This is a genomic window from Acinetobacter sp. 148 (genome assembly GCF_031196675.1).
In the GTDB taxonomy this organism is placed as follows: domain Bacteria; phylum Pseudomonadota; class Gammaproteobacteria; order Pseudomonadales; family Moraxellaceae; genus Acinetobacter; species Acinetobacter baumannii.
This window is the reverse complement of sequence record NZ_JAVIMT010000090.1, coordinates 55,025-170,367: the sequence shown is the minus strand read 5'-3', so window position 1 is coordinate 170,367 and position 115,343 is coordinate 55,025. Positions and strand designations below refer to the sequence as shown.

Below are 115,343 nucleotides of genomic sequence, written 5' to 3'. Positions count from 1 at the left end.
GTACCGCAGTTTGTATTCTTTCGCTGCGTCCACCAGGGCGTAATCCAGTAACAACTTTTGCCATTTATAAACTCTGTAAAGGGATCAAAAAAATTTATAAATATTTATAACTATATACAAAATATACTAAAGCTAAGGATTTGCTTTAGTGGAAAAATAATGTATAAAAGCTAAATATTTGCTTTTATGTTATTCATCTTATATGAACAATTCAAGTTCAAAACGGTCAAGAGCTGTTTTTCAATTAGATGCGGCAAGTGCTTTGACACTTAATACCATCACGCTCATGACATTCATGGCTGCATCTAGTGCGCCGACACCACTCTACCGTCTATACCAACAGCTTTGGCAATTTTCACCGGTTACATTGACTTTGATTTTTGCCACCTATGCTTTTACGCTGCTTGGCTCATTACTCATTATTGGTTCTTTGTCTGATTATATTGGACGCCGCCCAGTCATTATTGCAGCTATTTCTCTGCAAATTATTTCAATGAGCTTTTTCTTATTTGCTTCAGATGTTTCGATGTTATTTATCGCCCGAGGCTTACAAGGAATCGCAACAGGGCTTGCTGTTTCAGCTATGGGCGCAGCAATTTTAGATTTTAGTAAGCTTCATGGCTCACTGATTAATAGTATTGCACCAATGATAGGTATGGCTGTTGGGATTTTTCTGACTTGTTCTATTTTGCAATTCTCTGCCCACCCCTTACAGCTTGTTTTTGAGTTCTTATGTTTTCTTCTTATTTGTGAACTCATTTTAAGTTTTCTTACTCCAGAGACCGCACAAAGAAGATCCGGTGCACTTGCTTCATTAAAACCCAATATGGCTATTCCCCCACAGACAAAAAGCGCTTTATTGAGTATTAGCCCGATTAACATTGCACTTTGGATGGTCAGTGGTTTCTTTCTATCGCTTATGCCATCTTTACTGGCAAAAATTTTCCACACGTCATCGGCATGGCTAAACGGGATTATGTTTATGGCGCTCGCCCTTTCCGGTGCGGTAGGTATATTAACGCTTAGGAAGTCGACAAATTTCCGTATTTTATTAACCGGTACGCTCTCGATTGCTATTGGTGCCATTGTCTTATTCATCGCCATTAACCTAACCAATGCAGTAGTTCTATTTTTAGGTTCTATTATTACTGGAGTTGGTTTTGGTACGGCGTTTATGGGGGCTATTCGTAGTGTAATGCCATTGGCACTTCCTGAAGAACGTGCGGGTCTTATGGCTGCTTTTTTTGTTGAAAGTTATTTGGCTTTTAGTATTCCTGCAATTTTAGCTGGCTATTTTGTAGGTAAAATTGGGCTGATGAGTACGGCAAATAGTTATATTGGTTTTATTATCTTATTGTCACTGGTCGCCCTTCTAATGATTATTAAAAATTTTAAAGATAAATAAGCCATAAAAATAGCCTCACTAGAGGCTATTTTTTTAATAGATGCTCTTTAAGTTCTATTAAAAAGTATCTGCTACATACATACGTACCATCTCGCCTTCCTCATCCTTTACCAACGTTAAAAACCGCCAACCACATTTTTCATAAAACTCGGTATGGTCTGTTATTAAATAAAGTGTTTGGATGCCCTGATTACTCAAGTCTTCACGTACAAAATCTAAAATGTGTTTTGCAATGTTTTGGTTTCGATAGTTCTCTTCTACAAATAAAGCACATAAGTTTGGTGTTAAATCTTTACGCTCATGGAAGTCATTATCAATGACTCCTGATCCAGCAATTAAATGCTTATCTTTATTTAAAACAATGTACCACTGTGGAATAGCATGCTTTTGATCAATGGAAATCTGAATACTCTCAAGATAGGCTTCCACAGGGATTTGCCATTTTTCAGAAAACCACTGTGCAGCCATTTCTTTGTATTGAGGGTAATCAGATAACCGTAATATTTGCATAAAATAAACCTATTTTGTCCAACCTTTTTAAGGTTGAGTCACTGAACTACGAATGGATTGCTGGGTTGGACTCTCATAAGTTGTTTCAGCAACTGGTGAAACACGCCATATTGTATTACCAACATCATCTGCGACTAATACTGCACCCGAAAAATCAATTGCTACCCCGACAGGACGCCCATACGCTTTGCTTTTTTCACTTAAAAACCCTGTCAAAATATCTTGCGGTGGACCAGAGGGCTGACCACTTCTAAATGGCACAAAAATGACTTTATATCCACTATGTGGTTTACGGTTCCAAGAACCATGTTGTCCAATAAATGCTCCGCCTCTAAATTGTGGCATGAGTTCGGCTGTATAAAATGCAAGACCTAACGAAGCAGTGTGGTTACCTAGAGCATAGTCTGGTTTAATTGCACGAGCCACCATGTCAGGATTTTGTGGTTTGACTCGTACATCTACATGTTGACCATAGTAACTATAAGGCCAGCCATAAAAAGCGCCATCTTGTACCGATGTCATATAGTCGGGTACTAAATCACTACCAATTTCATCGCGCTCATTTACAACTGTCCAAAGTTTGCCACTTTGAGGTTGCCAAGCCATACCATTTGGATTACGCAGTCCTGTTGCAAATGGACGTGACTGACCACTTGCAATATCGAACTCCATAATTTGTGCACGGCCTTTTTCTTGATCTAGACCATTTTCGGCCACATTACTATTGGAGCCAACGGTAATGTAGAGCTTTGTCCCTTCACGATTGGCAATAACATTTTTGGTCCAATGGTGGTTTAGAGGCCCACCCGGTAAGTCCAATACTTTAGTACCGGTTGAAGTAATATGTGTTTCCCCTTCTTGGTAAGGAAAACGCATGAGTGAATCCGTATTGGCAACGTATAAATGATTGCCTACCAGTGCCATACCAAACGGTGAGTTTAGGTTTTTAAGGAATACCGTTTTTTGGTCAGCTATACCATCGCCATTCGTATCACGGAGTAAACTAATTCGGTTTGCACTTGGATGAGATGACCCTGCCCGTCTCATTACGAAGGTCATAATTTTGCCTTTAATCCCTTTGCTGTCTTCAGGTTTAGGCGGAGCATCCGTTTCAGCCACCAGCACATCACCATTTGGTAATACATAGAGCCAACGTGGGTGCTCAAGTCCTTTAGCAAATGCTTTTACTTTTAAACCTTCTGCCGGAGTCGGCATCACACCACTTGGCCAACCTTGTGCCGGTGCTATATTTACGGTCGGAAATAAGCTTGTTTTCGGTTCAGGCAACTTTGGTTCCGGACCATAACTCTCGTTAATCGGATATTGAGAGGACGAAGCACAGCCTGTAACTAAAACGGTAGTGCCCAAAATCGGCAGTAAAAAACGTGTAAGCATCTTTTATCTCCATTTATTATTTTTTCGCAATAAACACAGGGTAATGCTTTAGAAGAGAGACTTATAGTTGATTTATTTAACTGTACTGAGCATTACAGTCTATATTTTTAAAATTTTAATACATAACTGGGTGTTTTCTAGAGGTTTAACTTACTCTAATGCTTAGCTATAAATTAATACCTGGCATTTAGTTTAATTACCAAAAGTATTTATGTTGGCTGATAATACTTATTAAGTAATTTGGTTTATTGTGCCTATTTTTTAATTAAAAATTCCTTTACCCTGACTTACTTTAATTATTTTTAACTTTCACTGTAGCTCAGGTGTTCAATTAAGTTCATTTATTTCTTATGTCAAAAAATTTAGCAACCTTGATTGGTTTAAGTGCCATCCTAATGTGGGCCTCTATGGTGGGCTTTGTAAAACATATTACGACCGCAATCGGTCCAGATGTTGGCATTACGCTGATCTATTCTTTAAGTGCTTTACTCCTGCTCATTATTTTTAGGGTGCCAAATTTTAAATTAATTTCTAAGAAATATTTAATTTTAGGGGCAATTTTATTTATTGCTTATGAGCTTTGCTTTTCGTTTGCACTTGCCTATTCAAAGACGGCGCAACAAGCGATTGAAGTAAGTATTGTAAACTACCTTTGGCCAAGCCTGACTGTTTTAGCTTTTGTTATTTTTAGAGAGTTAAAATTTAATGTGTTTATTATTTTAGGATTACTCATTTCAATTTCCGGTATCATTTTTATTCAGACCGGGAACGGAGATTTTAGTTTAGGTCGTGTTGTCGATAATTTTCATAGTAATCCTTTAAGTTATGTTTTGGCCTTTATAGGTGCCATTATTTGGGCTTTTTACTGTGTGTTGACCAAGAAAATGGGTAAAGGACAAAACCCTATTTCTATTTTCTTTCTTGGTGTTGCCCTAACCTTATGGCTAAAATTGCTCTTTAGCGGCCAAGTGAGTTTGCCTTCACTCGATTTAAATACAATTTTATCTTTAATCGTTGCTTCTGCTGCAATTGGCCTCGGTTATGCAGCATGGAATATTGGCATTATTCATGGCAACATTACCATGCTGGTGGTTGCTTCTTACTTTACCCCAATCATTTCATCTTTACTTGCCATGCTGGTTTTACAGACAGAGTTATCAATCAGCTTTTGGCAAGGTACAGCCATGGTCACGGCGGGTTCACTTATCTGCTGGCTTTCAACAAATTGGGCTGTGATTCGTTCGTATTTCAGAATAAATTAAAAGCTGATGAGTATTTATACCGAACTAGCAGCAATAGAACGGGCTGCCGTTTTTTGCTCTAATGCAAAATTTACAGCTTCTTTCGCATGAATGGTGGTGGTATCAAATAGAGGCACAGAAAATTTGATATCACCAATCAACATACAAATTTCGGTACACCCCAAAATAATGCCCTCGGCACCCTGCCCAATCAACTCTTCAACAATGGTCGTGTATTTGTGTTGCGAATCGGGGTTGATCACACCTAAACAAAGCTCGTCATAGATAATGCTATGTACTATTTTCCGATTTGCATCATTTGGAATAATCACCTCAATTCCATGATCTTGTAATCTGGCTTTATAAAAGTCTTGCTCCATGGTGAAAGCGGTTCCCAACAGTGCAACTTTTCGGATATTTTGACTTAAAATTTCTTTTGCTGTGGCATCGGCAATATGTATAAATGGAACCGTAATGGCATCTTCAATTTGAGGCGCTACTTTATGCATGGTATTAGTACAGACTAAAATACAATCTGCCCCTGCTTTTTCTAAATTTTGTGCTTGCTCAGCTAAGTAGGCTCCAGCTTCTTGCCACAAACCTTTCGATTGTAATGCTGCTATTTCTTCAAAATCGACACTATTTAGAATGATTTTGGCTGAATGTAGTTTCCCTAACTTGTTCTGAACCATTCTATTAATTTGTTGATAGTAAAGTGCTGTAGACTCCCAGCTCATGCCGCCGAGTAAACCAATTGTTTTCATTATTTAAACCTTTTGCTGAACCTAAAGCTTATCTATATCTTCTTAGATAAATAGACAGCTAGAATAAAATTGCTCTCTTTATTAAATTATTATTCATCTTATAAACTATAATTTTATAAAACGATTTAATAAGAACTTTATGTTAGAAACAGACCGCTTAATCTTAAAACCATTTGTTCAAGAAAATTTATCTACAGTCATTGAGATGTTACAAGACAAAGATTTTATGGCTTTTTCACCTTATGGTGACTTAACAACTGAAGCTGCAAAGACTCGTTTTTTTGAAATATTAGAGCATTATAAAAATTATAATTTTGGCAAAATGGCTATCGTCTTAAAAGATACCCATCAAATTATTGGTTATTGCGGTTTTGAAAATTGTGAAGTTGATGGCAAGAAAGAAGCTGAACTAGGTTTTAGAATTATTAAAAGTGAACGAAATAAAGGCTATATTGTCGAAGCCTCACTTAAGCTAATTGAAGACATGAAAAATCGAAATTTTAAGCATGTGATCGCTTTTTCAGAAAAAGATAATTTACCTGCCCATAACCTATTAAATAAACTTGGTTTTGAAAAAACAAATTCATCTAGTTACATGAATATGGATGTTATCTTTTTCAAAGAAGACCTGTCATTTCTTCGATAAAAATAACGTATTACCTTAAAAAACTTTAAGTGAATGAAGATCTATTGGTTTCAAGAAAACCACTATTAAACCCAAATCATAAAACATAAGAATTCACGCAAAATTCACGACCAGCTCTTTAATTTAATCTTATAAAGTTGGCTCGGATATAGACATGAAAATTATAACTACAGCCCTAGGGCTGATTACCTTGGCAGGTTTAACGGCGTGTAAAAGTGTGCCTAGCTACTCAGGTGACTATGGCAAAGCTGAACAAAAAATTACTGGTATAGAATTAGATGACCAACAGGCGCTAGATGTGGGCAATCGTTTTGTCGCTGCATTTAATACGCTCGGTACTCCTTCTTTTGTTAATAATGCTAGCAATCTTTACGCTGATCAGCTCTATATCAACGATACACTCTCGCAGTTCTCTCAAAAGAAAGATCTGATTAAGCATTTTGAAGGCATGAATGCCCGAGTGAATAATGTCACGGTAAAACTCATTAGTGCAACTCATCACCAAGATACAGCCTACATTCATTGGTACATGACCTATGACTTTAAAATGCTAGGTCGTTCAAAAACGATGGCTTCTTATGGAATTAGTCAAATTAAGATTAATGACCAACAAAAAATTATTTTCCAGCAAGATTATTGGGATCCAGCGAATGGCCTCTACCGTTCTTTACCCATATTTGGAGGAGTATATAAATGGATATTGCCGTTCAAAAAAGTCGAATCTTGATATTTCTAGGAATCTTAATCGTATCTCAAGCCAATGCGGCTGAATTGAAAAAATGCAGTTCAGCACCTTTAATGGTTACGAGTAAAAAGGTGGGAAATGTCAGTTACTTTGCTGAAGATTGCCAAAAAAATTGGCAAAGCCAAAGCATCAAAATGGACTTTAGCTATAACCGCGATATTCCCGAATGGGCATTTAAACGCGCAGCCACGCACTTTTTGAAGAAAAATGTTAGCGGCTTTGATGCTAAATCTCCGCTTAATCATATTAATGAACTATATATGCCAATTAAGAGTGGAGATCTTTATAGTCTCTATTATCAACATGAAAATCAAAAACTAGAACTGAAATTAAACCAGAAGCTACTCGGTTCTTTGAACAATCCGAATGCAAATCAATATTTTAAAATCTGGTTTGGTAGTGAACCGTTTAATGCTAAATTAAAACAACAATTATTAAATTAATGGCTTAATAAAATCTCATGGGTAATCACTTTATCCTCATGGTTGAGGACCATTTTGAACTTGCAGCAACGGTCTGCGAATTTCTTGAAGTGCATGGTTATGTTGTCGATCATGCACGTAATTTAGAGGCTGCACGGACTTTTCTCAAATCTCAGCATTATCATCTTTTGTTGCTAGATATAAATTTGCCCGATGGCTCGGGTTATGACCTATGCAACTGGCTACGCACCGAACAAGGCGTTGATATTCCTGTTCTTATGCTCACAGCAAGAGATACTTTAGATGACAAACTTAAAGGTTTTACCGCTGGAACAGATGATTATTTGGTAAAACCTTTTGATTTTAATGAACTAGTGATGCGGATTCGTGCATTAATAAAAAGAGCAGCTGGCGAAGTCACTCACCATAAAATTCAAATTCACGACTTAATTCTTGATAGCGCAACTCAAACCGTGGTTCGTGCTGGAAATAATATCGAGTTACCCCCTATTCAATTCAAACTATTAAAAATTTTGATGCGCCAGTCTCCAAAAGTGGTGACCAAGCAAGAACTGATGATGGAATTATGGGGCGACGAAGAGCCTGAAAGTGATGCGTTACGCAGTCATATCTATAACTTAAGAAAAATGGTTGATAAACCTTTTGACCCAAAGCTATTACATACAGTGGCAGGTGTCGGTTTAAAAATTGCTTTGGAAGATTCCGCGACTTAACTTAAATAGACCACAACAATTAAGCCTGTGGTTGGCTCCAAATCGAGTTCAGGATGAGTGGTTAAATAATATTGTCGATCAAACAGCTCCACTCTCCATCCTAGTTGTTTGCAAAGCTTTTGTACCAATTGCAAACCAATGCCATGACCTTTAGCCTTTAAGGAAAGTTGCGAATCGCTGAGCTCTTGCACTTTCACATCGTTAGGTAAAGAAATTCCAATTCCATTATCAGCAATAATCAGGCTGTTTTTTTGTTGAATAATGTCGATTTGTGAGCCTTGAGAATAGTTCAGCGCATTACGTAAAATATTACCTAAAACCATTTGAGTCATAGAAGGATATAACCAACGCGGCTGTTCAGAAACATCAGGTTGAATATTAATCTGTATCCCTTTACCCGCGCTCACCGCTTCTAAACTTTCAACAAGATCTTTTACCGTTTTGGATAATAAATTTTTCTCAGACGGCAAGCTTTTTACCGTATTCCGAGCAATCGCCAGTAAGGTATCGACGAGCAACTGCATATCTTCAATTGTGTTATGAAGACGGACTAAAGATTTATCGTCTCCGTATTTCACCTGACACAGTTGTACATTACCTTTCAAAATGGTGAGTGGAGTGCGTAACTCATGGCTCACATCTCCAGTAAATTCTCTTTCACGTCGAATAAAATCACTTAAAACCTGATGATATTTTTCTAAAGCTTGTTTGAGATATTCGGCTTCCATATTGCCATTGGTATTAATATCTCTAAAAGGAGATGCCTGAGTGTCTTGATGTGCCCAATCAATATTTTCTAAAGCATTTGCTAAACGCGTAATTGGGGAAAAATAGCGTCTTGCTCTTCGGTTTGACCACCACAAAAAACTATATAGAACAGATAAACTGAACATGAGTGGAGCAAGACCAAATAACCAGATCAGCTTATTAACATTGCTTTCGCCAAATACCAATAGAACATGTTGACCATTACGCTCACCATAGACCGTCATTCGTTCTTTACCATCAACGAATACTCGGTGCACGCCACTTTCTAAATGCATGCCCCGAAAAGGTTGAGGCGCGACCTGTGTATTCCACCGATATCCATATAAATTTTTAGTATCTGGTAAATCAGCATTTGGGTTACGTTCTATACGTAACCAGTAATGCTCCATTTCCTGTTCTAAAGCGGTTCTAAGTAAAGAACCCTTAATCACCCAAGCACTACAAGCCAACCCGACCACGATCGATAATGCAATCAGACCAATTTGCAACCAGTAATATCGATTGAACATTTGGGCTAATGGATGACTCGTTTTGCCATCATGTCGAGTTCTTATCATATCTTTATCGCCGGGATAGGCTATAGAAATTACTATGATCGCTTTTTAAATAAAAAGTGACCAATGACCCATTCTTGTCCTTGCTCAAAACCGAATAGCTCAGCACAAGCCATGAAGAAAATACGCCAGCGTTGCCACCAAATATTGGCATCTTTTCCATAGATTTTTTTAAACAGTGGTTTCAGTTCGACTTCTTGGTTATCCATATTCTCAAGCCAAGCATTTGCCGTTCTCATATAGTGCTCACCCGACCATTGCCACTGTTGGGTCAACTCTAAATGCTCTTGAAAATGCAAAAAAGTCGAAGTCGAAGGCATTAAACCACCAGTAAAGAAATACTTGGACATCCAATCATAATCTGATTTCACTTCAAAAGGATAATGTAAAAAGCGATGGCAAAAAATATGACACCAAAGTAAGCCGTCTGCCTTTAACCAGCCCTGAATTTTTTCAAAAAGAAGTTGGTAATTACGAACATGTTCAAACATTTCGACCGATACAACACGATCAAACTTGTCTTGGTCCAAGTCGAGTACATTCACATCACAGGTAAGCACTTCAACATTGGTTAAACCTCTCAATTCTGCTTGCCGAAGAATATGCTTTTTCTGCGTTGCAGAATTTGAAACAGCAGTAATCTGTGAGCGTGGATAGTTTTCTGCCATCCACAAAGTTAAAGAACCCCAGCCACAGCCTAACTCTAAAATCTGTTGACCGTTTTTAAGTTGTGCTCTTTCACAATAAATCTGAAGAGCCAACTCTTCTGCCTGATCTAAAGTTGTCGTTTTAGTCGGGAAATAGCACGCACTATATTTGAGTCTTTTTCCAAGCACCGCCTGAAAAAACTCGGTCGGCAATTCATAGTGCTGCTCATTTGCCTTATCCGTTTCAACCGCGATTTCGCTCTTCTTCAGCATATTAAGCACATCCATGTAGCGATGCGCCCCTTGTTCAGGGTCATAACGGCCTTCTTGGATTAAGCGCTTTTTACTTAAAGCTCGAATTGCAGCTCGAATTGCATGATCTGGAATCACACCACTTTCAACAATTTTCAAAGACTGATGAACAATAAAATCCATATACGCACCTATTTTTTTGGTTTTCGCGGAATAAACATTGATGTTTTTTGTTGATAATCAAGATAATTTTGACCGCGACTTTTAATTGCTTGTTTTTCACTAAATGGAATACCCGTGACGTAATATAAAAATAGCCACATCAGTAACGGATAAATCCACAATACATATTGGCCTGCCGCTAAACCAATAATTGGATAGGCAAACCAGTGTAACCATTCAAAAAAATAATTGGGGTGACGTGAATAACGCCATAAACCCTGATCCATCGTTTTGCCATGATGATCTGGATTTAATTTAAATCGGTATAACTGCTGATCAGCGAGCTGCTCTCCCATGAAAGCAATTGCCATGATGACACCAGTAATTACTAAAGCGACTTTATATCCACTACTCCATTCAGTTGCCTCTACATTGAGTAGCGTCCACATCGGTAAAAAGAACAAAAGCACTAAAAGTGTTTGAAAGATAAAAAAGAATAAAAAGCCAATATGCTGAAACTTACCCATCGCTTTACGCATGCTCGCGTAACGGCCATCTTCTTTTTGTTCAGATTGATAACGTCTTAACAGGTGCCAAAATAATCTTAAAAACCATAAGCCGCTAAAAATACCGATAAAAAAACGCACTTCAACTGGGGCAACTGAAATGAGTAAAGAAGACACGATAATGTTTACTGCCAGACAGAAACTCCATGCAGCATCTACAATTCCAGCTCGGCCATTTAGAGTGGCAAGTAGCCAGCTCAGCAACATGATCATTAAATCTAGAATCAGTAAATTCCAAAACATGAGCAGTCTCCTTACTTGAGCGGTTTGAGTCAGTAACTGGTACTTTCAAACAACAAGTGAACATTGCTTATCACGCCTTCTTTAAAACCACCTTCGCAATAACATAAATAAAAATCCCACATGCGAATGAAGTTTTCATCAAAACCTAGAGCCAATACTTGTTCCCGCGCTGCTAAAAACCGCGCTCGCCAGTGATGAAGTGTTTGTGCATAACTTAAACCAATATCATTTAAATGTTTTAACCTTAAACCACTTTCAGAAGCAGTTTGAGTTAATACACTTATGCTAGGAATGAAGCTACCAGGGAAAATATAGCGCTTAATATAATCAACTGTATTTAATGCTTTTTTATATCGGAAATCTTCAATGGTAATGGCTTGAATAAATGCCAAACCTTTCGGTTTTAAGAGTGCTTTACATTGATCAAAGTATGTCGATAAATATTGCGCACCAACTGCCTCAACCATTTCAATTGAAACCAGCTTATCGAACTTACCTTCGAGCAAACGGTAGTCTTTAAGTTGCACATCAATTCGATGTGCCAAGCCAGCTTCATTTACACGAGTAACGGCTTCATCATATTGAGCTTGTGAAATGGTAATGGTGGTTACTCTACAGCCATAATGTTGAGCTGCATAAATGGCAAAACCACCCCACCCACTTCCAATTTCAACCAAATGATCTAGCGGTTTTAAATCTAACTTTTTACAAATGATCTCTTTTTTTAAATCAGATGCTTCTTCGAGGGTCATGCTTTCATTTTCAAAAACTGCGCTCGAATACATTAAAGACGGATCTAAAAATAATTTAAAAAAGTCGTTGCTTAAGTCGTAGTGCTCGGCAATATTTTTACGGCTACCACTTATAGAATTCTTTCGATTTTGATACCAAGCTTTAAGAAAAAACTGGCTCGCTTGAGCAATAACATTCTGGTTGATTTGGTCCAATACAGCTCGGTTGCGCGCCAAGATCTGGATCAACTCGACAAGGTGCTCGCTGCTCCAGTCACCACGGATGTAGCCTTCTGCTGCTCCCAAAACACCATTTTTTAAAATAAGATCCATCAATAAAGGATTGTGAACTTCAATCACAGCATGTAAGTCTGAAACTTCACCGACCGTCCCATTCCACGTGCCCTGAAAAGTGATCTGTCCATGACGTAATTTAAGAAGACTCTTGAGCAGTAACGGTAGTGAGTCATCTTCACCATAAAGAAATGTTTTTATCATGTCTTATCTACCTTGATCTTTTTAGGATGACGATAAAATGGAACTTTTTTTCGCCACAACTTAAATGCCTGTAAATATATTGAAAACAACATTTTAAAAGGCGCTAGGCTGTTTATAAGAGCATATCGATATTGCTGTGAAGGAAATGTGATGGGCACAAGCTCAAAACGCATAGTGGCATCAAAGACTTGTTTCTGCTCTTCAAAAAGCTGCATGTGAATGACATTCTGCTGATCCGAAAAACTAAATCGCCAACGGTAAGTCAACTGCATGGGCATGAACGGCGAAACATGAAATGATTTTTCAAAGTTAAAATCGAAACTTTGATAGTCACCCGCCTGTCCTTGTTGTTTTATACAGTCATGTGTATAGACTTTTCGTTCATTCCACGGGGTATTGGTAATTTCACTAAGAATAAATAACGGTTTCCCGGCTTTATTTAAAACAAAATAAAATACGACTGAATTAAACCGAAAACCTAAACAACGAGGCAAAGCCAACACTCGGATTTGCCAGTCTGGCCGAAGGTGTAAGTGATTATTTTGCAGTATCGCTTTCTCTACTCTGTCTCTTATAGAACCGTGATACATGTTTAAAAAATCATTTTTAGATAGTTTTAATACATTCCAATGATCGGTCGACCAGAGTGAACAATCGTTTGTAATATCAACTAATTGATCTGGATCGAACCATAAATAATTTAAGGTCGATGTAAACTCATGCGGTTTAGGGCTATAACGCCGATGACGAATAAGCGCAGGAGCGATAGCAAGTTTATTTAATAACATTTGAAAGCTCCTTATTTATTCTTATAACGCTAAGAGTTGCTCAACAACACGTGCTGCACTGCGGGCGCCGTCTTCATGAAAGCCCCAGCCCCAATATGCTCCACAAAATGAAGTACGATTTTGCCCATTAATTTCGCGCCAACGAGATTGAGCTTTAATCGCTTTTGCATCAAATACGGGATGCCGGTATTGCCGCTCAACCAAGATGTCTTCGGCTTTGATTTTCATATTCGGATTTAAAGTAGAAAAAATTTGCGTAGCGCAGGATAAATTCTGCAAATTGTTCATCCAGTAGGTAAAACCATAATGTATGTCGGACTCATCGTTTTGAACTTGAGATTTTGGTGTTACATGTACATGCCAGCTTGCCCACTGCAAACGGCTTTTAGGCATAATTGAAAGATCACGATGGACGACCATTCGATTATCTTGATAACCAAATTGGCTTAATATTTCTTGTTCAAGCTCCGACGCATCTTTAATTAAACTTAGGCTATCGTCAGCATGGCTCGCAAAAATCACCCAGTCATATTGCGATTGCCCTTCAACGGTTTCAATCAACACAGTTTCTGGTGAACGACTCACAGCTTTTACTTCTGCAAATTTCCACTCAATAGATCGGCATTTCTTTTGAATAGCACGAATATAGCTTGCCGAACCGTGTTTAACTGTTTGCCATTGTGGGCGGTCTTTTAACTGCAACATGCGGTGATGTTGAAAAAAGCTCACCACAAATCGATATGGAATTTGTCCTACTTGCTCAACAGATGCCGACCATAAGGCACCGCACATCGGATAAAGATGTTCATAACGAAACTCATGACTATATTTGTGAAGGTCCAAATACTCTTCAATCGATAAATTAGGATCGATATCCACCACATCTATATCTTTATTATCATCATAGAAACGCAGCAAATCTGAGAGCATTTGCAGAAATTTTCGGTTTAAAAAGTTCTGCGGACGGGCAAAGAGCGACCATTTTTTTGAAGGGTTATATTGAAGTCCACTGACCAGATTATTCACCGAAAAACTCATATCACTGCTTTGAGTTTCTACGCCTAATTTTTTAAGCATGTCAGTAAATAACGGATAGTTATAGTCGTTAAACACAATAAAACCACTATCTACCGCGACTTTAGTGCCTTCTATCTCTAGCTCGTGAGTGTCAGTATGACCGCCAAAATAATTATTTTTTTCATACACAGTGACGTGATGTTGTTCTGACAATCTCCAAGCTGCGTAAAGTCCAGATATACCCGAACCAATAATGGCAATTTTCATAACACTTCACCGTTTTCAATTTTTTCTATCGATAAATTTTTAATCTTTTTATATTGATAAACCTTGTCTGGTACTGGCTTTAACCCCCACACCAAACCAAATAGAGACATCAGTTTAAGCACATAAAAAGTGATATCAATCTGCCACCAATAAAAGCCTTGTCGCACACTGCCTGCGTAAAAGTGATGGTTGTTGTGCCATCCTTCACCCAAGGTAATTAATGAAAGTAGAAAATTATTACGGCTATCATCTGGGGTATTAAACTCACGTGAGCCATAACGATGAGCGAGTGAATTAATACACAAGGTTGCATGTGTTAATAGAACAGTGGAAATCACAAATCCCCACACTAAAAGTTGTAAGCCATTGGTGCCCAACTCAGGAAAATGTTGTGCAAGCCACAAACCTAAACCATAAATTGCTAAGGCCGTCAAAATCACAATAGGCAAACTAAATCGGTCTAGCCAAATCAGCTCTGGATATTTCAACCAATCTTTAATGACTTTTTTTCGAGTAGCAAAATTCTGTTCATTTAAAAACCAGCCTACATGCGAATACCAAAAGCCTGCTTTCGCTGAATGCGGGTCCTGATCGGTGTCGGTAAAGTGATGGTGATAACGGTGATGAGCTGCCCACCATAACGGTCCTCGCTGCGCACTCATGGTTCCGATCAGTACAAAAATGAATTGAACAATACGTGATGTCTGAAAAGTTTTATGCGAAAGATAGCGGTGGAAAAAAGCAGTAATTGCAAACATGCGAATAAAATAAAACCCCAGCATGAAAACAACCGCGAACCAAGATACGCCCACCCAAAACGCAGCTAAACAAGCGATATGCAGTAAAATAAAAGGAATAATTCTTAACCATTGAATTTTCTTTTCAATGACATATTCGCTAGAAGCACCCACTTGCGCATTTTCTGAATCTGACCAGCTATCGATCCAGCGCAGAAAAAATTTAGACATTGATTCTTCCTGATCTAAAGCATTTCTTTTGGTTCTAATTTAGAAAATGCGCAATGAATTTTATGTGAAGTTCACTCAATTACGAGATAAATATAAGCATCTATGCAACCAGCACTTTACTATTTAGACTGGGTTGTCTTAACGAGTTTGGAAACGTCGTAGCCATAGCTTTTTGCGGTTTGCAGATAAGACTGATATGTCGCTTCATCAAGTTGAGGGCTACGAGAAAGAATCCATAAATATTTATGGCTTGGGCCACCGACTAAAGCAACCTGATAATTTGGGTCAACTCTTAAAACCCAGTAATCGCCTTTTGTAAAAGGAATCCATCTAAGGCCAGAAGGTAAAAAGCTTACCTTCAATTTACTGTTGCCTTCATTTTGCGGATAAGCAACTCCTTCAGATGAGATCATTTCGCCTTTTTTAGTCGTACAGCTATTTAAAACACCAACGGTTTTGTCCGCGTTAATAGAATAGTTTGCAGTTGTATTGGCTACACAATTACGCTGAAAAAACATAGGTAAATGCGCAATTTCATACCACTTACCTGCGTATTTATTAATATCAATAGAATCAACAGCGACAGGTTTAGTATTGGTGTCTGCAAAGGTGCTCAAAGGAAGCATTAAACTGACCGCTGCAAGGCTACTGCTGATGACAAGTGATTTAAATAATAATTTCATGATTGCCCTCTTCTGTTTATTTCATACGTTTAAACATACGTCAGAGGGCTGTGAACAAAGTGTGAATTTTAAAAATTAAGCAACATTAATAAGGATTTAATTGTATTTCTTTAGTGCATCTGCAACTGGAAAATCAAGCTCAAAGCACACACCCTCAACCGTGTTATAAACTCGATAGCGGCCATGATGTAGATCCAGAATTGAAGCAACAATCGACAAACCTAATCCACCTGTTTGATTCTCATCACTTCGACTTGAGTGGCATTGGTAAAATCTTTCAAAAAGATGCTCAAGTTGATGTTCAGCAATTGAAATACCACCCGTGACCACAGTCAGACTCACCCATTGCTTATGCTCAATCATCTTATGTTTTGTTGCGATATAAATAGTTCGCTTGTCACCACCGTGAACCAACGCATTTAAAATCAGGTTATAAACGGCTCTTTGAAAAAGCTCAGGATCTGCAAATAAAGTTTGAGCTTCTAAGTTAAAACTAAAATGACAGTCTTGTTCCTCGGCCTGATATTCAAAAATCTGGCATAACCTATCCATAACATCTTGGAGGTTTATTTCTTGTTTATTTACAAGCACCATTTTCTGATCGGCTCTTGCCAAGAAAAGCATGCTATCAATCATGCGTTTTAATCTGTGATAATCATCTAAATGAGAAACCAGTAAATCTTCATATTGTTCAACCGAACGTTCACCAGTTAAAGCAATCTCAGTTTGCCCAATCAGATTATTTAAAGGTGTGCGGAACTCATGTGCGATATCTTCAGAAAAACGGTTGAGCTGCGTATAGCCCTTTTCAATACGCTCAAGCATGTGGTTTATATCTTTTGAAAGCAGATCAACTTCTAAAGGTGAATTTGGGAGGTTTAACCGTTTTTGTAGCTGATTTACGTTAATAGAATGAGTTTGCTTGCGAAGCTGTTGTAGCGACTTTAAACCTAAATGACACACTAAAATGCAAAGCACAAAGATCGCAAACACGCCCCCGACCACATAGATCAAGAGACTTTCTTGAAAAGGTAAAAGAATATTAATGCGTTCCGACCATTGTTTACCTGCAATGAGCAGATAAGGTTCGTTATTAATTTTTATGGTTTTCCACGCAATTCTCGTTGGATATGAGTTGTTAGCTAAATCTTGAAATTGAAGACTGTCGCGCTGTGCAAGCGGAGGTAGTTGAATGTGAAGCGGATTGATATTAATTAAAGTTTTGTCTTTATGAATAAAAAGAAATAAGTTGTCTTGATTGCCAAGCATGTTTTGATACAGCTTAGGCCGCGCAATGATTTGCTCTACATTTTCGCTATCTTGCAGCAAAATTTCCAAACGGTTAATTCTGTCTGCTAAAGCTTTATCTTGCTGCTTTAACAAAATCTGGTTAATACCCAAATAGGTCATAAAGCCGACTGAACATAAAATTAAGGCAGAACAAAGCGTGACCAGTAATGTAATACGGACTTCAAGAGAACGCACAAATTTAAAGTTCATAAACTAACCGAAATTTTATAGCCCAAGCCACGTATGGTATGAATAAGTTTTAATTCATATCCCTCATCAATTTTGCTTCGTAAACGGCGTACTGCGACGTCAATAAAGTTGGTATCGGTGTCAAAGTTAATATTCCAAACTTCGGAACCAATTTGTCTGCGCGTCACAATTTGCTCTTTGTTGAGCAACAAATAACGCAACAAATTAAATTCGGTTTTACTCAGCTCAATTAAGTTGCCACTACGCCATACTTTATGACCAACCATATCCATTTTTAGATCACTAATAGACAACTCATTTTCTTGCAGATATTGCTGTCGTCTTAACAGACTTTTAATGCGTGCCAACAGTTCAATATAGGAAAAGGGTTTAGCCAAGTAATCATCTGCTCCCAACTCCAAACCTTTCACTCTATCCATCACCTGATCTTTCGCCGTTAAAAAAATCACCGGAATTTTTGAAAACTGGCGTAGGACTTGTAATACGCTCCAGCCGTCTATGTCTGGCAGCATGACATCAAGAATAAGCAAGTCATATTGATCTCTCTTTAGCATTTCCAAACCTTGCAGCCCTAAGTGAACACACTCCGCTTGATATCCAGACTCTTTTAATCCTTTGACCAAATAAGTGGCGATCTTGATCTCGTCTTCAATAATAAGGATACGCATTTTGTAGAGACTCATTTGAAAGATGACAACTTTGTAATGTGATTGTCATGCTTGAAATTAAGCAATTTGTTTAAGATTTTCAAAGCGACATAGAGGCAATCATCATGAAAAAATTGAACTGGCTGATGTTAGCAGCCATGCTATTCGGTAGTAGTACTTTTGCACAGCCCCCTGCTTTGAATCAAGTTTATTCGTTAGATCTTCAAACTGCCCACCTGCTAGCCGACAGTGCAAAAGAGGCATGCAAAAAATTAAATCAAAACATTGCGGTTGTTGTTGTAGATCGCGGTGGTAATCCATTAACTGCCGAACGGCATGAGTTGGTGGGCCCGCATAACTTAATGGCTGCCGAGAAAAAAGCCTATACCGCGTTATCTACCAAAACATCGACCTTAGTTTTAAGCCAAAATAGTAACCAAAACCCCGATGCAAAAAATTTAACTACCGTAGCAAATTTACTTTTGTTAGGCGGTGGCGTACCTGTCCGTTTTGAGAACCAAGTGATCGGAGCCATTGGGGTTGCAGGTGCTGGCGGCGCACAAAATGACAATCAATGCGCAAGCAAAGCCATTGAAACCGTTTTTCGTTCATAAGGAGTTCATCATGACTAAATCATTTATTGCTTTATCTTCATTATTTATAGCTTCAGCTACATTTGCACAAACTAATCCACTAAGTGTTCATGTGTTAAATCTAGAGACGGGTTTGCCCTCTTCTCAGGTTGAAGTGGTTTTAGAAAAAAATACCAATAACCAGTGGGTTAAACTCAACCAGCAAGTGACCGATTCAAATGGTCGTATTACTGCGCTCTATCCAGAAAATAAAAAACTAGAGCAAGGAGTTTATAAAGTTACCTTTAAAACTGAAGACTGGTTTAAGAAGAACAAACAACAAACTTTTTTTGCCGAGGTTCCAGTAATTTTTAAAGTCGATGGAAGCGTAAATCACTACCATATTCCGTTACTACTTAGCCCTTACGGTTATTCAACCTATAGAGGCAACTAAAATAAAAACCCCCTTTATCTGTTGTACAAATAAAGGGGTTGATTAAAAACGATGCGTTTTACGAACAGACACCATTGCTAATAATCGATTTTTTATTTGAATCTAGCGCCACAATTGAAGAAGAGATGGTATTAATAATTTGGCTCATCGCTTCATTTGAAGCACCTACAATTGCTTCCATTTTTTTAGCTTTTTGATCAATCGGCTGTTTAAACGCAATTCTACAATTGAGCTGCGCTCCTCTATTCGAGATTACTTTAGGATTCGTTGACTCTAGTTGAGTGGGCGGTACTTGGCGCTTCACTACCCAAGATACGGCAACGTTGATATTGCTATTATCTACAATATCAAAATGAGAAAAGTCAGTAGAAACTCGATATAGAGGCTGATTGTTTCCAGAAAGCCCACTGCTATAACTGTCAATTGCTCCAAGTTTTTGTTGCAAACCAGCCGATAAGGTATCGCGTAGCTGTGTACCCAAAGTCGATGTCCAGCGCTCATTATCAAGTACAGTCGACTTACCATTACTGTCTTGTAGCACCAGTGGCGCACGGTCTAAGCGATCTGGAATCCCGACCGGCAAGACCTCAATCACCTGCACAGTCGAGTTCGAGACCGGAGTCACTTTAGGTGTAAGCGTATAATAGTTTGGTGTTGGTGAACTAGAACATGCTGTCATGGCTATCGCTGCCAAAAGCACTCCACTCCCAAGCAGCCATTTGGCTACTTTAGAGTGTTGCAATGATCGGTTCTTTTTATTTTTCATCGTTGGCCTCTGGTCTCTTACCACGAATAATAGATTCAGGATGTTGTTCAATATAGTCTGCCATTAACTGTAATGATGCAGCCGCACGAGTCATTTGTTGTAGTGCTTTACGTACATCTTGTTGTAACGGCGCATCGCTCGACAAAATAGACTCGGAAGATCTTACAGTTTTACGAACATCGTCTAAGGTTGCTTGTAAACCAGGAGCAACTTTACCATCTAACTGTTTAACCAGCTTGTCGGTAGACTCAATGGCTGTATTCATATTCTTAAGCGTTTTGCGAACATCCTGCCCAATTTCGACTAGTGGGAATTTCGTTAATTTATCAGCAATTTGGGAAACCTGTGCCTGTAAACCGCTTAACTCCGTTGCAGTGGTTGGAATTACTACACGGCCATCATTCAAGATTTGTAGAGTGGCAGGTTTTGCTTTAGGGAACTTATCTAAAGCAATATAGTTTTGACCCGTTAAGAGGTTGCCGGTTCTCATTTGGGCACGCCATCCATGCTCAACAAAATCTTTGAAAATGTCGCTGTTTGGATTAAGTGCTTGGCCGTTTTCAACGCGTGAAGGATAAATCACTGCCTCAACACGCATGCGAATCTGCTTATAGTTGTTATAAAACTCTGCATTAATTGATTTAATGCTACCAATTTCAATTCCCATGAAGTCAATTGGCGCCCCCACAGCCAAACCACGTAATGAGTGATCAAAGTACATAATCACGCCACGTGGTAGACCATCCGGCTCTTTTAATGCTTCAGCTTTTGAGTCCCAAAGATTAAAACGGCTCTTGTTAGCAGCGACAGTCGCATTTGAGTTTTCAGGGAAACCAAACGCAATACCACCAGCAACAATACTTGCAAGCGATTGAGTATCTAAGTTAAAGCCTGAAGCATTTAACGTCACATCAATACCACTTGCCTGCCAGAAACGTGTGTCAGTCGTTACAAATTTATCGTACGGCGCACGAATAAACGTCTGAAGTTCTACGCTTTTACCGTCATCAGATAGCTTATAAGCTGTAATTTGTCCTACGTTAATTCTTCGGTAATAAATTGGCGAACCAATATCTAAAGATCCCAAATCATCGGCTTTCAAGAAAAACTCTTTGCCCGGCACATCGGAGGTAATCACTGGCGGTATTTCCAGACCTGTGAATTCAAGTTTTTTCTCGGGTGATTTCCCGCCATCCACTTCAATATATGAACCCGACAATAAAGTGTCGATGCCTGAAACCCCACTTGTCCCAATCCGTGGACGCACTACCCAGAACCGTGAATCTTGAGCAGCGAAATTGCTTGCATCCTTACGTAAATCAATGCGCGCAATAATGTGAGATCGGTCTTCTGCAAGATCGATTTGCCGTACCACCCCAATGTCTACCTGCTTATAGCGTACTGTTGTTTTACCTGCGACTAAACCTTCGGCGGTACGAAAAGATACTTCAATGGTTGGTCCATTAGAAAGTAATGCTTTCACCGCCAAAGAAAGCGCAATCAGCAGCGCAATAAGTGGAATAATCCAGATTAGTAGAGGCTTCCACCGATTTTTCTTTTCTTGGGGTTCTGGTAAATCATTCATGTTTTCCAGTTCAACATCTGTTTCATGATGATCTGAGGTCTCACTGGTTGTTTTGTTTTCAGACATACTCATTGTTCTTTTATTGACTGGGATTAATGGAATCATTATTCAAAGGCGAGTGTTCTGCCTGAATAATTGTGTTTTTTTCCGAAGAAACACGGTTTGGTTTATTTGTATTTTGAGATGCATAAAAATTATCCCAAATAATACGTGGGTCAAAACTTAAAGATGCAAACATGGTTAAAACCACAACCGCACCAAAAGCAATTGAACCCGGTCCCGCTAAAATAGTTGCAAGTGATTGAATTTGAATAAGAGCGGTAAGTAAGGCTACCACAAACACATCAATCATGGACCAGCGCCCTACAAATTCAACAATGCGGTAGAGTTTAATGCATTGCTCCGGTGCAAACTTCCACGCCGCGGATGACTGTATATATACAACCAACAACAGGAAATACAAAATAAGAAGCTTTAGCATCGGAATAAAAATACTCGCCATAAAAATGACCACCGACACCAAATAGTCTCCACTTTGCCAAAAGTAAATTACTCCACTCATGATGGTATCTTGCTGACGGCCCAAAAGAGAGTCAGTTACGGTCATAGGAAGGACATTTGCAGGAATATAGAGAATGGTCGCAGCCACCACTAAAGCGAAGGTACGGTTTAAACTTCCCGGCTTACGCTCGTGCAAAACGCTATGGCATCTAACACAGCGGAGAATTTGGTTTTTATGAGCCTCAGCTTTATTTACTTTTGAAGAATTCAATAAGCCACAGCAATGACACAATATCAGTGAAAGATCTTTGGCTCTTGGATATTGTTTTAAAATCATATTGGTATTTGTGATTTTTTCAGGAGTCACATTTTTTATTTTTGCCATGGCTGTGACCTATCAATTTCATTCCATATATCACTCACCTTTACGGAAGTAATATAAACCATTAATAGGCTCAAGACCGCAAATGCCCATAGAGCAATTTCCGGAATAACAAGAACCATGCCCATTAGCTTTACAAGCGTGACCAGAATTCCAATCAGGAACACCTCAACCATTCCCCACACTCTCATAAAATAAAGTGTTCGCAAGGCACCGACTAAAAATTGGGGGCGTTTCTTTAATATACTGACCGTACCGAGTACATAGCCCAGCAATAACAAATACGTAAGTGGCACAATGAATGTAGTAATTAAAATAAGAACACCGACAAATGCCCGATCGTAATGAAACATTACCCACACGGCGCCCAGTAAAGTGGTTTCGGATATGTTGCCTTGCAGTTCAATTTTGACAATGGGAAAGCTATTGGCAATAACAAATACAATGAGGGCCGTTAAAATTAGAGCTAACAATGTAGTAAAAGGCTTGGTATGCCGATAAAGCTCTGCACCACAGCAGACACAATAAGCTCTTTTTCCGTAAGCAAGCGGGACTCTACGATAGACGGTATCGCACTCCTCACATCCTGCTAATTCTTTAAGCTTCATAGTTATACTCTAAGATTTATCGTTTTACTCTGCTAATAATTGCTTACTATAACGCTTGCCTAAAATAGTATTTATAAGCAATGTGCCAAACTAATCTCATTTCTTCAAGAAAAAATTAGTGACTGTATCAATGAATTATTTTATTAAATAAAAGAAAAAGAACTAAAAGCCCCTTTTCTCAAAGGAGCTTTTAACACGTTTAAAATTAAATGGATATTGTATTTGAATAAAATTAGGCGCTCTTCAACGCAAAAATATTCCAATGCAACTTCACACCCAATACGCCTAATAAAATTAAACCTGCACCTAAAACTTGAGTACTCGTCAACACATGATCAAAGAAGAAATAATCAATCACTATGGTCGATATTGGATAAATAAAAGATAAGATCGCAATATTATTTAAAGGTATTTTCTTAATTGCCGAATACATTAAATAGTAGAGAAATGCGGTATGCAAAACTCCCAATCCGACCACAAACAGCCATTGTTGACCGATCGGCGGGTTTTCAAAAACCGAAATAAAAGGAGCCATGACAATCGCCCCGCTCAGAGTTTGTATAAATACAATTAATAAAGGCGGTGTATTACTTAATTTTTTAGTGATTAATACCGATATTGAATAAAGTGTTGTGGCAATAAGAACCAGCCCCAAGCCGACTAACTCATTAGAGTTCACCGAAGCACTGCCTAAGCCTATAATCACGATTAGCCCTATAAAAGCAACGATGGTCCATAGCACATCATTTTTATTGAGCTTTTCGTGAAAGACCAAAGCCCCTAAAAATAAAATGACAAACGGGTTCACGTGATAAACAATCGTCGCTAAAGAAATAGAAGTTTTAGGAAAAGCGGCAAACAATAGAACCCAGTTAAAAATAATTAGAAGGCCCGAAGTCACCATTAAAAACAGTTCTTTTTTACCGAAGTATACTTTTCTAAAATGACCATAGAAGTAACAAATCGGTAATAAACATAGCGCTGAAATAAGGCAACGGAAAAATACAATATTAACGGGTGATTGACCTGACTTAATCACAAATAGACCAATACTCCCTGAAAGCAGCATGGCTACGACCATTTCAAGCGTGCCGACTTTTCTTTTTAAATGATGATCATCCACGAATTTCTCCAAAAATTTATATTGTTAAGTCTTCATCTATTTTTATTTCAGATTTTATAAACTCACTCTTTCTTAGTATTTGGTGAGTTTTCAGTCTAAATAACTTGTCCTTTTTAAAATCTAGAACAATAAAATAAAAGATTAATCATGTTAATTTTTAATTAAGAAATCATTATTTCAAAATAAAAAGATAGTTAATTCATTCTAAAATACTGATTCTTTAGCTCAATAAATTTAGTTAACCCTCACTAAAAAGTAATCTAACAACTTGGTTTGTTCTTCAACGCTATCTGAAGTCAAAAGTCCTAAAATTGCCCCATCTATCATAAATATAAAAATTTCCGCTTCGGCATATGAAACGGCTTTTTTAGTTTCCATAAGCAGGCAGAAAATTTCATTTTTAATCCATCGTCTATAGCGTCTTGCCGTTTGGTAAGCTGTAGGATAACTCGTTTTAATTTCAAAAATTGCTTTAAACAACAGATAATAAGCGCTCTTTAAATTGGCATGTAAGTGATAGATTTGCCTGAGTTTATGAGCGAAAGTTGAATAGTGAGTCGTTTCTATCTCCACTCTTACTTTTTCCATTAATGTGTCTTTTTGAAGTAGAAGGCACATTTCAATCAGACGTTCTTTTGAATGAAAGTAGTTATAAAAAGTAGCTTTGGAAATTTTAGTTTCACTAATAATTCGGTCTACCCCAACCTTATGAAACCCGTATTGTTTAAATAAATCCGATGCTATGTGGAGCACGTGTAATGCTCTAAATGAAGTGATTAAATTTTTCATGTATACCGCTTAAAATAATTTTTTGTTGTATGTAAAAAGAGATAAAAATGCCGTCACTCTTAAAATGAGTGCTAAATACAGGCATGCGAAAACCGCACAAAATGGTGTGCTCGCTTATCTCGGGTTTATTGTTGCTATGATTTTGAGTCGTAACGATTCTTAAGGCGTAGAAAACCTACGGTCTAGTGAGCCGTTTTAATGACTGTTTAGGCGGTATAAATAGAGAGAATTTGGCAAAGGCCAATAAATAAGAAATAGTACGCATGTGCGGACTCCTTTTGATTTAAAAGAGTCTTACCAATTACTGTCAAATAATGGTGGCAAGACTAGAAGGGTTGACAGACTGGTACAAAAGGAAACCAGCGCACGCAAGCGTGCCCCTCCTAGCCTCACCATAAAGGCGTGACTTAGGAGTACGCACAAAACGAAATAATACGTTGTTGTGCGCCTTTTGTACCAGCTCTGTCAAAAGCTGACTGGTAATGTGACCAGCAGGCAAAGGATAGTGCTCTGCCCTATTACAGTCAAGCACACAAAATGACATTTGTTTTAAAATAGATCATTAAAAAGTAAGGATAAATAATTAAAATTTATTGTTCATTTGGGGTTTATAAAACACTGACATAAGACGAAATGGCTATTATTTCTTCTTTAAGGATTTCAAATAAATTGATTCAAATTTTATAAAATAATCAAAATTCAATTAATTACATAGATATTAATTTCATAAATAATAAATTAATAAAAGCTCATTACTGGAGATGTAAATATGTAAGTATATTCCATCCCATTTATATGAATATATTTATTTATCTGCAGATTTCTTCTTCAAGTGGTTTACGAGTATATGGTATAAATTCTTTTTTTATTGCTCCAAATAATTGAAAATTTTGCTTAGCCATATTTAAGCTAATACCATTTGCTCCTCCCATGTAATCAGGATCTTCATTCTGAACATTGTCATCTTCCCAAAAACAAACTGCACAGATTTCAAAAGAACCATAGGGTAAGTCATCAAATGTAAGATAACCACAGCATGGACATGCGTAAGACAATATTTTCTCCTATCTTTGTCTATATCAATAAATTATACCATCAGTAGGTTTAAGCATATTTTATGGATAACTCATGAATGTGGACTTTATTTTTAACATTTAAGACTAAAACTTTTATAGTTATTATTGGTAAGAGTTTCTTATTATTTAACTCTAATATGAATAATATATTTTGATAACAATTTAATTCATTTATACAAGGATAATTATGACTTTAAATATAGTAACGCTCTCTACTCAAAGGCTTACCCTAAAACCATTTACTGCAAATGATGCAGATGAAACTTATAACTGTATTACCCCTACGCTCACACGCTATATGGCTTGGGATCCTCAACCAAGGCATGAATTCGATCAAACTTGGAGTAATTGGCTAAAGAACTTTGCTCTTGGCACTGAAATTATTTTTGTTATTAGAGCGACATCTTCTCAAGTATTTATAGGCCTTGTTGGTCTACATCGTATGCAAACCAGTAACCCAGAGTTAGGCATATAGATACGCGAAGACTATCACCATCATGGCTATGGTAGAGAAGCTGTAACAGCAGTAGCAAAATGGGCAATTGACTTTGTTAAGCCGGACTTTTTTGTTTATCCCGTCGCAGAAGAAAACTACCCAAGTCGCAAAATTGCTGAATCTTTAGGGGGCAAAGTAGTTTCAAAGTTTACTGGCCCCAAATACGAACTTGTAACCTATGAAATTCCTGTTAGCTTTTAATTCTATAAAAATCATATTAATCAAATGGCTATTGGCTTCATAAAAGATACAACTTGCAAAATAACAGCTATGGCAATATTTTGGAGCAATTACTCTAAAATGAGATCTAATAATGAAAAATATAAGAATTGGTTCATATCAATGGATGCAAGCTACAAATGGTCAGCTCAGCTTCAAAGAAAAAATTAAATTAATTCAAAAAATTATGATGCCTAGTATCCTGAGTTCTATAAAAATAAATTATTATCGATTTCAAACTGGTAACGATTTTGATATAGGGCAAATTGTAGTACCAGATACTCAAATGATTAAAATTGCCCTTGAGGAACTAGAATCAAAAGCGAGTATATCTATTTACAATCATTCATGGCGAACATACTTCTGGGGAGCCGCCCTAGGTAATTTACAAAACCGGCAGTTTGACCCTGAGTCACTCTTATTAGCTTCACTTTTTCATGATATTGGTCTAACTGAGCAACATATACATAGTAAAGGCTGTCAATGTTTTACATATGAAAGCGCTAAACAATTTGAGCAAAAGGCGAAAGAATATAACTTTGATGACAAGAAAAGCGAAGTGATTAAAGATGCTATATGTCTACACATGAATGGATATATAGAGGATTCTGATCCACCTGAAGTTATTCTATTACAGCAAGGTGCTTCTTGTGATGTAATTAGTGACAACCAATATAAGCTCCCCTTATCTTTTAGAAATGAAATTTTAGAAAAATATCCTAGAAATCAATTTAATAAAGAATTTATTAAACTTATTAATTTAGAGAGAAAAAATGTTCCGAGTTCGCGAACAGACTTATTATATGACCTTGGATTACCCCTCATGATTAAATCAAATTTATATAATGAATAAGTTTAATTAAACATATTAGTCATAAAACAACTTTTCTATCATGACGAGAAATTTCAATTAACAACTGTTTTATATTCCTTAGCATGAGTATGCCTTAATATATGCAAAAGATATAAATTAAAGGCACCCGCTCTAATGAATGATTCAGTTAAGTGGTTAGAAATTCTAAATAAAATTACTGGTATTGCTCAAACAGGCTTACATTATTCAAAAGATGTTTATGATAAAGAACGTTATGAGCAACTTTTAGGGCATATTGAACATCTATTAGAACTAAAAGAAATTAATACAGAAAATTTTATTAATAATGTTCTTCAAGATGTGGGTTATGCGACTCCCAAACTAGATGTTAGAGCAGTTGTGTTTAAAGAAAATAAATTGTTATTAGCAAAAGAAATTGGCGATGGACGCTGGTCTGTTCCCGGTGGTTGGGCTGATGTAGGCTACTCAGCATCGGAAAATGCAGAAAAAGAAGTTTTAGAAGAGACAGGATTGCGGGTTAAAGCCATTAAATTATTAGCCTTAACTGATAGAACCAAGCACCCTCATCCTCCAATGTTTTTACATGTGTATAAGGCATTTTTCTGGTGCGAAATTATTGATGGCGAGCTTACCCCAAGTATTGAAACACCAGAAGTTGGCTTCTTTAGTAGAGATGAATTACCCCCGATTTCTACAGCACGTGTAACTGAAGAACAGATTCAACAATTTTTTGATTATTTAGAGTCAATCCCTGAAGCAACGAAGTTTGATTAATGAAAACCTGATATAAGGCAAGTTCAGTTTTTGTATATGAAAAGTAAAAAAACTTGGCCTTTTAAGCTCAAAAAGTAGCGCTTAACTTTTATGCTAATCTAATGTCTTTTATCAATTTTTATATGATTTTCTTACTCCATAATTCAGTTTTACCACTAAGTAAACTTATGTAACTTTATCCATACAATTTCTCCACAATTTAAAACTCTAACATAAACAAATAATTAGTTCTCTTTTGCTATCTTATTGATCATTAAGAGAACACCTCTTAATTCCCTTTTCTTGAGTAACTCATCGTTATTCTGTCTCTTTATTCTGCAATTTTTTAATTCAGTATTTAAAACCGTATATTTTCACTTTAAATACTGAGATTCAATTCTTAGGCTAGATATGCGCACATCTGAAAAACAAGTAAAACCTATTGAGATTGATGATATCAATATCATCGAGAACGAAAAAACCAAAAAAGCGATTACTGCAGCTGCATTAGGTAATGCAATTGAATGGTTTGATTTCGGAGTTTATGGTTATGTGGCATACGTTCTCGGTAAAGTATTTTTCCCAGATGCTTCACCAAGCGTGCAAATGATTGCCGCGCTTGCTACATTTTCAGTACCTTTTATTTTCCGTCCATTAGGTGGTCTTTTCTTTGGACATTTAGGTGACAAATACGGACGTCAAAAAGTTCTGGCCATTACTGTCATTATTATGTCCATCAGTACCTTTGGTATTGGCCTTATTCCATCTTATGAAACAATCGGTTTATGGGCACCTATTCTTTTACTCATCGTAAAAATTGTACAAGGCTTCTCCATTGGTGGTGAATACTCAGGTGCTGCGATTTTTGTAGCTGAATATTCTCCAGACCGAAAACGTGGCTTTATGGGAAGCTGGCTTGATTTTGGATCGATAGCCGGCTTTGTACTTGGGGCTGCAACTGTCGCCTTGATCACACACGCCGTGGGTGAGGCACGTTTTGCCGAGTGGGGTTGGCGTATTCCATTCTTTCTCGCTCTACCACTGGGCATAATCGGTTTATATTTACGAAACCGCCTTGAAGAAACCCCTGTATATCAACAGCATTCAGAGCAACAAGCACAAAAAAGCAAACCTCAAAAATTTAGTTTCAAAGAAATTTTTGTTAAACATAAGCGTAGTTTATTGGTGTGCATTGGCCTCGTAATCAGCACTAACGTTACTTACTACATGTTGCTAACTTATTTACCAAGCTATTTTTCGCATAACTTAGGCTATTCAGAAGCACATGGTGCACTTATTATCATTGCGGTTATGGTTGGCATGTTATTTGTACAACCTGTGATTGGTTATTTGAGTGATAAGTTCGGACGTCGCCCATTTATTTTTATTGGAAGCTTTTCTCTTATTTTCTTGTCCTATCCTGCCTTTGTATTACTTAACTCTGGAGTAAATTATCAAATTTTTATAGGCTTACTTATTCTTGCTTTATCTCTCAATATGTCTATCGGAGTGATGGCATCAACTTTACCTGCCCTATTTCCAACTGAAATCCGTTATAGCGCTTTAGGTATTGCCTTTAATTTCTCAGTGGTTATTGCTGGTTTAACCCCAACTCTTACCGCAACTCTAGTTGAAACTACCCATAATCTGATGGTTCCAGCTTATTACTTGATGATTTGCGGGGTGGTAGGTATTGCTACTGCAATGTATTTAAAGGAAACAGCCAATAAGCCTTTAATCGGGGGCGTGCCTATTGCTCACAATATAGAGGAAGCACAAGAGTTACTTGAAGAGTTTCATGAAACTATTGAACAGAAAATTGAAAATATTGATCAGAAAATTCAGGAGCTTCAACAAAAACGTCAAAAACTTGCTGATAAACACCCTGATATAGCATGAGTAAAGCAACGTTTTTTATAAGAGTAGCGACTTAAATGTCGCTATTCTTTTAATATATTTTTCATTCAATTTGATAGTAAAAAAGAATTAACTTAGTAAATCTATTATTAGGAATAATATTTAATAAATAAAAAAGCCAATTCTTTCGAATTAGCTTAATTACAGCAGACCAGCTTTAGTTGAAAATTGCTTCTTGGTTTTATTGTTCGCAACAATCTTCATTCGTTTTTGTTATAGGTCTAACTTAGCTTTCCATTGTGACAATTCAATTAAAAAAACGCCTCAGCCTACCCCAAAACAAACTTAATACATATATAAGTTATTTTAGAGAACTCCATCACAATTTTGATGGGTGCTTATGATAAACAGCTACACAGCAAAAGGTTTAAATCTATTATGCTTGAGTTATCTAATTGTTAAGTATGTATGATGGAACAGCAAACTTTATTACAAGAACTGAACTCACTCATTGAATACTATTCAAAAAGAACCGATTGCCCGCCTAGTCGAATACGCATCGGCTATAGAGCTTATGCAAAACTCATGCAGTGCCCGCCTTTTGCCGATGAAGTAATAAACTCGGCGCTAGATCCAAATAAGCGGAAATATAAAAAGATAAAAATTAAAATTACCAAAGATGATGATCAGTTAGAAATTGAATAGTTTGGTTAAAGATAAAAGCCCATGAACTGAGCTTTTTATCTTCTATATAAAACAGCTTTTAAAACTCGACTTGTACCGTGACCGTATCTTGATAAGTTCCCGCTGGTACTGTATCTGCGTTTTCATCAACAATTTTTGTAGTAAACACATAGTTCTGCTGAGTTACCCCGTTATGTACCCCCGGGTTAATCGTTGCATTTAAACTCGACCAACGCTCGTTACCGCTTCCCCATCTGTCATTCGATGAGTTCTTGAAAATATCGTATTTTAAATATGTATTTCCCGTTTGTGACTTCATAGCTCGCTGGTTGCCGTTTTGCGGGGAAAGTCCATTATTTAAACTCACATAATATGGTGTATTTACAGAGCAACGTATTCCCATAGACGACTGAACAGGTTCAAGCTTGGAAGCAAACGCCGCCGTACCAAAGTTTACGTCTTGAGCTAAAATTCGGCAGTCTGGAAGTACGGTAATTGAGAGTGAACCAAGCGAGTCTGCCCCACTTCCCCAGTTAAAACCAATACCCAATGCACCGCGTCTAAACCCAGGACTCTCAAAGAACACCCCGATTCCCACAATCGCGACTGCGGGCACAGAATAGAACCATTTTACTTTTAACGGTGAGTCGGCTTGATAAACACCCGGCGATACACTTTGCCCAGCCGGAAGCCGTATGTAGAAAGGTAAATTGCCATCAGGCCCACTAAAAAGATTGACCAGCGTAAAGCTACTCATGTCTTTTTCTTGACCTAAGCTAATGATTTCATTGTTACTGTCTAAAATAATGGCGTTAAGTTTTTCTCCGGTCTGAGCATTGGTAAATGAATTTGACATTTGCTCAACCCGATATTTTAAATAGGTCATGTTCGCCAAAGCCAAGCTAAAACCCGTACATGACAAACCCGAATTAAACTGTGATGAGTTTTCACCGTTTTCCATTAAGTAAATAGACGGGACCGAAATAGAGGATGTACCTGAAGCGCTCACGCTACATGCAGCATGAGCCAAATTTCCCGTCAACATCAGTCCAGAAAACATACATAAATGTCTGAGTAATTTTTTTGTTTTTATATTCATGGCAAAGATACCTCGTGACAAGTAACAGGTTTAACCACCACAATCTGCTGCTTGGCTTGTTCTACATCTACAGAAAAATCTGCTTTACAAATACTTTGGTCCGAACGCTGAACCGTTACGGTGTTATTCGGTTTTAAATTTTCTAAATAGACAATGCCATCCATTCCCACATAAGAAGACTCTTGATCAGCTCTATGTACTACAGCCCCTACCGGCACAGGTTTGCCATCTGCCTGAGTCAAATAGACATTGGCAGAAATAGACTGATGAACAGGGAACTTAATCACAACGCCCGAACCGCGTTTAGCCGCTATCCGTTGTTCAACTTGTGTGATTGTAAAGTTTGAAGGTAAGTCAATTGGGTCTACGCTGTATTTACCCGAATAGTAAGGCGTGACCGATGGCACAAAAATATGGCCTTTTTTATTACTGCGGCCAATTAAACTGTTTTCATATCTGACCAGAACATCAGGTACTTGGTTTGTATCGATCAATGCAAAAGACTCACCTAATCGGTTTGAGGCAAATAAATCTCCTGCCATATAAATGAGAGATCCGGATAGGCCAAACCAGTAGTTATAGTCATGGTTTCCAGACAGACCAAAGTCAGTATTAATATAACTGTTGCGGTAATTGACGCGTGCCTGATTTAAATCTTCACTATTTTCATTAAAGCGACGGGTTAAATCGACACCAAAACCACCTTCAGACGGAACAGAGCGGTTGAAGTTAACATAGCCAGTATCGCCCTGCTTATTAAATGCATAACCTGAGTTAACAGTCGCGTTTCGCTGAAACAGAGGTATCGAAAGCTGAAATGCAGCACTCCATTCTTTTTCGATGAAATCACGGTTGGCACTTAATGAAACAGTCACGCCATTCATATAAGTCGGTAAAACAGGCGCCCAAGACAAGTTTAAGAAGCGATTTTTAAAGTCATTCGCCTTGGTATTGATATAACCAACGCCAAAAGTTCCTGAGTTTTTGGTCGCAAAATAAGTATTGGCCGTTAAGCTTTTATTGCTATTTACTGAAATTAAATTGCTATATTGCAGCCGTGAAAGGTCAGTATATTCATCATCACGTTGGTTATGGTTAATGCTAAAACCAAACCGATTACGGTTATAGCTGTATCCAACTGTATATTGATTACCTTCCAAGTCTTTCGTTCGATCTTCAGACATAGATTTGTCGGCTTTACTTTGGCTAAAAGAGGCACTCAGCACACCTAAATTTGCAAGCTTGAGTACAGACCCAGCACCCAATAACTGTAAATCTGAAGAAAGCTCGGTGCGTCCTTCTACAGTCAGCCAGTCATTTACCCCATAACGGGCATCGGCTGCACTTGCAAATTTTCCATAAGAAAAATTCTTAAGTCCGTAGTCTTCACGGATTTTTCCTAAAGACAATGAGTAATCAAATAAGCCGGGCTTGAGCAAAGTATTAGAAATATAAAATGGGACCGCTGTTGTGACTTGACGCCCGACTGCATCGGTCGTGACCACAACGGCTTCCCCTTTACCGTTAATAAAAGGAACATTATTTAAAATAAACGGTCCAGACTGTACTTCTGTTGAGCTGGTCTTTTGCCCATTAATAATTAAATCGACCGTACTTGGCAACGCAGCTTGCCCAATAAATTGTGGCAATGGATAGGTAATTAAATCTGGTCGGGTTGAATAGTTTCTCTGTACCTGAAAACCGCCTAGTCGAACAGAACTTCCCCACGTCGTTTTACTACCGGTAATAATGTCACCCAGTAAAAAAGATGTAGCATTCTTTTGGTTATCAAACTGCCAAGATGTGTCATAACGACGATAGCCATCATTATCTACAGACTCGGCGTTACCTTTATTTTTGTATTGGTTTTTGACATAGACACCAGAGTTTTTAATGACCCCTAACGGAGAGAAAAAACGCTGCTCAGTAAATAAACTACTGGTTGAACCGCCTTGATAGGGTCTATATGTATAAAAATCATAGTTATTGAGCAGCCCTATACCAGACTGAGCAACTTCCGGCTTATACCATGAGTCTTTACCCAAAACTTGAGTGGGCATCCAAGCGGGCGGAAAATTGAGCTTAAAGTATTGGTTCGAAGATTGATATTCATAACTTACATCTTTTAATTTATCTAAAGATATCCAATCACTCGCGTCACCACTAAACCCCAAGGTCAAAACATCTTGATTCGATAAAGATGTGTCAGTGTTTGTTAATAACTCTTGAGGGATCTTAATTTCTAATTCATCAATCAGCTTCTTTCTTTGTATGAAGTACTCATCATTTTTCACAATAACGGGCACAATTTGCTGGACCGAATATTGGTTCACAACCAAATCTAGGTACAGTTTAAAAAGTTGATTAATTTCATTAATGTCTTTTGGTGGTGGAGGCAAATCGCCTGCAAACACAGTATTTGGAATATTTAAACATCCACCCGACAATAAAATCAGCAAAATACTTTTGCATAAATTATTATGCCGAAGGATCATGATGGATCCTCCATTTTGGTGATTTCGATCAATTCTTGTTTAATACCAGAACTGTCCACACCATAAATTTTAGAGGTTTTTGACAACTCATGTGCCGTCGACTGATCAATAGCGAACTTTACAGTGCTATTTGATAAAACATAGCCAAAAGCAGCCTTTCCTAAAGAGATATCATTACCTGTTTTTGAAGTTTTCAGTGCCGAAAGACGCGCAAACTTCTGACCATTATTTTTAAGATATAGCTCAGACTGGCCTTGTTGATTGTTGCGAACTGACCACTGTAAAACCGGTTTTGCTAAAGCATTTTTTGCATTAAGTTTTTGACTTTCTTCGGTTAATCCACTGCCAATTCCTTTCCCATAAGCAAACAATGGAATTGAGTAACGCATTTGGAAACTTACTTTAGAAGCATCTTGCTCATTGCCATCAGAAAGTCGAATCGGTAACTCATCTACAATCAGACGATATGACTGCTCTTTCCCATCTGGCAAATTGGCGCTTTTGGTTAAGCGAAGCATATGCTTCTCGCCTGCTTTAATTTTGGCTACAGGCGGGCTTGGTATAATTTCTGATTGCTCACTATAGTTATCTTTTAAGCCATCTTGATTCCATTTAAATACCCGAATTTGCACCATCGCATCGGTCTTACCCGTATTTTGAAGCCAAACCGCAGTTGCCTTTTCATTGGGTTCAATTTTTGGATAAATCGGCCAAATTAGAAAAGTTGCTTGTGCCATCACAGGTGTAACAAGTGATAATGTACTTGCAAATAAAAAAGATTTTAAAATGCTATTTTTAATAAATGCAGAATTGTTCATACAAATCACCATGTAATCATTATTGAAACAGTATCTTTATAAATTCCGGCCGCATGGGGTTCATTATTATTTTCTAAATCAACGACACCATATATTTCAAAATTTGCTAGACGGTTTGTAGGTGTTGTAGCAGGCAATAAATATTTATTACCTACAATATATTCATTGGATAAACTGCTAGAGTTATACAGTTTGTAAGATAAATAATTAGTGGATGAACCATTCTTCATACGTCTTGTATTATTTTGAAGGTTTTCACCACCATCTATAGAAATACTTACAGGTAAACTTTCCGTACAACGGATATTCCAAGAACCTTTGCTATTAATAATATTAGTCACTACTTTATTTTTTGATAAAGCAGAGTATTTACCAAAATCCATGTTTTGCTCAATATTATCTATTGAACAGCCATTTTCAATTTTAGCTTGTACTTTAAAACTTGAATTGAGCTGAGGATCTGCTGCATATATAAATTGACTAATAGATAGCAAAAATATTGCTTTAAAATATAAGTATTTCATTTTTCTTAAAACTCAATCGTAATTGGTACTATATCTTTATATTCACCCTTAGATATACGACCACCATCATGGGTTGCTTGACCAAAAATATCGATATTCTTTTTATTATTCATATCATTAAGAATAAAAGCTTCATTTGCTTTAATGACTTGTTTATTTAAACCATAGAGCAAGTTATAAGCAATAAAATCTCTACCATTACTTAAAGCATGATAATAATTTTGTGAAAATGAAGATGGAATATTACTATCATTATTTCCTGCTCCAAATATTATTTTTACAGTTGAAATACCTGCACACTCGATCTGAAAACCTGAATTACCATTATTAACTAAACTAGCTTCTAAAATCCCTTTAAAAGCTGTGGTAGCTTCACCAAAATCTATAGTTCCAAAATTTAAATTTGCTGCATTATTTTCTACAACATTATTATTAACAGAACAAGAAGGCAATAATTCAATTTGACTAGTTAATTTAGCTCCGATTTCACCCGCATTTACTAAAGAAATTATAAAATAAGAAATTATAAATGCCGAACCACGATTGAATATCATCTTCCCTCCATTTAAAACAGGTCTACTCATATTTGAGCAAACCTGCTACTCAATTAATTATTTCTTTTTTATATTTAGAAATTTACAGTGACTAATAGAGTATCTTTATAATCGCCTTGCGCTTTTGGTGTACCTGTATTTGGAGCAATTGCACCGAAAATTGGTACGGCAGTAGCTTGGCCACTTACTGTAGTGAACTGTTGTGGTTGGTTTACAACATAAAGGTTTGTACGTGCAGCATCGCGATAAACGTTATATGCAACTACATCAGCAGAAGCAGTATTTTTTAAAGTACGGTCTGTACGTTCACCACCGTCAATTGCGACTGTAAAATCAACAGGATCTGTTCCATCACAAGTCACAGAAATATTGCCACCTGTTGCTGCTGAAGCAACTTCAGCAGTTAACACGTTGTTCCAAGTACCGGAAGTTTTACCAAAATCTAAAGTACCAAACTTGTTCATATTTCCTTCAGTTTGACTACCACCTACAGTACAGCCTGTTGAGATATTTAATTTAACGTCAACCTGTCCAGTAACAGCTGCTTGAGTATTTACCGCATAACCAGCAACTATTAATGCTGCAAGAAGTGATTTCTGAATGTTTTTCATATTCATAACCTACATATATAATGATTAGATTTGTAGAACAAAATGAATCAAACTCGACAAATAAAATATGGCTAATCTGTTTTATATATAAAACAAACTACCTTTTACTATTGTGTGATTCTCTTCACAATTTAATAACAATTATTTAACTTGTATACACATATTACAAAAAGACTATGTTGAGTTATTTAAAATCAATTTTTTTAATCTTACAAAAACTCCCAATTAAATACCCACCCCTACTTTATTAAAATGGCTAAAAATTAGAAAAAGAAATTATCTTTTTAACGATCATATTTTTTAAATAATTATTCAAATACAATTATTTATACACACAACAAAAACAAGTATTATTTGTTTTTATTAAAATAGGTAACATGACCTATTTTAACCCTACCTAAAGAAATAAAAATAAGTCATTTGACCCATTTTTTAACCATTAATTAGGTCGAATGACCTAGATTAAAAAAATATAGGTCGTTCGACCTAATTTTAGTTTAATAGAATTTAAATATTTTATTTATATTTTTTTAATTTCATGGTTTAGAATGCCTTTTTTTAAATAGTACTTACAGGCTGGATAATGATCAAAATTGATACCTTTGATACTATGCAAATAAAGAAGTCCTTTACCACTCTAAAAGGGCAAGAAAGAATAAAGCAGATCTTAAGAAATGCTGAAATAGTTTTTCTTACTAAAGGTTATTCCGGATTTAGTATGAGAGGAGTTGCAACTCAATCAAATATTAGTTTAAGTACTTTGCAACATTATTTTCAAAATAAAGATATTTTATTAAAAGCTTTACTTAATAAATTAATTTGTGACTATATACAGCGTATTGAAATTTTAATTAATTTGAATGCAAATGAACCACCTTTAATTCGGTTTATGAATATTATCACTAATATAATTTATGAAATAGAGCAACCGATCATTACAAATGCATTTAAAGAGTTTTTCTCTATTTCAGATCACTTACCCTATGTATATGAAGCTTTGTCAATCATACAAAAGTATAACCTCGAACTTATATATAAAATCATCCTTCCTATTCATAATAAAATATCTTCAGAAGAATATAAAGAAAGAGCCATTATTATAATCACTCAACTTAATGGATATTTAGTTCAGCATTCGAACAAAAATACAGATGAAAGTTATAAAGAATTTTTAAGAAGTATACTGTTAAAAAATATACTAAGATTAGTCAGTGAACCATAAATTTTAAAACATAGGAGCCAGTTCTCCTATGTTTTTAATATATGGTGGTGTTGTACTCAATTATTATATTACTGAGCGAAAGCTTTAATTTCACTTCGAATCAAAATATGTCGAGATGGAAAGTAAAAGCGATAAGCCAATTCGTAAGAGTCAAATAGAGCTAACTGAGATTGATGAGTTGCCCAATAATAAGCTGTCATTCCCTTTTCTTTCCTCACATTTAAATAGTAAGGAACAGCAAAGTTGTTCGAAACAATCATAAAACTCATAGTATTTGATCTAGCTATTTAGTGGTTTTGGACAAAGTCAGCTTTAATTGAATCTAGCGAACGTAATATGGGCGCCAACATAGACTCCGCAATTCGCATGGCTTCTGACTCAGACTTGTGTTGAATAGCTTGAACAAGTTCACTATGTATTTGCTGGTTTGGGTCAGGTAAATTTTTATTAGTCACTAGCTCTAAGGTGTATTGATAGCTTGAGTTTAAGAAATACTCATAAGTTGCCTGTAAAGCTTTATTATGAGTCGCCTTGGCAATTGCCAAATGTAGTTTCTTATCACTTAACATGAAGTTAGTAACATCTTGTTGATTTGTTGCTGCTCTATGTTCTAAACACGCTATAACATCGCGCATATCTTCAGGTGTGCTATGTCTAGCAGCTAATTTAGCAATTTCGATTTCTAATAAACATCTTACTTCTACGTGTTCATATAAATCAGAATGATGAATTGAATTAATCACAATCGAAAAGTCATTTTTCGTGCGTACAAAAGTACCCAGCCCTTGTTTGACTTCTAAAACACCTAAATATTCTAAAATTTTAATTGCTTCTCGAATGGTATTTCGGCCCACACCCAAACCTTGAACAAGCTCAGGTTCAGTCGGAATTTTCTCATCTACTTTCCAAATATCATTTTTAATATTCTGACGTATGACATGAATCACTTCATCGACCAGTGATCTTTTTTGAATTTGCTCAATCATTAAAATTGGTACTAGTAAGCTTAAACATACGGTGATACTATCATCCCATGTTTAATTGTTCAATTTCTCTTTCATGCATTTTTAAAGGTCGAGCTCATGGAATTAAGTCAGACAATTTCAAATCTTATTTTTGAAATTCAAAAGCTTACTCAAGCAGTCGAAAAAATTTCTAAAACCCAAGAAATTTCTGTAGATGTCTTAGATGAGGCGATTGCCTTTAGATGGGAAAGAGAAAATAACAAAGGTTCGCTCGTCGCGATCCGTAAACCTCAACTCATTTCTTTTAATCATCTTTGCAATATCGACAGCCAACTCAACAAAGTAAAACTAAATACTGAAGCCTTTGCAAAAGGCTTGTTGGCAAACAATGTACTCATGACAGGCTCACGTGGTACAGGCAAGTCGTCTATTGTAAAAGCCTGTTTAAATGAATATCACCACTTAGGCCTTCGGGTGATTGAACTTGAGAAAAAGTATTTAGAAGATTTGCCTAAAATTATTAACTTACTGCAAGACCGTACTGAGCGTTTTATCATCTTTTGTGATGACTTGGCCTTTGAAGCAGGCGACTCAAGTTACGCAACTTTAAAAACTGTATTAGATGGTTCACTGGCCTCTAGTTCAGACAATACACTCATTTATGCGACATCAAATCGAAAGCATATGGTGGCCGAATACAACAAAGATAATACAGAGCTAAATGTCGGGGAAAATGGCGAATTACGCCCAGGCGATAGCATTGAACAAAAGATTTCTTTAGCGGACAGATTTGGTTTACAAATTAATTTCTATGGCTTTAGCCAACAAGAGTATTTAAAAACTGTTCAATACTGGCTAAATGAATACAAATGGCAGCAACGCGAAACTTGGGAAACGATTCAGTTAAAAGCTATTCAATATGCAACTCAGCAAGGCAACCGTTCAGGAAGAATTGCCAATCAATTTGCCAAAATGATTGTGGGCCAAGAAATGCTAAGTGCAGCAGATTTAACGGTTTAAGTTGTTGGCTATAAAATGCCCCATAAAAAAAGCCCTTACGGGCTTTTTTTAATTAAGCAATAAATTTCAACATAAGCTGAATCACAGTTGCATTAATCAAGTCGACAAAGAATGCACCACAAAGCGGAACAATTAAGAATGCTTTATGCGATGGGCCATACATATTGGTAATCGCCTGCATATTTGCAACGGCGGTTGGTGTAGCCCCCATACCGAAACCACAGTGACCTGCTGCCAATACTGCCGCATCGTAATTTTTCCCCATTACACGGAAAGTCACAAATGCTGCATATAAAGCCATAGTCAGTGTTTGAGCACCTAAAATAACCACAAGTGGACCTGCTAAGTCAGCAAGTTGCCAAAGCTTTAACGAAAGCAATGCCATTGCTAAATAAAGAGATAAAGACGCATTACCAAAAACGTCAATCGCGCGGTCAAAAATATCAACCTTCAACACGCTTTCTAAAATATTTCTTAAGATTACACCGCCACCAAGCGCCCAAACGAAAGTTGGTAACTCAAACCAAGTTCCCTTACTGAAGCCAGTCATAAATTCAGCAAATGCTAAACAGGCTGCAAACATACCAAGCGTGGTAATTGCATTGTCGGCAGTAATTAAACGAACTTGATGCGGGTTTTCAAACGGTGCAAGATCATCTGAATTTTGTTCAACATGCGTGTCACGCTGCTGAATTTCAGCATTGGTTTTTGCTTGAGCAAGGCTATAACGATTAATAAGCAATTTGGCTAAAGGACCACCAATGACACCACCAATAATCAAGCCAAACGTAGCACTTGCCATACCTAACGCTAAAGCACCCTGAATACCATGCTGGCTTTCTAAAATTTCACCCCAAGCACCGGCTGTACCATGACCACCGGTTAAAGTAATTGAACCTGCAATCAAACCAATAAGCGGGTCTAGACCCAATAAGGTTGCAAGGCTCATACCGACAGCATTTTGAACAACAATAAATGAGGCTACACAAATTAAGAAGATGACTAAAGCAGTACCACCCTCTTTAAGCTTCATAAAATTGGCACTTAAACCAATTGAAGCAAAGAACACGAGCATAAAGCTGGTTTGTAATTCACTGCTAAAAACAATACTGTATCCCCAGAAAGTGTGGACAAGTAAAGAAACTACCGCAGCGACCAAACCACCTGCTACTGGTTCAGGGATATTATAACGTTTTAAAAAATCAATCCGATTGACAAGAAAGCGACCTAACAATAGAACGATGACCGCCGAAATTAGTGTATAAAAACCATTAAAAACAAATTCCATATATACTACTTTCTGAATACATTCCTAACGGATTGTAAAATAATTATATTTTATTTTTTAATATGTAAAAAAAACATAAATAAACTTTACAAAATTACCCTACCAATAAATTTTTACTATTCTTAAGAATAGCTTAAATTTTTAAATATTTTATACAAATTCATGCCCTATAATTTAATTTATCAATCATTTCAAAATCTTATATAAAGAAATCATTAATTTAGTATAACTTCACTTTGATCTCTTAAACAGAAAATCCTGTCTTTTAGGTCACTGAACTCATCTTTTATTCCCTTTAATATCCGCAAAAGACCAGCTCGTTATTTGCTCTGGGCAACATCTTTATAGGTTTTATATTCAATGAGTTTATTGCTTAAAGTTCGCCAGAATGTCCCGCAGGTACAATCGATTAAAACATCTCTAAAAAAGCGTGCTGGTCAAAAAATACCTCACATGCTCACTAATGCCTCAGATCTCTTTTTTAGAGGACCTGAGATTGCCTTGTCAGGGAAAACACCTTTTGACGTAATTTATAAGCATGAAATTATTAGCTTACGTCATTATAGAAATGAAACCAGCAACTCTACGCATAAATATCGTGTGCCATTAGTTATTGTTCCGCCATTAGCAGTGAACATGCTCATTTATGATTTGTTCCCGACACGAAGCCTTATACGTTATTTTTTGGCTCAAGGTTTTGATGTCTATTTAATAGACTGGGGTGTACCTACCCGCAATCAAGCCAAATACAATTTTGGCACCTATATAAAAGTCTTTATGCCAGAAATGTTAAAACATGTTCGTGCACATAGTGGACAACAACAGCTTTCTTTACATGGTTGGAGTTTAGGTGGAGCCCTTTCACTCTGCTATACGGCATTATTTAAAGATAAAGATATCAAAAATCTGATCATTCTTGCTTCACCTATCGATACTCATAAAGCGGGATATATGGGCAAACTCTATGGTAGCCTGACTAAACCTGCACAATGGGTCCGTAAGCACACCCCTTTCCGTATTCGCCAACATGTTCCCAGTGAAGTGTTCCATATTCACGGATGGCAAAATACTCTAGGCTTTAAGTTAACTGACCCAATTGGAAATTTGAAAACCTATTGGCAGCTTTTTAAAAATCTGGATAACCGCGAATTTATTGTTGACCACGCTACCTCTAGCTCATTTATCGACAATATGCTGGCCTATCCGGGTGGTGTTATGCGTGACATTATTTTACGTTTCTGGATTGATAATGAACTCTCAACAGGTGTAATTAAATTTGGTGAACTTACAGCTTATTTAAAAGATATTGATTGTTCAGTGTTAGCTGTAGGTGGTGATACAGACATTATTGTGACCGCCGATGCTGTTAACCCCCTTATGGATTTAATTAGTAGCCAAGATAAAATGTTCAAAACTGTACCAGGTGGCCATATGGGTGTCGTTTCCGGTAGCCAAGCTCCGAGTTCCGTTTGGCCTGAAATGAGTAATTGGCTGGCTACGCGTTCAGATTAATCAATTTAAACATTAATGAAAAACCAGCCTGTTAAACCTGAGGCTGGTTTTAATGCACACTAAATTTTTAAAGTTTTTGCACAAATCTTCTAGAACTACTTTTATCTCTTTTATACTGTTTCAAGAACTAAAATTAAAAGTTTATGGGTCAGTGCTTATGAGTAACTGGGTTGATATTTCAAAAGATACCAATACGGGTATCGAAACAATCCGTGCTCATTTTACTGGCCATGCTTATGATCCCCATTGGCATTCAAGTTATTTAATTGGTGTAACTGAATCTGGCATTCAACAATTTCATTGTCGTAAAAAGCAAATCAATAGTCATGCTGGGCAAGTCTTTATGCTTGAACCAGAAGAAATTCATGATGGACATGCACCTGCATCTGATGGTTTTACCTACCAAATGCTTTATCTACATCCAGAATGGTTAAAGCAACGCCTTCAAGGTTTATTTCACAACAGCCCCGAGCATTACGAACTAGTGATTGATGCACCATTAAAATCCGATGAACAACTCGCAATCATTACTTCACAAGCATTTCAACACTTACACTATAAAGAAATGAATATTGTGAAAGACAATAGTCTAGATGTGCTTATTCAATATATTACCCAAGGTAAATGGTTAAAAAAAGTTTCTCAATCTTCTTGTATTCATGTACCCCAAATCGCCCATCAAATCCGAGATATTCTGCATGATCATTTATTTGAAGATATTGGGTTAGAAGATATATCACATATGGTGGGACTAGACCGTTACCATATTCACCGTATTTTTAAATCCACTTTTCATTTAGCCCCTCATCAATATCTTATTCAACTTAGACTTACACGAGCACGTGATTTACTCGCTAGAAATATTTCTCCAGCACAAGTTGCTTCTGACTTATGTTTTTCAGACCAAAGTCATTTAAGTCGTTGGTTTAAACGCTGTTATGGACTAACACCAGCCGCTTACAGAAAAATCTGCACAAATCTTCAAGATTAAAAATCTTAATTATTTCATCTTGTCTCTCCCAATTAACTAAGGTAGACAAGATGGAAAACCTCACTGCATTTTCATTATTTGCAATTGTTGCCTCCATTACTCCAGGCCCGACCAACTTTATAATTTTAAGTTTAGGTAGTCAGTATAAAATTTCTAAAACACTTCCCGTTATTTTAGGTTCTTGTATTGGAGCAGCCTTACTTGTATTAGTGGTTGGTATTGGCCTTGGCTCCACTATCCTTGCTTACCCTGCTATTCAAAAAATTATGACATGGAGTGGTTTACTCTGGCTTACCTTTCTAGCTTGGAAATTATATAACTACAATCCTGTTATCTCTTTAGAAAAAAATGAGCAATACCCTCCTATTGGTTTTAAGGCTTCTTTTTTAATGCAAGCGATTAATCCTAAAACATGGATGATGGCTTTTGCAGTTATTAGCGTCTATACAAAACAAGGACAAGATATCTTGATGAATGTCTCAATTTTATCCTGCATTTTTTTACTTATAGCATTTCCTTGTCTCTACCTATGGGCCTTAGTAGGCAGACTAAGTACTCGACTTTTTTCAAAACCAAAATATATAAATATTTTTAATAAAATAATGGCTATTATATTACTAGCCTCGGTCTGGTGGCCCATGTTCTCTATATTTTGATCATCAAAATCTAATCAAAATAGATAAGGAAATCTATTTTTAACAAACATATTTTAAATTTATAAGTTCAAATTATTACTTCCCATCATACAAATTATAAAAACTCATATTAATTAACTTTTTAATAATAATATTTTTAATTCATCAAATTTTATTTAAAAATAATAATTGAATATCTGATGTTACTTTTTGTTATTTATGTAAAGACCATCCCAACAATAATTTTAAATAAACATATGTAAAATATAAATTTTTATTCATACAACTTTGTAAAATTAGGTTATTTTTTATACAAATGTAGGCAATGTCTCACAATTATGTAAGCCAAAACTTACAACATAATTGATTGTTTTTCCTATAATTAATTTCAGTACATATAAGCACTCTTTACTATTAAATAGAAAGCTGAATATTAATAAAGAGATCTGGAGAAAATGATAAAGTCATCTTTATTAATATAAAAAGTCTCAATAATAGAAAAAGAATCTCAAAAAATGAATATGTACTATCTTTCCTCTGGAAACAGAGGAAAGATTACTTTTTAAAACTTCAGATAGGATATAAAGAATGTTTATTGCAAAAAATATATTTGTATATTTACTATCAATGTTAGCTTTATGCTTACTAATTATTCTTTTTAACTATCTAGGAATGAATCAGACACTAAATCTCATCATTTCTTCAGCGCTCTTTGGAATATTTATTACTTGGTACTACAAAGGAAGCGGACTGTGTATTGCCCTTTTTAGCTTTTTTTACTGGGCAATGTTTGTGATTAGTCAAAGTTTAGAAGTGATATGGATGCTGTCGATTTCAGTAATTGTCTATTTAGTCATGACACAAATCGTACCTAAACTCAAACACATCCATATCGGTATCGCATCTAATAGCTAGAACGGGTTTACTCCCCGATTCACCATTCCAACTTTTTTAACCATATTCATCTTAGTTTGCTCTGCAATTAAGAGTTCATTTAAGAAAAATTTGAGGTTTTGCTGATTCAGCAAAAGCGGGTTAAAGGTATTCTCTCCCATGTTAAGAAAGAAAGCTTCAATATTTGTATTACGCTGCACGTATTTCATTGACCAACGCTGAAAAGAGTGTTTATCAATGGAGTATGTGCATAACCATTTAATATTATAATGCCTTTGATCTTTTTGAATTTTTTCAAATAATCTTTCAACGACCTCTTGTTCGCCTTCTAGACATTGAAAAAATGCATTATCGGCATAATAAAGCACCCCACAAATCCCGTTTAAATCGTTGAAATCACGAGCTTCTGTCAGAATATCACGTAAATCTTGTAGCAAATCTTCATTTTTTTCATTTCGTTGGCTGGCATAACACAGGCGAACGTTCATAAGACTTCCGTGAAATATAAAATTTCATTATTAATGGAATTTTCAACTTAACATACCTTTATTTAAAATACTTTATATTTCATTATTATAAAAAATTTATAAGCTTGCTTATTTCAATAAAAAAGCCCGAATCTAGTTCGAGCTTTTTATTTAAAATGAAAAATTATTTAACACGTTCAATTTGTAATACTTCAATTTCAGTCGGTTTAACGCGGTGGGTATCAACCTCACCTACAATACGCACTTTATCTCCAACCTTTAACTGCCAACCATTTGCCAAATCATCATCGACATCAATCACGATTGAACCTGTTTTGTCTTTAAATTCATAATGGTCGCCAGCAATATGCTTAACGATAGTACCAGTTAAGGTTACCCCTGTTTCATCAGCTAAAGTTTTAGCTTTTGAAACAGTGACTACATTTTTTGCTGCTTGATTAAGTAAAGCGGGATCTGTTCTTGCAAATGCTGCACTACTAGTTAATAAAACAAGTCCAGTGAGTGTGGTAAATAATATTTTTTTCATGAATGTTCTCCTCGTTATTTTATCTATAGCTATCTAAACAATTTATAAAAACTATGAGTTTTAGCTTTTGTGATTTTTTGTGTCATCGTGTCAGATATACAGCACTATTGTTGAGAAGGTCTTTTCATTGGCCTAGATGTTTGTATGGTCATAATGAAAAAAAAACCACATCGGGTGATGTGGCAAAAAGGTATAGCTCAATGAACACTAAAACACTATGTATAACAGAGGATCTGAGTTTAGAATATATTTTAATTATTAAAATAATCTTAAGAAAATAAGTTTAATTAAAGATTTTCTAAAAATTTTGATAAGCCTTCCGGCGCTCTTCCTTCGAGTCGACTACTGGTAGTTACCCGAACTAAATTGCTCCATGTAATATTACAGCACTGCCTTATCAGTTTTTGAATGAGTGAAACATCTTCATGGCAAGGAACAGGTTCAAAACCGCCTACTTGCATATAAGCAGCAGCACTAAAACTTAAATTTGCGCCATGAATATGGTGATGATCCATACAATCCTGATAATGCGATAAATATTTTTTTTGTTTCATAACCGATAAACGGCTAAGGTCATCTAAAGTCACAATGCCACAAATTGCATCTGTAGGTTGATGCAAAATCTGGCAGCGTAACCAGTCAGGGCTGACCACACTATCAGCATCGGTACAGGCCAGCCAAGTTGCGCCGTTTTGAATAAGTTGGCGGATACCTAAGTCCCGTGCTTTTCCGACACATGCATAATTGCATTCAATCCAGCTTACTTCGTAGCGCTGTACAATTGAGCGCGACTGATCCGTACAACTATCAAGTACGACCATAACCTCGACTTGTTCATCCGGTACTTTTTCAATCGCCTCCTGAATTGATTGCAAACAGGCTGGCAAATGTTGCTCTTCATTATGCGCTGGAACTACAACACCTATTTTCATCGTAATTGTTCTCGCTGAGCTATTGATGAAGGATTAACCGTCCAAACATCGACCATAAAGTCCGGATCGTTCAGACTTAAATAGTGATGAAATGGAAAAGATTGTTGAAAGCTTTGATGGACTTTTTGGGCATTCAATTCAAAATCCTGAATATCATGTCGCCAATGGCAACACAAAATTTCCCCTTCCGGGTTTAAGGCCTGCTTTAACTGTTCAATAAACTCACCTAACTCATCGAATGTGAGGTAGTACGCCACTTCGCTAATTACAATCAGGTCAAATTTTTGTTCATAAAAATCTTCAGGTATTTTTCTATTTTCAACAGTCACATGTTCAAATGCTTCTAACCGTTGGGATGCGAGCTGAACGGCTTGCTTCGACACATCAATACATAACATATGAGCAGCGCGCTGAGCCAGATAAACACTTAAATGCCCATTTGAACAACCAATTTCTAAAACTTTTTCATAGTGTGGTCGTGTTAATAATGCAAGGCAGATTTGTCTTTTACGGGCTTCATACCAGTGATAGTCATAGCCCCACGGGTCATTATTACTACGATACAACTCTTCAAAATACACACGAGAATGAATCACTCAGATATACCTCATAAGGCATTAAAAGACGGCTAATCGCACTTGAGGATAAAACGGCGGAATTTCCTGTGCTCTCATCGGCTTCAAGTTGTGTTTTAAATTGCATAACCGCCTGATGTTTTTTAATTAACTGGTTTTCAGTTAAGGCATAAGCTTTTGCTTTGGACCAGTTAATTCGTGTGTCAAAAGGCTCTGCCCAATGCCATGCCCAAATCAATACGTGCAAACATAGTAAATCCCGCACTTCAGCAAAAGCTTGTACTGTTTTCCCGACCGCCTCATGATCTGGATGGCCATCAAGTGCATAGCTACAAATTAAAATATCTTCGGGCTGAACTATTTGGCTAAGCGCCTGATTCAATTGATCAGTCTGTAAATGAATTTGACCATCCATTAGATTTAAACCAATCCGTTCAGAAAAAGCTGAAATACCTAAAGTATTTAAAGCAGCCAGTGTTTCTTGCGGACGTAAATCGTTCAATTGGTCAGGGGTATATTTCACTGAATGAGGATGGCTTTGTGTTCCATTACTGACTGCCAAAATGACAATATGACAGTTTTGCTCAACTAGCTGCTGCATTAAGCCGCCACAACCCAGCACTTCGTCATCAGGATGCGGAGCAACAATCACCACTCTTTTAGACTGAAACAACTTTAAATTCAGCCGATCTAAAGGATTTTTTTTAAATGCCTCAAGCCACATGAATTCGGGTGTGCCTTCACCTGAAATCATACGGTCCTCTACTAAGGGATGCTTCAAAGTTCCCATAAGCTTTTCTCCGGTAAACAGAGCTCAGCAATAGACTCATAATCAAAAGCCGCATGGCTCTGTCGGATAAATACTGGTAAATCAGCGATGAGCTGTGAAAATGTAGGCTCTTCACAATAAGGACGCGCGCCCAAAGCTTTACCAACGAGTTGAATAACACTCTGGCAGCATTGTTCTGTTTGGGCACGTAATATACGGATTTCACGCTCATGGCTGAGCGCAGGCTCATCATCAATGAGCTTGGCAATATATTGAAAATACTGTTTGGTTACAGAGAGCTGTTGAGCCAACTCCCCTAAATACATTTTTTTAAATGCGTTTGGGTTAAGGGTGCAACTTTTATGTAAGAAGCTAACCAAGCGTACCGCGGCACCATACCAACAAGCCGCAACACCAGCAGCACCATGCCAAAAACCCGGACGCTCCAAATAGCAATTTGGCAGTCCGATAGGAATAACAGGAGTATTGTCAAAATGCACTTGAGCTGTTTGGGTTCCCTGCATACCGACTGCTTGCCAGTGGCTCAAGTCAACATGAACAGAGGGATGAGCCAAATCAACGATACAAAGCTGTGCTTGGCCTTCTTTGTCCTTATAACTCATGAGAGCTTTTTGAATAAACTCTGCACCTGAGCACCAAGTTTTTATGCCATTACAGTGATTGTTCTGGACCTGTACAGGTGCCGGTCCGCCATCTGCTGCCCATACCGCCCAAGTTTGGTCATCGATTTCGTCTTGATAGCCCAATTCATTTAGAATACTTAAAGCATCATGATGTGACTCAAATAATTTAGCGAGACTTAGATCATACCCTGCAATTTGAGCAAACAATTGCCATCGCTGATAGGTATGACCTGAAGCTGGATAAGGCAAACTTTTAGATAAACTTACCAATTGGTAGAGTAAATCTTGGCGGAGCTGACTTTTGTTTTCGGCCTGAGCATGTTCAAATTCATTCAACATACTCAAGATTGTCATATTTATAGATATTTTAATATTCATTACAAATAATTATTCAAAAGTATTCACTTAAACATATCGAAATAATTCTGTTTAATTAAAGATATAAAATGTAATAAAAAGATATTTTCTATAACTTTATTCAATGAATATTTCTTTTTATTTCATTGTTACCTAAATATATCGCTTAAGTGAAATTATAAAATAATCATGTAAGGTTTATTAAAAATTAAGGATTTCTGCCGTTTTATCCAGTAATTTAGTTTCTACCGTTTTTCTATTTCCAAAGAAGAGGTCAAAGATGAATACTTTAAATATTAATGATATTAAAAAACATGCAGACGTTATTGCTTCTTGTGGCACCAAAGTAGGAACTGTCGATCATCTAGAAGGTGAAAATCAGTTAAAACTCACCAAAGATGAAAATGATCAACATCATCTTATCCCTACTTCTTGGATTGGGGAGGTAAAAGAAGATCAAGTCATTTTAAATAAAAACTCAGAAGAAGTTAAAGAAAACTGGCAAGCGATTTAAACATCTTTGCTCAGTTAGCTTTTAACTCTTTATATTATTATAAAAACCCATCTACAATTAAAATAAAATAATTAGAATTAAAAAAGTAAAAAGCTCCTTTTTATTAAGGAGCTTTTTATTTGTATCATTAAAAATTAATTTAATATTTTATAAATTACTCTGATTGATCGCAACCGAACGGGTTGCTTTACGCTTTCGGGTCACAAACAAACCGCAAACCACCACACCTAAGGTTACACCTAAAGATAGAGTCGTTTCATAACTATAGGCTGGTGAGAAGAACATATAAGCCAATACACTTAAAATAATGATAATCACAAACCAAGTCAGCCATGGGAATAACCACATTTTAAATGGAATTTCCGCTCCAGCCGCTTCTAGCTTATGTCTTAAACGTAGTTGCGAAAACGCAATAACCAAGTACACGAGTAAAGCAATTGACCCTGTGCTTGAGAGCAATAAGCCAAAGACTTTTCCAGGAAATACATAGTTAATGACACAGCACACTAAACCAATAAAAGTTGAGGAAAACACCGCAATTGCCGGTACACCGGCATAGTTCACTTTAGTGACTGCCTGTGGTGCTTCATTACGTGTTCCCAAACGAAATAACATACGAGAAGACGTATAAATTGCCGCATTCATACAGCCCGCCACGGCGATAAACACGACCGTATCAATAATAAGTTTAGTGCCCGGTACGTTTAAGCTCATTAAAACGTATTGGAATGTCCCGTACTTTTGTAAGTCCGGTGAACGCCAATCGACAAGTGAAACAGCAATAAACATTGAGACCACGAAGAAAAGAATAATACGGTACAACACCAAATTGGTGGCACGTCTAATTTTTTGTTTAGGGTTAGATGACTCTGCTGCGGCAATCGAAACAATTTCCACCCCAAAGAATGAAAATGCCGTAATTAAAATGGCAGATAAAATTCCTCCCATACCGTGCGGCATAAAACCAGCGTTGTTGTATAAATTGGCAACACCACTGACATTTTTAGCTAAAGGCCAAATACCTGAAATTGCCAAAATACCAATAATAATGAAACCAATAATGGCTACCACTTTGACCAAAGAAAACCAGAACTTAAACTCACCAAAACTTTTGGTACTAAAAAAGTTGGCTAAGCTTAAGAACACAATAAAGCAAAATGCATAGATAGAAACCGAAACGCTCGGAAACCACGAATGTAAAATTTCAGCACCTGCGATGGCTTCTACCGGAATCGCAAGTACCCAAAACCACCAATATAACCAACCAATGGTAAAGCCTGCCCACGGGCCAATGGCTTTACGGGCATAGGTAGAAAATGAACCGGTGTCCGGCTCTAAAACGGCCATTTCACCTAACATGCGCATCACCAGAAAAACCATAATGCTGGTAATCAGGTATGCAAGAATCACTGCGGGGCCTGCTTTGGCAATTGCAGAAGATGAACCAACAAATAAACCAGCACCAATAACACCGCCAATACTAATCATTGTGATATGGCGATTTGAAAGTCCTTCGCCTAATTTTTTTGTTCTATCATTATTCATATTTCATTCCTTAAAAATATATCCATAAAAACAATCTATTACATTTCAAAATCCTACAGTCATGAAAAAAGGGAAAACTGCTGTTTTCCCTGATAATAAAAATTAATTTAAAGTTGGCATTGAGAACTGTTTTGCTTCACGGACTTGAGCCGAAGGCCAGCGCTGTGTAATGGTTTTACGGCGTGTGTAGAAACGGACACCATCTGGACCATACGCATGTAAATCACCAAATAACGAACGTTTCCAGCCACCAAAGCTATGATAAGCAACAGGAACTGGTAAAGGCACGTTAATCCCCACCATACCGACTTGAATGTGACTGCTAAAATAGCGTGCTGCTTCACCGTCACGGGTATAGATACAAGTACCGTTACCATATTCATGGTCATTAATGAGTTGCATCGCTTCTTGCATGGTATTTACACGCATAACTTGCAACACAGGACCAAAAATTTCTTGTTGGTAACTGGTCATGTTTGGTGTGACTTGATCAATTAAAGTTGGTCCAACAAAGAAACCTTTTTCATAGCCTGCCGGTTTTGCATCGCGGCCATCGACCACAATTTTTGCGCCTTGCTGCTCTGCGCTTTGAATATAAGCCTGCACTTTGTCTTTATGTGCTTGGGTAATAAGTGGCCCAAAGTCGTTGCTTGCATCTGCATAGTGGCCGAACTTCAATTTTTTCATTTCTTGAGTCAGCTTATCAATCACAACATCGGCAACTTCATCGCCAATGGCAACCGCAACCGAAAGTGCCATACAACGTTCGCCAGAAGAGCCAAAAGCTGCACCTAACAATGAAGTTACCACGTTATCAATATCGGCATCAGGCATAATAATCGCATGATTTTTTGCACCGCCTAATGCTTGGCAACGTTTACCTGTTGATGTTGCGGTACGGTAAATATATTCAGCAATTGGTGTTGAACCCACAAAGCTGACTGCCTGAATACGAGGATGATGCAATAAGGCATCTACCGCCTCTTTGTCACCATTCACCACATTAAACACGCCGTCAGGTAAACCTGCCTGTTTTAATAATTCTGCAAGGTATAAAACCACAGAAGGTGCTTTTTCAGAAGGTTTTAAAATAAAGCAGTTACCGCAAACCAGTGCCATTGGGAACATCCACAACGCCACCATAGCTGGGAAGTTAAATGGTGTAATTCCAGCCACAACACCTAGCGGTTGGAACTCACTCCATGAGTCGATATCTGGTCCGACATTTTTTGAATATTCCCCTTTTAAAAGCTCCGGTGCGCCGCAAGCATATTCAACATTTTCAATACCACGTTGCAATTCACCTTGAGCATCATGAGAAATTTTACCGTGCTCTTGCCCAATCAAAGCGCAAATCTTTTCGGCATTTTGCTCTAATAATTGTTTGAACTTAAACATGACACGTGCACGTTTAATGACTGGTGTATCACGCCATGCAGGAAATGCTTGCTCGGCTGCCTGAACTGCTTCATTTACCGTTTGAGGATTTGCAATTTCGACTTCTTTACTAATTTCACCCGTCGCAGGATTGTAAACCGGCTGTTTTCTTGCCGTTTTAGATACAATTCTTCCTTGAATGAAATGCCCTAGCACTTTTTTGGCTTGTTCACTATGCGTACTATTTTCAGTTGAAACTTCGTCATAGCTAAAATCTTCTAGGCCATTTGTCATTGTTGTTACTCCTTACTACAATTAGTTTTCAGATCAAACTGTATTTTTCATTTAGATTTTGAAGATGGGTCTGTTGATATTACAGACCTCGGTAAAATACCTAATAAAGCTTAATTCACTTGATAAAGCGCATCGCCCACAGCATTCATTAAGCGGTCAATATCTGCTTCTGTACTGTTAAACATTGGACCGAACTGAAGCGTGTCGCCTCCAAAGCGGACATAAAAACCTTCTTTCCAGAGTTTCATACCAAGCTCAAAGCCTCGAATGGTGGCATCACCATCACGTGGAGCTAACTGCAAAGCACCAATCAAGCCACAGTTGCGAATATCTAAAATATACGGTGCGCCTTTTAAACCATGCAGCATTTTTTCAAAACTTGGTGCCAATGCTGCCGATTGAGCCAACAGGTTTTTCTTTTCTAAAACTTCAAGCGCAGCTAAAGCGGCAGCACAAGCAACCGGATGTGCCGAATAGGTATAGCCGTGAGTAAATTCAATGGCATGCTCTGGTAAGTCTTGCTGCATAAAGGCAGAGTAAATTTCATGGCTTGCCACCACTCCACCTAAAGGAATGGCACCATTGGTCACCTGTTTCGCAAAATTCAAAATATCTGGTGTTACCCCAAAATATTCTGCCGCCGTCCACGTTCCTAAACGCCCAAAACCTGTAATCACCTCATCAAAAATTAACAAGATGTCATGCTCATCACAGATTTCTCTTAAACGTTGTAAATAGCCTGTTGGCGGCACAATACAACCCGCAGAACCCGAAATAGGCTCCACAATGACGGCTGCAATATTTGAAGCATCATGTAGCTCAATTAACTTAAGCATTTCATTAGCAAGTTCTACCCCGCCTGTTTCTGCACAGCCTTTGGTAAAAGTTAAATTGGGCTGCAAGGTATGCGGTAAATGGTCTACATCCATCAGTTGACCAAACATTTTACGGTTGCCGCCAATCCCACCTAAACTTGTCCCCGCAACGTTCACACCATGATAGCCACGGGCGCGACCAATCAATTTAGTTTTACTTGGTTTACCTTTAATGCGCCAATAGGCACGTGCCATTTTTATAGACGTATCTGCCGACTCCGAACCTGAGTTGGTAAAGAAAACGTGTTGTAGTTTTTCAGGCATATGCTGAACAATTTTATCTGCCAGCTTAAAAGAAAGCGGATGACCAAATTGGAAAGCCGGTGAGTAATCGAGCTGACCTAACTGAACATTTACCGCTTGTTGAATTTCGGGCAAGGTATGACCTGCACCACACGTCCATAAACCTGAAAGTGAATCGAATATTTCACGGCCCGAATCATCAATTAGGTACAATCCTTTGGCACCCACAATCATACGTGGGTCTTTAGCAAAGTTTCGGTTTGCTGAAAAAGGCATCCAGTGTGCCTGATAATTTATATGCATATTATTATTGGTTTGAACCGCATCCAAAGTATGTTCAGAGTCGCTGAATTTATCCGTATCAAACATAACCATTCCTGTTTATTTTCAAATTATGGTTTGAGTGTACATAGCGCGATAAGTTTGATAAATTCAAATTATCTTGAGTTTAGATTTAAAAAAACAAAACTAAATGAAACCTAAAAAATTAAATCAAGTTACTGATTTTGATATAAAACTTCTCAAAATATTTAAAACGGTTTGCGACTGTCATAGCTTTACATCTGCCGAAAGTATTTTAGGTATTAGCCGCTCTGCAATTAGTTTGCATATGAGTGATTTAGAAAATCGTCTGGGCATTCGGCTGTGCCAACGTGGCCGTGCCGGCTTTGCCCTGACCGATGAAGGTCGGGAAATTTTAGAATATATCGAAGTGCTTACGGCAGCCATTGAAGATTTCCGTTCTAAAGTCAATCAAATGCATAACCGTCTTAAGGGTGAATTTAATATCGGCATTATTAACAACCTTGTGACTATGCCTAGAGGCTATATCACCAACACCTTGACACAACTTGCCGAGGAACATGCCGAGGTTATTATTAATATCAGTATGAGCACCCTTTCAGATATTGAATGCCGTGTACTTGATAACCGTTTGCACGCAGGTGTTATCCCCCTTGTTACACCTTTGTCTGGTTTAGACTATTTTGATTTATATAGTGAAAGTTCATTTTTATATTGTGGCAAAAATCATCCTTTATTTAACCAATGTAGCAACATTCATTTAAATGAATTAAAAAAATGGCAAGCCATTCTTCCTAATTATGCCATTACCTCGGAAGCAGCCAAGTTACATCAGCTTTTAGACTGTAAAGCGACCGCAAGTGACCGCGAAGGTATTGCCTTTCTCATTTTAACCGGAAAATTTTTAGGCTTTTTACCCGACCACTATGCAAAAAAATGGGTTGAAGACGGTGTTATGCAGCCTGTTTTAAAAGACAAAATGCACTACAGCACCCCTATATGCTTAATTACTCATAAGGGTAAAAATCACAATAATATTTTAAAAACCTTTATGGAAATGCTTGAGAAGCGAATAGCTAACAATTAATGGTACCAAATATTTCAGTAGAATTTATATTTATTAGTATAATTTAATCTCCTATTTTTAGTAATAAAAATATATAATTTTTATTTTACATTAGAGATAACAACATAAGGTTTATTCATGAAAAAAATTTCAAATTTAACAGCCTCTCTTTTATTTATTATATTAACTGGATGTGGAGGAGGTAGTTCAAGCACTAATAATACGGAGAATCTATCATCCCAAGCTAAAGAACAATCTCCACAAGAAACCAATACTCTAAAGTGTAATCGAGGGATTCTACTCAACTCTACACTTTCAACAAATACAATTTTTGATGAGCCCTTATATTCCCTTACATACAATTATAAGCAAATACCTACAGGCAATAGCTTCACTACTATAAGACAATTGTATGCAGATGAATTTCAAAGAAATGGGCAGATGATATATTCATCACCAAAAGCAATTTATAATGTAACCGCTGACGAAATTGAAAGTAGTTTAGCTGAAGATATTGTACAAACTTATGACCTTAACTCTTTTGGCCTTTTCACTAAAAAGACTTATCAAAAGCAAAATAATGGTTGGCCTGAGGGCTATATTGTTACCTCACAAGGTTCACAAATTACGACTGCTCAATTTAATGATAGTTGTAGCTTAAATTCAGATAATGTTAGTTTCGATTATGAGAAAATTAATATTTCTGGTAAAAAAGTAGCTGATATTTTCCCTCCTAATATCATAAATTCAATACCAAAAGATTCAGACTATATTTATATTAGTGATCAATTTTCTCGTATTCTTAAAGATAATCAAACAGCCTTTGCAAATTTAGTAAATAGTAATGCAACTTTCCCAAGTGGCTCTTTTGTTTATGTCCCAAAGTCTGTTATTTATAACAATACAGAATTTTATTTATTTGATAGCTCACTCACTGATTTCAAAACTCTAGCTGAATGGCAACAAAAACTTTATCCGAATTTTAATTATAAATTTGATACTGTTGCTGGCTATAAAGTGACTTATTTTGGAGATAGTGCAGGTAACCCAATTTTTGAGAATGGTAAAGATCCAGCCATTGAAATGAATGGTAAAATTTACGATGGTGAATGGCAAGTTAAAGGCAATGTTATCTCTGAAACCTATGGCGCACCAAGTAATTTTATTCCTAACTATCATACAAAAGGTGAATTTGCTTTATACAATAAAGCTAGTTATGACTTTATTACTGCCCAAATTCAAGCTTACTATAAGTAAAATTTAAAAGCTGTATATCCCAAAGTACTTTCTTAATGTAATTTGGGATATTTACCTAATCCTGACATACTTGTAATAAAAAGTAATCTAATGCGTTATTTCCTTCATGCGCATCGTTCTTGTCTAAACACTGAATAATTGTGCCCTCCACCATATATAAAAATAGTTTGGCATCGGTAAAAGATACATCGGTTTTAAGCAATCTAAGCTAACTATAAATTTCATCGATCAGCCATGTTCTATAGCGCACCGCGGTTTGATAAGCGTGGGGATAGCTATTTTTAATCTCGAAAATGGCTTTAAATAATAAGTAATACGGCCCTTCTACATCGGTATGTAAGTCATAAAGCTTTTTGAGTTTATCGATTGCGGGAGTGCTTAAGTCATACTCAATCATTGCGACCACTTGCGGTTTTGCCATCGTTGTATTGATTTGCGAAGTAATCTGCTGCCGCTTCACTTGCAACTGCTGTACTACCACCCGCTGCCGGATTACCTCCATTTAAGTAAGCTAGCGTTGTACCTAATATCGCATGACTTGCTAATTGTGCTGCCTTGTTCTTGTCCTCTCCATGACCAAACTTCTCTCCAATCATATTGGCTGCATAAGGGGCAAGTGTATTAGACCGCCAAGTACGCCTGTGACATCCATAGTCACTGCATTCAAGGTTCGGCTTTTATCTCGTTCTATAATCAATCACCAAATATATAATAAACATAAAAAAGAGCTATTGTTTAACAATAGCTCTATCAACTTATTTTTGATCATTTATCAAGTAAATTTAAGAAGTCATCAAAATTATCTGCCACTTAAAAACTCATATTTTTATGATTAAAATATTGAATATGATATATATATGAATATTGATAGAGTCAATATTATGAATATGACTCTCATACCAATATCAAAATCATTAGAATCCGTATTTACTGCAGGAAATCCAACTGGTGATCCATTATATATTGCAACAATGAAGGCTAAATAAGATAAAACTAAAGCAAAAAACTTCTCACCAAATATAAAATTATCTAATATAATTAAGCGACCAATAATTAAAAGACCGATACAGGCACAAATTATAACAATTATCCTTCTATATTTGCCCATAATATAATTCAGCAATATATCTTTAATCATTTTCCGCACCCAATTTGTTTAGGATTTTTTTCACAACTTATAACTCCTCCAGGCACCTTTTCTGCAACTTTACCTGATGCTTCACTAAAAATCTTTTCTACTGTCTCAGAATATAACCTGTCCCCATCTAATGTTTTTACACCACTAACAACTTTACTTGCAGCGGCCCCAGCTACTGAAGAAAGTCCAATTTCTGCTCCCTTTTGATATATAGATTTTTCATCATCTAGTAATGTACTAGCTGTACCTAATAAAGTACCAGCTCCTAGTAAATAAGGAGAGGCTGGTGTTGGATAAAGACCCGCTGCAGTAGAGATATCACTCAAAGTCCCTGAGGTGTCAGAAATATCTTTTCTTAGTTTCATATCATGATATTGCCCACATGCACCTGAATTTGGATTAATACCTTTTGCTTGACATTCTGCACGCATTTTAGCAATAGTCTTCCCTGCTTGCTTGTTGCTTGCTTCTGTCACTATCGAAAATTCATTATTCTCAACAGCATTCTGCCCAATCACACCTGCCAACTGTGCATTCGATGCTGAATCCCCGACTGTGCCACCTACAACTGCGCCAATCGCTGCTGTTAAATCTCTAATACCTGATTTGATGTTCTCTGGTAATAAATTTGCATCAAACTTACCTGTTTCTGGATTAATCGCTGTTTTGCCATCGTTGTATTGATTCGCAAAGTAATCTGCCGCTGCCTCACTCGCAACCGTGGCACTACCGCCTGCTGCCGGATTACCTCCATTTAAGTAAGCTAGCGTTGCACCCAATATCGCATGACTTGCTAATTGTGCTGCCTTGTTCTTGTCCTCTCCATGTCCAAACTTCTCTCCAATCATATTGGCTGCATAAGGGGCTAAGGTATTTGCAGCAACTTGTAAATCGGTTTGTCCACCAAGGGCACCCGTAATTGCTGTAGTTACCGCATTTAAAGCACGGCTCTTGTCTCCGCCCATACCCCATTGCTGGGTTACTGCTTTTTCTTTGGCAAGCGCTGCATCATAAACACCGTATTGCGCTAAATATGCATCCTTCTCAGCTGCAGTCATCTCTTCCAGTTTGGTTTGTTCTTCCGAACTTAATTGACTGGTAATCTGTTTCCCAATCGCTTCTTTTTCCGCTGTTGCATTCTTGATCTGGTCTTGGGCATAAGTACGGGAGGCAGCCGCAATCGTAGAAGTCGCATCCGCTACTGTCTTTTGCTTATCTAAAATAGTTTGTAAGTTCGGTAAAGTCTCAACCGCTCTGTTGGCTGTAGAGGCATCACTATGAATACCGAGTTGCTCAACCGTAGTCGACTGACCACCTACCGTAATTTTACCTGCACTTAAAGTCGCATAAGTTGTACTGCTGTCTTTGTCAGAATCATGTTGCGGTAAGCTTGGGCTAAAGCTGGTTGCATTACGCCAGTTATCATTATTGGTTGGTTTCGGTGCTTTACTATCTTCTGGAGAAGACTTGCCGCCGCCAAGACTTGTACCACCCGACAAACTCACGCTCGTCGCATCGTACTCGCTTTGGTTTTCGATATTGCTAAAAGTTAAACGGTTTGTAGTCAGATCATTCTTATCTTTAGTTGCAATCGAAACAATGGCTCCACCTTTTAGGTCAACACCATCCGCTTTTACATGGTAACCACCATCACCAGCAAATAAACCAGACTGCTGATTAACGCTATTTGAATTGCCCGAAGCCTTACTGCTACTAAAATTACCCGAAGCTTGCCATGCTGAACCAAGCGAAGCTTGTAAGCGACCGCCTGCTCCAGTTTGTTTGGTATTTTGTTCAACTGTGTCTTGTAAACTTTCAACTTTAAGCTGACCGCCTACATTTGCATCAATACGATCTGCTTTTGCCTGCGCTCCTCGTAGTGTGGTGTCACCTTTACTGGTTAAACTGATATTTTTTGCAGCTAGTGTTGTTTGGTTATGTGTATTGCTGTCTAAATGGTTACTTCCTTTTCCAAATCCAGCCTCACCATAAATATAAACACCTGTTTGTGCACCAACAGATGCTCCCACTCCAACACTTAAACCTGCATTGCTATTTTTACCATCGGCTTTATTTTGGCTTTGGCCAGATTCCAGCACAATATTTTTTGCAGAATCTAGATTAATCTTATCTTCTGCTTTCACCTGAGTATTTTGAAGGTGAATATCTCCATTAGTACTGGTTAAGTTGACATTGCCGCCAGCTTTCAGGTTGTTTTGTTGCGAAGTGGCATAGCTGCTATTTTGCTGGTTTTTACTGGTACTAAAACCAATGCCAGATTCAGCTTTAAATAGTGCTCCACCTTTTATATCACTATAAGTTTGGTAACCTTGAGCACCTGCTGCAACAGCTTGTAATGCTTGTGTACGGTCATCCGCTTGACTCTTTGTGGCTTTATCCGCTGCATTCACTAAATCAATAAGAGGTGAACTCACACGGCTAAATTGTCCAACTTTTAAGTCTTTGCTATTTTCAGATGAACTTCCCGTGTTATAGCCTTCTAAAACCTGAATATCTTGCGCTTTAATATTTAGATCTTTTGCAGCAATAACATCAGCAACTTGTTGGGTATATTGACGACCGGCCTGAATATTCACATTGCCTTCTAAACTACCCACCTGACTACGTTGTTGTTCAACACTATTACTTGTACTTTGGCTCTTGCCACTCATATAGCCATAGAACTGCTCAGTATCTGAAATCTGCGCGCTACCAATACCTTTATTTGAACTCTGCTCACTTTGGCTTTGGCTGTTCTGGCTCGACTTGATATTGATATCACGAGCAGCATGGAGATTCACATCACCTTTTGAGGCAACCGAACTACCTACAACATTAATATCGCCTTGCCCTGTTTGCAGGGTTGTTTTCCCGCCAACCGAAAGCTGAGTTCCCGTAGTTTGTGTACTACGACCATCACCTTGATTTTTGTTTTTAAATGTTCCGGCAGGTGCAGCCCAATCACGGTTATCAATACTAAAACCACTTTGTTTACGATCAACCGTCTGCTCTGAATGGCTCTGTGCAACATTTAGGTTAATATTTTCCTTAGCATGCAATAAGGCATCACCTTCAGCTGAAAGTTGTGCACCCTGGCTATTAATACTTCCTTCTGTTGCAATAATATTTAAATTGCCTTTAGCTGTAGCTTGGGTAATCACAGCCTGAGTGCTGGATGTATTACTCACCTCATTTGTTTTTTTGCTACCTGCTTGAATGGTCACTGGCGTCATCGCCGCCATAGAAGCCTTACGAGCAGCTTCACCTTGGGCCATCACTTGACCAACGGCGCTATCAGAGAATTGACCATTGTTCATACTGTTTTTGTAAGCAGCTGCAGCAGCCATAGCTGGAGAATAGGTCACGCCAACCGAAATACCAGACTGTTTGCTATGAACTTCTGAATGTTGCTCATCAGTTGTGTAGCCCGCATTCAGGTTCACATTGGCACCTTTAAGGTTCAGGTCTTTACCTGCATCTAAAATAGCGGCTTCTGTGGTCAAATCTTTACCAGCGATAATGGTCGTATCACCCGCTTTACTACGAATCATACTTTGGGTAAGTGTTGTAGATTTTCCATCCTCTTTTGTATTTAAGCTCGATTTTCCATAACCTACACTTGCCACACCATCAGAAAGACTCGCTTTAAATCCTGATTTCTTGACAGTCTGCTCTTGTTGATTGGAATAATGATTTTCCGCAGCCACAATATTGATATTTTCTTTAGCCTGAATCTGAATCAACTCATCAGCGACCACTTGGCTACCACGAATATTGACATTATTTGCATCGAGTAGAACCTTTTTACCACTGATTGTACTTGCTATCGCTTCACTCGCTTGATCATGAGTAAAACCAGTATCGGTCTTACTACCTAAAGTTCCTTTATGTTTCTCATACCACTGTCGATCAAATTGGCTGGTCTTACGACCTTCCTCAATATCTAATTGATTAACGGCAGAGATTTGAGCCGTACCCTGTACACTATTTAAACCCGAACCTTGTATTTTAATATTTTGCCCATTTAACAATAATGAGCCATTGCTATTAAGCTGACTGCCAACATCTTGGGCTTTCTGGCTGGTCGTCTGATTCTGTATATCACGGTAAGTACTCAGTTTATAACCCGTTTGTACTGTGCCAATATCAACATTTCCTACTGTATTGATCACTGAGGCGCCATTGCTGTTATTCAGCTCAGCAGCTTTAAGAACTGTATTTCCGGCAACATCAACCATTAAAGTTGCCTTGTTCGGTTGAATCTTATTACCACTACCTACATAAAGCCCAGCAACACGATCTACACCGGTTGTGCTTGCACTAAAATCACCGACCTGACTGGTTGATGTTCTGGTTGTCGTCTCAATCTTGAGGTTGCCACCGACTTTTACAGCCATTGCATCTTTGGCACTGATTTGACCACCAATATTATTGAGGTCTTTTTGAGTCGTAATATCAACTGTATTCCCCTGAATACGTCCCTTCAGATTATTAATATTATCTGCGGTAATTTGAACAGCTTCTCGTCCAGCAATGGTTGAACCATTCAGTAAATCACCATTTAATTTAAAGTTAACGCTATTACCTGTCAGTAAAGTACCATCACCCTTTAAATCCCCCACACGTGCTTTTACATAAACTTGCGGAACAAGCGCTTTTGTTTTCGTTCCATCCTGTAACGTCACGTCTTTTTCAACTAACCAGACAATATCACTGGTCAATTGCGCAATTTGTGCGGCACTTAAAGCAATACCCGGACGCAAACCATATTGCTTGGCAAAGGTCACCCCATTATTCATCAAGGCTTTATATTGTTCCTCATCGGATGCATAACCCTCCAAGAAGCGATAACCAGTTAAGTTAGCTATCTGATCTTGCACCATACGCTGCTCATAAAAGCCATCTCCTAGACGTTTTTGTTGCAATGCAGGGTCAAGGCCTAAAGCATTCAACATATAGTCCGAAGACAACCATTGGTTGTAATTGGTAAAGTTCGGGTCAGTCTCAATGAGATAACCTGCTTTACTATCAGCTCCTGTTCTATACAAGGCGTTATTGGCAACTTTAATATTGTTGTTATTAATGGTACGAATTTCGAGTTGCTCCCCCGTACCAGCTTGATCTGGTGCAGTGGCCTGATCTGAGGTGGAGACACCTGAAACTTGAGAAGCTTTTTGACCTTGTAATTGGTCCAAAACAGAGATTTGAGTGGTATTGTCTTTTTGTTGAACGTTAGATGAGTTTCCATTCAGCCCTGAAGTTTGAACATCAGTTTTTACAGAAGTTTGACCTGCTGTTTGTAAATTTTTATTTTGTGCAACACCTGCTTGCTCAACAAAAGTTGTATTAGATGTAGCTGTTAAATCATTAACATGAGTTGTTTTGATCTGTGCATTCGTGATTGGATCACCAGCACTCTTAGAAACAGCCGTAATATCTTGATTCGTTTGGTTCAGCTCATAATGATCGGCGACCTGACCTATTGGCACATCAATTGTTGTTTCACTTGAAACTTCAAAAGGTCCTTCCCAATCACCTTCATATTCCCAATGTTTATACACTGTCCCCCGATCTACAACCTTTCTAGTCCCTTTTATGCTATTATCTGAAACAATAGCACCCCCCAAATTAATAAGCTCTCCTCCAGCTAAAATTTGGCTCTTATCATTAAATACCTGTGCACCACTTAGATCCAGATTTCCGCCTGCTTTAATTTGACCCGGAGCAGATTCAATGGCTTTGGTTTCATAAGTAATTTCACTATAGGTGTATCTCATCCAATCTTCAAACCAGTTACCACCATCATATTGACCGTCAAAGGTACACCAAGCATTACAGAATTTTTCTAAGCCATCTATACGTGATACTTCAACATTATCATCGGTTATGAAATGCTTATTAACATTATTAATCTGTGCAGCAGATAAGCGCATGTTACCTAAAGATTCAATGGTCGCGCTCTCATTGTTAACCACACTGGCTTGACCAGTCGCTTTACGGTTCTCATCTAAAGCACCGCCTAAATATAAATTTGCAGCACTGAATATAAGTGCCTGACTCGCATAATCTTGTGTATTTGCCAGATTATTTAACACTCCCACACCAAGGTTCATATCACCTCGTGAAGCAATAACTGGAGCCTTACCTTGAATATCTGGCAAGTTATTTAAAGTGTTAGCGCTAATCGCAAGATCTGTACCATAGATACGACCTGTACCTTGATTATTTACAGTATTTGCTTTTAGTGTGGTGTCATCACCATTGATCAGCCCGGTGTTATTAATCTGATCTTGTGCTTCAATTTGGGTATCGTGACTTTCAATTTGAGCATTACTATTGTTGGTTATGTTGGCTGCATTTAGTTTTAAAATATTGCCTGCATTGATTTTTCCATCGTTGGTAATATCCGAAGTTGTACTTAAACTCAGATTGTTATTTGCCTGTAATTGACCTTCTTGAGTCTGCTTAAAGCTTTCTTTCAGCGTAATATTCGCGTCACCCAAACTTGCAATCTGACCATCACCCGTAAGCGATTGAGCTGTAATATTTAAATTTTCGCCTGATAGCAACTTGCCTTTTTGGTTATTAATAACAAGCTGATCGCCTTGTAAATTAAGCTGTTTAACGGCGCTGATTTCACCAGATTGGTTACTCAACTGTCCATTAACTTTAAGTACAGCATTTTGGTTACTACGGATTGCACCAGACTTGTTATTCAAAGTTTGGGCGCTCAAGTTTAGATTACCAGCATCAATACCTTGAACAGACGTACTATCAGTAAAGGTATTTTGGTTATCTAACTGCTGAGTTACAAGATCTAGCTGCCCTGTGGCCATGATATGGCTATCTGGGTCTGTTGCCACCAATTTACCTTGGTTATTGATCTGCTCAATGGTCAGCTGCATATCCCCCATCGACAAAATCTGTCCAGACTGGTTATTTAGCAGTTGTTTTTGACCTGTCCCTTGTAATTTCAGGTTTTGGGTTGCAAGCAAGGTTCCTTTGTTGTTAATAACCTGATTCGCGCTTAAATCTAAATTTTGTCCACTTGCAATGTAACCTTGCGTATTATCGAGAGCACTAAGATTTTTTAAAGTGAGATTACCTTGGCTAAGTAATCCACCTTGTATACCACTATTGGTATTCACCAGATTCTGCCCGTTGGTATCAAGCACAAGTGACGTTTTCGCCTGCACAAGGCCCTGATCATTATTAAATAGACCAGATGAAATCGAAACCAGATCTGAGCTGATCGTACCTTGTTGGTTATTGAATGCTTGTCGTTGGCTATCTATATTTATTGCTTTTAATGATGTAATTTTGCCTAATTGGTTATTAACACCACCCGCTTTAACATCAATTACGCCAGACGACTGTAATGATCCGGATTGATTATTTAAAAGTGAAGAACCTGCATTAATATTTAATACACCACTCACACTTCCAATTTTACCTTTTGTGTTATTTAAACCATTACTGTTAAGTGTAAGATCTTGTCCCGCTGCCAAAACACCTGTTTCATTATTCAAGAGACCTGTGCTTTGTAAGTTTGCACTACCTTGTGCATTGATCTGTCCTGATAACGAGTTATCAATTGAGCCAGCTATCATAGACATATCTTGTCCAGATTGAATAATACCGGCTTGGTTTTGTAACGCTTGTGTACCCGCTTGAAGTGTCAAATTACCTTGGGTTGCCAGCTTCCCTTGATTGTTAATCAAGCCTTGACTATGGATATTGAGGTTTTGATCCGCAATAATTGAACCTTGAGTATTATTAATAGTTTGTTGGCTAGTTAAATCAATTTTACCCTGAGCACTGAAGTGTCCAGCTGTGTTATCTACCGATAAGGCTTTTCCTGTTAAATCAGTTTTTGCCTGTAATATACCAGACTGGTTGGTGAGAGCCTGATCCCCAGCATCAATAGCTAATCCGCCTTGAATACTGCCAATCTGCCCCTGATTATTATTTAAACCTTCACTGCTCAAAGTTACATTTTGGTTTGCAACCAAAGTACCTGCTTGGTTATTGATAAGCCCAGCACTAATGATATTTAGTGCATCTTGTGCACTGATTTGCCCTTGCTGGCTATTATCTAAAGAATTTACTTGCAGGTTTAAACTCGCACCACTTAGTAATTGGCCTGCTTGACTATTATCTAATGCCCCATTAATCACCAGATCTAAAGCTGAACCACTACCTGACTGAATCGTTCCAGCCTGATTAGTTAAATTCTGAGTTGTAACTGTAGTGTGAGCATTCGATGCAATTTTTCCAGCTTTATTGCTGACGTCACCTGTGCTTGTAATTGTATTATCGGTAAGCGCAAGAATAGTGCCCGAATCATTATTCAAGTCACCACTCGTGATTTTAAGACTCGTTCCTGCTTGAAGCGAACCCGAAGTATTTAATAATTTTTCTTTTTGAGCATCAATGGTTAATGAACCCTGAACACTACCAATTTGCCCCGACGTATTATCCAAGCCCTGACTTTGAATAGAAACGTTCTGATTCGCGGCCATTACCCCAGTTTGGTTATTAATTGCTTGTTGCGATAAAACAGTTAAGGTATCTGTAGCATTAATTTGGCCTTTATTACTATTATTTATTGAGCCTGCTGTAATTTTTGTAGTGTTGCCCGTCAATTTGCCTGACTGACTGTTATCTAATGCACCTTTGATATTTAAAGTAAGATCAGCATTTGTCTCAATTGAACCACCTTGGTTATTCAGACTTTGTCCCGTAATTTCTATGGCATCGCCACTTTGAATTTGACCTTTAAGGTTGTTTAATTTCTGAACTTTTAATGCCAATTTTTTTTGAGCAGAGATAAGACCAGACTGATTATCTAAATTTTGAGCGCTTAAAGTCAGATCCTGAGCGGCAAGTATCTTGCCTGATTGATTACTCAAATCGCCTAAACCAGCATCTAATGAGACATTGCCCTGAACGCTACCAATTTGTCCTAAATCATTGGCCAGACCTTGACTCTGTGTAGTCACATCTTGTTTAGCAATGATTTGTCCAGACTTACTGTTAATATCTTTACGGCTTATTAAAGCAAGCGAGCTTTGGCTATTCATGAGACCAGATTGGTTATTAATCTGGTCAGCACTTACAGATAAATCTTTTTCAGCTTGTAGAGTTCCAGAAGTATTATTAACTACACCAGATCCTGCATTGATCGCTACAATGCCTTGGCTACTACCAATTTGGCCACTGCTATTGTCTACACCATTAGAAGTAAGAGTGACATCTTGATTCGCTACAATTTTACCGGACTGGTTATTAATGATTCCCAAGCTGGTCAGAGTTAATGCATTTTGTGCAGAAATGAGCCCATTTAAACTATTATTAATAGAACCAGCTTGAATAACGCCATTCTGTCCTGCGTAAATTTTGCCTGATTGACTATTATCGAGTAAGCCTGCCACATCAAGTTGTACATCATAATTAAGAGCAGAACTTAACTGACCACCCTGATTATGAAGAGTAGTCGTTTTTAGTTGTAAACCCGATTGGCTCTGAATAAAACCTAATTGGTTATTCATTTGATCTTTAATCGCTAAGGTGAGCGGGTTTAGTGTTCCGCTCTGAACCATTTGACCTTTTTGATGACTCAAACTATCTGCAGAGATATTGATCTGATTCGCCGAAGTAGTTGCTCCATCTAATACAACTTGTCCACCCTTCAATAATAGCTGTCCATTACTGAGAATCTGGCCTTGTGCACCTTGCAATTGATCGGCAGTGATATTCAGTTGCTGATTCCCTGCATGGATAATCTTTCCAGTTTCATTATTCAGAGCAGACGTGTTCAGGTTAATTGAAGATGCATTACTGCTAATTTCACCTGCTTTGTTATTTAAACCGTTCACAAAATCTAGGGTAAATTCATTATTGCCCGTATGCTGAATTTTACCTTGACTATTATCTAGCTGTTTTGCTGTAAGGATGAGGTCCTGACTACTCAATAGGCCTTGCTGATTATTAATCAAATTCTGGCTAGTCAGTTTAAGTTGATTCTGGGCAACTACGCTTCCAGCCTGCGTAGAGATGTTGCCTGTCACACTATCTAGCTCAATATTTTGTGCCTGCAATTGACCTTTTGCCGCATCAATATTGCTTTGCGCTTGTACTTTTAAATTACCGCCAGCTAAGGTTTGCCCATGTAAACCGACTTGATCTGAACGAATAGACACATCACCAGCATCACCTAATTTACCTTCACGATCTAGGCCCGCAGCAATCAATCCACCTACACTATGTTCTAAAGTTGAACTGGTAATCTGGACATTTTTTCCAGCCCCCAAAGTACCAGCATTCTGAATATTTTGCCCTGTAACTGTTAAATCCTGATCAGCATAAACACTACCCGTGTTTTTAAGTTGATCATGCTGTAACTTTATTGATTTAGCGTGAATCTGACCTTGAGTATTATCAAACTGCTGGGCAGTACTGTTTAAATTTTGCTGAGCTGCGATAGATCCTTGATTGTTATTAACCGTCACATGTTTCTGATTAATTTGATCTGCAACAATTTGTCCTGATGTATTATTAAGTGATTGGCTATCTAAATTTAAATTGGTTTTAGCCTGAATGAGCCCCTCAGTATTATCAATCGCTTTATTCACTTTAATATTTACAGCTTGGTTTTCTGAATACACAACACCTGACTGGTTCTTCAAATCACTTGCTGTAACATTGACAGTTGCTCCACTTGCAATTTGTCCATCGACATTATTCAACTCACCAGTTACAGCTAAATCAAGCTGTCCAATCGACTGGATTTTTCCGCTTTTATTATTGGCAGACTGACTTTGAATATTAAGAGTACTATTAGAAGTAAGCTGGCCTTGTTGGTTAGTAAAACTTGAGGTTTGGATATTGGCACTTTTAACAGTAAGCTGACCTTGGTCATTATTAAAGCTATTCCCTTTAATATTGATAGCACCTAAATTAAGCTGACCACCTTGATTATCTAAACCATTTTGGCTATCTAAATCTACACCACCATTGGCAACAATTGCACCTTGGTCATTATTGAGTACATCTGACACATGGATAAAACCTGTATCGTAAGTTTTTGGAGTTGTATCTACTGGAGTTACAACACCTAAACTTCCACCATCTTTAGATGGATCTGTTGGAACTGTCGGAACACTTCCACCTGTAGATCCCCCAGTACCGCCACCAGTATTACTCTTAGCAATTCCGATTTTACCGCCAAGGTTTGTCATTGAACCCGACTTTAAATCAAGCCCTTGTAAACCAGTCTGTTCAATAGAACCGCTATTTTTTAGTTTTGTAGAGTTAATTGCTATTCGGGCAGCATTTAACGTACCACTATTGGTAATCGTATTCTGATTTTGAAGATGTAACTCATCAGCACTACTGATTAGACCAGAGTTATTTAGATTTTGACTCTCAACTGAAATTTGTGAAGTTGCGCTACTGATATTACCTGTATTCTGAATGTTTTGAGCTTTAAGTTGCACCTGATCTTTATTTGCAATCAAATTACCACTATTGACCAGATCACCTTTTGCATTCAGGGTAAGGGTGCTTTGAGTACTGTTAATCGAGCCAGCATTACGAACACCTAACCCTTGCTCTGTCCCTACCAAAAAGATTTTACCAGCATACATTCCACCAAGCTGGCCCACATCTAAGGCAAAGTTCGGCTGAGGTGTAGATGTAGGCCCTGTAGTTGCTGTAATTTTAGGAGTAACTTGGTCTTTGACTTGAATGTCATTTTGTCCAAGTACCGTGCCCAATTCATTTGCATACAAGCCAGCATTGACTTTTAAGGCACGTGCATAAATATCGGTATATGGTGTTAAGCTTCCATTTAAGCCTTTACCTTCAATCGTAACCTGACCTTCACGAACACGGAATGATTCAAGATAACCTTGATTCATTACCGCTTGTCCGGTTGTTAAAGTAAAACGGTCTGCGTTAATCACACCACAGCCATCACAGATCAAACCAGATGGATTCGCAATCACAACTTGTGCTTGTTTTCCAGCAACCTCGATATAGCCTTTGAGTTGACTTGGGTTACTGCTATTGACCTCGTTCAAAATAACTTTGGCTTCACCTGTTGCAAGCCATGGGTTGCCTTGTACCCATCCACCAATCTGGGTTTGAGTGTTATTACGTGAGTTATTTAAAATGGCACCTTCTTGACCAACATCAAACTGCGTATAGGTATTCCGCGAAACACCACCTGCACTTGGTGTCTGAATATTGACTTGAGTTGTTCCATTAGCACTATTTAAAATAGTTGGCTGCTGTGATGTCGGAGCACCTTTGTCTGCAATAATCTGGGTTTCAGCCACACTGCTCATTGGTAAACTAATCACCAATGCTCCCAAACAGCCAATTACTGCAAAGTTAAGTGGATTTAGTTTTTTATAATGAATAAGTCTTACAGAAGACGTTACCGAATCTGTTTCCATCATTCCCTGACTTTGCCCGGTTTGCTTAGTTTTACTTTTTACAATCTCAGCAACAGCAATAAACATACCGCGAGCATGACTAAAAATAATACGATAACGGTTCTTATTCATTTTAAAATCTCACTAAATCTTTTTTTAATACAATTGATTGCGTTCAGGACCTTTGAACTTAAACTAATAGGTCCAGTTCACGCTAAACCCAGTCGTGTAATCATCCGTCTCGAAGTGATCTGGCTTTTTCAACGGTGCTCCGACAAAAGCGTCATAATTCAAATGTAGCGGTGCAATTTGTCCACGCAATCCAATAACTGCACCTAACAAACTGGTACCTGGTAAAGGGTTTGGATAATGCGCGGTTTTTCCCCCCACCTCTCCATAATCAATACCTGCATACCACGAATGTGGTTTATTCATGATTGAGCCACTCAGTTCATTGCGAACTAAAAAACCATTATCTGCCAATAAAGTTTGTTCACCGTCAAAACCCCTTACGGTATAACGGTTTCCAATCGAGAATCGGTCTTGCGGTGTCAAAGGCTTATTACTGTGTTGGGTACGCCATTCTGCAAGATATTGAAGGTTCTGTTGCCCCACTTTAAAAGGAACTTGTAAACTGGCATTGGCCTGCAAAATGCCTACATGTGTATAAGCCTCACCAAAGCTTTCTTCTGGTGCTCTCATTGCATTAAGCCAGCCTGTACCACGCTTATAAGTCACATTACCGCTTAATGTTGCATTAGAAAAATATTCAGTATGATCAAGAGTTGCTTTCCAGCCTGCAGTTTTACGGCGCTGTACCTCAACTTCTACATCATTAATATAATTTTGTGATTCACGGTACCACCCACCAAAACCTACAGCAGTTTTACGGTGTGCATCTCGATAAATAATTCGAGATAAGTCTGCATTAATGAGTTCGCTTTTACCGCTATATTGATAAGTTTCACTACTTCCAGCAACTGTTTGCAGATAGTTAGAACGACTATAACTGGTTGAAAACAACCAATAATCAAATGGAATGGTATAACTTGCATAAAAGCCATCTGTACCATGTTTACCAGAACCATTGCTACCTAAATCATGGTTATAACTGATATAAAATAAATCATTTAAAGTTAACACATGGTCAAGTGACAAGGTCGCTGTACCTTGGTATTTTCCAGTAGCATCAGAACCTGAATCATCAATCCCCACATGTAAGCGATAAGGTTTAGCTTGTTGCCATGCAAGAATCACATCACTATAACCCGGTTCATTTTTTTGTTCTGCTGGCTGAATTTTAAAATCAGCCTCAACCGTAGGTACACGTTTAAAGTTTTCTAAGCCTTGCTCCATATCACGAATATTTAAAAGCGCTCCCGACTTCATCGGTAAAGCATTCCATAAATGTGCTCGTTTAGAGGTACCATCGGCAAACTTAATCTGATCAACTCGGCCAGGAATAACACGAACCCGAACTGTGCCAGATGCAATATTTTGCTGAGGTAGTAGCACTCGTGTTGTGACATAACCATCTGCAATAATTTTATTTTGGACAAGATCAAGTGCCTGATTAAGACCATTTACACCTAAACAACGTCCAATAATATTGTTCTTACCAGTTGTAACCACATTAAAGCTAGAAATGAATTGATGAGCTAAATCACCTTCTAAAAGTATTTTTTTAATTTCAAAGCAAGGTGTTTCACTATTAGAGTGTAAATATTGTAATTGCTGAGCTGAAATTTTATTTTGTTCTTGCCCTAAATTCACACTTACGTTCGGCTGAATCTGTTTTTCTAATGCAGTATCTCGCTGCTGTTGCCGAATGGTCTGATCAGCCTGAATTCTCTGTCGAATTGGATCATCCGAGTCAGCCGCATAACTTACGCCCCCCATGAGTGATAAACAGATGAATAAGACATTTTTATTAAATTTGTTATAGTTCACCATATAAAATCAAACCGTGATTAATATCAACTTAATTTTATTTTAACAAAACCTTAACAAAGTGGAAGTATTTTTTATACAGATTTGTCTGTATGTAAAATAATTTTTATTAACAAACTTTTAGAAGCACTCAACCGAGAAACAAATTTATATATAAAATCAATAAGGTATAAAAAAGCTCCACAAAAGGAGCTTTTTTTAGAATCTTGGCAGAGGATCAAGGACTCGAACCTTGACGAACGGTTTTGGAGACCGTCATGCTACCATTACACCAATCCTCTATAGACAATTCAGATTTAATCATAAAAAAAGCAAGATCATCGTCTTGCTTCTTTCTATGGTGGGGGCGAAGAGACTCGAACTCTTACACCTTGCGGCGCTGGAACCTAAATCCAGTGCGTCTACCAATTTCGCCACGCCCCCATCTGGGACATTTATTTAAAATAAATGTGGCAGAGGATCAAGGACTCGAACCTTGACGAACGGTTTTGGAGACCGTCATGCTACCATTACACCAATCCTCTTCCGAGATCTAGATGTCTTAACATCTATATCAAACTTTAAGACTTAACTTAAAGTGGTGGGGGCGAAGAGACTCGAACTCTTACACCTTGCGGCGCTGGAACCTAAATCCAGTGCGTCTACCAATTTCGCCACGCCCCCGATGGCTGTGTATATTAGCGATAAGATCTAACAGTGACAAGTGTTTTTTTTTCAAAAAAAACTGACCGAGTAATTTGTATACAGTTACTAGATCAATGATTTTTATCAGGTTGGGAGCGCTTTTAAGCAATTTATCGCTTCATGTACATTTGAAAACCGGTTTTGCTGCTGTTTTTGTAACAAGCCTGAAAGTAGTGGCAAGAAAATTTGGAACGAACTTGGTAATTCCACATTTAATTTTTGACAGTGCAATACCGCCCACTCATGGTAACTATTTGCTTGTAAACGAGTTTGCGTTAACCATTCATACAATACGATTCCCAATGCATATAAATCACTTTGAACGGTTTTATTGGCACCATGAAATAGCTCTGGCGCCATATACCGTGGTGTAGCATCATTTATTGGATCAGGACTTGAAATAAGCCGTGTTTTTTCAAAATCAATTAAATAAAGCTCTTGCTTAAACTTTCGAAAATGTTCTTTTTTAATATCACCATGAATCCATCCCAACTCATGAAGCTCTGCCAACTTAACAAGTGCCAGATAGATTTTCTCATCTATATTTTTTAAATTTTGCTTTTGATCTAAATCATCAAACCAACAATCTGTATCCGGTAAAACTAATACACTTCCTTGAAATTGTGGTTGTTGAGAAACAGTACTGCCCTCGATAATTTTAAATGGCAAAAGCCAATTCGCTTTTTTATATGTAATATCTTCATAAAATTGCAATTCATGCAAAAAATCTTGCTCACTTTGAGCATGTACATTTGGCAAATGAAATTTTAACCAGTAGGAATCAGCATCTATAGTACATGTCCATAGATGCCGTCCTAAAGCTTCACTTCTAGGCTTTGTCGCACATTTTAGGTTTTCTATATGAGAAGCAAAATCATGCTTCAGCATAATAAGACTCTGGCTGTTGTTTCTTTTCTTCAAAACGTAAAACTTCTAAACAGTGCTGAATCGTTTTACCAATACGCGCGTGCGTTTCAATAGAAGAGATTTTCGGCCAAGTCGCGCGCTCGCCTTCTCGCTGTAAACGTTTAAACAAATGTGGGCGTGGGTTTTGTAGCGTATAGGCATAATGTTTTAAGCTATATTTAGCAATAATATTAACATCACCATAATAGCGCTGCCCTACTACGCCGTATCCATGATCGAGTAGTCTTCTTACGGGTGAAATTGCGCCTAATCTTTGACGTGTAAAGTCCATCAGCCCCATTGAGAGTACTTTACCTTGGCGTCTTAAAATTCGTTCAGGCCAACTTAAAACGTCTTTACGGAAACGGCGCGCATCATCTTGCATAAACGGTACAACATGCGGATTCACTTGACTGGCTATGGTGTAGTTTAAGTTATAAAGTCTTGCCATTCTTTCTTGTGGGAAATCGCTACGTACACTACCGTCTACCCATTTAGTATTTGCCATATATGGAGTATGTTCACCATCATAACGCTTACTGGTTAAACGCACAGGTGGAAATAAAACTGGCACAGCACAAGAAGCCAATACCGCACTCCAAACCAAAACATTTGGAGTCATAATCGCATTCATAATTCGAGGGTTTTCAGTTGCATCGTACGGTGCAACAGCAACATTAATATTCAAACCTGATTTTTTGAATGCTTCTTCAAAAGTAAGGTCGCCTAAATTTTCAATTAAGAATTTTTTTAAATAGTGGACATCTGCAATACCACCATTCCCTTTTATGAGTTCACGAAGTTTTCTAAAGTGAAAAGCATCACTAAAAAATTGCTCACCATTTAGCAAGTTTTGGATATCTTCACTGGCAGAAATTCCCAACATACCCGTCATAATGGCACCCGCACTTGAACCAGACAGGACTTTAGGCATTAAATCTTGTTCAATTAAAGCCTTACATACACCGGTATGAAAAAGACCTAAGGTTGCTCCCCCCGAGAACATAAGAGCAGGCTGTCCATATGCTTTTTCACAGTTTTCAAAAAATTCGATTTTTTCTTTTCTTTGGAATGTAATACATTCACTAGATGCAATGTAAGCCAAGCTTTGACTGACTTCTTCAATATAATCTTCAATTAATTTTTTTGTGCCTACATGTGTGGCAGCAAACAACATAGGGTGGCCAATATTTGCAATATCGTAGGTCAACCCTTCTTTTAAAAGATAAATCAAATCTAAAGTGCGATGTTGCTGACGATATCTTTTCAGTAAAGTGTAACGATAAGAAATGAGCTCGGCATCGAAGTAAGGCGAACTATTATCAAACTTCCACTCTTGTGCCCCAGTTTCTTCATCCAGTTTTAATGCAAAAGACTTCCACTCTTCATAAGATTCAGCCATGTCTAACTGACGTTGTAATTTTTTGATACGGTAAGCCTGATGCGGATTCATATCACTTCGTATTTTTTCAAACATATTTCGTCCTCATCTTCACAGATGATTTTACTGAATAGACATGACAACACTATGCGCGGTCTGAACATTTCAATCAATTGCAAAACCGATAAACTGCATGAGTCGTATCTTTTTTGTCAGCTTGCAAATTTCGGTGTTAGTATCCTAGTAAATTACTGTTTAACATGATTGATTAACCATGGCTACCATTGATTTACCCGACAATTTAGTTCAAACCTTATCACTTGTATTAAATCAGTTACAGCAGGTCTTACCTGAACCGAAACAAGAGACCGATTTTACTGCCCCTGCTTTTAGATGGGAAAACCAGCAGCTTAAAGCCATTTATACACCTAAAAATATTTACCTTGATGACTTAAAAGGCATCGAAAGACAAAAAGAAAAGATCATTCAAAATACTTTGCAGTTTTTAAATGGCTTACCAGCAAATGATGTACTTTTAACGGGTTCACGTGGTACGGGTAAATCCTCTATTGTTCGTGCTTTACTCACGGAGTATGCACCTCAAGGATTACGTTTGATTGAAATTGAACGTGATGATTTAGCAGACTTACCGAAAATTCAAAAAATTATTCAAAACCGACCTGAAAAATACATCGTCTATTGTGATGATCTAGCATTTAATGCTGAAGATGAAAATTACCGTAGTTTAAAAAGCGTATTAGATGGTTCCTTACAGTCGGGTTCAACAAATTTTATTATTTATGCGACCAGTAACCGTCGTCACTTGTTACCTGAGTTCATGCATGAAAACACCCCTGTAACCAAAGTAGATGTGCCTCAATATACTGAGCTTCATCCGCAAGAAGCGATTGAAGAAAAGATCTCTTTGTCTGACCGTTTTGGTTTGTGGTTATCTTTTTATCCAATGGATCAAAACTTATATTTAGAAATCGTAGAGCATTATCTAGATAAAGCAAACATGCCTTTTAATGATGAAGTTCGTGCTGAAAGCTTGCGTTGGTGCCAAATGCGGGGTCAGCGCTCTGGTCGAGCTGCTTATCAATTTTCTAAGCATTGGATTGGTTTAAACGCCTTAAAAGATTTGTCTAACAATTAAATAAAATGTCCCGCAAAGCCTTAGCTTTGGCCTATAAACCGCTTAGCTTTGGCAGTTGTTTTTCATAACCTAAAACAAAGATAGCCCTTCTTTAGGTTTATATATGAAAAAACAATTGCCAAAAATTTCTACAACAAGTAAAGCGCTTGCTAAAAGTTTATTACTTGCACAAGGCGTTTTAGACCAAGCAAAAAAATATTCAACTCTTCCTTTTACTCAAACTCATATCATCCGTCCACGAATTGACGAAAAATATTATAGCTGGACACACTACGGTATCTTTTTCCCACTTTTACCAGAGCCGCATCGTTACTTAAATATTATGATTTTAATCGGTACTCCAGGTGCACTTGCTTTTGATCATGATGACATCATCACTGGTAACCCGAGAAAAACCGCTACTTTCTTTTCAAGCACAGCTGCTCTGGAACAAGCTTTACTGAAGGCCTATATCATTCCTGAAGATGCAAAAAATTAATAAAGATGGGACCTTAATAGAACTAGGTCAGGAAATTTTAATTCAAGGAAAATTTCCACACATCCATATTAATGGACATTATGAGGGGTTTAATTTCGACTTTGATATCGATATCACTTCACATGTTTCATGGTTTATAAAAACACCAATCTATGATCATTTTAGTTTATTGGCAAAGTTTAAAGGTTTTTTAAACTATCAAGCAAAACGCATTGAAAGCGAAGGACTCTGCACTTACGAATATGCACGAGCAGTGGGTCCTCACTCCATTACAAATAAACTTATTCCTGATGCATATAAACTGCCACTTGATTTTTTTACTTATCAAATTATCAATTTAAACGAGGCCACTCAACTTCTTCTTACCAAAGCCGATATTGCAGGACAAACAGCTGCATACACCCTGCATATTAGACATCTGGACCAGCCAGCTGAAATTTACACAGATGTAAGCTTTGATATTATTTCGCATCAAGTTGATGACTTCGTTTCACCTAGTGGGCAAAAAATGCGACTTCCAAAATATTTTTCATGGATCGCTCGAAATGATGCAAAGCAAATTATCTTAAACATTCAGGCAGAAATTGACTGCCCATTCCGCTATGGTCATGGGCGAGGTTATGCAAGTAGCTATATATTTACTGGTCATTATTTTGGCAATGAAGTTCAAGGCCGTGGATACATCGAATATATTGATATCGAAAATCCACAAGCCTTTGAAGATGAATAATCTTACTCAGGAATAGTAAGTTCAGTCATTGGCCATCTTGGTGTGGTCGTTACAGCTAAACCATCATGCTGACCTGCTTTTAAACGCTGATAACCTGCAAATGCAATCATTGCACCATTATCAGTACATAAAGCAGGTTCTGCATAGTAAACCTGAGCTTTAATTCTCGCCAATGAAGTTTCCAATTGTTCACGTAATCGTAAATTTGCACTTACCCCACCAGCAATTACTAAACGTTTAAGACCAGTTTGCTTTAAAGCTTTTACAGATTTTTTTACTAAGGTATCTACAATGGCTTCTTGGAATGAAGCAGCAATATCAGCATCACGGTTTTCGCCGTTCAATTTTTTCAACTGAACAGAAACTGCCGTCTTTAAACCACTAAAAGAAAAGTCTAAGCCCTGATGAAGCATTGGGCGTGGAAATTCAAATGCTAAAGGATCACCAGATAACGCCAATTTTGCAATATTTGGTCCACCTGGATACGGCAGATTCATCATTTTTGCGACTTTGTCGAAAGCTTCACCCGCCGCATCATCAATTGACTCACCTAATAGCTCATATTGACCAATACCATGAGCTGCCATCAATTGTGTATGACCACCTGAAACAAGCAATGCAACAAATGGAAACTCAGGCGGTTGGCTTGAAAGCAAAGGAGCTAACATATGGCCTTCCATGTGGTGAACACCAATTGCCGGTTTATTAAGTGAAAATGCTAAAGTTCTTCCAAACAAGGCTCCAGTCATTAACGCTCCCATTAAACCCGGGCCACGTGTATATGCGACTGCATCAATTTCCTGTTTCTTAACACCACTTTGTTCAAGCAGCTGATTCATTAAAGGAATAAGCTTACGAACATGGTCACGAGAAGCTAACTCTGGAACCACACCACCATATTCGGCATGAAGTTTTATCTGGCTATAAAGAACCTGTCCCCGTAAGCCGAGTTCGCTATCATAAAGTGCCAACCCTGTTTCATCACAAGAAGTTTCCAAGCCTAAAACAATCATCAAAACTGCCTTTTATATGAGTCAAAATATTGCAATCGCTATTATAGACTTGTGATATGAGTTGTAAATGAGTAAAATACTGACCTTCACTTGTGATCTGGCGCAATGGTGTGCCTGATCTTATCCATAATCTAGAGGATTTTACATGCCACAAGTTAAGTTGAAAGAAGGCGAACCAGTTGACGTAGCTATCCGTCGTTTCAAACGTTCATGCGAAAAAGCTGGTGTTTTAGCTGACGTTCGTAAACGCGAATTCTACGAAAAACCAACTCAAGAACGTAAGCGCAAAAAAGCTGCTGCAGTTAAACGCTACCAAAAGAAATTGGCTCGCGAATCTGTACGTACTACTCGCCTTTACTAATTAATTTGTGATTGACTGCTAACATTATGACTACTTTAAAAAACCAAATTACTGATGCATTAAAAACTTCTATGCGTGCCAAAGATATGGCAACAGTGACGGTTTTGCGTAGTCTACAAGCAGCAATTAAGCAAATCGAAGTCGATGAGCGCATAGAGCTTGACGACGCTCAGGTTCTTGCGGTCATTGAAAAGCAAATTAAACAACGTAAAGAATCGATCAAAGCCTTCGAAGGTGCTGGTCGTGATGATTTAGCTAGTAAAGAACAAGCCGAAGCTGAGGTTTTATCTCAGTTTCTACCAGAAGCTATGACTGAGGAAGAGCTTGATTCTCTCATTGAGCAAACGATTGCTGCTCAAGAAGCAACTAGCATGAAAGATATGGGTAAGGTGATGAATTCTCTACGTCCGATCATAGCCGGGCGTGCCGATCCTGCTCAAGTTTCAGCAAAAATTAAAGCTAAATTAGCTTAATCCCCTCTCTTCTTATATATCCTTAAATTAAACTTTCTCGTAAGTTTAAGTATATTTATGCCTGTGAAAATTCCAAAGTCATCCTAGACCTTAAATTTTCATTCGTCGCTCATCTTGCATTTGCTTTAATCGACTATCTATTCTGGCTGACATGGCCTGATTACCTTTTGCAAGACGTTGTGCATGCAACATCGATTTAATTGCATCCTCTTCACTACCAGACCAGTACTGTGCTTCAGCACGATAGCGCAATACATTCACAGCTCTTAATGGTGAATTTTTATCTAAATTGGCGGCTTGTTGTAATAATTGCCAACCTTGAATATCTCGGGCATTTTTATTAATAAAACGCTGCACCAAAGTTTGCACTTGAGCATACTTACCTTGACGTAATAAAACCTCAGCCAATTTGTAGCTAAAAGCTTTATTTTCAGGCATTGTCATTTGCAAGGGAGCAATCGAATTATAAGCCTGATCAAGTTTATTCTGGCCTAAATAAATATCTGTTTGAATTAAGGCAACTAATGGCTTACCGCTTGATTTCGCCTGCTCCAACGTTGCTTGGGCTTGAGTATAATCCCCTTGTTTAAGGTAGAAAGCTGACAAAGCCAATAAGCCTGCCAGATTTTTTTGCGATGCCAGACTTTGCAACTGATTTTCAGTAGCTTCTCCAGCAACCACCATGGTATACCATTTTAAAATTTCAAAATCGACATCATATATTCGACTTTTAACTTTAGGCATCTGGTTTGCTCTCAAGCGAGCCTCACTCATACGTTCAGATGTAAGTGGGTGAGTCAGCCAAAAATCTGGTAAAAAACTTACACGGCTCGTCGCTCTATGCATCGTTTCAAAATAATCCGCCATGCTTTGCGGGTTATAACCAGCGGCATACATATATTGCATACCAATTCGATCCGCTTCACGCTCTTGATTACGACTATAAGTGAGCTGTTTATCAAGAAGTGCTGCTTGCGTACCCAACATAACAGCGGCACCAGCGTCTCCACCAGCCTGAGCAGCTAAAGCCACCCCTGCCAACAAACCAGCCAAGCTTAAAAGGGTTTGTCCTTTAAAAGCTTCTTCCGAACGACTAAAGTGCCTTTGCGAAACGTGAGCAATTTCATGGGCCATTACCCCCGCAATTTCATCAATATTTCGTGCTGATGAGATAAGGCCAGTATTTAATGCAAATAACCCACCTGGAACAGCAAATGCGTTAATTTGAGGGTCTTTAATTACAACCAGGGCGATCGGCTGCCCCAGCTGAGTTTCACTTAAAATATTAGAGAAAACTTGAAAAAACTGATCTTCTAGCCATACATCCTGTATAACCGGCATTTGCTTATGAACTTCACGAAAAACTTTTTCGCCAATAAATTTTTCTTTTTGTTGGTCGAGCAGCCCTATTCCACTTCCAATATTTGGAATTTCAACCTGTCCAGAAGCTGGCTTGGGGTCAAAAGGATTAGCGTAAGAGGCATTTGTTATCAAAGCCAAACTTAAAATAACTGGCAAAAATTTCAAAAGTTCTTCTCTTATTAAAAATTAAAATAACAAAAAAGCCCATCAATATCATGCTTCAGTTATTTTGGCATCATATCAACAGGCTTTCACTATAACATTGAAAATAGACTATATTTGCAATGAAGTGTTATTCATCCTTTACACAAAATTAGGATTCACTAAATATCTAGGCGTCTTGTCCTCTAGTGCTTCCACCAAGTTTTTATAAGCTAAATTTGCCATTTTCTTACGTGTTTCAGCAGTAGCAGAACCTACGTGAGGCAAAGTGACAACGTTCGGCAAAGTGAAAAGTGCAGATTCTTGCAGAGGTTCTTTCTCATAGACGTCTAAACCAGCCGCAAAAATAACTTCATTTTGCAATGCTTCAATTAGGGCTTGCTCATCGACAACTGAGCCACGCGCAATATTAATAAATATGGCATGCTTTTGCATAAGCTCAAATTGAGCCTTACCCATTAAAGCTTTAGATTCCGCATTTAAATCAACAGCCGTCACTACAAAATCAGATTGTTGTAATAATTCTTCCAACCCCAGATATTGAGCTTTTAAAGGTTCCGCTAACTCAGGTTTCTCGCGACGATTATGGTAAACAATATTCATGTTAAATCCATAAAAGCCACGACGTGCAATTGCAGCACCAATATTACCAAGCCCAATAATACCTAATGTTTTTCCAAAAACATCGAGACCAAACTGCTGTGGCCCAACTGTTCTTTTCCACTCACCTTGTTTAGTCCAGTGATCTAGCAAAGGAACTTTTCTGGCTGCACTTAATAACAAAGTAAAAGCAAGATCTGCTGTCGTTTCAGTTAGAACATGAGGTGTGTTTGCTAACCAGATTTTTTTCTGATTTAAATAACCAACATCATAATTGTCATAACCTACAGTCACAGAAGAAATAATTTTTAATTTTTGGGCAGGAGAAAGATTACTTTCATTGAGCAAACGACCAGCCCCAATCATGCCATCAGCATCTACTACTTCTTGTCGTATCTGTTCATTAATATCACCCAGTTTAGGGTTCAATACGACAACATGGTAATCCTGCTGTAACCGTGACAAAATTTCCTCATCAATTTGGCTAAAAACCACAACCTTTTTCATGTAAATCCCTACTACTCATTGTTATCTTGCATAAGTTGCCACAATCTTTTCTTAAGAAGAGGCTTATCTAACATTTCTTTTAAACTAGCTAAATGAATAATATTTGCATGTTGAATATAGGTACATTTACCCAAACATAAAATCTTTTTCTCTGCTGCTACAGCATCTAAGAAACCTTGAATATAAGAACCTACCCCTCGTTGATCTTGATAGGCTGCCAGAGGAAATGGCCATCTTAATTCAGAATATTGTCCTACCTTCGCCTTTTGTATATTTGCCCAAAGTTGTTTCTCTTCTGTTTCCAAAGCCGTTACATCAACAAAAATTACACATTTTTCAAGACAATAAGCCTGTAACTCAAATGGAGCAATTGTCTCTTGCTCAATGACTTTAGGTTTTTCTACAAATTTCTCTGGCTGCGAGACTTCTGCAACCACTATTGATGGCTCTTCCACCACTTTAGGAATTTCAAGCACCTGTGGCTGAGTGTTCTTTTGCTCAAAAGCAGGAACATCTATGGTAGGTACGGTAATTGACTCATGAGGTTCAACAACCTGATCTCGCCACAAAGTATGGGCATTATTTTTTTGGCACACTTGTGTTCTAGGAATCCATACGTCTATTCCTAAAGTTGCCAGTATATTTCTTTGCTGCCCAATCATGTCTAAATCAGTACCTCTAATCTACACACATTCTAACGGGCTTCTGATTTTTTTTCAGCGTTTTCTTTTAATGATACTCTTTGGAAACTACATATGTTTCTTAAATAATCATAACGCTATTTTTCTTCTGCATTTGCTCTACAATTTCATCAGACTCAAAACCAAATCGCCAATAGAGCAACTCAAGCACATCAAGTTCATCTTGAGTAATAATACGATCACTCCACAAGCACATTTCAGCAATTGCCAATATACTTAAGCGGTCACGCAGCAATAACCCAGCAATATCATTTAAAATTTCTGCCAAGTCTAAAGGTTCATCCGAAATTTCATCATAAATATGCATTTCATCAGGATTAAGCAAAGAACGCAAGATACGTTCGCGAACCTCTAACTGATTCGGACTATTGATTTGTTGCACATGAAGTAATGCATCAATTAAACGAACAATTTGAGGTTTTACCTCTTCAAATGCTGTCGGCAAATGAAGTGGCATCAAGTTTAACTCGTACTTAACACGCTCGAGTAGAAGTGCATCAAGTAATCCAATTTCCCCATCTTCTTGAATAATTAGTGCCAGTTTAGTCAAAAATTGACGAGCAATACTGGCAGGCATATGACCAATATTTTTACATGCATCATGAAATATCTGAATATGAATACGCCCATCAAGATTAAGTAAGGCATCCACAATTGCATGGCTTACTGGCGCATCTTGTGGAATAAATTCTCGATATTGACGAATCATTAAAATAGCAACCATCACCTCACGCGAACCAGTCGCAGTTTGTAATGCACGTTGAATAAGTTCAGGACGCTTTTTATTACGACGAATATCACTGCTTAACGGTTTAATTGCATCATTCAAAGCAAAACTGATTGGAGAAAGACGCAACAAAGGCAAAGGTTGTGGAGATGACCACGGCGTATAAATTTCAGTCTCAGATTCTTCTAGTACATGGAACAAACTAAATAAAGGACGATTTCGAAGTTTCTTTAAATTTTCTAATTGCAAATCTTGCAATAAAGTTGGGTTAAGCTCATAAATACGTTCACGAATACTTGGGTGAATATTCATCCAACTTTGCGGGCTAAGTGAATTCGCAAAACACATATGTGCAATCGATTCAGAATAAGCACTATGAATCTGCGAACCAGAATGGTGAACGTAAATACGCAATAAAGTTTGGGTATTAGTGCTATTTTTTAATAACCGCATCGTTTTTTGGTCATTGCGAAATGTACGACCACTTAATGTTAAATATTTAATAAAACGAGTGATTAAAACACCTAAACTTCCCGCCAACCAAATCACACCACCTACGGCTACAAATACAGTCTCGAACTTATGCTTATAACCCGGACTGTAGCGCTTAAACCCTTGTTTGGCGAGCTTACTCCCCCACTGACTAAAAGTAGTCAAACCACTATATAAAATTTTTAGTTTAGTATTTTCTACCGCTTCACCCGATAAAATCTGGTTAAATTCATGACCCAATAAGCCATATAGCTCTAGCTCATCAAGGTTCTGTAAGGCACCCCAAGTTAAAATAATTACAATATCATTCGAGTGAAAGCCTGCCGTTAATGCATTAACACCTACTTCATCAGGTAAAACATAAAGTGTTGGAACGTTCAGGGAAAATGTTTGTGCCAGATGTTCTGTAATTTTTAATGCGGCATGTTCTTCTGGTGTACTTTCACCTTTTACCAAACGACGAGCTTTCAACTGCTTGGCAAGTGAATGGCCACCTTTACGCAAAATATAAAGTTCGGTCACCACAGACCAAACCATGATAAAAAGCAAAAGAGCAATAAAATACGGACTTAAAGCATGCCACCAAATTGGCTCGCTATAATCAAAGAAATGAACAAGTAAACCTAAAATTAGATTTAAAATAAAAATAGTTAAAAGCACAGCAACCAAACACATAGTGATGGACCATGCCATATTTTTATTTTCGATTAAATAGTGGCTTACTTCTTTCAATGTAAATAATCCCAATTACATTGTTAAGTTTCATCATAAAAGAAAAAAGCGGGAAATACCCGCTTTTTTCGGCTATTTCTATTCTTCTTTAATACCGGTCAAATCTACTGATGCTGCATCAATATTGACATCAATATAACCATCTTTTTTCTTTTTCGCAGAATCATTACGTTTCTGTTCCAAATTATTCAGATAGTCTGCATCAATTCCACCAGTTACATAGATACCATCAAAAACAGAGCAATCAAACTCGGTTAATGTAGGTACTTTACTTGTACGTACAGCGTTCTTCAAATCTTCCAAATCTTGGAAAATTAAACGATCAGCACCAATAATTTCCTGAATTTCTTCTACACTGCGTTCTGAAGCAATAAGCTCAGTTTTAGCAGGCATATCGATACCATATACGTTCGGATACATCACTTTCGGTGCAGCTGAAGCAAAGTATACTTTTTTCGCACCTGAGTCACGCGCCATTTGAATGATCTCATTACACGTTGTACCACGCACAATTGAGTCATCCACTAATAGAACGTTCTTGCCTTTAAACTCTAACTCAACAGGGTTTAATTTCTGACGTACAGATTTTTTACGTTGTTGTTGACCTGGCATAATGAAGGTACGACCGATATAACGGTTTTTCATAAAACCTTCACGGAACTTCACGCCAAGAATATTTGCCAACTCTAAAGCTGAGGTACGGCTTGTATCTGGAATTGGGATAACCACGTCAATATCATGGTCTTCACCCCAGTCACGCAAAATTTTATGCGCTAATTTCTCACCCATTTTTAAGCGAGCTTTATAAACCGAAATACCATCAATAATTGCATCTGGACGAGCAAAATAAACATATTCAAAAATACATGGACGGTATTTTGGATTTGCAGCACATTGCTTTGTAAATAACTCGCCGTCAGCATTAATGAAAATTGCTTCACCCGGAGCAATATCACGCTCAATTTTAAAGCCAAGCGCTGTAATTGCTACTGATTCAGATGCAATGATATATTCCATCTCACCTTGCTCAGTTACACGAGAACCGTAAATAAGCGGACGGATACCATTTGGATCACGGAAACCAACTAAGCCGTGACCAGTAATCATTGCCACGACACCATAAGCACCTTGGCAGCGCTCATGTACACGTGAAACGGTATGGAAAATATCTTCCGGTGTAGGATTTAAAGTTCCTATCTTTTGCAACTCATGAGCAAAGACGTTTAAAAGAACTTCTGAATCAGAGTCCGTATTCATGTGACGCAAATCTGTTTTGAACAGGTCATCATGAATTTCTTCTGCATTTGTCAAGTTACCATTATGTGCAAGCGTAATACCGTAAGGTGAGTTCACATAAAATGGTTGAGCTTCCGCACTGCTTGAAGAACCAGCAGTTGGATAACGCACATGACCAATACCGTAATTACCAAGTAATGCTCTCATATGACGAGTATGAAAAACATCACGTACCATACCGTTATCCTTACGAAGGAAAAGACGGCCTTCATGGCAGGTTACTATTCCAGCTGCATCTTGCCCACGATGTTGCAACATCGTTAATGCATCAAACAACATTTGGTTCACTGGCGATTTACCGGCTATACCAACAACTCCACACATAGCAACCTCGCAGACAAGCTAGGAATTAATAAAAAGGATTCTTTGTTGAATGGTCAGGTCGAAGTTCTGTTTCCTCCGACTCGTCCATTGGTTTTGGAGAAGTGCGCGTTACACCGCCTCCAGATGTTATCTGATGAAATGCCTCACTTGCTGCATCTTTAGAAAGCTCTGTCGCTAAAGGTGCATAAGGCAATAAAAATTGGATAAATTTGGATTGTTTCCAATGAGGCGAACTTTCTACCCAAGGACCAACACCCTGCATGGTAATAAGAACAACCAATAAACCTTTCAACGAACCAAAAGCACCACCTGCTAAACGATTTAATGGCCCCAACTTCAAACTTTTCAAGAGGCCATTTAAAAATGCAGTGACGATCCAAGTTAAAACGATAATTAAAAGTGCAATAAAAGCGAAAGCCGCGATCTTTTGAACCACCGGATCCTGACTTAAACCTGACATTGACGGAGCTAGAAGAACAGCATATTTTGCACCCATAATTAATGCAAAAATCCATCCTACCAAGTTCGCAAAGGCTTTTATAAATCCTTGTCGCAAACCGTTTAGCCCCCCAATGAGCAAAAGTATCAGAATGATGATATCAATGGTGTTCATGTTCAATTAAGTCATGGCTTCAACACATTGCTTCACAAGCGTTGGTCCCGTATAAATCAGACCACTATAAATTTGTACAAGCGTTGCTCCAGCCTGTTGTTTCGCTGCAGCTTGTTCACCCGACAAAATTCCGCCCACACCAATTAAAGGAATTTGTCCTTTTAATGTTTGAGCAAATAAACGTAAACATTCCGTACTTTTTTCAAATACAGGTGCACCCGACAAACCACCTGACTCATTACCGTAAGGCAGGTTCTCTACCCCTTCTCTCGATAAGGTCGTGTTCGTCACAATAAGACCATCAATTTTAAAATCTAATAATTGTGCCGAAATAAATTCAACATCTTCAGCTGTTAAGTCTGGAGCGACTTTAAGAACTAAAGGTACATAGTGATTATATTGCTCTGCCAACTCAAGTTGACGTGCTTTTAAGGTTTGCAATAATTCAGTTAATGCATCACCACTTTGCAAACTACGCAAATTTTTAGTATTTGGAGACGAAATATTAACCGTAATGTATGAAGCGTAGTTATAAACTTTCTCAAGACAAATCAAATAATCATCAACAGCTTTTTCGACAGGTGTATCAGCATTTTTACCAATATTAATTCCTAAAATGCCTCTAAATTTTGATGCTTTAACATTCTCGATTAGCTTATCAACGCCATCATTATTAAAACCCATGCGGTTAATAATAGCTTTAGCTTCAGGAATACGGAATAAACGTGGTTTTGGGTTACCAGATTGTGGGCGAGGTGTAATTGTACCAATTTCAATGAAACCGAAACCCAACCCAGCTAATGCATCAATATGAGCACCATTTTTATCAAGACCGGCTGCCAACCCTACCGGATTAGGAAATTCGATTCCCATACATGTAGTTGGCTTTGCTTCTACGGTCTGGCGCATCATGCCTAGCTTATGCGCTTTATCAAGCATGGATAATGTTAATTCATGGGCACGCTCTGGTGCTAAACTAAACAACATCGGGCGAGCAAGTGAATATAACATACCAATCACAATCTACTGATTTTAGGTACGCATATTATAGGCACAGGCAGCACAAAACACCATGCTTGACACAAGCATATTTTGATATGTTATTGAACTGTCGCTGTTAATTTAATCTGACCTTCACTAGAAACCATTTCCATCTTTTGAATACTTAAGCCCATCTGTGCAAGTTGTGTTAAAAAGTTAGCCAAAATTGCATAATTCTGATGTGTTACAACAATTTGTAACTGTTCTCCATTTTGCTGGGAAGACACAGTTAAACCTTGTTGCTGAGCTACTCGTTGTATTTTTCCAGACTTATCTAGTTCAAGCTCATTGGCAGGCTTCATTGTGACTGCATTACTTTGCATCCACACCATCAAATCTTTTAAATCATTTAAACGTTTTTGCTGTTGTTCTGCCAAGGAATGCATTTTCCAAAGTGAATATCCAACAATGACGACTACAACAAAAATAGTAGTAAAGACCACCATAATACGTTCACGGACAGTTAAGCGATCTAAATATTGAACAATTTGTTCAACCCACTGATCAAAGCGGTTTTGCAACTGAGCTAACATTTTCATTATTGTATTTTCACCACCCCAATCGCACCACTACCATCAGCTTGAACATTACCTAACTCAGCTTTAAAACCTTGTTGATTAAGTTGTTGGGTTAAAGCTTGCAAATCATCTGCTGATTTTGCTTTTAGTGCCATTGTTAAGATTGAAGCATCATAATTGAGTTGCTGAGCTAAAATCTGTCTTTGCATTAAAATAGGCCCAACCCGGCTTAACAGAGAAAGTGCCTGGGTATCACCTTGCTGGCTCATTCTTAAATGACTTTCGAATTGTCCTTTAATATTTTGTTCAGTCACACGACTAGATGGACCAAACCAATATTTATATTGCTCAATTGCCTGTTCAGCAGTCTGATCTGCCACCTTTTTCAATTTTACCCAACGCAATAAATCATAGCTAAACTGCACGACAATAATTGCTAGAACAACGGCGGCACAAGCTTTCCAATAATTAGAAAAAGTACGTTCTTGCCCTTTTGATTTTGGCAAAACATTAAAAGGATGCTGCTTAGTTTTATCTAAAGGCTGAAATTGATAAACAAACTCAGAACGTTGCTCTGCGCTTGAGGCAGCTTCTAAGCTCTCTAGTTGCTCTGCTGTTAAACCACTATATTGATAATGTGTTTCGGCTGACTGGAACTCTAAAAAAAGCCCCAAGTCATCAATAGAATTACCTAACCACTTATTCTCACGCACCAAAAGCTGATGACCAATATTACACAGAATAACTTGCTGAGCTTGTGGTTCAGGTAAAACTAGAAAATCTGGCAACAAAGCCACAAGTTTGGTTGGTAACAAAGCTAAAGAATGTTGCCATGTCTCTACCATCCCCTGAGCAACACCCAAAACAGTTAACTGATCGGCATGAAAATGGTGAACCACTTTCATGTGATCAATCGGTAAAGTCACAAACTCTTCAAGTAGATATTTAACCCCATCAGCGCCAAGCTGTTTGTAATGGGACTTTGCCATCGTTTGCTGAAGCATTTGAGCATGACGACTCGGAAAAAAGACTGTAGCTTCTTTTCCTTGATGTATTTGCAAGTCTTGTATTAATTGATCGAGACTTGCAGCCTGCAACCAGTTTTCTCCGTTAGACCAATGCCAAACTCCATTGGTTTCAGGCATCCATATATACAGCATAAAGTTAAGCCAATAAAATTAAATACTTAGTCAATTTTGGTGTAGATTTGGTGTTCTTGTGTTTCTTAACACTAAGCTGATTCTATCCAATTTTTCGCATTGTAATATAAATAAGTTACTTTTATATGTATGAAGTTTCAAAAACTTTGCTTCTTATCAAAGGTCCATCTTTTACCGTTGTAAGTGACAGTTCCATCCAAATTAATCGGCAACTCTTTTAATGAGTAGTCATAGATTTTAAGAACATTCCCGTTCTTATCTAAATCAGCGGGCAGATTGCAAGTATTTTCCATCCTGCCCGCTTCCGAAACCATGATCATGACTTGAGACATCACAAAGCCCTTACACAAATCGAGACGTTCACATTACTATTAATAGTGTGAGCTGTGCAACTTGTAAGCATTACCAAGCTTAACGTCATAATTATTTTTAGTATAAGCTGGGCCATTGTAACCTCGTGCAAAAGCTTTCCAGTCTTTATTTTTCAATGCATTTACCAATCCATTTACTTTGATAAATCGGCACATAGCATCAAGCTGTGAATCTTCATCTTTATACATAGCATTAATAAAAGCTTGCAATGATGGGTAGTCAAGCGAATACCAATGATACCCCATCACCTGACCAATCCCCCATGAACATGATTCAAGTGCACTAGTTCGGTCAAACTTTGCAGCATCATTAAGCTTTGCATGCTGTTGAGAATATAGGCCATAACCGCCAGATGTTTTGCTGCATAAGTCTGGCCGTTTACGCATCATTTCATCAGCAACCTTTGCTTTATTATTAGCAATTAAGCGCTGACGCATGACGTGACGTTCAAATAAGATGACTGGAGTGCCGTCTTGATTAAAACCACTGCCCTTACATTCAACATCTATGACTGCGTGTAATGTCGCAGGCTCTATGCCCAATGCTTTAGCCTGCTCAGCGATTTGTTGGGGAGATAATTTTAAGCTCATTATCCACCCCATTTAGGTGCGTTCTTTTTGAGAAATTCCTCAATAAATGTCGAACCTAAAATACCTAAAGCAGATGCAATGGCAATTAAAGGAATTGTTGAGATATCGGGGATTTGAAGTAAAACCAGCCCAGCAACTAGAGATGATGCCGAACCTAAAATGGTTCGTCCGATTAACAGTCTGATTGAAAGAGGTTCTTTTGAAACTAATAGCTTACTCATACCAATAAGCCCTCCTAGAATGACTAAAGTCAAAAATGTTTTTTCATGCTCTTGCATGTGCCTTCCCCCTAATTTCGGCAATAAAAAAGCCCTAACTTATTTAACGCTAGGGCTTGCGGTGGTTTGTTGTGTATTAAGGTGCAATTAGGCCGTGACCAGTTCCCCCGCGGAGCGAAGCCAGAATCTGATTAACTTTTGCAATTACATCTTCTAAAGTTGCAGATGCAGGCAAGTCCAGAATTGCTGGCAACTGACCGCCAACGACACGGTCCCCAGCAACATGCAAACCTGATGAAGTCTCAATTTCTTTTGCAAAAGTAACCTTCCTTGTCTGATCGACAGTCATATATTCAGTACCGTTTAGACGATGCTGAATAGTTGCAAAGGCTTGACCAGCATTTGGATGTGAAACAATAGTATTGTGTAGGCTTGCATAACTACCATTTGCTAACAATCCTTTAACTTCATTTGCAAGAATCCCATTACCCGATGTGGATTCAATTACATGACTAATCGTGTCTGACTCACCATATCTGTAATCATAACGAGACATCGGAATATCTGTATTAAATCCGACCCAAGCCCGCTCAAGATCAATGCCGTCTCCCTCTTTACAGAAAATTGTTGGTTTCGTCACGTTATAGCCAATACCAACACCCCGCTTACTAATAACTAAGGGCTGAATAACGCCACCTGAAGCAATACCTTTACCAATAGCTTGTGCACCATTAAATGCTTTCAAGAAAGAACCATATGAGAAAGCAAAGTTTCCATATGCTTCTGATTGATAACCATGCGCACGAGCGGCAGCGCCCTGCGTACCATCTGGCAGATAGTCAGGATCAGTTGTTTTTGACGCACCAGCAATACACTTATAACCGTCAGTAGATGAATATAAACTTTCAGATAAGTTTAGATGACCCATCGCATTAGAAATTCGTCCTCTGGCTTGGGTGTTTTTACCTACTGATAGTGAGCAATAACCATATAAGCCATTAGCAGAACCTACTGGATCATCAGGATTACCAGTACAAGAACCAGCACCAAACACAAATGAGGCAACACCAAATGGTACACAATCATGTCCACCCGCTAAAGAAAGATATGCAAATGGAGGGTTATTTCGCCCAAATGAAACAGCACCGATTGCTACATTCGAATCATGATAGGCATCAGGATTATTTAAACCTCGGAAGTTGTTTAAATCATCGTCTTTATGAGTTGGGTCACTGATTCCATATAAAAAACTGGCCATCAGCGGATTAAGTTTAAATTTTACTGGCGAACCCAGAACTGGTGCATAAGTCTTATTCATCGCAACATACGATTGTAAGTCGACTTGTGTTACACCTTGATAAACAATCCACTTTCCTGCGTTTACATCATTTTGGAAATTTGAACTTGATGTGTGATCAATAAGACAAATATAAGTAATATTATTAACAAAGACTAAGTCTTTGATTTCATAGACTGTGCTATGTGTCCAGTTACCTCGCACAGATAATGCCAGGTATCTAACTTTGAGATCGTTTAATACATCATCTATCTTACTTTCACCTAATTGATGAATAAGTAGAACAGCTTTTGCTAAAGTTGGGTACTGCATTCCAAGTCTTGTTAAGACATCTTCAAGTTCGGTACCACTAATAAATTTTTCTAAGCTTTCAGCATCTGCTTTCGCGTCCACAAGTTCTTGCCGAGTAATGATTTCACTAGCCATTACTTTTCTCCAAGCATAAAAAAGCCCCGATAAAGGGGCTTGGATTTCTGTTAATTAATTAAATAAAGTCATGGTCACGCTCATAGAATCGGGCATCGTAGTTTGAAGCCTTAAGCGTATTGGTCATTTGAGTTTGAGGGGTAAGTTCTTCAAGCATGAAAGCCTGTGCTTCTGTTTGATCAGCTCGAACTAATGTGTAGAGTGTTTTAACGTATCGATCGTCACTAACTACAAGAGGCTGTACTGGCGGTCGGCCAAGCACTACATGGTATTTATCAGCACCCGCTGTGCATGGCACCACATCTACAGTTGCATTCGATATCTGCAAGTGAATGAAGTAATCACTACCAACATCAAATGTGCATGGCTGAGAGGTTTGAATAGTTAAACCATCTACTGCTTCAATTTCACCATCTTGTGTATCCACAACTGTGTTGTCAGCAACCAAAATACGATCATTCCGAATCAGCAATTCAGACTCGTCCAGAACTTCCACTTCACAAGACATGTATTTGTAGCGAAGCTTATTCCACTCGCGCCACGCTCGTACTTTCGCTTGAGCTTCATTGCGAATACCAGTTGTAGTAATCTTCAACGGATTCTTAGGCGTGATGTCTTCAGGAATGATGTATTTCACACGTGCATCATCCACATCAGAAGTATATTCAAGCTCTACCCCGTCATAGTCTTTCTGCACACCAAATGTATAAGAGCGCTTTTCTGTTAAAGGTACTTTGTTTCGGTGGTTGAAAAGTAAGACAGCATTTTCTTGTGGCTGCTCAAACTTGAGACGGGTTAGACTTCCGAACCGATACGGCTCACAGAAAGCAGAACTAGCGACCATTCCCGCGATTTCTTCAAAGCTAAGATTGTCATCATCAATGGTGTAATTGAACTCAGACATGAGGTCTGAACCGAAATAAGCATTAACTTTGGCAATCTCTGCATTGATTTGTGCAATGTCTACTTCTTCACTTGTTCGACGACCAATGTGCTCATCTAAAGCCAAATTAATGAGTGCCTGACCTGCTGAACGTGTGACCTGTAAAGGCCCTGTGCCATTAAGCGGTAGTTTGCGATTCACTAAACAGTTCAGCTTGCGTTCTTTGATGCTTAGGGCGCCATCGGTAGCAACTGTTCGAGAACGCAATACAGTCACATTGTTGTAAATGTCTTTATCCGAGATAGAAAACCCAAACACATCTTTAATTTTGACATCTGCACGTGCATTTGAATCATCATTTGTCAAACGTGCAACACGGAATCGGAATGAGCCAGTAAACGGAAAATCAACGGTGACCGACTTACCAAACTGCGTGAGCTTCCTATCAAAAATATAGAACTCATTTGAATAAATCGCTCCGAACGGTACGTTATTATTGTCGATCTGCTGATATTCAATTTTGATGCGGCTTGGGTGAGCATCTTGCCGACCAGAACGTGACTGCCAATACAAACCTTGCGGATACACAAGATTGTAAAACAGGCCAGTGGCATCATTTTTGGCAATATTAAACCACCCCACCCACTTGTCAGTTGAACCATCTAAACGCACTAAAACGTCTTGGCCAGTGGTGTTTTGGTTTGGCAGCGTTGATAGCTTGTCCCATTCATTATTTACAGATGATGGTGGTGCAAGCGTGATCGTATCTGCTGTAATTGTCGCAATCGTATAAGAACCATCAAGATTAATACCTTGAGTGTTTTTATTTAAAAGTGCTCCAGATGTAAGCGTATAGTCATCATTCACATACTGCCAATTTGAGTTCACTGTGTTTGGGTTTGACAAAACAATCTCATAATGAAAACCACCTGAAATGGCAGTTTTAGTAATGCCTGAAATGACATACTGACCAGACAAGTCTCGCTTGGTCACAGTTGTTTCTGGCGGATCACCCGATGTTGTAGAGATATCAACAAGCGCCCCTGTTAGTAACAAACCTTTGAATGTGTTCTCATTGGCAATATTGGTTGTAGATTCAATGATGACTGAACCCGAACTTGTCACCATGATTTCGCCTGATAGCATCACATCAAGCACACCATATCTAGCATTATAAATGGCAACAATATCGTTAGCAGTAAACAATGTAGTGAAATCAATTGTTGAACCAGATGTCTTAATTAGATTTGGGTATTGAAAGTAAATCAGGCTTGACTCAATTTTTTGATCATTTGGGTATTGCAGAGTTTGGCCATTGATTGCGCTTGATTTGATTACAGATAATGGTGGCTCGGTGAAAGCCTCTCCAACTTGATATGTTGGAATTCCATTCACAATGGATACACCTGGATCATAAATTGAGACGCTGACCCCATCAATTCCTGAAACTTCAGTAGTGCCGTCACGACAGTCTTCTATCTGATAGTAACCTCGACCAATACACATCAAGCATTCTTCAATTTCGATGCCATCTTTATAAATTGTGTAGGTTTGCGCGATTAAATCCGGATAAGAACGGACTCGCCCGAAGATATCAGGGATACGTGCATTTAGACGTGCTTGGTTGGATCGTTGCGATAATTCATTATTAGATGAACCTACAGTAGGCGCCTGTGGTTTCGGCATAGTTAAAACAGTATAAATACTGTATGCCGCCATAATGGCTACGATTGCATAATAGACAAACTGCAACCATGCTGGCTCTATCACTACAAAGAATTTACCTTCCAAAGTTTGAATATGCTCAAGTTGGGCATTAATTCTTTTTGGATGGTTAGGAGTGACGTCACAACTTTCTGCAATATGGTTGTGATAAATCTTTGCGTTCTCAGGCCATACATCAAACTGCTGATAGATATATGCTAAAACATCCTCCACATCAGCTTCTGACCATGTAGATCGGTCATAAACATCAGGAACGATGATGATTTTTTTCAAACTCATTTGTAAAACCTCGTTTCCCGAAAGTTCATGGAAATAATCTCAAGTGGAACGTACTGCACCCCACGACCAGTTAAATGCAAAACCTTGTCACAATAAAAAAGCCCGACATGTGTCGAGCTTTTTTTGCCATTGGTGAAAAATACAATGCATGGGGAAATGGGTTCCTTTAACTTTTTGAAGCTACCCTTTCCATTTAAAAATCTGTCTAGGCGCTTCTTAAGATCACGCCCTGTAACTTCCTTCCATGCTTCACATAGGAACTCATTACAGGTGTAGTCTTTGGTCCAAATACGATTATGTAAGTGGTCTAGGTTCATATCATGCCCCGCAACAGTGGGAATCGCTCTAATGAGTAAATCTCACCTGTCTTCACACTATTTAGTTCTGGTGCTTGTGCATCAAAGGTGCAGTTACCAGAGCCATCTTTAGATAAAGTAGCCACCTCTAATGTCTGTAAAGAAACCATTGGAGCTGTTAAATCATCATCGCGATATAACCGCCATTTGACTGATGGTCTAATTTTCCAATTAGCGCCCAAACGAGCAGATACAACTGATTTAATTAATTCATCGTCTACATCAGCAATGGTTAGGCTTAGCTTTTGATCAAGGTCGTTTGTGACTGTAGATCGTTGAATAGACATAGGTTGATATTCATATGGAACATCCGGCCCTGTGGCTTCATGCTTAACTGTCACACCTTCTGTATCGTTTTTGATGAACCGGAAAGGCTCGGTAAAGTCGGGATGAGTAATCTCAACACATTCCAAAGGAACCACACCACTGCTTGAGTTTAGAAAGAAGGATGTATAGTCAGGCATCTATATACCCTCCATCGCTCTTGGCAGGTCGTCGTTTACCAGTTTTTCAAGTGGGTTGACTAACGATGCCAAGTCTTGCCCATCATTACCAGTTTCAACAATGATCTTATTAAGTTCAGAGTCTACTATTGGCTTAACGCGTAACTGAGCAGTAACTGTATAAACTGGTCCTTGCATACTTGTTAGTTGGAAGCTATCAGCAACAAATAAGCATTCATAAGGCTTAAATTCTGGACCATTTACCCGAAGCGAGGCACTAAACTTCTGATTAGGGGCTTCACACCAAACGTTATAAAACGCATCAAGATACTGAAACCCATCCTCAAGAACTTTCCATTGAACATTGACAGTGTGATACCCATTTTTTAGTCCTCTTCGTGAACGTGGTGCGCCACCATCTAACTCTTGAGTGATTACCCCGCTCTTCAAACTAGCCGAGTAACCCTCTTGTGTTGAGCAGTATTTTAATGTGTTCATATTAGCCCCATAAAAAAACCGACCTCTAAGTGGGTCGGTTTTAAGCTTTAATTGCTGCGATAATTTCAGGTAGTTTCCAAAGTACTATTGGCACCGAGAATAGGATCATAAAGGCAATAATGGTCTGCCATAACCCATGTTTTTCAATACACACTTTCATTAACTCCACTATTGGTTTAAAATGCTCCATATAGATTTGTTTTCTCCTTAATCTTGCTCTGGTTAAGTTGATTTAAAAGAACCTCAGTGCGCCAACACTGGGGTTTTTGCTTTTTCAGGATTTTAAATCCTTCAATTTTTTAGTTCATCCTGCGGTTTTTCCGCATTCAGAAATAGAAAAAGCCGCCCTTAGGCAGCTCTTCGTTTGTTCTCTCTTATACTGTTAACTTCAAACGGTTTTACTTACATACCGCTTACGGTTCTTCTCTTATGCCTGTACTTTTAATTAAGGGTTTTGCTCATCAGCAGGCTTGCCCTGACAAAATTCAACAAGGCTTAAAGTTGAAATATCAGAAACACGGATCTGAATACTTAATGGTCTGCCCGCAGCTGGGAACAATTTTGAGTTTTGAATATATTTTGCATCTTTAAGATACAAAAAATGTTCTTTAAGTGAGTCTGGAAATTTAATTTCCTCACCATCATCTAACTTTTTAATTATCTCTTCTCTTGGCTCTTTGATATGGGAATAAAAGAATTCCTTCCAAAGTGAATTTTCTTCGAGTTCGAAAAATTCTTCTTCACTGATTGCAGTACCAGTAATTACGCTGCCACCAACCCCGACTGTCACATAGAAATCTGGATAATAATCTTCTCTATGTGCATTTTCAGAAATTGCTTTTATCAATAAATTAGTATCATTTCTACTCATTCTTCTTTTCCATAAAGTTTAATTAAGAAGATTAGAATCTATCAAAGAATAAATTTAATAGCCACCGAAGTGGCTACCAATTATTGCCGTCTAGGTGTTGCATTGTAGTTTTGCTTGAATGCCTTGCTGATTCTACTATTAGGGTTTTGAATTCCCTGTAGGAAAACCTGCTCCGCAACTTCGCCAGCAATCTGTCTAATGCGAACTTCTAAAGAACCATCGTCATTTCTAGTCACGTCAGCCGTTTGACCTTCCATGACATAGACATTCACGATTGGTTCTAGGACAGTTGCACCAGAACTACCAAAGGATTGACCAGAGTTAATGGCGTTCAATGTATCAACACCGACTCGCTTAGTCGCTGCGGCATTAAGTACATATTCCTGACCATGAACTACACCAGCAACATCACCTCGGCCCATGTTGCCTGTGTAGCCGCCTGAAGAGAAGCCAGCGATGGTCTGTGCAGCGATCATTGCTGCTTGAGCATATCCAAAGCCCAAGATTGCAGACGCTGCTGGTATTTTTCCAACGAATGGAAGTGTAATATCTGCTGTAGTTTCTGCTGCTGCTAAATGAGCAGAAACAATTGTTGAGGCAATGGCAAATGCTTGCTGCATAGCAAACATAGCTTTGTATCTCTTAGACTGTTCTCCACTTGCATCCTTTACTGATTGAGTTAAATTAGACCACACAGATTGTCCTTGATTTAAAAGACTGGACCAGATTTGCAACTGAGATTCATATTGACCCTTCTGCAAATCTTGATATTTCTGTGCATATTCCTCTTGTATCTTATGCTTGGTCTCCTCATGGAGCCTAACAGCATCCTCAATACGCTTGTTGTATTCAAGAGTTAGAATTTCACCTTTGGCTAGTTTTGCTTTTAAGTTATCTTGTTCATTCAATAATGCATTGTCATTATCAGACATTGCATTACTTTCCCCGAACTGCGTTGATAAACCTTCACGTTCACCTTTGGGTGCTGCTAAGAGCGCTCTAGCCTGTTGAATATCTCTTAGTGAATTACTATAAGTCTGCTCATAAGCACGTTTTCTTTGTTCAGCAGCAAGATTGATTAGGTTGGTTTCATAATCGTATTGTTCCTTTAAGGCTCTTAAACGAGACTTCTTTTCCTCTGCGTTATATTCACGACTCTTCTGGATTCTTAGTCCTTCAATCTTAGTTTTTGCGTTAAGTTTCTCTTGCTCATTCATCCTGAAGGAGTAAAGATCATAAGCAAGTTGAGCTTCACTAATGAGTTTTGCATCATTCGCTTTCTGAATCGCTACAGAGACATATTGCGTCATGCCGTATTTTTGCAAGCGCTCAATTTCCTTCTGTAAATCCATCTCAATTTGTTTGGATTTATCAGAATATTCATATTGAATTTTGAGACGTTCTTCATTGATCTTCTCTAATTCTTGAGCATGCTTTTTCGACTCTTGAGCAGCTTTCTTTGCAGCATTCTCTGCATCTTTAGCTTCTTTTGCGTTTGTTTTAAGGCCCTTGTTGGTTTTATCTATTGCACCACTAGTGTCGTAGTACAACTGACCCAACTTATCAAGTTTAGGAACTGATGCATCAAGCACATCATTCATGGACTTCATTGAGCCCTTAATGGTTGCAACTGAATCATTTACAGTATCACTGGCGATAGACCAGCCATTTTTAAACCCATTTACTAGAGCTTGCCCTTTAGCAACAACTCCATCAGCATTCCAAACATTAACAGCTGTCGAACCAATATTTTTAGCCTGCTCTACAAAGCCTTGAATGAGTCGTATAACGACCTGAATTGCACTTGCTAAGCCAATAATGCCAACTGCTACGCCCTTAGCAATTACACCAACAGATTGAATTACGGAACCAAATTGGCCACCATCTTCAGCCCCTTGTAAGAAACTACTTAAAAGTGAGTTCAAGACAGGCATCATTTGAGAAGCTAATTGTGTTTTAAATCCTTCGAATCGGGTTTGCACAGACTTTGTTTGGGCAGCAAGCAGTCGAGACTGTTCAATAGCTTCTTTGCTTTTGATAATCCCCGCTTCTGTTAATGCCTCTCCATAACGATCTAATAAAGCCCCTCCATTTTCGAACAATGGAAGTAAATTACCTAAATCATTACCTAGACTTTCAAAGACAAATCTTTGTTCTTGTGCAGATGCTCCAACACTATCAAGCTTATCTTTCATTAGCTGAAGTGCTTCAACACCATCTTTACCCTGCAAAGTCTTCGCAAATTTTTGAATCTCTGCATCTGTCATTTTGGTGTTATTTTTTAAGGCATCAAAGAAGTCTGCTGCCTCACCTCCACCACCACTAGCAGTGAATTCACCAAGCTTTTCTTGTGCATCAGCTAATGACTGTGCCAAACCATCTTGTGACATACCAAGCTGTTCAGCAGCATGTGAAAGAATTTGAAAGTTCTGTGTGCTAGTGTTTGCTCTATTTGCTAAAACAATCATCTCAGCATCCGCTTTAGCGGCTTGAATTGCCATTGCAGAAAGTCCAGCAAGTGCTACTGCTGCACCACCCACCGCCATTCCTGTAAGTGCTGCACCTGCCATCAAAGCGCCACCACGCAAAGCTGCAACTTTTTCAGTGACATCACCAATAACAGACCCAATGCGTGTATTGCCAAGAGATGAATTAATTTGTTCCTTAAATTTGGAAAATAAATCAGTAGTTTTATCTGTCTCTTGGCCTACATTTTTAATAGATTTTGCAGTCTTATCGCCTTGTTTCTCAGCATTGCCTAGAGACTTATCTAAAGCATCGACTTCTTTTTTGCCATCTTTGGCATCTACCACAATAACCAAGCGGCTTACAGATTCAGGCATTTCACTCTCCAAATTCTAGGCAATAAAAAACCCGACACTTGGTCGGGCTTTTTATACTACTTTTTAGTCTAACTTAGCCTTACAGGCTGGTGAAGTATTGGTCTTCTGGTCATCTTTGATTAACTTGTAGCTACCACCTGCACCATAAGCTAGCTCTAGATTCGTATTAGTTTCAGATTTAATTGTCCAAAAAGATCCATCTTGTGTATAAACTTTATTGCCTACTTTCTTGATTGACTGAACTTTTACTTCACCTTGATAGTCTTGACAAATAGTTCCTGTGCCATCTTTATTTAATTTTAAAGTTGCAACTGAAATATTAGAATGCGCACCAGTCCAATACCCATCGTTTCTTGTTTGTGTTGGTGTTAGTTCAAAGAAATTTGCAGTTGTAGCACATCCGCTTAACATGCCTATTAACCCTAATAAAATAATCTTTTTCATACGAGTGCCTTATTTAGAAACCATAGCGAACAAAACTAACAGCAACCATCCAAATGCTATTACTTTTTCAAATTTTGTGTATTTTCTTTGAAGAGTAAACCATGCAAAAATGAAAGGGAAAATAAAAATGCCGATCCATAACAGAATAGTAACTAAGACGTTTCTTTTTTCTTTATCTGAACCTTCTTGTTGTATTAAGTGAATAGGGTCATTTAAAGTCCCTTTTGACTTCTTGTAGCTGGTATTTGTTGTATAAGAAAGACCAGTACCTGGAATACCTACTGTTGTGCGAGTACCCTTCTTACTTACATTTACACGTGCACCTTTCCCACCCACAGAAACACTTGATAGCCCTTTTTTACTAATATTGACACGGATTCCAGGAGCAATTTTTATACTTTTTCTAAAATTCAATCCCATCACATCACCTATCTAGAGCAGATCTTTTTAGAAGCACTGATGGAACCATCATTACAAACAAACTTACTACCATCGCAATGACTTATCCCACCTTTCTTACCAGAGCACGGTTGTCTCCCTCTACCTGCTTCCGCAACACTTAATGAGCTTAAAACTAATAAAAGACTTAAAATGACTTGTTTCATGGTTTTTACCGTTTATTATAAAGTGTACTAACTTTAACAAACTGGTTACTAAATGTCACATAAAGCAAGACCACCCGAAGGTGGTTTTTAAAACATTGGTATATATCTAATGTGGATACACCTTGTATTCACGATCCAACCATAAAATATGGAAAATATCATTTTCGCGATAACCAACCATTGGAGCTAGTCCGTAAAACCTAAATGAAAGTATTGAGGCATCTTCTGGTACAACATTTGGCACAGCTACATTTAAACTTTTTCTTTCTATTTTCTCATAACCCAAACCATGTCTTGCTTCTTTTGCAATCGTTTTCCATGTCATTTCTCGTCTTTTAAAGATAGCATCAGCTAAAGCCTGCTTTTCTGCAGGCTGACAGTTTGAATAACAGTGGTTTTTCTGAATATACTGCAAAGAGAAAATAATACAGCCCTCTTTTTTTGGAAGGCTGTCAGCAGCTTGTTGGGCAATATTTTTTGTTTTATGTGCAGTAGGCTTCTTTATTTTCATATAAAACCTTAATCTTAAGATTCTAATTGAGTTTCAAAGTAAGCCTTCATATCTTTAATAGAAATTTCATTGTTGCAACCTGGCTCATAGGCATTCTTCCATGGAGCCTCTTCGTGGGTCATATTGCGCAATCTCCATGCAGAGAATTGACCATAAGATTCAATTACCTCATCTAGAAGTTCGCGCTGTGCTTCACTTAGAATTTCTATATTAAAATCTTTTGGCGGAGTAACAATATCATTACCTGCAGCCTTGAAGTGATGATAAACAGATGGAACTACTGGGCCATGCAACCATGCCTCTATGCTCTCTGGGAATAATTCTTCATCAAACATTGCCAAATGAAAGCCCTGACAATAATAAACCAATTTTTGTAGTTTTAATGGAGTGATACCTTCACTGCCTTCAAAGCGATTTTCAAGCCAAAGTATGTAATTAGCCACGTCTAATGCTTTAATTGACATTTAATATCTCCAAAACAAACGGATGAGCAACCAGCCATCCTGAATGTTTTATTCAGATGTGCAAAACCCCTTGGGTTAGGCACAATCTGGATAATAGATGGCGTACAACCAAGGGGACTATGTAAAGTAAAATATTATATATTGACAATCCTGTCAATAAGGAATCTTTACTGGAATGTCAAGGGCATAGGCGTATTATGTAACATCAAGTGCGCTATATCACGTCGCAAAGTCTAAGTTATGTACCGTACGTCAGCATTTAAGTCTTCGTCGCTCGTTGCGTCGCCTTCTTATGCGCCTCATCCAAGAACATATCGTCAAGCGTAAAGATACAGTCATTAAAGATGTAACGCTCAACTGGTAAATCATATTGCTCAACATAAGCATTAATTGCTGAGATATCTAACGCCAGAGGAACACCTTGTTCATAGCGTCTAGATCGTGCAATCGTGTTATATGCAGTCAGAATGGCATTAGCAACATAAGAATAGTCAGGCGCAGCTGGCAACTTTACCCCGAGTGCTTCTCTTTGCTTTTTTTCGTGGTCCGTGAGCCCCGCGTACTTGTTGGCGTAGGTGTAGAGGGTTGTGACTTTCCCACGATGTCCTGAAGCTTCTTAAGGGATTCTGTTTGAATGCGGGTAGCTTCTTTAATCACAAAATCAATTAACTGATTCTTTTGTGCAGATTTACAGAAGATAGTTTCAACATTGGTACGGTTGTATTCAAGTGCCGACCCATCTGTTAATTCAATGCCCTTCCAATCATTCACAAGGAACACACCGACTGCATACGCGAACTTGTCGTTACGCTTTTCAATACGCTCATTTGTAATAAGGTTAATGTCAGCCTTTTCTTCTGCGGTCTCTAGATTAAAGATCTCAAGTGCCCGTTGAAACTCTGGCTGCATAATTCCATTAATCTTAAATTTTCCACCAGTTGGGAAGTCCACCCATTCAAATGGATAAGTAATGTCTTTGTTCTTTTCAACAATATCAAAAGCCACTTTTAATTCCCCTTATTAAGGTGTAACTGGTGCAATCACACGGGTAATAACCGGTGACACGCGAATATGGTTGTAGTTGATGTCGATTGTGATAGTGTCCTCACCACCGCCATCTGGGTGATTAGCTTCCGCTACCTCTAATTGTGGGAACTGGAAGGCATAGCCATTACCTGCATCATCTTCAATAGAGAATTCTAGCGGCATGGTGTCACGGGTTTTAATGAAGTCTATATAAGCTGCTGATTGCGCCGAGAACATGTATTGAGTGTTCACAGTTACATCTACAATCTTTTCGAGATAAGTCGTTGCAGTGAGCTTTTTAGAGCCAATACAACGGATTGCTTCCATATTGTTGTTAATGGTCAATTCAAGAGACTGCATACAAGCAGTGCCGACCACAGTTTCACCATTAACTTTAAGATCACCGACGTTAAGCGCTGAAACAAGGACTAATTCAGGGACTGGTAAAGGCGAAATAACAGGGTTTGTAGTAGTGCGCTCAAACAGAGTGCCCATCAAGCCAAATGTAGCTGTGATTTTGCCAGTAGTAGCAATAGACATCGTAGCTTCATTTATGCGTACACCACGGTAAATAAATACCTGGTTAATATCTTCAAATACTTTGACGAAGGTAAATGTCTTTCGCACATTACCGCCAAAGTTAAGAACATCACTGGCCCAGTTATTCATTGCAACTGCTGACCAGAAGTCATCAAACAAGCCAATAGATAATTCAACTTCTAAAGAACCTGTGATTTCTGCTTCAGTTGCAAAACCACCTTGACGGAAGCGAGTATCTGCAACGCTGCTTGATGCTTCAGTAGTGACGTTTTCAGTTAAGCCATCAGTCACACGACGAACGGTTTTCCATACGGGTGTAGTTGGTAATACTTCGGGGGTTTGCTCTTCAGCATAGTAAAGACGGATCTTTGCACCACTCGACATGGCTTTCTCCTTAATTTTCGGGCATTAAAAAGCCCTCGAATTGAGGGCGTTGGATATTTAAATTTCTCTTTAGCAGTGACCGCGCTGTCTTGCTCCGTCATGCTTTTTATTCCAATCAAATGCATCAACGATTCGACCAGTAGGCTTGTTATCAATCAGATCGCCATCTGCAATCATTGCAGCTTCCAATTGCTCAAGCTGATCCAGTGTTTCAATTAAGTTGAACAATGGTCGCTGTGTCACGATGATTTTATGTTTTGGGAATTTAACCTCTATTTCTTCCTGCTTTTCAGCAAGGTTAAGTATGTTAGCCTTTGATGCTGCCACAACAACATAAACAATGCCGTCAATAATGAAATCCGCCTCTAGGTCGCCATCGCTCACCCGCTTGCACGCAAAAATAAGGTATGCATTATCTGTAATTGGATTCATGCTAGACCCTCCTCACCAAAATTAAGCAATAGGGTATTCTTATTAATCCAGTCTTGACGCTTCTGCTTATTGGTTTTCTTTTCGGCTTTGCGTAGATGTAATCCATGGCTGTGTAGCGTGGCTTTTGCCTTTGAGATTTTTTCATCCATATCAATTGCATTTAGCTCATCAAAAGCTTTGTGTCTAGCATTCAATTTACCCGTCCAGTGGTTCCAGAGCACATCATCACATTCTTCTTGGTATTTGATGACGGTATCTCGAAGTTCTGGTTTTACTTTGTTGGGCTCTACTGAATAAAGCCAAGCTGGTAGCTTTCTGAGTGGCAACATAACCACTTCGCGGCTTTGACTATCACCAAATAGCTGAATGGTCATTTTGACCATGCAGGTTTTAAACTTCTTAGCAATCTTTCGGTATTGGCTTTTCCAATCCAAACCCATACCTTCGACAACCAATTTCATTGGCACATAAGGCTGGTTGTTGTATTCGACAATTGATAATTGAGTATTGTGAAAAAATACAGTCTGCGGTTGCGCTACCATATTCATAGCATTCTCCTGATCATGCTCAAAAAAAGAAACTGGCAGGCACGTTGAACATGGAAACGTGCTTTTCGGGGATCAGCCTAGCCAGTGGTTGCCTGAGAGCAGGCATAAAAAAACCTGCCGCTAAGGACAGGTTCGTTTAAAAGTTAAATTCGTTAATTGACGCGATAATTTATTGAAATGTTGTACTGAATGAAGTCCCCGTTATTGCCGAGGTTTTGTACTTGACCTTGGAGTATCTCTAGTTGGCCAGTTGTGTAATATTCGAAATGAGCTAACCAAGCATCTGCAAGTTTTGTTATTGCGACTTCATGTGTGTTCAGACGGGCCATGCAGTTGATTGAGATAATCCCTGTTCTTCTTGTGCATGGGGTATCACCAATTGCAGCAATGATCGAACCACCCCATAACACATTAATGTCACACCATAGTCCATCAACCGGCACAGTAAAGTCTTTATTAGGATATTTAATCCGGCTTTGCTCAATTCCAGTAAATGCCATTGCTCTAGTGATAATGGCTTGTCTTGCTTGATCTAAAGTCATTGCCATTTTAACCACCGTATTTCTGAGCAATATAGTTAAAGGTTGTGGAATAAACACCTTGAGGGGCTTGCTGCGAAAAACCTCCCACGCTTTTAATCACGTATTTTTTGGCCTTTTTGTCGTAGGAACCCTTTTTGACTGGATTTGGATATTGACCAAACTCAATAGCAGTTGCATAAGGCGCATTCGTTTGGATGTATACAGTAGAGTAAGGAACTAGACGGGATAAAGCGCTTGTTCCTTTGCTAATGGTTGAGCCACCACCTTTATCTTTCTCTGCTTCATTAAATGATTGGTCAGTCTGGTTTATGCTGACTCTGTGTGACGCCCTAAATGCCCCTGTATCAACTGGACTTTGGAGAACAACACCTTGTAATGCATCAATCACAATATCTTTTTGCTTTTTGGTTAGATCGGCTTCAATAATTTTAGTGAAGGCACTCGGTTTGCTTGTCCAGCCCATGGTGTTATACCTTTCTTAACTGACAGATCCACACACTTGATGAGGGGTCCTGACCATAACTCACTACCCGATAATTACCACCTTCGATCACCCAAATGTCATTAACATCTGGTTCAACTAAAGTTCCTGCTGCATCTTTCACTTCATTTTGCAGGAGCACGCCTTTGGAGTCTGTGGCGCGGTAATCTATAGGCTTCACCAAATCTTTTAAATAAGAGCCAAATAGGACGCCTCTGCCGCCATATACATATTCAGTGTAAGTATCTTCACCAGCGGCGGGATTAGAACCAGTTAGCTTCTTTCGAGTACAAGTGAAGGAATCTACAGCGTCTGCCAGTTCATCTTCAGCATCAAAGGCGGCTGCCAGTTCTTTTTGAATCTCATCACGCATTCCCATGGCCTACTCCGTAATGACATATGTGTTGATGTGATACTTCTCACTAAAGAATGGCTCAAGCAGATCAAGGATGAATTGCATATCACCACTGACTGTTTCTTCTTTTCCAGCAACATAGGTCTTGCTTACAGACGTGCCAGACTGTGCAGAGACTGTTTTGGATGCTACTACACCTTCTTTAGTTGTGTAGAGTTGCCCTGCTGCTGCCAGTTTTGCTAAGTAAGCGCCAGCCGTAAGAATCGCATCTGGCACTTCACCTTCTGGATAGTCTGGTAAATTTCTAGCATTAAGCCACGCATTAGCCTGCATTACAGCAATAACCGGATCACCAGTTCCCCACCAGTTAGGCCCTAGCTTTTGAGTCACACTTTCGACTGTTACATAATTCATAGCTTAATCCTAAAAATCTAATTAAGAAGGACGGCCCGAAAGCCGCCCTGCTTTAGTTATGCACCACCATTCAGCGGTGCTTCTGGCACAGGAACTGCTACTTCTGGGTCCTTAATGCCATAGTCACCCGCTGTTTTGGCAGGGTCAAACATAGTGCCTGCTGCTAATGTGTCAGTCGCATCATCAGCATATCGGCGGTCAGTTGGGTATTGGTATTTGTAGTCTGGTTGCTTCTCAGCCATGACTGCTCTCCTTAAAGGTTAGTAATTAGGAAGCGGATTGAGGTGTCTTCTGGTTTGGTTACAAGTTCCCAGTTAGCTGCCTTCTGCAAATCAGCCCAAGAAGCGCTTAAAGACTCACGCTCTGTACCACCAGTTAAAGTGTCTTTAGGTGCAATGAAGCTAAAACCTTGCGGATGGATCAACATGTTGCGACGCGTCCAAAGGATTTCATGACCAGCACCATTACCAGTTGATTGTGTTTCTTCAACCTTCAAATCTTTTGGACCGGGAACAGAGTCATATGCAAATGCGCGTGGACCTGCAAGAATCGTGATGAACTTAGCGTTTGCGCCTGTGCCAATTTGCGTATTGGTATCTGTTTCAATGACTGCGCGCCCGTTGTAAACGGTGATTGGTGGCAAGTTATCACTTGTGGTCACTTGTTCAAGTAATTGCTGTTTACGCATCTTCGCAGCAATACGTGAATGCACGAACATCACACCACGTCCACGTAATGAAGCATTCATTGTGCTTTCCGCATCAATGTAGGCATCTACTGACCAACGTGAAGCATCTGTTGCTGTTGAAGCAGAGATGTCAGTAGTGAATCGCTTGCCGTTCGCCTGGTCATAATTACGCAAGCCAATTACTGTTGCTAGAGCACGGTTTTCGGCAGCTTGTTGCCAATACTTATTCAGCATTCCACCAATAAGCTCAAGTGAATTGACCTTCGATAAATACTGCCCAAGAACAGACTCAAGAAAGCCTTCGTTCATATAAGCAACGCGGCCTTGCATTTCACCTGCATCAATCGTGCGAGGCATTGCGATATCAGTCAAAATGGTGTTGCCATAGTTCTGTTCAACATTACCATCCACACCGTTAATGTATGGAACGACGAATGTTGATGAACCACTTGTAAGCAAAGGACGTAAAGATTCATCAGATACGAATGCACCTGACTGCACGAGTGGCGAAACTGCCACAGGATTTGGACGTAGATAAGATAAAACTACTTCACGGTTAAATACTTCTACTAAAGAAGGCATGGAGTTACTCCCAATAATTAATTATTAAAGTCACCATTCGCTACTGCTGCTTGGAACCCTTGAGGATCATTCTTTTGGAATTCCAAGCGCTCTTGCGTGGTCATTTCACTTGGTTTCTTGGCAGCTCCACCACCTGAACCACCGCCAGAAGCCCCACTTCCTGACGCATTTGAAGCAACAATTAATGGCTTAAACGCCACATTGCTACGAAACTCTTTTTTGAGGTCATCAATACTTAAAGCACTAGGTTTGCCCTGCGAATCTAGTACACGTACTTTGACCTCACCGTTTTCATCAGTTTCAACCTGAAGACGGTTAGTAATATGTGGAAGCAAAACTGCCTCCGAGCCTTTGATTGAAAGCTCACTTGCTAATGCTTGTGCTGTTTGCCCGACAGTTAATTTGTAGACTTGGTCTTGCAATGCTTTGGTAGCTTCTGCATGTTTTGCTTCTGCTTGTTCAAGTTTGGCTTGCCAAGATGCCTCTAATGCAGCTACATCGCCTTTTTTACGCGCTGCTTCTTCAGCCTCTTTTCGAGCTGCTTCTTCAGCTTCACGTTGTTTTTGCTGCGCAGTTTTCTTTTCACCAAGAAGCTCTTCAACTTTCTTTTTTAAGCCATCAAGTTCTGAACTGTCTTGCTGCGGCAGACCTTCAACTTTTAAATAGAATGCACCGTCTTTTTCTTCGTAAAGTGCCTTCATTTCATCTGATAAGCCCTCTAGGCTATCGAGTTTGTATTTCATGTTTTGCTCCCTGAGCGGTTTTGCAGTCACAAACTGCGGGCAATAAAAAAGCACCCGAAGGTGCTAAGGTTTGAATCATTTACTTTCTTGGAATGGTCCAAGACCAGAGGATTAGGTCATTAATGATTTGCTGTTCAGATGTGATCATAGGAAAACCTTTTTATCTGCACACCATAAAAATAAGATGGCTGCAATTAATGCCAAGTCAACAATTGCTAAGGCAAAAGCTCCTATGCCGTCAGCCTTTCCATAAACAAGTGCAACAAAGAGGAGAACACAAAAGAAATAAATCATAATCCCAACCTCTTAAACATTTCTTCATCTAGCTTTTTTAGTTCAGCAAGTGTGAATGGCTGACCTGTTAAAGGATCTACAAACTTATCCAATGAGTATTTCCCCTCTTTGAATAGCTTGTATCTAGCAGGCCCAAGCCAAGACTTTTGAAAAGCTGCATCTTGTTTATCAAACCAACCTTTGAAAGTTGTATTTGAATCAACCACGCCTATCTCACCTTCACCATTCACTTTATTGTTAAATGGACGCATCCCAATTGTTTTTCCTGAATCATCAGAAACAGGAATCAGGATCGATCTACAGTTTGGGTGAAGTGGTGGCACTGGATGAGGCTCATCTTTCTTGTAAACCTTGTCCGAGTAACCCATGCAGATTTTAGAAGTGCGGCTATCTAGTGTTGCGATGAACTTTACATACTCAACACCAATGGTCTGATACGTTTCATTCAAGGCCACATTTGACACATGACTCCGAGCTGTACGAACCATGGTAGAAATCTGGTTTCTACTCTGATCAAGCAAACCGTCTTGATAGTTAAGTGCTTTCTTGCCTTTAATTCGCTGAACAATCTGCTGGTTTGTCTGACCCCGAGATAGACCATCTCGAATTGTTTGCTCTACTCGTACTTTTGTATCGTCTGCAATCTTCTCGAATAGGTAATCAAGTAGCACACCACCGCTTAAAGGCGTTTTCTTTGCCTTGTTGAATAGTGTCTTTCCATTTGGTTCTATTTTTCGATTAGCGAGAGTTTTAGCCTGATATGTAGCTTCGTATACTGCCAACGCTGTTGCGCTTACTGTGAAGCTCTCAAGCAATCCTGACGCTACACTTGCCTGCCAAGTCTGAACCAATGTTCTAACTTCTTTCAAAGCAGGTGTTGTGTATTGCGCTGCCATCAATGCAGTCTTTTCAGCGTCACTCAAATCATCTAATAAATCTCTTAACTTCGAAAGCATTTCACTAGAGAGCGAATCGAACTGAGTTAAGAGATTGTTAATTTCAGTTGAAGACAGCCGATAAAGATAAGCCTGATGTGATACCAGAGCATCAAGTAGAGCTTGTTGTGACAACTGGACGTTCATTTGTCACTCCTGCGATTTAAACCACCATAGGTCTATTAACTGACTCGCTTTCGATACGTGTTTGCTCATCTTCATAGCTAATTTCTGGAACTTTCCCAGTAGTTAGCAACTCATGGAAAGTTTCCATACTCATGCGATTAGCAAGCACCATTTCCCAATAGAACTTAAGCGTATCAAGGTCAATCTTGCCTTTAGCGAAATCTTGTTTAATTGTGAGTTTCGCTTTAGATCCACTTCCGTAGTATGCAGCACACCATTTAAGCGCATATTCCATCGCCTCATTGGTATTCGCCACACACAAAGAAAGGACACTATACTGAGCCAGCTTTTCATTATTTGACTGGGTAGCTGTCTTATTGACTTGTTCAGTCTCAAGAATCTTTGCTCCCATCGCCTGCATGTACTTTTCTTTAGCATCCATAGCTTGCTTGGCTAAGGTACTTTCAGTTACTTGCTTGTAATCAAATGATGAACCTTTCGGAAGCATTAAAGGATTCTTAGAACCTAACCGCACTCCATTTTTCTGCAACCAATCTCGCCACCCTTCATCAAGTTCATTAATAACTGGCTGAGCTTGTCCACAAATGAAAACCATCTCTTCATAGCTTGCACTATTCTGATAATGGGCTAAGTTCATTGTTACAATTGGTTCTAATGGAATTGGATCTATATTCCAATCATTAGCCAAAGCCCCCAAAGGAATAAAAGGAATTTCATTCCATCTTTGGCCTAATGAATTCGTTGGATAGAAGATATTCCCACCCTGTAGTTCTCCTGACTTATCTGTATAAACTTGAACGTTATATTCATTGTTTTCATCAAGTCGAAGTACGCGGTAAATATTGATTTCTTTCTTAGAGAATTCGTCTTCTGGATCTTTTTCTGTGGACTTCTCATGCAAGACAATAAGTTCAGGCTTATAGACTGATCCGACTCGCTTTAGACTCCAATTGATAATGCTCAACGACTCATAAAATACGATTGTTGGTCGAATACCTAAGCTCTCTGCCTGCTGTACAGACACATTTCCATTAGTAGTTGGATAATCAACAAATAAACCACCACGTGCATGTTTAAGCTGACCTTGCAAGGCAGATTGTGCAACTTGGTAAATTGACTTACCTGTACCATCTGCATCGTATTTAAGAAAATCCATTCCATCCGGTTCGAACGTTGGGTCCTCAGCAAATACCACGCCCACCATCTTGTTTAATGTGTCTTTAGAAATCTCATAAAACACAGCACGGGTTAAGTAAGCCAAATAATATTGATCATTCTGCGTTAAATCAGACGATACATTGGGTTTTGGTAAATAAAGTTCGCCACGCTTCTTAACCGTGGCAGAACCATCACAGACATCGTCGATAGTTTCCCAACGCTTTTTCATGTCTGCATAAGCTTGATGTTCAGTATTAACTGGCATTAGTAAACCATTCCTATATCTAGTGTTTTTGCAACAACCTTTTTACCCATAGCCACAGCAAACATACGGAAGCCATCAGCACCGTGTGAGTGAATGTCATGAAGTGGGTTGTCTTTCCAACATCCAAGCTTGTCATTCCACTCTTTTCGGTAGTTCTCAAGATGAGTGATGCCTTCTGCACATTTGTACTCATCAAATTCACATAGAGGCAAAATCTCACGAACCTGCTCAATACCATCCATCACTGTTATATTTGGCACCACCTCGAAATTGACTGAGTACTTCTCCCCGTCATCAAGCACATAGCCCTCTTTGGCAATGTCTAAACGAGACTTCCCATCATTCATAAGAGAGCGGTTTTTAATGTCGTGCGGAGCATAATGCTTGCTGTACTTGTAGCCTTTTTCTTTAAGCACTTTGAAATAGTGCCGCATACCTTCGCCTGAGTTTTCGTAGTAATCGATAACTTGGTAGCAAGTATCTGATAACTTCCGGATAAACCAGATCACCATTGAGTCTGAGACACCTAAGTCCCAGAAGGTCATAACAGGTAAATGATCATTAGAAGGCAATACACCAATGCGTTTATTGGCATACAAGAATTTAAATTGGTTCTTGTAGTAAGCACCTTCAACAGACTGAGCAAAAGCTTCACTAGGAATACTTGGATATTCCCGCTTCATATCCTCGCCAAGAGTTTTCTCTTTTGAGTGATACCAAGCCCTTTGCTTTGGCGTTGTTTTGATGTTGTGCTTTGCTTCCAGTTCTTCAAAATACTGAACTAGTCGCTGAGGTAGTTCTTCAGTTGGTTCAATTTCATAATCAGCATTCTTCCACCAGGAGAAGAAAAAGAATTTCCAATCAAGAGGACTTAGTTTTTTGCTGAGTAATAATAACTTTTCAGCTAATTGGCAAAATTCGTAGAAGTAACCACTTTTACCTTCAGCAGTACTCTCAAGTGTGATTCGTCCTTTAAGACTGACCGCTTCAAATGCACCAGTAACAATCTCACGGGCTTTATCTGGGAACTTCGCACAAATCTTACCGAACTCAGACACATGTAATCGGTCTAAAGTTCCACCACGAAATGAAGTTGAAACGGTAATTGAGCCACCTTTAACAAATACAAGCTCATCCTTAGTTTGAATCTCTAAAGGATTGGCTGCTTTGATAAGGTGTGGCAAGCGATCGTAAGCGTACTTAACCTTTTCACGGAACAGACGCTTAGCATCATGTAATGTATGGGCAATCAAAGCACACTTATCAGACATGAACAATGCAGCATCTAACTGAATCATGCACATCTCAGTGGTAAAACCTAACTGACGTGCCTTTAAGATGATGTTACGTGTCCATTCGTTTTCGAAGTATTCAAGCTGTTCAAGTGTCATCTTGAACTTAACTTGCTTACCCTCTTTATTCGTAATGTAGTAAAGATTATTTAAGCGCCATAACTGGTCTTTAAGTTTCGCTTTATGCTCAGGATTCAGCATGGCTACTCCTTATAATTAATCATCCTTCCCTATTTCATCCATCAATTCTGATAATGACTGAACTTCAAGTGTCAGCTTATTCTCTTGTTTGTCAGCTAAGCCAAGCTCACGGGCAACAATAGAAGCATTAAGCAATCCAGCACTTGCACCTTCAAACTTTTGAGTGAAGATAACCCTTTTGATATCGCTACAGATTCCAATAAAACCTTCTTTAGAGCAGTAAGTTGCCCAAGTTTCGTCAGAGATATCAAGAAAGAAACATAGACCTTGAATGGTCATTGCGCGCATCTTCGGCAAATCTTCAACAGTTACAACGCCCTCATATGCAAATGCCTTCGCCTCTTCTAGTGGGTTATCTGCAACCCATTCAAAGTATTCACAGGCAGCTTCCCATAGTTGTTCTGGATCTTCAAAGATCGGTTTACGACCGTGAGAGCTGCGCTGCTCCCAGAATCTATTACCGATTGGAGCTGCCATATATTTACCTCATTAAAAAACCGCCACTTGGGCGGTCATTCTTACTTAGTTAACTTAGCAATCAATTCTTCATATTCTGCTTCATCTTCGCAGCTTAAAGGAATCATTCCAGCTCCAGTGCCTTCACCAGTAGGACCAACGTATACATAAACCTTCAGAGCATTTTCATTTAATTTAATGTAGTTAATATTTGAGGTGTTGATTAGATACTCATCATGTTGAACAAACATTGTTTTTCCTTCTTGTAATGATTAAAGAAATAACAATATATCTTAGCTGCTTAACTATTCCAACACATACTTAAGATCATCAGGCGTTTCCAAATAACACCCGTTTTTATTGCAGAAGGCATGAATGTCGTTTAGGTATTCAGTGAACTGTGCTGTACTTGCATCTGTAGTGCTCATTAGCTCACATAGGCCGTTTGCCACATCTTGATACAGCGGATGCTTAGAATCCTTCAATTCTCTAACAGCCTTGAATGTTTTCTTGTATTGACCAACGTCATCACGATCATAGATTTTTGATAGGAAGTTCTTCTTAAAGAACAGATGCTCGTAGTCTTTGTCTGTTCCCTGCTTCTTGGCCCATTGATTAAGCCACATCCAGTACAACCGGTTTTGAGCTTTTGAACGATCTTTCTCTTGTGGTGCAATCAATACGACTAAAGGCTTCCCTTCGTTAGCTGCCTTTGCATGATTAGAATTGAGATAGCCAATTACATAGTTGATGTCAGAATGGTTCTTAACAACTTGTCGGAATTCCATTTTGACCTCGCAATAAAAAACCACCCGAGGGTGGCTTAAACTTTCTCAAACTTAAA

At 38.3% G+C, this 115,343-nt stretch carries 113 protein-coding genes, 4 tRNA genes and 4 pseudogenes (2 of these 121 running past the window's edge); 26 read left to right on the top strand and 95 right to left on the bottom strand.

The window, feature by feature from the left end; genetic code table 11:
* Positions 1-64: the beginning of a TetR/AcrR family transcriptional regulator gene (locus RFX69_RS18430; protein WP_072617747.1), read on the bottom strand. 503 nt of this gene lie to the left of the window's left edge; 64 of the gene's 567 nt are visible here — the first part of the coding sequence; the start codon lies at positions 62-64; its stop codon lies off the left edge, out of view.
* Between the two features lie 138 nt (positions 65-202).
* Here RFX69_RS18430 and RFX69_RS18425 point away from each other — a divergent pair, with 138 nt between their 5' ends.
* Positions 203-1,405: an MFS transporter gene (locus tag RFX69_RS18425; RefSeq protein WP_289332373.1), complete on the top strand. Its 1,203-nt coding sequence runs from the start codon at positions 203-205 to the stop codon at positions 1,403-1,405.
* Positions 1,406-1,462: 57 nt separating this feature from the next.
* On the opposite strand, the gene RFX69_RS18420 is transcribed toward RFX69_RS18425, so the two are convergent.
* Both RFX69_RS18420 and RFX69_RS18415 read right to left on the bottom strand, forming a co-directional pair.
* Positions 1,463-1,915 carry a GNAT family N-acetyltransferase gene (locus RFX69_RS18420; RefSeq protein WP_001166565.1) on the bottom strand — a complete coding sequence of 151 codons (453 nt, stop codon included), beginning with the start codon at positions 1,913-1,915 and terminating at the stop codon, positions 1,463-1,465.
* Positions 1,916-1,942: 27 nt separating this feature from the next.
* Positions 1,943-3,310, bottom strand: coding sequence for a sorbosone dehydrogenase family protein (locus tag RFX69_RS18415; protein WP_289332372.1), 1,368 nt, complete (start codon positions 3,308-3,310; stop codon positions 1,943-1,945).
* Positions 3,311-3,660: 350 nt separating this feature from the next.
* Here RFX69_RS18415 and yddG point away from each other — a divergent pair, with 350 nt between their 5' ends.
* Complete coding sequence (gene yddG / locus RFX69_RS18410) at positions 3,661-4,572, top strand: aromatic amino acid DMT transporter YddG (RefSeq protein WP_000042006.1); 912 nt, start codon at positions 3,661-3,663, stop codon at positions 4,570-4,572.
* 14 nt (positions 4,573-4,586) lie between these two features.
* Here the strand turns inward: yddG and RFX69_RS18405 are convergent, their stop codons facing one another.
* Positions 4,587-5,315, bottom strand: a complete 729-nt coding sequence (locus RFX69_RS18405; protein WP_289332371.1) for an aspartate/glutamate racemase family protein — start codon at positions 5,313-5,315, stop codon at positions 4,587-4,589.
* A gap of 139 nt (positions 5,316-5,454) precedes the next feature.
* Between RFX69_RS18405 and RFX69_RS18400 the strand changes: the two genes are divergently transcribed.
* The 4 genes from RFX69_RS18400 (at position 5,455) to RFX69_RS18385 (ending at position 7,862) form a co-directional block, all read left to right on the top strand.
* Positions 5,455-5,961: a GNAT family N-acetyltransferase gene (locus RFX69_RS18400; RefSeq protein ID WP_000894317.1), complete on the top strand. Its 507-nt coding sequence runs from the start codon at positions 5,455-5,457 to the stop codon at positions 5,959-5,961.
* 154 nt (positions 5,962-6,115) lie between these two features.
* Positions 6,116-6,688: a nuclear transport factor 2 family protein gene (locus tag RFX69_RS18395; protein ID WP_000692365.1), complete on the top strand. Its 573-nt coding sequence runs from the start codon at positions 6,116-6,118 to the stop codon at positions 6,686-6,688.
* Positions 6,655-7,149, top strand: coding sequence for a chalcone isomerase family protein (locus RFX69_RS18390; RefSeq protein WP_271055753.1), 495 nt, complete (start codon positions 6,655-6,657; stop codon positions 7,147-7,149). Before RFX69_RS18395 ends, RFX69_RS18390 begins: the two co-directional genes overlap by 34 nt.
* Before the next feature lie 17 nt (positions 7,150-7,166).
* The gene (locus RFX69_RS18385) at positions 7,167-7,862 is read left to right on the top strand and encodes a response regulator transcription factor (protein ID WP_000526534.1); all 696 of its coding nucleotides are present in this window, start codon (positions 7,167-7,169) and stop codon (positions 7,860-7,862) included.
* On the opposite strand, the gene RFX69_RS18380 is transcribed toward RFX69_RS18385, so the two are convergent.
* From RFX69_RS18380 to RFX69_RS18335, 10 genes are all read right to left on the bottom strand, one after another.
* Positions 7,859-9,187: a HAMP domain-containing sensor histidine kinase gene (locus RFX69_RS18380; RefSeq protein ID WP_289332370.1), complete on the bottom strand. Its 1,329-nt coding sequence runs from the start codon at positions 9,185-9,187 to the stop codon at positions 7,859-7,861. The genes RFX69_RS18385 and RFX69_RS18380 overlap by 4 nt on opposite strands.
* Positions 9,188-9,219: 32 nt before the next feature.
* Positions 9,220-10,266, bottom strand: coding sequence for a cyclopropane-fatty-acyl-phospholipid synthase family protein (locus RFX69_RS18375; RefSeq protein WP_000345898.1), 1,047 nt, complete (start codon positions 10,264-10,266; stop codon positions 9,220-9,222).
* A gap of 8 nt (positions 10,267-10,274) precedes the next feature.
* A complete protein-coding gene (locus RFX69_RS18370; protein ID WP_289332369.1) occupies positions 10,275-11,054 on the bottom strand; it encodes a DUF1295 domain-containing protein in 780 nt (259 codons plus the stop codon).
* Between the two features lie 29 nt (positions 11,055-11,083).
* Positions 11,084-12,283 (bottom strand): cyclopropane-fatty-acyl-phospholipid synthase family protein, encoded by a 1,200-nt coding sequence (locus RFX69_RS18365; protein ID WP_271055755.1) that lies wholly within the window; start codon positions 12,281-12,283, stop codon positions 11,084-11,086.
* Positions 12,280-13,071, bottom strand: coding sequence for a DUF1365 domain-containing protein (locus tag RFX69_RS18360; protein WP_271055756.1), 792 nt, complete (start codon positions 13,069-13,071; stop codon positions 12,280-12,282). Before RFX69_RS18360 ends, RFX69_RS18365 begins: the two co-directional genes overlap by 4 nt.
* A gap of 21 nt (positions 13,072-13,092) precedes the next feature.
* Positions 13,093-14,355, bottom strand: coding sequence for an NAD(P)/FAD-dependent oxidoreductase (locus RFX69_RS18355; protein WP_271055757.1), 1,263 nt, complete (start codon positions 14,353-14,355; stop codon positions 13,093-13,095).
* Positions 14,352-15,323 (bottom strand): acyl-CoA desaturase, encoded by a 972-nt coding sequence (locus RFX69_RS18350; protein ID WP_271055758.1) that lies wholly within the window; start codon positions 15,321-15,323, stop codon positions 14,352-14,354. The genes RFX69_RS18355 and RFX69_RS18350 overlap by 4 nt, the downstream gene beginning before the upstream one ends.
* A gap of 119 nt (positions 15,324-15,442) precedes the next feature.
* Positions 15,443-16,006 (bottom strand): lipocalin family protein, encoded by a 564-nt coding sequence (locus RFX69_RS18345; RefSeq protein WP_000770558.1) that lies wholly within the window; start codon positions 16,004-16,006, stop codon positions 15,443-15,445.
* A 96-nt stretch (positions 16,007-16,102) separates the two neighbouring features.
* A complete protein-coding gene (locus RFX69_RS18340) occupies positions 16,103-17,506 on the bottom strand; it encodes a heavy metal sensor histidine kinase (RefSeq protein ID WP_001009555.1) in 1,404 nt (467 codons plus the stop codon).
* Complete coding sequence (locus RFX69_RS18335) at positions 17,503-18,174, bottom strand: heavy metal response regulator transcription factor (protein WP_001221364.1); 672 nt, start codon at positions 18,172-18,174, stop codon at positions 17,503-17,505. The genes RFX69_RS18340 and RFX69_RS18335 overlap by 4 nt, the downstream gene beginning before the upstream one ends.
* A gap of 125 nt (positions 18,175-18,299) precedes the next feature.
* On the opposite strand from RFX69_RS18335, the gene RFX69_RS18330 reads away from it, so the two are divergent.
* Both RFX69_RS18330 and uraH read left to right on the top strand, forming a co-directional pair.
* Positions 18,300-18,767, top strand: coding sequence for a heme-binding protein (locus RFX69_RS18330; RefSeq protein ID WP_085941192.1), 468 nt, complete (start codon positions 18,300-18,302; stop codon positions 18,765-18,767).
* A gap of 10 nt (positions 18,768-18,777) precedes the next feature.
* Positions 18,778-19,179, top strand: a complete 402-nt coding sequence (gene uraH, locus RFX69_RS18325) for a hydroxyisourate hydrolase (RefSeq protein WP_000167347.1) — start codon at positions 18,778-18,780, stop codon at positions 19,177-19,179.
* Between the two features lie 58 nt (positions 19,180-19,237).
* On the opposite strand, the gene RFX69_RS18320 is transcribed toward uraH, so the two are convergent.
* From RFX69_RS18320 to RFX69_RS18290, 7 genes are all read right to left on the bottom strand, one after another.
* Positions 19,238-19,945 carry a membrane integrity-associated transporter subunit PqiC gene (locus RFX69_RS18320; protein ID WP_289332368.1) on the bottom strand — a complete coding sequence of 236 codons (708 nt, stop codon included), beginning with the start codon at positions 19,943-19,945 and terminating at the stop codon, positions 19,238-19,240.
* Positions 19,935-21,602: an intermembrane transport protein PqiB gene (locus RFX69_RS18315; protein ID WP_002016783.1), complete on the bottom strand. Its 1,668-nt coding sequence runs from the start codon at positions 21,600-21,602 to the stop codon at positions 19,935-19,937. The genes RFX69_RS18320 and RFX69_RS18315 overlap by 11 nt, the downstream gene beginning before the upstream one ends.
* 7 nt (positions 21,603-21,609) lie before the next feature.
* Positions 21,610-22,416 (bottom strand): paraquat-inducible protein A, encoded by an 807-nt coding sequence (locus RFX69_RS18310; protein WP_001062695.1) that lies wholly within the window; start codon positions 22,414-22,416, stop codon positions 21,610-21,612.
* The gene (locus tag RFX69_RS18305; RefSeq protein ID WP_000768111.1) at positions 22,404-23,021 is read right to left on the bottom strand and encodes a paraquat-inducible protein A; all 618 of its coding nucleotides are present in this window, start codon (positions 23,019-23,021) and stop codon (positions 22,404-22,406) included. The genes RFX69_RS18310 and RFX69_RS18305 overlap by 13 nt, the downstream gene beginning before the upstream one ends.
* Before the next feature lie 232 nt (positions 23,022-23,253).
* Positions 23,254-24,144, bottom strand: a complete 891-nt coding sequence (locus RFX69_RS18300) for a DMT family transporter (protein ID WP_289332367.1) — start codon at positions 24,142-24,144, stop codon at positions 23,254-23,256.
* A 234-nt stretch (positions 24,145-24,378) separates the two neighbouring features.
* A complete protein-coding gene (locus RFX69_RS18295; RefSeq protein WP_289332366.1) occupies positions 24,379-24,933 on the bottom strand; it encodes a TetR/AcrR family transcriptional regulator in 555 nt (184 codons plus the stop codon).
* An 809-nt stretch (positions 24,934-25,742) separates the two neighbouring features.
* Positions 25,743-25,988 carry a CPCC family cysteine-rich protein gene (locus RFX69_RS18290; RefSeq protein ID WP_043041626.1) on the bottom strand — a complete coding sequence of 82 codons (246 nt, stop codon included), beginning with the start codon at positions 25,986-25,988 and terminating at the stop codon, positions 25,743-25,745.
* A gap of 208 nt (positions 25,989-26,196) precedes the next feature.
* Here RFX69_RS18290 and RFX69_RS18285 point away from each other — a divergent pair.
* The 5 genes and pseudogenes from RFX69_RS18285 (at position 26,197) to RFX69_RS18265 (ending at position 30,874) form a co-directional block, all read left to right on the top strand.
* Positions 26,197-26,706, top strand: a pseudogene (locus RFX69_RS18285) (GNAT family N-acetyltransferase).
* A gap of 112 nt (positions 26,707-26,818) precedes the next feature.
* Positions 26,819-27,577 (top strand): HD domain-containing protein, encoded by a 759-nt coding sequence (locus RFX69_RS18280; protein ID WP_002132138.1) that lies wholly within the window; start codon positions 26,819-26,821, stop codon positions 27,575-27,577.
* Positions 27,578-27,712: 135 nt separating this feature from the next.
* Entirely contained in the window at positions 27,713-28,333 is a 621-nt protein-coding gene (locus tag RFX69_RS18275) for an NUDIX hydrolase (protein ID WP_001000111.1), read from the top strand.
* A 390-nt stretch (positions 28,334-28,723) separates the two neighbouring features.
* The gene (gene proP, locus RFX69_RS18270; RefSeq protein WP_001260521.1) at positions 28,724-30,211 is read left to right on the top strand and encodes a glycine betaine/L-proline transporter ProP; all 1,488 of its coding nucleotides are present in this window, start codon (positions 28,724-28,726) and stop codon (positions 30,209-30,211) included.
* Between the two features lie 429 nt (positions 30,212-30,640).
* Positions 30,641-30,874 (top strand): hypothetical protein, encoded by a 234-nt coding sequence (locus tag RFX69_RS18265; RefSeq protein ID WP_000437833.1) that lies wholly within the window; start codon positions 30,641-30,643, stop codon positions 30,872-30,874.
* A gap of 58 nt (positions 30,875-30,932) precedes the next feature.
* On the opposite strand, the gene csuE is transcribed toward RFX69_RS18265, so the two are convergent.
* The 6 genes from csuE to csuAB form a co-directional block, all read right to left on the bottom strand.
* Positions 30,933-31,952, bottom strand: coding sequence for a Csu fimbrial tip adhesin CsuE (csuE, locus tag RFX69_RS18260; RefSeq protein ID WP_289332365.1), 1,020 nt, complete (start codon positions 31,950-31,952; stop codon positions 30,933-30,935).
* On the bottom strand, positions 31,949-34,447 hold the full coding sequence (gene csuD / locus RFX69_RS18255) for a Csu fimbrial usher CsuD (RefSeq protein WP_289332364.1): 2,499 nt from the start codon (positions 34,445-34,447) through the stop codon (positions 31,949-31,951). Before csuD ends, csuE begins: the two co-directional genes overlap by 4 nt.
* Positions 34,444-35,277: a Csu fimbrial biogenesis chaperone CsuC gene (gene csuC, locus RFX69_RS18250; protein WP_272294918.1), complete on the bottom strand. Its 834-nt coding sequence runs from the start codon at positions 35,275-35,277 to the stop codon at positions 34,444-34,446. The genes csuD and csuC overlap by 4 nt, the downstream gene beginning before the upstream one ends.
* Positions 35,271-35,789 carry a Csu fimbrial biogenesis protein CsuB gene (gene csuB, locus RFX69_RS18245; RefSeq protein ID WP_000876473.1) on the bottom strand — a complete coding sequence of 173 codons (519 nt, stop codon included), beginning with the start codon at positions 35,787-35,789 and terminating at the stop codon, positions 35,271-35,273. The genes csuC and csuB overlap by 7 nt, the downstream gene beginning before the upstream one ends.
* A 5-nt stretch (positions 35,790-35,794) precedes the next feature.
* Positions 35,795-36,343 carry a Csu fimbrial biogenesis protein CsuA gene (gene csuA, locus RFX69_RS18240; RefSeq protein WP_289332384.1) on the bottom strand — a complete coding sequence of 183 codons (549 nt, stop codon included), beginning with the start codon at positions 36,341-36,343 and terminating at the stop codon, positions 35,795-35,797.
* Between the two features lie 74 nt (positions 36,344-36,417).
* Entirely contained in the window at positions 36,418-36,954 is a 537-nt protein-coding gene (gene csuAB / locus RFX69_RS18235; protein WP_000790104.1) for a Csu fimbrial major subunit CsuAB, read from the bottom strand.
* A 583-nt stretch (positions 36,955-37,537) separates the two neighbouring features.
* Between csuAB and RFX69_RS18230 the strand changes: the two genes are divergently transcribed.
* A complete protein-coding gene (locus RFX69_RS18230) occupies positions 37,538-38,176 on the top strand; it encodes a TetR/AcrR family transcriptional regulator (protein ID WP_000590088.1) in 639 nt (212 codons plus the stop codon).
* Between the two features lie 68 nt (positions 38,177-38,244).
* Here the strand turns inward: RFX69_RS18230 and RFX69_RS18225 are convergent, their stop codons facing one another.
* A complete protein-coding gene (locus tag RFX69_RS18225) occupies positions 38,245-38,436 on the bottom strand; it encodes a hypothetical protein (RefSeq protein ID WP_000637306.1) in 192 nt (63 codons plus the stop codon).
* A gap of 27 nt (positions 38,437-38,463) precedes the next feature.
* Positions 38,464-39,162: a FadR/GntR family transcriptional regulator gene (locus RFX69_RS18220; protein WP_272402920.1), complete on the bottom strand. Its 699-nt coding sequence runs from the start codon at positions 39,160-39,162 to the stop codon at positions 38,464-38,466.
* Between the two features lie 96 nt (positions 39,163-39,258).
* Between RFX69_RS18220 and RFX69_RS18215 the strand changes: the two genes are divergently transcribed.
* Positions 39,259-40,161, top strand: coding sequence for an ATP-binding protein (locus tag RFX69_RS18215; RefSeq protein WP_000423647.1), 903 nt, complete (start codon positions 39,259-39,261; stop codon positions 40,159-40,161).
* A 52-nt stretch (positions 40,162-40,213) separates the two neighbouring features.
* On the opposite strand, the gene gltS is transcribed toward RFX69_RS18215, so the two are convergent.
* Complete coding sequence (gene gltS / locus RFX69_RS18210; protein WP_000397471.1) at positions 40,214-41,449, bottom strand: sodium/glutamate symporter; 1,236 nt, start codon at positions 41,447-41,449, stop codon at positions 40,214-40,216.
* A 360-nt stretch (positions 41,450-41,809) separates the two neighbouring features.
* Between gltS and RFX69_RS18205 the strand changes: the two genes are divergently transcribed.
* From RFX69_RS18205 to RFX69_RS18190, 4 genes are all read left to right on the top strand, one after another.
* Positions 41,810-42,961 (top strand): alpha/beta fold hydrolase, encoded by a 1,152-nt coding sequence (locus RFX69_RS18205; protein WP_289332363.1) that lies wholly within the window; start codon positions 41,810-41,812, stop codon positions 42,959-42,961.
* 157 nt (positions 42,962-43,118) lie between these two features.
* The gene (locus RFX69_RS18200; protein ID WP_289332362.1) at positions 43,119-43,952 is read left to right on the top strand and encodes an AraC family transcriptional regulator; all 834 of its coding nucleotides are present in this window, start codon (positions 43,119-43,121) and stop codon (positions 43,950-43,952) included.
* A 50-nt stretch (positions 43,953-44,002) separates the two neighbouring features.
* Entirely contained in the window at positions 44,003-44,608 is a 606-nt protein-coding gene (locus RFX69_RS18195) for a LysE family translocator (protein ID WP_289332361.1), read from the top strand.
* Between the two features lie 567 nt (positions 44,609-45,175).
* Positions 45,176-45,502: a hypothetical protein gene (locus RFX69_RS18190; RefSeq protein WP_000469224.1), complete on the top strand. Its 327-nt coding sequence runs from the start codon at positions 45,176-45,178 to the stop codon at positions 45,500-45,502.
* Here the strand turns inward: RFX69_RS18190 and RFX69_RS18185 are convergent.
* The 6 genes from RFX69_RS18185 to RFX69_RS18160 form a co-directional block, all read right to left on the bottom strand.
* Complete coding sequence (locus RFX69_RS18185; RefSeq protein WP_279983387.1) at positions 45,499-45,969, bottom strand: AnBLUF65 family BLUF photoreceptors; 471 nt, start codon at positions 45,967-45,969, stop codon at positions 45,499-45,501. The two genes, RFX69_RS18190 and RFX69_RS18185, sit on opposite strands and share 4 nt — an antisense overlap.
* A gap of 163 nt (positions 45,970-46,132) precedes the next feature.
* Positions 46,133-46,495: a NirD/YgiW/YdeI family stress tolerance protein gene (locus tag RFX69_RS18180; RefSeq protein ID WP_000721827.1), complete on the bottom strand. Its 363-nt coding sequence runs from the start codon at positions 46,493-46,495 to the stop codon at positions 46,133-46,135.
* Between the two features lie 287 nt (positions 46,496-46,782).
* Positions 46,783-47,427, bottom strand: a complete 645-nt coding sequence (locus RFX69_RS18175; protein ID WP_000690466.1) for a glycosyltransferase family 2 protein — start codon at positions 47,425-47,427, stop codon at positions 46,783-46,785.
* A complete protein-coding gene (locus tag RFX69_RS18170) occupies positions 47,424-48,023 on the bottom strand; it encodes a bifunctional 2-polyprenyl-6-hydroxyphenol methylase/3-demethylubiquinol 3-O-methyltransferase UbiG (protein ID WP_004746672.1) in 600 nt (199 codons plus the stop codon). The genes RFX69_RS18175 and RFX69_RS18170 overlap by 4 nt, the downstream gene beginning before the upstream one ends.
* On the bottom strand, positions 47,998-48,792 hold the full coding sequence (locus RFX69_RS18165; RefSeq protein ID WP_065725562.1) for a PIG-L deacetylase family protein: 795 nt from the start codon (positions 48,790-48,792) through the stop codon (positions 47,998-48,000). Before RFX69_RS18165 ends, RFX69_RS18170 begins: the two co-directional genes overlap by 26 nt.
* Complete coding sequence (locus RFX69_RS18160) at positions 48,780-49,754, bottom strand: acyl-CoA dehydrogenase (RefSeq protein WP_079282292.1); 975 nt, start codon at positions 49,752-49,754, stop codon at positions 48,780-48,782. The genes RFX69_RS18165 and RFX69_RS18160 overlap by 13 nt, the downstream gene beginning before the upstream one ends.
* A 298-nt stretch (positions 49,755-50,052) precedes the next feature.
* Here RFX69_RS18160 and RFX69_RS18155 point away from each other — a divergent pair, with 298 nt between their 5' ends.
* Positions 50,053-50,286, top strand: coding sequence for a DUF2171 domain-containing protein (locus RFX69_RS18155; protein WP_001094391.1), 234 nt, complete (start codon positions 50,053-50,055; stop codon positions 50,284-50,286).
* Positions 50,287-50,433: 147 nt separating this feature from the next.
* Here RFX69_RS18155 and RFX69_RS18150 read toward each other — a convergent pair whose 3' ends face one another.
* From RFX69_RS18150 to RFX69_RS18140, 3 genes are all read right to left on the bottom strand, one after another.
* The gene (locus RFX69_RS18150; RefSeq protein WP_289332360.1) at positions 50,434-51,831 is read right to left on the bottom strand and encodes an amino acid permease; all 1,398 of its coding nucleotides are present in this window, start codon (positions 51,829-51,831) and stop codon (positions 50,434-50,436) included.
* Between the two features lie 102 nt (positions 51,832-51,933).
* The gene (locus RFX69_RS18145) at positions 51,934-53,502 is read right to left on the bottom strand and encodes a CoA-acylating methylmalonate-semialdehyde dehydrogenase (protein ID WP_289332359.1); all 1,569 of its coding nucleotides are present in this window, start codon (positions 53,500-53,502) and stop codon (positions 51,934-51,936) included.
* A 110-nt stretch (positions 53,503-53,612) separates the two neighbouring features.
* Positions 53,613-54,995, bottom strand: coding sequence for an aspartate aminotransferase family protein (locus tag RFX69_RS18140; RefSeq protein WP_289332358.1), 1,383 nt, complete (start codon positions 54,993-54,995; stop codon positions 53,613-53,615).
* 97 nt (positions 54,996-55,092) lie between these two features.
* Between RFX69_RS18140 and RFX69_RS18135 the strand changes: the two genes are divergently transcribed.
* Both RFX69_RS18135 and RFX69_RS18130 read left to right on the top strand, forming a co-directional pair.
* Entirely contained in the window at positions 55,093-56,010 is a 918-nt protein-coding gene (locus RFX69_RS18135; RefSeq protein WP_000802863.1) for a LysR family transcriptional regulator, read from the top strand.
* A 117-nt stretch (positions 56,011-56,127) separates the two neighbouring features.
* Entirely contained in the window at positions 56,128-57,246 is a 1,119-nt protein-coding gene (locus tag RFX69_RS18130) for a hypothetical protein (protein WP_289332357.1), read from the top strand.
* A gap of 55 nt (positions 57,247-57,301) precedes the next feature.
* Here RFX69_RS18130 and RFX69_RS18125 read toward each other — a convergent pair.
* The 10 genes and pseudogenes from RFX69_RS18125 to RFX69_RS18080 form a co-directional block, all read right to left on the bottom strand.
* A pseudogene (locus tag RFX69_RS18125) lies at positions 57,302-57,658 on the bottom strand (TetR family transcriptional regulator); the annotation flags it as partial.
* Positions 57,654-57,928, bottom strand: a pseudogene (locus RFX69_RS18120) (hypothetical protein); the annotation flags it as partial. The pseudogenes RFX69_RS18120 and RFX69_RS18125, both read right to left, overlap by 5 nt.
* 452 nt (positions 57,929-58,380) lie before the next feature.
* Positions 58,381-70,956 (bottom strand): hemagglutinin repeat-containing protein, encoded by a 12,576-nt coding sequence (locus tag RFX69_RS18115; protein ID WP_271055770.1) that lies wholly within the window; start codon positions 70,954-70,956, stop codon positions 58,381-58,383.
* Between the two features lie 63 nt (positions 70,957-71,019).
* Positions 71,020-72,777 carry a ShlB/FhaC/HecB family hemolysin secretion/activation protein gene (locus RFX69_RS18110; protein WP_271055771.1) on the bottom strand — a complete coding sequence of 586 codons (1,758 nt, stop codon included), beginning with the start codon at positions 72,775-72,777 and terminating at the stop codon, positions 71,020-71,022.
* 204 nt (positions 72,778-72,981) lie between these two features.
* Positions 72,982-73,055, bottom strand: a tRNA-Trp gene (locus RFX69_RS18105).
* A gap of 57 nt (positions 73,056-73,112) precedes the next feature.
* A tRNA-Leu gene (locus RFX69_RS18100) sits at positions 73,113-73,197 on the bottom strand.
* 27 nt (positions 73,198-73,224) lie between these two features.
* A tRNA-Trp gene (locus RFX69_RS18095) sits at positions 73,225-73,298 on the bottom strand.
* A 54-nt stretch (positions 73,299-73,352) separates the two neighbouring features.
* Positions 73,353-73,437: transfer RNA gene (locus tag RFX69_RS18090), tRNA-Leu, on the bottom strand.
* 105 nt (positions 73,438-73,542) lie between these two features.
* Positions 73,543-74,346 carry a serine/threonine-protein kinase gene (locus tag RFX69_RS18085; protein WP_271055772.1) on the bottom strand — a complete coding sequence of 268 codons (804 nt, stop codon included), beginning with the start codon at positions 74,344-74,346 and terminating at the stop codon, positions 73,543-73,545.
* A complete protein-coding gene (locus RFX69_RS18080; protein WP_000461855.1) occupies positions 74,333-75,841 on the bottom strand; it encodes a DUF3336 domain-containing protein in 1,509 nt (502 codons plus the stop codon). Before RFX69_RS18080 ends, RFX69_RS18085 begins: the two co-directional genes overlap by 14 nt.
* A gap of 178 nt (positions 75,842-76,019) precedes the next feature.
* On the opposite strand from RFX69_RS18080, the gene RFX69_RS18075 reads away from it, so the two are divergent.
* Positions 76,020-76,901 carry an ATP-binding protein gene (locus RFX69_RS18075; protein WP_000190819.1) on the top strand — a complete coding sequence of 294 codons (882 nt, stop codon included), beginning with the start codon at positions 76,020-76,022 and terminating at the stop codon, positions 76,899-76,901.
* Positions 76,902-77,004: 103 nt separating this feature from the next.
* Positions 77,005-78,109: pseudogene (locus RFX69_RS18070) on the top strand (DUF6670 family protein).
* Between the two features lie 2 nt (positions 78,110-78,111).
* On the opposite strand, the gene tsaD reads toward RFX69_RS18070, so the two are convergent.
* Positions 78,112-79,122, bottom strand: a complete 1,011-nt coding sequence (tsaD, locus tag RFX69_RS18065) for a tRNA (adenosine(37)-N6)-threonylcarbamoyltransferase complex transferase subunit TsaD (protein ID WP_000636264.1) — start codon at positions 79,120-79,122, stop codon at positions 78,112-78,114.
* A gap of 145 nt (positions 79,123-79,267) precedes the next feature.
* Between tsaD and rpsU the strand changes: the two genes are divergently transcribed.
* Complete coding sequence (gene rpsU / locus RFX69_RS18060) at positions 79,268-79,483, top strand: 30S ribosomal protein S21 (protein WP_001136722.1); 216 nt, start codon at positions 79,268-79,270, stop codon at positions 79,481-79,483.
* A 26-nt stretch (positions 79,484-79,509) separates the two neighbouring features.
* Positions 79,510-79,956: a GatB/YqeY domain-containing protein gene (locus tag RFX69_RS18055; protein WP_000209410.1), complete on the top strand. Its 447-nt coding sequence runs from the start codon at positions 79,510-79,512 to the stop codon at positions 79,954-79,956.
* Between the two features lie 90 nt (positions 79,957-80,046).
* Here the strand turns inward: RFX69_RS18055 and RFX69_RS18050 are convergent, their stop codons facing one another.
* From RFX69_RS18050 to RFX69_RS17830, 45 genes are all read right to left on the bottom strand, one after another.
* Positions 80,047-81,474, bottom strand: coding sequence for a M48 family metalloprotease (locus RFX69_RS18050; RefSeq protein WP_085941241.1), 1,428 nt, complete (start codon positions 81,472-81,474; stop codon positions 80,047-80,049).
* A gap of 147 nt (positions 81,475-81,621) precedes the next feature.
* The gene (locus tag RFX69_RS18045) at positions 81,622-82,587 is read right to left on the bottom strand and encodes a D-glycerate dehydrogenase (RefSeq protein ID WP_000758320.1); all 966 of its coding nucleotides are present in this window, start codon (positions 82,585-82,587) and stop codon (positions 81,622-81,624) included.
* 11 nt (positions 82,588-82,598) lie between these two features.
* A complete protein-coding gene (locus tag RFX69_RS18040) occupies positions 82,599-83,249 on the bottom strand; it encodes a hypothetical protein (RefSeq protein ID WP_000580189.1) in 651 nt (216 codons plus the stop codon).
* A gap of 100 nt (positions 83,250-83,349) precedes the next feature.
* The gene (locus tag RFX69_RS18035) at positions 83,350-85,239 is read right to left on the bottom strand and encodes a M48 family metalloprotease (RefSeq protein ID WP_000665946.1); all 1,890 of its coding nucleotides are present in this window, start codon (positions 85,237-85,239) and stop codon (positions 83,350-83,352) included.
* Between the two features lie 78 nt (positions 85,240-85,317).
* Positions 85,318-86,859 (bottom strand): amidophosphoribosyltransferase, encoded by a 1,542-nt coding sequence (gene purF / locus RFX69_RS18030; protein WP_000334674.1) that lies wholly within the window; start codon positions 86,857-86,859, stop codon positions 85,318-85,320.
* A 25-nt stretch (positions 86,860-86,884) separates the two neighbouring features.
* Positions 86,885-87,472, bottom strand: coding sequence for a CvpA family protein (locus RFX69_RS18025; RefSeq protein WP_001091966.1), 588 nt, complete (start codon positions 87,470-87,472; stop codon positions 86,885-86,887).
* Between the two features lie 6 nt (positions 87,473-87,478).
* A complete protein-coding gene (locus tag RFX69_RS18020; RefSeq protein WP_000966986.1) occupies positions 87,479-88,483 on the bottom strand; it encodes a quinone-dependent dihydroorotate dehydrogenase in 1,005 nt (334 codons plus the stop codon).
* Positions 88,484-88,572: 89 nt separating this feature from the next.
* Positions 88,573-89,052, bottom strand: coding sequence for a type II secretion system protein GspM (gene gspM, locus RFX69_RS18015; RefSeq protein ID WP_000783000.1), 480 nt, complete (start codon positions 89,050-89,052; stop codon positions 88,573-88,575).
* Positions 89,052-90,191: a type II secretion system protein GspL gene (gspL, locus tag RFX69_RS18010; RefSeq protein ID WP_017816345.1), complete on the bottom strand. Its 1,140-nt coding sequence runs from the start codon at positions 90,189-90,191 to the stop codon at positions 89,052-89,054. The genes gspM and gspL overlap by 1 nt, the downstream gene beginning before the upstream one ends.
* Positions 90,192-90,328: 137 nt before the next feature.
* Complete coding sequence (locus tag RFX69_RS18005; RefSeq protein ID WP_000084540.1) at positions 90,329-90,523, bottom strand: hypothetical protein; 195 nt, start codon at positions 90,521-90,523, stop codon at positions 90,329-90,331.
* 39 nt (positions 90,524-90,562) lie between these two features.
* A complete protein-coding gene (locus tag RFX69_RS18000) occupies positions 90,563-91,153 on the bottom strand; it encodes an N-acetylmuramidase family protein (protein WP_289333153.1) in 591 nt (196 codons plus the stop codon).
* Positions 91,153-91,431 carry a holin gene (locus RFX69_RS17995; RefSeq protein WP_135536393.1) on the bottom strand — a complete coding sequence of 93 codons (279 nt, stop codon included), beginning with the start codon at positions 91,429-91,431 and terminating at the stop codon, positions 91,153-91,155. The genes RFX69_RS18000 and RFX69_RS17995 overlap by 1 nt, the downstream gene beginning before the upstream one ends.
* A gap of 76 nt (positions 91,432-91,507) precedes the next feature.
* Entirely contained in the window at positions 91,508-93,094 is a 1,587-nt protein-coding gene (locus RFX69_RS17990) for a hypothetical protein (RefSeq protein ID WP_309169558.1), read from the bottom strand.
* Positions 93,095-93,152: 58 nt separating this feature from the next.
* Positions 93,153-95,981 carry a host specificity factor TipJ family phage tail protein gene (locus tag RFX69_RS17985; RefSeq protein WP_309169557.1) on the bottom strand — a complete coding sequence of 943 codons (2,829 nt, stop codon included), beginning with the start codon at positions 95,979-95,981 and terminating at the stop codon, positions 93,153-93,155.
* A complete protein-coding gene (locus RFX69_RS17980; RefSeq protein ID WP_309169556.1) occupies positions 95,978-96,298 on the bottom strand; it encodes a hypothetical protein in 321 nt (106 codons plus the stop codon). The genes RFX69_RS17985 and RFX69_RS17980 overlap by 4 nt, the downstream gene beginning before the upstream one ends.
* Positions 96,295-96,801, bottom strand: coding sequence for a DUF1833 family protein (locus RFX69_RS17975; protein WP_309169555.1), 507 nt, complete (start codon positions 96,799-96,801; stop codon positions 96,295-96,297). Before RFX69_RS17975 ends, RFX69_RS17980 begins: the two co-directional genes overlap by 4 nt.
* Positions 96,802-97,278 (bottom strand): hypothetical protein, encoded by a 477-nt coding sequence (locus RFX69_RS17970; RefSeq protein ID WP_289337778.1) that lies wholly within the window; start codon positions 97,276-97,278, stop codon positions 96,802-96,804.
* Between the two features lie 40 nt (positions 97,279-97,318).
* The gene (locus RFX69_RS17965; protein WP_000399748.1) at positions 97,319-97,468 is read right to left on the bottom strand and encodes a hypothetical protein; all 150 of its coding nucleotides are present in this window, start codon (positions 97,466-97,468) and stop codon (positions 97,319-97,321) included.
* A 255-nt stretch (positions 97,469-97,723) separates the two neighbouring features.
* Positions 97,724-98,149 carry a hypothetical protein gene (locus tag RFX69_RS17960; protein ID WP_000089177.1) on the bottom strand — a complete coding sequence of 142 codons (426 nt, stop codon included), beginning with the start codon at positions 98,147-98,149 and terminating at the stop codon, positions 97,724-97,726.
* 80 nt (positions 98,150-98,229) lie between these two features.
* Complete coding sequence (locus tag RFX69_RS17955) at positions 98,230-100,992, bottom strand: hypothetical protein (RefSeq protein WP_309169552.1); 2,763 nt, start codon at positions 100,990-100,992, stop codon at positions 98,230-98,232.
* Between the two features lie 63 nt (positions 100,993-101,055).
* Complete coding sequence (locus RFX69_RS17950; RefSeq protein ID WP_029574739.1) at positions 101,056-101,436, bottom strand: J517_1871 family lipoprotein; 381 nt, start codon at positions 101,434-101,436, stop codon at positions 101,056-101,058.
* Between the two features lie 9 nt (positions 101,437-101,445).
* Positions 101,446-101,856, bottom strand: coding sequence for a DUF4236 domain-containing protein (locus tag RFX69_RS19445; RefSeq protein ID WP_032032007.1), 411 nt, complete (start codon positions 101,854-101,856; stop codon positions 101,446-101,448).
* An 8-nt stretch (positions 101,857-101,864) separates the two neighbouring features.
* Positions 101,865-102,041 (bottom strand): hypothetical protein, encoded by a 177-nt coding sequence (locus RFX69_RS17940; RefSeq protein WP_014466185.1) that lies wholly within the window; start codon positions 102,039-102,041, stop codon positions 101,865-101,867.
* Between the two features lie 106 nt (positions 102,042-102,147).
* A complete protein-coding gene (locus RFX69_RS17935; protein ID WP_031978347.1) occupies positions 102,148-102,552 on the bottom strand; it encodes a hypothetical protein in 405 nt (134 codons plus the stop codon).
* 14 nt (positions 102,553-102,566) lie between these two features.
* Positions 102,567-103,016: a Panacea domain-containing protein gene (locus RFX69_RS17930; RefSeq protein WP_020753259.1), complete on the bottom strand. Its 450-nt coding sequence runs from the start codon at positions 103,014-103,016 to the stop codon at positions 102,567-102,569.
* A gap of 259 nt (positions 103,017-103,275) precedes the next feature.
* Positions 103,276-103,524, bottom strand: coding sequence for a hypothetical protein (locus RFX69_RS17925; RefSeq protein ID WP_025466848.1), 249 nt, complete (start codon positions 103,522-103,524; stop codon positions 103,276-103,278).
* A gap of 2 nt (positions 103,525-103,526) precedes the next feature.
* The gene (locus RFX69_RS17920) at positions 103,527-104,021 is read right to left on the bottom strand and encodes a hypothetical protein (RefSeq protein WP_309169549.1); all 495 of its coding nucleotides are present in this window, start codon (positions 104,019-104,021) and stop codon (positions 103,527-103,529) included.
* Between the two features lie 15 nt (positions 104,022-104,036).
* Positions 104,037-104,966: a phage tail tube protein gene (locus RFX69_RS17915; RefSeq protein ID WP_246984940.1), complete on the bottom strand. Its 930-nt coding sequence runs from the start codon at positions 104,964-104,966 to the stop codon at positions 104,037-104,039.
* 69 nt (positions 104,967-105,035) lie between these two features.
* Positions 105,036-105,398 (bottom strand): hypothetical protein, encoded by a 363-nt coding sequence (locus tag RFX69_RS17910; RefSeq protein ID WP_032051276.1) that lies wholly within the window; start codon positions 105,396-105,398, stop codon positions 105,036-105,038.
* A complete protein-coding gene (locus tag RFX69_RS17905; protein ID WP_032051275.1) occupies positions 105,395-105,946 on the bottom strand; it encodes a phage antirepressor N-terminal domain-containing protein in 552 nt (183 codons plus the stop codon). The genes RFX69_RS17910 and RFX69_RS17905 overlap by 4 nt, the downstream gene beginning before the upstream one ends.
* A 152-nt stretch (positions 105,947-106,098) precedes the next feature.
* Positions 106,099-106,494: a phage tail terminator-like protein gene (locus RFX69_RS17900; RefSeq protein ID WP_001251829.1), complete on the bottom strand. Its 396-nt coding sequence runs from the start codon at positions 106,492-106,494 to the stop codon at positions 106,099-106,101.
* A gap of 1 nt (position 106,495) precedes the next feature.
* Positions 106,496-106,951, bottom strand: coding sequence for a hypothetical protein (locus RFX69_RS17895; RefSeq protein WP_272384290.1), 456 nt, complete (start codon positions 106,949-106,951; stop codon positions 106,496-106,498).
* A 4-nt stretch (positions 106,952-106,955) separates the two neighbouring features.
* The gene (locus tag RFX69_RS17890) at positions 106,956-107,348 is read right to left on the bottom strand and encodes a glutamate 5-kinase (protein WP_272384289.1); all 393 of its coding nucleotides are present in this window, start codon (positions 107,346-107,348) and stop codon (positions 106,956-106,958) included.
* 3 nt (positions 107,349-107,351) lie between these two features.
* Positions 107,352-107,738 (bottom strand): hypothetical protein, encoded by a 387-nt coding sequence (locus tag RFX69_RS17885; RefSeq protein ID WP_289332348.1) that lies wholly within the window; start codon positions 107,736-107,738, stop codon positions 107,352-107,354.
* Positions 107,739-107,794: 56 nt separating this feature from the next.
* On the bottom strand, positions 107,795-107,980 hold the full coding sequence (locus RFX69_RS17880; protein WP_000818586.1) for a hypothetical protein: 186 nt from the start codon (positions 107,978-107,980) through the stop codon (positions 107,795-107,797).
* Positions 107,981-107,991: 11 nt separating this feature from the next.
* On the bottom strand, positions 107,992-109,008 hold the full coding sequence (locus RFX69_RS17875) for a hypothetical protein (RefSeq protein WP_309169546.1): 1,017 nt from the start codon (positions 109,006-109,008) through the stop codon (positions 107,992-107,994).
* Between the two features lie 17 nt (positions 109,009-109,025).
* On the bottom strand, positions 109,026-109,751 hold the full coding sequence (locus tag RFX69_RS17870; RefSeq protein WP_194302141.1) for a hypothetical protein: 726 nt from the start codon (positions 109,749-109,751) through the stop codon (positions 109,026-109,028).
* Positions 109,752-109,895: 144 nt separating this feature from the next.
* Entirely contained in the window at positions 109,896-110,045 is a 150-nt protein-coding gene (locus tag RFX69_RS17865) for a hypothetical protein (RefSeq protein WP_153560487.1), read from the bottom strand.
* Positions 110,042-111,127 carry a minor capsid protein gene (locus tag RFX69_RS17860; RefSeq protein WP_289332347.1) on the bottom strand — a complete coding sequence of 362 codons (1,086 nt, stop codon included), beginning with the start codon at positions 111,125-111,127 and terminating at the stop codon, positions 110,042-110,044. Before RFX69_RS17860 ends, RFX69_RS17865 begins: the two co-directional genes overlap by 4 nt.
* A gap of 16 nt (positions 111,128-111,143) precedes the next feature.
* Positions 111,144-112,550, bottom strand: coding sequence for a DUF4055 domain-containing protein (locus RFX69_RS17855; protein WP_289332346.1), 1,407 nt, complete (start codon positions 112,548-112,550; stop codon positions 111,144-111,146).
* A complete protein-coding gene (locus RFX69_RS17850) occupies positions 112,550-114,043 on the bottom strand; it encodes a terminase (protein WP_289332345.1) in 1,494 nt (497 codons plus the stop codon). The genes RFX69_RS17855 and RFX69_RS17850 overlap by 1 nt, the downstream gene beginning before the upstream one ends.
* Positions 114,044-114,058: 15 nt before the next feature.
* Positions 114,059-114,520 (bottom strand): terminase small subunit, encoded by a 462-nt coding sequence (locus tag RFX69_RS17845; protein WP_309169543.1) that lies wholly within the window; start codon positions 114,518-114,520, stop codon positions 114,059-114,061.
* Between the two features lie 41 nt (positions 114,521-114,561).
* Entirely contained in the window at positions 114,562-114,750 is a 189-nt protein-coding gene (locus RFX69_RS17840; RefSeq protein ID WP_032050950.1) for a hypothetical protein, read from the bottom strand.
* A gap of 54 nt (positions 114,751-114,804) precedes the next feature.
* Positions 114,805-115,287 carry a hypothetical protein gene (locus RFX69_RS17835; RefSeq protein WP_289332344.1) on the bottom strand — a complete coding sequence of 161 codons (483 nt, stop codon included), beginning with the start codon at positions 115,285-115,287 and terminating at the stop codon, positions 114,805-114,807.
* Between the two features lie 35 nt (positions 115,288-115,322).
* Positions 115,323-115,343 carry the final stretch of a hypothetical protein gene (locus tag RFX69_RS17830; protein ID WP_289332343.1) on the bottom strand. The gene runs 444 nt beyond the window's last position, so 21 of the gene's 465 nt are visible here — the last part of the coding sequence; its start codon lies off the right edge, out of view; its stop codon occupies positions 115,323-115,325.

Coding starts and splice junctions, on each gene's coding strand:
- RFX69_RS18425 (WP_289332373.1), top strand. CDS start 203: ATGAACAATTCAAGTTCAAAACGGTCAAGAGCTGTTTTTCAATTAGAT.
- RFX69_RS18420 (WP_001166565.1), bottom strand. CDS start 1,915: ATGCAAATATTACGGTTATCTGATTACCCTCAATACAAAGAAATGGCT.
- RFX69_RS18415 (WP_289332372.1), bottom strand. CDS start 3,310: ATGCTTACACGTTTTTTACTGCCGATTTTGGGCACTACCGTTTTAGTT.
- yddG (WP_000042006.1), top strand. CDS start 3,661: ATGTCAAAAAATTTAGCAACCTTGATTGGTTTAAGTGCCATCCTAATG.
- RFX69_RS18405 (WP_289332371.1), bottom strand. CDS start 5,315: ATGAAAACAATTGGTTTACTCGGCGGCATGAGCTGGGAGTCTACAGCA.
- RFX69_RS18400 (WP_000894317.1), top strand. CDS start 5,455: ATGTTAGAAACAGACCGCTTAATCTTAAAACCATTTGTTCAAGAAAAT.
- RFX69_RS18395 (WP_000692365.1), top strand. CDS start 6,116: ATGAAAATTATAACTACAGCCCTAGGGCTGATTACCTTGGCAGGTTTA.
- RFX69_RS18390 (WP_271055753.1), top strand. CDS start 6,655: ATGGATATTGCCGTTCAAAAAAGTCGAATCTTGATATTTCTAGGAATC.
- RFX69_RS18385 (WP_000526534.1), top strand. CDS start 7,167: ATGGGTAATCACTTTATCCTCATGGTTGAGGACCATTTTGAACTTGCA.
- RFX69_RS18380 (WP_289332370.1), bottom strand. CDS start 9,187: ATGATAAGAACTCGACATGATGGCAAAACGAGTCATCCATTAGCCCAA.
- RFX69_RS18375 (WP_000345898.1), bottom strand. CDS start 10,266: ATGGATTTTATTGTTCATCAGTCTTTGAAAATTGTTGAAAGTGGTGTG.
- RFX69_RS18370 (WP_289332369.1), bottom strand. CDS start 11,054: ATGTTTTGGAATTTACTGATTCTAGATTTAATGATCATGTTGCTGAGC.
- RFX69_RS18365 (WP_271055755.1), bottom strand. CDS start 12,283: ATGATAAAAACATTTCTTTATGGTGAAGATGACTCACTACCGTTACTG.
- RFX69_RS18360 (WP_271055756.1), bottom strand. CDS start 13,071: ATGTTATTAAATAAACTTGCTATCGCTCCTGCGCTTATTCGTCATCGG.
- RFX69_RS18355 (WP_271055757.1), bottom strand. CDS start 14,355: ATGAAAATTGCCATTATTGGTTCGGGTATATCTGGACTTTACGCAGCT.
- RFX69_RS18350 (WP_271055758.1), bottom strand. CDS start 15,323: ATGTCTAAATTTTTTCTGCGCTGGATCGATAGCTGGTCAGATTCAGAA.
- RFX69_RS18345 (WP_000770558.1), bottom strand. CDS start 16,006: ATGAAATTATTATTTAAATCACTTGTCATCAGCAGTAGCCTTGCAGCG.
- RFX69_RS18340 (WP_001009555.1), bottom strand. CDS start 17,506: ATGAACTTTAAATTTGTGCGTTCTCTTGAAGTCCGTATTACATTACTG.
- RFX69_RS18335 (WP_001221364.1), bottom strand. CDS start 18,174: ATGCGTATCCTTATTATTGAAGACGAGATCAAGATCGCCACTTATTTG.
- RFX69_RS18330 (WP_085941192.1), top strand. CDS start 18,300: ATGTTAGCAGCCATGCTATTCGGTAGTAGTACTTTTGCACAGCCCCCT.
- uraH (WP_000167347.1), top strand. CDS start 18,778: ATGACTAAATCATTTATTGCTTTATCTTCATTATTTATAGCTTCAGCT.
- RFX69_RS18320 (WP_289332368.1), bottom strand. CDS start 19,945: ATGAAAAATAAAAAGAACCGATCATTGCAACACTCTAAAGTAGCCAAA.
- RFX69_RS18315 (WP_002016783.1), bottom strand. CDS start 21,602: ATGAGTATGTCTGAAAACAAAACAACCAGTGAGACCTCAGATCATCAT.
- RFX69_RS18310 (WP_001062695.1), bottom strand. CDS start 22,416: ATGGCAAAAATAAAAAATGTGACTCCTGAAAAAATCACAAATACCAAT.
- RFX69_RS18305 (WP_000768111.1), bottom strand. CDS start 23,021: ATGAAGCTTAAAGAATTAGCAGGATGTGAGGAGTGCGATACCGTCTAT.
- RFX69_RS18295 (WP_289332366.1), bottom strand. CDS start 24,933: ATGAAAAATTTAATCACTTCATTTAGAGCATTACACGTGCTCCACATA.
- RFX69_RS18280 (WP_002132138.1), top strand. CDS start 26,819: ATGAAAAATATAAGAATTGGTTCATATCAATGGATGCAAGCTACAAAT.
- RFX69_RS18275 (WP_001000111.1), top strand. CDS start 27,713: ATGAATGATTCAGTTAAGTGGTTAGAAATTCTAAATAAAATTACTGGT.
- proP (WP_001260521.1), top strand. CDS start 28,724: ATGCGCACATCTGAAAAACAAGTAAAACCTATTGAGATTGATGATATC.
- RFX69_RS18265 (WP_000437833.1), top strand. CDS start 30,641: ATGGAACAGCAAACTTTATTACAAGAACTGAACTCACTCATTGAATAC.
- csuE (WP_289332365.1), bottom strand. CDS start 31,952: ATGAATATAAAAACAAAAAAATTACTCAGACATTTATGTATGTTTTCT.
- csuD (WP_289332364.1), bottom strand. CDS start 34,447: ATGATCCTTCGGCATAATAATTTATGCAAAAGTATTTTGCTGATTTTA.
- csuC (WP_272294918.1), bottom strand. CDS start 35,277: ATGGTGATTTGTATGAACAATTCTGCATTTATTAAAAATAGCATTTTA.
- csuB (WP_000876473.1), bottom strand. CDS start 35,789: ATGAAATACTTATATTTTAAAGCAATATTTTTGCTATCTATTAGTCAA.
- csuA (WP_289332384.1), bottom strand. CDS start 36,343: ATGATATTCAATCGTGGTTCGGCATTTATAATTTCTTATTTTATAATT.
- csuAB (WP_000790104.1), bottom strand. CDS start 36,954: ATGAAAAACATTCAGAAATCACTTCTTGCAGCATTAATAGTTGCTGGT.
- RFX69_RS18230 (WP_000590088.1), top strand. CDS start 37,538: ATGATCAAAATTGATACCTTTGATACTATGCAAATAAAGAAGTCCTTT.
- RFX69_RS18225 (WP_000637306.1), bottom strand. CDS start 38,436: ATGATTGTTTCGAACAACTTTGCTGTTCCTTACTATTTAAATGTGAGG.
- RFX69_RS18220 (WP_272402920.1), bottom strand. CDS start 39,162: ATGATTGAGCAAATTCAAAAAAGATCACTGGTCGATGAAGTGATTCAT.
- RFX69_RS18215 (WP_000423647.1), top strand. CDS start 39,259: ATGGAATTAAGTCAGACAATTTCAAATCTTATTTTTGAAATTCAAAAG.
- gltS (WP_000397471.1), bottom strand. CDS start 41,449: ATGGAATTTGTTTTTAATGGTTTTTATACACTAATTTCGGCGGTCATC.
- RFX69_RS18205 (WP_289332363.1), top strand. CDS start 41,810: ATGAGTTTATTGCTTAAAGTTCGCCAGAATGTCCCGCAGGTACAATCG.
- RFX69_RS18200 (WP_289332362.1), top strand. CDS start 43,119: ATGAGTAACTGGGTTGATATTTCAAAAGATACCAATACGGGTATCGAA.
- RFX69_RS18195 (WP_289332361.1), top strand. CDS start 44,003: ATGGAAAACCTCACTGCATTTTCATTATTTGCAATTGTTGCCTCCATT.
- RFX69_RS18190 (WP_000469224.1), top strand. CDS start 45,176: ATGTTTATTGCAAAAAATATATTTGTATATTTACTATCAATGTTAGCT.
- RFX69_RS18185 (WP_279983387.1), bottom strand. CDS start 45,969: ATGAACGTTCGCCTGTGTTATGCCAGCCAACGAAATGAAAAAAATGAA.
- RFX69_RS18180 (WP_000721827.1), bottom strand. CDS start 46,495: ATGAAAAAAATATTATTTACCACACTCACTGGACTTGTTTTATTAACT.
- RFX69_RS18175 (WP_000690466.1), bottom strand. CDS start 47,427: ATGAAAATAGGTGTTGTAGTTCCAGCGCATAATGAAGAGCAACATTTG.
- RFX69_RS18165 (WP_065725562.1), bottom strand. CDS start 48,792: ATGGGAACTTTGAAGCATCCCTTAGTAGAGGACCGTATGATTTCAGGT.
- RFX69_RS18160 (WP_079282292.1), bottom strand. CDS start 49,754: ATGTTGAATGAATTTGAACATGCTCAGGCCGAAAACAAAAGTCAGCTC.
- RFX69_RS18155 (WP_001094391.1), top strand. CDS start 50,053: ATGAATACTTTAAATATTAATGATATTAAAAAACATGCAGACGTTATT.
- RFX69_RS18150 (WP_289332360.1), bottom strand. CDS start 51,831: ATGAATAATGATAGAACAAAAAAATTAGGCGAAGGACTTTCAAATCGC.
- RFX69_RS18145 (WP_289332359.1), bottom strand. CDS start 53,502: ATGACAAATGGCCTAGAAGATTTTAGCTATGACGAAGTTTCAACTGAA.
- RFX69_RS18140 (WP_289332358.1), bottom strand. CDS start 54,995: ATGGTTATGTTTGATACGGATAAATTCAGCGACTCTGAACATACTTTG.
- RFX69_RS18135 (WP_000802863.1), top strand. CDS start 55,093: ATGAAACCTAAAAAATTAAATCAAGTTACTGATTTTGATATAAAACTT.
- RFX69_RS18130 (WP_289332357.1), top strand. CDS start 56,128: ATGAAAAAAATTTCAAATTTAACAGCCTCTCTTTTATTTATTATATTA.
- RFX69_RS18115 (WP_271055770.1), bottom strand. CDS start 70,956: ATGAATAAGAACCGTTATCGTATTATTTTTAGTCATGCTCGCGGTATG.
- RFX69_RS18110 (WP_271055771.1), bottom strand. CDS start 72,777: ATGGTGAACTATAACAAATTTAATAAAAATGTCTTATTCATCTGTTTA.
- RFX69_RS18085 (WP_271055772.1), bottom strand. CDS start 74,346: ATGCTGAAGCATGATTTTGCTTCTCATATAGAAAACCTAAAATGTGCG.
- RFX69_RS18080 (WP_000461855.1), bottom strand. CDS start 75,841: ATGTTTGAAAAAATACGAAGTGATATGAATCCGCATCAGGCTTACCGT.
- RFX69_RS18075 (WP_000190819.1), top strand. CDS start 76,020: ATGGCTACCATTGATTTACCCGACAATTTAGTTCAAACCTTATCACTT.
- tsaD (WP_000636264.1), bottom strand. CDS start 79,122: ATGATTGTTTTAGGCTTGGAAACTTCTTGTGATGAAACAGGGTTGGCA.
- rpsU (WP_001136722.1), top strand. CDS start 79,268: ATGCCACAAGTTAAGTTGAAAGAAGGCGAACCAGTTGACGTAGCTATC.
- RFX69_RS18055 (WP_000209410.1), top strand. CDS start 79,510: ATGACTACTTTAAAAAACCAAATTACTGATGCATTAAAAACTTCTATG.
- RFX69_RS18045 (WP_000758320.1), bottom strand. CDS start 82,587: ATGAAAAAGGTTGTGGTTTTTAGCCAAATTGATGAGGAAATTTTGTCA.
- RFX69_RS18040 (WP_000580189.1), bottom strand. CDS start 83,249: ATGATTGGGCAGCAAAGAAATATACTGGCAACTTTAGGAATAGACGTA.
- purF (WP_000334674.1), bottom strand. CDS start 86,859: ATGTGTGGAGTTGTTGGTATAGCCGGTAAATCGCCAGTGAACCAAATG.
- RFX69_RS18025 (WP_001091966.1), bottom strand. CDS start 87,472: ATGAACACCATTGATATCATCATTCTGATACTTTTGCTCATTGGGGGG.
- RFX69_RS18020 (WP_000966986.1), bottom strand. CDS start 88,483: ATGTTATATTCACTTGCTCGCCCGATGTTGTTTAGTTTAGCACCAGAG.
- gspM (WP_000783000.1), bottom strand. CDS start 89,052: ATGAAAATGTTAGCTCAGTTGCAAAACCGCTTTGATCAGTGGGTTGAA.
- gspL (WP_017816345.1), bottom strand. CDS start 90,191: ATGCTGTATATATGGATGCCTGAAACCAATGGAGTTTGGCATTGGTCT.
- RFX69_RS18005 (WP_000084540.1), bottom strand. CDS start 90,523: ATGTCTCAAGTCATGATCATGGTTTCGGAAGCGGGCAGGATGGAAAAT.
- RFX69_RS18000 (WP_289333153.1), bottom strand. CDS start 91,153: ATGAGCTTAAAATTATCTCCCCAACAAATCGCTGAGCAGGCTAAAGCA.
- RFX69_RS17995 (WP_135536393.1), bottom strand. CDS start 91,431: ATGCAAGAGCATGAAAAAACATTTTTGACTTTAGTCATTCTAGGAGGG.
- RFX69_RS17990 (WP_309169558.1), bottom strand. CDS start 93,094: ATGGCTAGTGAAATCATTACTCGGCAAGAACTTGTGGACGCGAAAGCA.
- RFX69_RS17985 (WP_309169557.1), bottom strand. CDS start 95,981: ATGAGTTTGAAAAAAATCATCATCGTTCCTGATGTTTATGACCGATCT.
- RFX69_RS17980 (WP_309169556.1), bottom strand. CDS start 96,298: ATGAACCTAGACCACTTACATAATCGTATTTGGACCAAAGACTACACC.
- RFX69_RS17975 (WP_309169555.1), bottom strand. CDS start 96,801: ATGCCTGACTATACATCCTTCTTTCTAAACTCAAGCAGTGGTGTGGTT.
- RFX69_RS17970 (WP_289337778.1), bottom strand. CDS start 97,278: ATGAACACATTAAAATACTGCTCAACACAAGAGGGTTACTCGGCTAGT.
- RFX69_RS17965 (WP_000399748.1), bottom strand. CDS start 97,468: ATGGAGCATTTTAAACCAATAGTGGAGTTAATGAAAGTGTGTATTGAA.
- RFX69_RS17960 (WP_000089177.1), bottom strand. CDS start 98,149: ATGAGTAGAAATGATACTAATTTATTGATAAAAGCAATTTCTGAAAAT.
- RFX69_RS17955 (WP_309169552.1), bottom strand. CDS start 100,992: ATGCCTGAATCTGTAAGCCGCTTGGTTATTGTGGTAGATGCCAAAGAT.
- RFX69_RS17950 (WP_029574739.1), bottom strand. CDS start 101,436: ATGAAAAAGATTATTTTATTAGGGTTAATAGGCATGTTAAGCGGATGT.
- RFX69_RS19445 (WP_032032007.1), bottom strand. CDS start 101,856: ATGGGATTGAATTTTAGAAAAAGTATAAAAATTGCTCCTGGAATCCGT.
- RFX69_RS17940 (WP_014466185.1), bottom strand. CDS start 102,041: ATGAAACAAGTCATTTTAAGTCTTTTATTAGTTTTAAGCTCATTAAGT.
- RFX69_RS17935 (WP_031978347.1), bottom strand. CDS start 102,552: ATGAAAATAAAGAAGCCTACTGCACATAAAACAAAAAATATTGCCCAA.
- RFX69_RS17930 (WP_020753259.1), bottom strand. CDS start 103,016: ATGTCAATTAAAGCATTAGACGTGGCTAATTACATACTTTGGCTTGAA.
- RFX69_RS17915 (WP_246984940.1), bottom strand. CDS start 104,966: ATGTCGAGTGGTGCAAAGATCCGTCTTTACTATGCTGAAGAGCAAACC.
- RFX69_RS17910 (WP_032051276.1), bottom strand. CDS start 105,398: ATGAATCCAATTACAGATAATGCATACCTTATTTTTGCGTGCAAGCGG.
- RFX69_RS17905 (WP_032051275.1), bottom strand. CDS start 105,946: ATGAATATGGTAGCGCAACCGCAGACTGTATTTTTTCACAATACTCAA.
- RFX69_RS17900 (WP_001251829.1), bottom strand. CDS start 106,494: ATGGCAATGACTTTAGATCAAGCAAGACAAGCCATTATCACTAGAGCA.
- RFX69_RS17895 (WP_272384290.1), bottom strand. CDS start 106,951: ATGGGCTGGACAAGCAAACCGAGTGCCTTCACTAAAATTATTGAAGCC.
- RFX69_RS17890 (WP_272384289.1), bottom strand. CDS start 107,348: ATGGGAATGCGTGATGAGATTCAAAAAGAACTGGCAGCCGCCTTTGAT.
- RFX69_RS17885 (WP_289332348.1), bottom strand. CDS start 107,738: ATGAATTATGTAACAGTCGAAAGTGTGACTCAAAAGCTAGGGCCTAAC.
- RFX69_RS17880 (WP_000818586.1), bottom strand. CDS start 107,980: ATGGCTGAGAAGCAACCAGACTACAAATACCAATACCCAACTGACCGC.
- RFX69_RS17875 (WP_309169546.1), bottom strand. CDS start 109,008: ATGCCTTCTTTAGTAGAAGTATTTAACCGTGAAGTAGTTTTATCTTAT.
- RFX69_RS17870 (WP_194302141.1), bottom strand. CDS start 109,751: ATGAAATACAAACTCGATAGCCTAGAGGGCTTATCAGATGAAATGAAG.
- RFX69_RS17865 (WP_153560487.1), bottom strand. CDS start 110,045: ATGATTTATTTCTTTTGTGTTCTCCTCTTTGTTGCACTTGTTTATGGA.
- RFX69_RS17860 (WP_289332347.1), bottom strand. CDS start 111,127: ATGAACGTCCAGTTGTCACAACAAGCTCTACTTGATGCTCTGGTATCA.
- RFX69_RS17855 (WP_289332346.1), bottom strand. CDS start 112,550: ATGCCAGTTAATACTGAACATCAAGCTTATGCAGACATGAAAAAGCGT.
- RFX69_RS17850 (WP_289332345.1), bottom strand. CDS start 114,043: ATGCTGAATCCTGAGCATAAAGCGAAACTTAAAGACCAGTTATGGCGC.
- RFX69_RS17845 (WP_309169543.1), bottom strand. CDS start 114,520: ATGGCAGCTCCAATCGGTAATAGATTCTGGGAGCAGCGCAGCTCTCAC.
- RFX69_RS17840 (WP_032050950.1), bottom strand. CDS start 114,750: ATGTTTGTTCAACATGATGAGTATCTAATCAACACCTCAAATATTAAC.
- RFX69_RS17835 (WP_289332344.1), bottom strand. CDS start 115,287: ATGGAATTCCGACAAGTTGTTAAGAACCATTCTGACATCAACTATGTA.